Source organism: Modestobacter sp. SYSU DS0511 (assembly GCF_054050755.1).
In genome coordinates, this window is record NZ_JBJGZY010000017.1 from 1 (window position 1) to 90870 (window position 90870).

A 90870-nucleotide genomic window follows, 5' to 3' on the forward strand; every position below is an offset into this window, starting at 1 on the left:
CGAGCTCGGCGACCCCCCCTCGCCGACGGGCCGCCCTGCCGGTCAGCCAGCGCAGGTGGCGCCCGCGCAGCGCCCCCCGCCCCCGCCGGCGGGGCCGCGGCAGAGCGCGCCGCCCGACACCGCGACCTCGGCGGAGCCCGCCCGGGCGGCCGCCGAGCCGCCGGCCGCACGCACCCAGTCGCTGCGGATCCCGTCGCGCCCGGAGGAGCAGGGCCAGCCGACGCCGGCTGCGGACGAGCCGGCCCCCGCGCAGGCGGATGCCCCCGAGGCACAGGCCCCCAGGGCACAGGCAGCCGAGGCACAGCCAGCCGAGGCGGACGCTCCGACGACGCAGACCCCGCCTGCCCGGCAGCCGCAGCCCGGCTCGACCCAGGCCGCACCCACCCCCCAGGCCCGGCCGCAGCAGGCAGCGGCGCAGCAGGCGGCGGCCGGACCGCGGACCGCACCGGCGCAGACCGCGCCCGCCGCGGCGCCGTCGGGCACGACCACGGAGCAGCCGGCCGCCGAGCGGCAGCCCGCGCGGCCGGTCGCCGCGCCACGCCAGACCCCGCCGGTGCCGCCGCGGACCACTCAGGGCCGGGCCCAGCAGCCGACCACCCCGCCGGTGCCGGCCGGTACCGCCAGCGCCCCGGGCACCGGCTCCACCGAGTCCGGCCGCAGCTGACCCGGACCGGCGCGGGCACGACCCGCGCCGGCCGCACCCGCGAGGACCCGCCCCGGACCACCGGTGGCGGGTCCTCGCGCGTCGGCCTCGGCCGCCCGCCAGCACACGTCGGCCCCGGTGGCCCGGCCTCCCGCCCCGTGCCAGGGTCGGGTGCGGCTGGTGCCGGGCCGACTCCACCGGGTGGCCGGCCGCCCGACGACTCCGCGGGAGGACCACGACCGTGCCGGACCCGACCCCGCCGGTCGGCCGCCGCCGCCGCCCCGGCACCCGGCGGGCCCGGCACGCGGCGAGACCCCCGGGTGACCGGCGCGCCGCCGTCCTCTGGCCGCTGACCGCGCTGGCGGTGCTGGCCGCCGTCGCCACCCGGCGGCTGTCCGCCCCCCGGCTGCCCGACGACGACACCCTGGCCGCACCGGCGGCCGTCCTGCTGCGCGGGGACGGCGACCTCGCGCTGCTGTCCCCCGACGGGCTGGGCGCGCTGCACACCGCGGTCTACGCCACCGTCACCCGCGCGTTCGCCCGGCACGACACCCTCCTCGCGGCCGAGCGGGAACTGCTCGCCGTCGCCCTGCTGGTCACCGGGGTGCTGCTGTGGCGGACCGCCCGGCGGCTGGGCCTGGGCCACGCCGGGTCCGCGCTCGGCGTGCTGGCGCTCGCGGTGGTGCCGGCGCTCACCCCCCTGTCGGCCGCCGCGTCGCCGTCCTGGCTGGCCCTGCCCTGGCTGCTGCTCGCCGCGTGGCTGCTGCTGTCCGGCCGGCCCTCGCCCGCGGCCGGGACCGCCGCCGCGGTGGCCACCCTGATCGGCGTGCTGCTCGCCCCGGACGCGCTGGTCCTGCTCGTGGTCGGCGTCGCCGCCGGAGCCGCCGCGCGGACGCCCTGGCGCCGGGTGCGCGGACCGGCCCGCACCGGCCCGCCGGCCACCCTGGGGCTCGCCGTCGGCGGGATCGTGGCCGGCGCCGTCGTCACCCGGCTGCTCGTCGGCGCCTGGCACCCGCAACCGGGCGACCCGGCGCGCTGGGGGGCGGGCACCGCCGCGCTCGTGGTGCTCGGCGTCGGGCTGCTCGCCGTCGGAGCACTGACCGTCGTCCGGCTGCCCCGGCTGCGCTGGGCGGGCGCGGCGCTGCTGGCCGGGACGCTGCTGGGCGTCGTCCCGCCCGGGCACCGGCTCCCGGCCCTGTTGGCCTGCCTGCCGCTGGCCGCGCTTCTGGCCGCGGTGCTGGTCACCGGTCTGGCCGACCGGCTCCGCACCGCCCGGCCCGCGCTCGGCCGGATCGCCCGGCCGGCCGCCGCCGGCGCCCTGGCACTGCTGCTCGTCGCCGCGCTCGCCGGTGCCCTGACCGCACCCCGCGCCGACCTCGGGGCCCGGGCCCACGCCCAGCTGGCGGACTGGGCCCGCGAGCAGCTCCCGGACGACGCGGTGCTCGCCGCGAACCCGCGGCTGGCCGCCGAGCTGGTGCACGCGGGCATCGACGCCGACCGGCTCGTGCCCGCGGGTGGCCCGGTCCCCGCCGCGACCGGCGACCCCCCGCTGCGGCTGCAGGTCACCACCGGTGACGACCCGGCCGGCGACGCCCGCCCCCTGGCCCGCTTCCCGGCCGACTCGGCTGCGGACGACCCAGCTCCGGGCGACACGGCTCGGGACCAGGCCACCGTGACCGTCGCCGACCCCGATCCGGCCGATCCGACCCCGCAGCAGCTGGCGGCCCGGCGGGAGCTCGGGGAGGCACTGCTGGCCAACCCGGCGACCACCGCCCCGCCGGCCGCCGCCGCGCTGCTGCGCTCCGGAGCGGTCGACCCCCGGGTGCTCACCCTGCTCGCCGGCCTGGTTGCCCGGTTCGGCGTCGGGCTGGCCGGCCTGCCCGCGGTGCCCGGGGAGCTGCCCGGGGTCCCGGTCCACCAGGCCGTGCTCGGCTCCGTCGGCGGGGAGCCGCTGCCCGACGCGGCGGCGGCCGACCGGCTGCGCGCCTGGCTGGAGGCCCAGCGCGCCCCCTACCGGCCGGCCCGGGTGATCACCGTCGAGGACGGGCTGCTGCTGACCTGGCGGCTGGCCCCGGACCCCGACGCGATGGTGACCCCGGGCGGGGGAGGATGACCCAGCGCCACCCCGTGAGGACCGCGCGTGCAGATGCCGGCCGGCGCGGGTAGGGACGGCGGGCACCCGAACCGACAGGAGGACGCCGATGTCCCGGCTGACCCGAGGCCCGCTGCTGCTCCTGCTGAGCGCCGGGCTGTGCGCGCTGGGCATCTCCCCGGCCGCCGCTGCCCCTGTCGGTGACACCGGGCTGGTGCGGATGATGCACCTCTCCCCCGACACCCCGTCGGTCGACGCCTACATCGACTCGGTGTCCGCACCGGGCACCGGGGTGGTGCTCCCGGCGGTGACCTACGGCGACGTCTCGGACTACCGGTCGGTGCCCGCGGGCACGTACACGGTCAGCGCCCGCGCCGCCGGCGCCGATCCCGGGAGCCCACCGGTGCTGGCCACGACCGTCACGGTGGGCCCCGGCAGCGCGACCACGATCGCCAGCGTCGGGTACTTCGCCGAGCTGGGCTTCGCGGTCCTGCCCGACGACCTGTCGCTGCCCCCCGCCGGCCAGGCGCGTGCCCGGGTGGTCAACGCGGCGGCCGACGTCTCCCCCGTCGACCTCGCCCTGGCCGACGGCCCGGAGCTGGCCTCGGGCCTGGAGTTCGCCCGCAACACCGAGTACCTCGACGTGCCCGGCGGCCCGGCCACCCTGACCGTGACGACGGCGGCCGGCGAGCCCACCGAGCTGCCGGTCGACCTCGCCGCCGGGTCGGTCCACACCGTGCTGCTGCTGGACCGCGACGGCGGCGGGGTCACCGTGACCACCGCCCTGGACGCCGCCAGCCCCGGCGTGGTCCCGGTCGGCGGCGTGGAGGCCGGCGCGGGTGGGGCCGCAGCCGACGGCCGTGCGCCGGTCGGCCGCACGGCGCTGGCGGCCCTCGCGGTCTCCGCCCTGCTGCTCGCCGTCGGGGGCCGGGTGGCTCCCCGCGGCCGGTCGGCCCGGCACGCGGCGTCCTGACCGGGGACCGGGTGACCGAGGGCCGGCACCGGCGTCCGAGGTCGCGGATGACGGTACGGGGGCGGCTGGGGCTCGCCGCGGTCGGTGTCATCGCCGGCGCGGCCGCGCTGTTCGCCCCCTCCCCCGCGGAACCGGCCCGGGCGGCGGCACCGCCGGCGCCGGTGGTGGTCGCCGAGACCGCCGGGACCAACGCCCCCGCTCCGGTCCGGCTACGGGTGCCGGCCATCGGCGTGGACAGCCCGCTGCCCGCCATCGGTGTCGACGGCGACGGCGCGCTCGTGCCGCCTACCGACTCCACCCGGGCCGGCTGGTTCGCCGCCGGGCCCGCCCCCGGTCAGCCGGGCCCGGCGGTGCTGGCCGGCCACGTCGACGACCGCAGCGGCCCGGCGGTCTTCTTCCGCCTGGAGGAGCTCACCGCCGGCGACGAGGTGCTGGTCGACCGCGCCGACGGCAGTTCGGTCGCGTTCACCGTCACCCGGGTGGCCGCCTACCCCAAGACCGACTTCGCCACCGCGGAGGTCTACGGCCCCACCGCCGATCCGCAGCTGCGCCTGATCACCTGCGGCGGCGAGTTCGACCGCGACCGCCGCAGCTACACCGACAACGTGGTGGTCTACGCCCGCGCAGTCACGTGAGGGAACGGCCACCGCTCAGGGGCCCGTGGGCTCAGCGACGCCGGCGGCGGTTGTCCCAGCAGACCCGGTGCCAGTGCCGGCGCAGGTCGGCGGCCGACTCGGTGTCCCACGGGGTCAGGTCGGAGTCCCGGGCGTAGGCGGGCCAGGTGACCACGTGCGGCGTCCCCGGCCGGATCTCCTGGTCGCACCCCGGGCACCGGTAGGTCTTGTCCCCTCCGGCCCCGGTGAGCGGGCGGACCGCCCAGTCGCCGTCGGGGGCCTCCTCCACCGGCGTCGACGGGGGGACGGGCCGCCGCGGGGACGGCCGGGAACCGCGACCGGCCCGGTCGCGGCGGGAGCCGCCGCGGCGGGGCACTAGCCCCGCCGACCCGCGGAGTCGCGGAACCCGCGACCGGTCCGGCGCCCGAGGTGACCGGCCGCGACCAGGTGCTCCAGCAGCGGAGCCGGCGCGAGGCCCGGCTCCCCGGACTCCGCGTGGAGCTGCCGCTGGGCCGCCAGCGCGACGTCCAGGCCGATGACGTCGAGCAGCTCGAGGAGGCCCGTCGGGTAGCCGCAGCCCAGCGTCATCGCCGCGTCGATGTCGTCGGCGGTGGCGTAGCGCGCCTCCAGCATCCGCACCGCGTCGTTCAGGTGGGGGAACAGCAGCGCGTCCACGACGAAGCCGGCCCGGTCGGCGCTGGACACCGACCGGATGCCCAGCCGGTCGCAGAGCGCGTGCCCGGTGGCGGCGGCGTCCGGCGCGGTGGCGACGGTGGAGACCACCTCGGCCACCCGCAGCTCCGCGGGCGCCGGGCCGGGGACGTGCAGGCCGACGACGTCGACGGGGCGGCCGCTGGCCCGGGCGCACTGGACCACCGGCGCGCGCGAGGTGGTGGCCAGCACCGTCCCGGGCCGGGTGAGCCGGCCCAGCTCGGCGAACAGCTCCCGCTCGGCCGCAAGCTCCTCCTCCTCGGCCACCACCACCAGGTCCGCGTCGGCCAGGCCGGTCAGCTCCGCGTGGCCGGCGACGGCCGTGACGTCCAGGCCGCTCGCGGCGACGCGCTCCGCGAGGGCGGTGGCCAGCGGCCCGCCGCCGACGACGCCCACGGCCTGCACCGGGCGGGCCCCCAGCGCGGCGCTGCCGGCGGCCGGGGTCTGCGCGTCGGGCACCACCTCGGCCGACCCGGGGCCGGCGTAGGTCCAGAAGCCGCGGCCGGTCTTCCGGCCCAGCAGCCCGGCGGCCGTCAGCTGGGTGAGCAGCGGGCCGGGCGCGTGCAGCCGGTCCCGCGACTGCCGGTACATCGTCTCCAGGACCTCGACGGCGGTGTCGAGGCCGATCAGGTCCAGCAGCGCCAGCGGCCCCATCGGCAGGCCGCAGCCCAGCCGCATGGCGTCGTCCAGGTCCTCCCGGGTGACGTGGCCGTTCTCCAGCATCGAGACGGCGTGGTTGAGGTAGCCGAACAGCAGCGCGTTGGCGACGAAGCCGGCGCGGTCGCCGATCGTGACGGCGACCTTGCCCAGCCGTCCGCAGAGCGCCTCGACGTCCTCGACGACCGACGGCTCGGTGACGACGGTGCGCACGACCTCGACCAGCTTCATCACCGGCGCCGGGTTGAAGAAGTGCATCCCGACGACCCTGCCCGGGCGGCCGGTGGTCACGGCGAGCTCGGTGACCGACAGGCTGGAGGTGTTGGTGGCCAGGATCGTCCCCGGCGGGCAGACCCGGTCCAGCGTGGCCAGCACCGACGTCTTCAGCTCCAGCCGCTCGGGCACGGCCTCCACGACCAGCCCGGCGACGGCGAGGTCGTCCATCGCGGTCGTGAAGCGGATCCGGGACAGGACGGCGTCCCGGTCGGCGGGGTCGAGGCGGCCGCGGGCGACCGCCTTGCCGGTGGAGGTCTCGACGTGCGCCCGCCCACGCTCCAGCGCCTGGTCGGTCACGTCGACGGCGGTCACCGACAGCCCCGCGCGGGCGAGCACCTCGGCGATGCCGGCGCCCATGATGCCCAGCCCCACGACGCCGACCTCGGTCAGGTCCCTGGCCACGCTGCCGTCCTCCCGTCGTCCGGTTGACCGCCGGAGTCTCCCACCTGGCGCGCGACGGCTCCTGGCCCCGTCCAGAGGCTCGTCCCGAGCTCGCGAGGGTCGAGGAGGACGGGGTCCTTCCTCAGAAGAGCCGGGCGGAGGGGTCGTCGGTGCCCTTGAGGACGGCGTAGTCGACGGTGAGGCAGTCGATGCCCCGGTCGGTGGCCAGCACCCGGGCCTGCGGCTTGATCTCCTGCGCGGCGAACACACCCTTGACCGGGGCGAGCAGCGGATCGCGGTTGAGCAGCTCCAGGTAGCGGGTGAGCTGCTCCACGCCGTCGATCTCCCCGCGCCGCTTGATCTCCACCGCGACCGTGGTGCCGTCGGCGTCCCGGCAGAGCAGGTCGACCGGGCCGATCGCGGTCGGGTACTCCCGGCGCACCAGCGACCAGCCCGCGCCGAAGGTCTCCACGTGCATCGCCAGCAGCCGTTGCAGGTCGGCCTCGACGCCGTCCTTCTGCAGGCCGGGGTCGACGCCGAGCTCGTGCCGGGAGTCGTGCTCCACCGACTCGATGGTGATGATCAGCTGCTCGCCGGCCTTGTTGGTGACCGTCCACGTGCCCGCACCGTCGACGAGTTCGTCCTTGAGCGAGCACGGCGGGCTCATCCAGTTCAGCGGCTTGTAGGCCCGGTCGTCGGCGTGGATGGACACCGACCCGTCGGCCTTGACCAGCAGCAGCCGCAGCGCCGGCGGCAGGTGGGCGGTGAGCCGCCCGATGTAGTCGACGGAGCAGCGGGCGATGACCAGACGCACGGGCGCCGACGCTACCGGGCCGTGGAACCGGACGGCCGCCCCCTCCGTCGTAGGAGGTGTGCGCCTGACTCCCGCGCTCCGCGCGACCGCCCTCGCCGGCCTGCTGGCCGTGCTCGCCGCCTGCGCGGAGGGCGGCAGCGCCGGCGCGCCGCCGTCCACGTCCTCCCCCGGCCCCGGCCCGGACCTGCCCGACGCCGCCGACGCGCTGGTGCTGGCGGTCGAGCAGACCGGCGGGTTCACCACCCCGGAGATGCTCGCCGCCCGGCTGCCGGTGGTGGCCGTCCACGCCGACGGCCGGGTGATCACCGAGGGCCCGGTCGTGGCGATCTACCCGGGCCCGGCCTGGCCCAACGTCCAGGTGCAACAGATCGACCGGAACGCCGTGCGGGAGCTGGCCCAGCGGGCGCTGGACGCCGGGCTCGCGGAGGACGGGGACCTGGGCTCGCCGCCGCTCGCCGACGCCACCAGCACCCGGTTCACCCTGCAGACCGCCGACGCGACCTTCGTCCGGGAGGCCTACGCCCTGGCCGAGGGGCAGGGCTGGCCCGACAGCGGGCTGACCGAGGACCAGCAGGAGGCCCGCGCCCGGCTCGCCGACCTGCGCGACGCCCTCACCGACCTGACCGCCACCCTCGGCGCGGACGCGGTGAGCGAGGCCGAGCAGTACGAGCCGACCGCCGTCGCGGCCCTGGTGCGCCCCTGGGCCGAGCCGGCCGACACCCCTGCCGCCCCCGAGGACCCCGCCTCTCCCGCGGACCCGGCCTCGCCGGAGCGGGAGTGGCCCGGGCCGGCGCTGCCGGGTGAGCCGATCGCGCCGGGGGTGACCTGCCTGACCGTCGAGGGGGAGCAGGCCGCGGAGGTGGCCGCCGCCGCACGGCAGGCCACCACGCAGACGCCGTGGGTGGGCTCGGACGGCGCCCGGTGGTCGATCACCTTCCGGCCGCTGCTGCCGCACGAGCAGGGGTGCGCCGACCTGACGGCGTGACCTCCGCGGCACCCCCGCTCCGCGCCGGGCGTGTCGAGGGCACCCGGTCGCCGCGGGCTGCCAGGGTCAGCCCGTGCGGCGACCGACCACCCTGCTGGACGGTTCCCGGCGCGAGCAGCTGCTGCTCGGCGTCCTCACCGCCCAGCTGCTCGTCGCCGCGCCGCTGGCCGCCGTCCTCGACGACCGGGTGCTCACCGCCCTGGTCACCGCCGCCCCCTCGGTCCTGGGCCTGCTGGTGGCCTACGCCGGGGCACGGCCCGCGGCTGCCCGGTCCGCGAGCGCGACGACCCCCCGGGCCGCCCTGGACGCGACGGCGCCGGCCGTGTCGGTGCGGGTGGCCGACGTGCTGGCCTCCCGCGGCGACGGCGACGTCCGCTTCGAGGTGCTCCTCGAGGTGGAGAACCACGGCGCCACCCCGGCGCTGGTGGAGCCGGGCCGTGCCTCCCGCGGCCGGTTCCGCGACCCCGGATCGCTGCCCCTCCCTCCGCGTCGTGGCGGCCCGCACCCCGGCCCGCACCTGCGCTGCCTCACCCTGCAGCTGGTCGTGCCGGCCCCCGAGGTGACCGCGGGACTGGCCGGGTGCACCGGCCGGCGGTTCGGCTGGACCGGCGTCACCGTCGTGCTGCTGGCGCACAACCTGGGCCGCACGGTCACCGACGAGCTGCGCCTCTCCTTCGACCTGCAGCCCTTCACCCGCGCCCCCGACGGCGGATGGGTGTGGACGGAGGCCCCGCTCACCGACGACGGCGGCTGGGGCTGGCTCGCCGGCCGGACCTACCGCGACCTCCCGCTGCCCGTCTGAGCGCCCGACGAGGGAGGCTGGACACCGTGGCCGACCCCGAACCGTCGACACCGACCAGCCCGCGACCGGTCCTGCGCGCCATCTCCACCCAGGGTTGGCGCGACCTCACCTTCCTGCACTGGGCGGTCGACCCGGCGGCCGTCGCGCCACTGCTACCGGCCGGCACCGTGCCCGACGTGCACGAGGGCGCCACCTACGTCGGGCTGGTGCCCTTCCGGATGCTCCGCATCGGCGTGTTCGGCAGCCCCGGCCTGCCGTACCTCGGCACGTTCGCCGAGACCAACGTGCGGCTGTACTCGGTCGACGCGACCGGCCGCCGGGGCGTGGTCTTCCGGTCACTGGACGCCGAGCGGCTGCTGCCGGTGCTCGCCGCCCGCTGGGTGGCCCGGCTGCCCTACCTCTGGTCGCGGATGCGCGTCGAGCGCACCGGCGACCTCGTCCGCTACACCTCCACCCGCCGCTGGCCGGGCCCGCGGCCGGCGGAGAGCCGGATCGAGGTGCGGATCGGGGACCCCGTGGCCGGGGACGACGCACTGGCCCGGTTCCTCACCGCCCGCTGGGGGCTGCACCGGCCGGGCCGGCGTGGGCCGGTCTACTGGCCCAACGAGCACCCCGAGTGGCCGCTGCGGCATGCGGAGCTGGTCTTCCTGGAGGAGTCGCTGCTGGCCGCGGCCGGGCTGCCGGGCATCATCGGCGCCCCGGACAGCGTGCTCTTCTCCCCCGGCGTCGACGTCCGGTTCGGCCCGCTGCTGCGCTGAGCCCGGCCCGGCGGACCACCGCCGGACCGGCCCCGCCGCGCGCGGCCCGCAGGTCAGACGGCGGACGGCTGCGGCGTGCGCAGATCGCCGTCGACGCCGGCCGTGCCGTCCTGGTCCGCCGCGGTGCGCAGCGGGTCGGCGGTGCGGGTGGCGTTGTAGCGGTCCAGGTCCAGCAGGCCCTCGCGCTTGGCCACGATCGTGGGCACCAGCGCCTGACCGGTCACGTTGGTGGCGGTGCGCCCCATGTCCAGGATCGGGTCGACCGCCAGCAGCAGCCCCACGCCGGCCAGCGGCAGGCCCAGGGTGGACAGCGTCAGCGTGAGCATCACGACCGCGCCGGTGACGCCGGCGGTCGCGGCGGAGCCGACCACCGAGACCAGGGCGATGAGCAGGTAGTCGGTCAGCGAGAGGTCGACGTCGAAGAACTGCGCCACGAAGATCGCCGCCAGCGCCGGGTAGATCGCGGCGCAGCCGTCCATCTTCGTGGTCGCGCCCAGCGGCACGGCGAAGGACGCGTAGCTGCGCGGGACACCCAGGTCGGCCTCGGTGACCCGCTGGGTCACCGGCAGGGTGCCGATCGAGCTGCGGGAGACGAACGCCAGCTGGATGGCCGGCCAGGCGCCGGCGTAGAAGCGCAGCGGCGAGAGGCCGTGCAGCCGGAGCAGCACCGGGTAGACGACCAGCAGCACGATGGCGAGCCCGGCGTAGACCGCGCCGACGAAGACGCCCAGGGAACCGAGCGAGGTCCAGCCGTAGCTGGCCACCGCCTTGCCGATCAGGCCGACGGTGCCGATCGGCGCCAGCAGGATGACCCACCAGAGCACCTTCTGCACGATCGCCAGCACCGAACGGGTCACCGACAGGAACGGCTCGGCTGCCTCCCCGACCTTGAGCGCCGCGATCCCGATCGCGACCGAGACGACGATCAGCTGCAGGACGTTGAAGCTGACGCCGCCGGAGCCGTTGCCCTCGAGGCCGAGGAAGTTGGCCGGCACCAGGCCGGTCAGGAAGTCCCACCACGACCCGGTGGTGGCCGGCTCGGCGGCCTGGCCGGCGTCGACCGAACTGTTGTCGCCGGGCCGGGTGAGCAGGCCCAGGGCGATGCCGATGGAGACGGCGATCAGCGAGGTGATCGCGAACCACAGCAGGGTCTGCCCGGCCAGCCGGGCGGCGTTGGAGACCTGCTTGAGGTTGGCGATGCTGACCACGATCGCGGTGACGATCAGCGGCACGACGATCGCCCGGAGCAGCCCGACGAAGGTGTTGCCGATGGTGGTCAGGGTGCTGGTCAGCCAGTTGGCGTCGGTGCCGGGGACCAGCGTCCCGTCGACGAACGTGCCCTCGACCGGGCCCATGGCGCGGGCGACGAGCCCGAGGGCGATGCCGACGACGAGGCCGAGGAGGACCTGGACCGCGAAGGGGACGCGGCGCAGACGTGCGAGCACGGTGGTGTGCCTTTCGGAGTGGGTGGAGGGGACGGGCGCCGGACCCCGGTCAACGGTCGGCGGTCATCCGCCCGAAGTCGATGACGCGCCGCCGCGTCAGCCCCCAGAGATCGCCCACGCGGGGACGAAGGCAGCGCGGTCGGCCGCCCATTCCCGGCGGTGACCATGATCACCGGGCATCGCGAGCCGTCGTCCGGGAGTCGCAGCCGGCTGGTCCTCCCGGTGGACACCGGTCCCGACCTCAGGTGGATGTGCCCGGCGACCCGGACGAGCAGGCTCGGGGCATGCCGTCCCCGGGGAGCCGACCGTGACCGACGCCGTGCTGACCTGGGTGCACGACCTGATGGCCTCGCCCTGGGTGCTGGTCGTCCTCTTCACGCTGGCCGCCGTCGACGGCTTCCTGCCGGTGGTGCCGGGCGAGAGCGTGGTCATCACCGCCGGGGTGTTCGCCGCGACCGGGCAGCCCGACCTGGTGGCCGTGGTCGCCGTCTCGGCGCTGGGTGCGTTCACCGGCGACCACGTCTCCTACCTGCTCGGTCATGCGGCCGGTCCGCGGCTGCGGTCCCGGGCCCGGCCCGGCACCCGCCGGCGCGCCGCGCTCGACCGGGCCGAACGGCTGCTCACCCGGCGCGGGGGTGTCCTGCTGGTCACCGCCCGCTACGTGCCGGGCCTGCGGACGGCGGTCACCCTGACCGCCGGCGCGGTCGGCTGGCCGCTGCGGCGGTTCACCCCGTTCGCCGCGCTGGCCGCGCTCACCTGGGCCGGCTGGTCCGCCGGGATCGGGTACGTCGGCGGGCTGGCCTTCGAGCAGGACCCGCTGCGGGGTCTGCTCCTGGGGCTGGGCCTGGCCCTGGCGCTGGCGGCGCTGGGCGAGCTCGTGCGGGCGCTCGTGCACCGGCGTCGCCCTGCGCCGGACCAGCCCGCCGGTCGCGCACCGGCGGAGATGCCGGCGGAGATGGTGGCGAGCTGAGGACCCTCTCGTCCGCCGACCCGGACGACCCGACGAGGCGATCGAGACCAGGACGTTCCGTCACCGGGTGTGGTGCGCGACACTGCGGGGGTGACCGGGAGCCAGCCGCCACCGATCGTCGCCCTGTCCCCCGCCTGGCTGCACCGCGTGCTCGACGCGGCGCGCACCCGGCTGGGCATGGACGTGGCCTGGATGTCGACGTTCACCGAGAGCACCCAGCAGATCCGGGCCGCCACCGGTGCGCTGGACACCATGCACGTGCACGAGGGGATGGAGCCCCCGCTGGAGGGCTCGTTCTGCGTGCGGGTGCTCAACGGGCAGCTCCCCCCGGTGGTCACCGGTGCCCGTCGGCGCCCCGAGACACGCGACCTCGCCGTCACCACCGATCTCGGCATCGGCTCCTACGTGGGCGCGCCGGTCCGCAGCCCGGACGGCCGTCCCGTCGGCATGCTCTGCTGCATCAGCCAGGACGACGGCGCCCACCTGGACGGCGCGGCCGCCCGCACCCTGGAGCTGCTGGCCGACCTCATCGCCGACCGGCTGGCCGAGCCGCTGCCCGAGCCCCCGGCCGACCCCGCCGGGCGGGTGCGCGAGGTGCTCAGCGAAGGTGCGGTCGTCACCCACGTCCAGCCGATCGTCGACCTGGCCACCGGAGCGACCGTGGCCTACGAGGCGCTGGCCCGGTTCCCCGACGTCGAGGACGGGCCGGCGCAGCTGTTCAGCGCCGCGGCCGCGGCAGGACTGGGGGTCGAGCTGGAGGAGCTGGCCGCCCGCGCAGCGCTCGCCGTCGCCCCGCGCCTGCCGGCGGGCCGGCCGCTGGGGCTCAACCTCTCCCCGCAGGCGCTGCTGTCCCCCACCGTGACCGGCCTGCTGCTCGGCCACCAGCACCTCGACCTCGCGGTCGAGGTCACCGAGCACAGCCCGGTCGACGACTACGACGCCCTGGAGCGGGCCCTCGTCTGCCTGCGCGAGGCCGGCATCGGGCTGACCGTCGACGACGCCGGCGCCGGGTACGCCAGCCTCCGGCACGTGCTGCGGCTGCACCCCGACGTCGTCAAGCTGGACATCGCGCTGGTCACCGGGGTGCACCGCGATCCGGCGAAGCAGGCGCTGGTGACCGCGATGGTCAGCTTCGCGGCTGCCACGGGGGCCGCACTGGTGGCGGAGGGGGTCGAGGAGCCCGCCGAAGTCGAGTCCCTGCGGTGCCTGGGCGTGTGCCGCGGCCAGGGACACCTGTTCGGCCACCCGGCCCCCCTGCTCTGAGCCGCCTGCCGCTCCCGGCCACCGGCAGGAGAGGATCACCGCACGCGTCGTCGAGGTGAGGAGCACCGTGGTGGAACCCGTTCGGTTCGGGCTGGTGGGCTACGGCTTCGGCGGCCGGTACTTCCACGCGCCGCTGCTCGCGGCCGCGGCGGAGGTCGACCTGGTCGGCGTCGTCACCTCCTCGGCGCAACGGCGCGAGCTCGTCGCCCGCGAGCACCCGCGGACGCCGACGTTCGGCTCGCTGGCCGAGCTGCGCGCCGCCGGGGCGGAGGCGGTGGCGATCTCGACGCCTGCGGACACCCACAGCGCCCTGACCGACCAAGCGCTGGACCTGGGCCTGGCGGTCGTGTGCGACAAGCCCTTCGCGCTGGACGCCGCCGCGGCGCGGGCCAGCGCCGAGCGCGCCGAACGGCTGGGCCTGGCGCTGTCGCCGTACCAGAACCGGCGCTGGGACTCCGACTTCCGCACCGTCCGGGCGCTGGCCGAGGCGGGGACGCTGGGCACGATCACCCGGTTCGAGTCCCGGTTCGAACGTTTCGCCCCCGAGGCCGGTCCCGGGCCGTCCGGTGGCGGCACGCTGCTGGACTTCGGCAGCCACCTGGTCGACCAGGCGCTGGTGCTGCTCGGCCCGGTCACGTCGGTCTACGCCGAGTGGCGGGTCCGCGGGAACGGCCTGGACGACGACGTCTTCGTCGCCCTGACCCACGCGAACGGCGCCCGCTCGCACCTCGCCGGCAGCTGGAGCGAGGGCGCACCCGGTGACCGGTTCCGGGTCACCGGCACCACCGGCAGCTACGTCGTCGGTGGGCCGATGGACGGCCAGGAGGGCGCGCTGCTCGCCGGGCAGACCCCGGCCACCCTGGGCACCGACTGGGGCGCCGAGCCCGAGGAGCGCTGGGGCCGGGTCCGACGCGGCGACCACGAGGACCGGGTGCCGACGCTGCCCGGCGCCTGGGACACCTTCTACCCGGCGTTCGCCGCAGCGGTGCGCGGCCTCGGCCTGGTGCCGGTGGAGGCCCGGGACGCCGTCGCCAGCCTCACCGTGCTCGACGCCGCCCGCCGCAGCGCCACCGAGGGCGTCGTCGTCCGGCTGTGAGGCACCGGCCGGTGACCACGGGTCGCGTGGGTGGCGGCAGTGGCACACTCGGTCGCGGGCCGGTGGCGGGCCGGCCCGGTCCAGCGGGAAGGTCGACGTGCCGATCGACGCCGGGAGCCTGCACTTCCTCGTCGGGCCGGCCATCGCGCTGGTCGGGCTGGCTCTGATCGGGCTGTTCCTGCGCTGGGCCTTCGCCTCGGACACCTCGTCCAAGCCGCGTCGGACCGAGGAGCTGCTCACCCCGGTGGCGACGATGACCCGCCGCGAGTCGGCGCTGGCCTTCCGCGCGGTGCTCTCCGATGCCGGCATCCGCTCGACGATCCGGCACCCCGCCGCCCACCGCTCCGACGTGCTGGTCTTCCCCGAGGACCTACCGCGCGCCCGCGCGCTGGCGCTGTCGTTCCACGGGCAGTGAGGTACGCCCCCACGCCCCCGGACCTCGGTCCGTTCGACCCGGACCCTGCACGGGGCCGGTCGCGGGTCAGCCCGGCCGCTCGGTCCGCTCGACCTGCACCCCGACGCCGCGCAGCTGCTCCAGGAACGCCGGGTAGCCGCGGTCGATGTGGTGCACGTCCTGCACCTCGGTCACCCCGTCGGTGAGCAGGCCGGCGAGCACCAGCCCGGCTCCGGCGCGGATGTCGGTGGCCAGCACCGGCGCGCTGGACAGCCGCTCCCGGCCCCGGACCACCGCGTGGTGGCCGTCGATCCGCACGTCCGCGCCGAGCCGGACCAGCTCGTTGACGAACATGAACCGGCCCTCGAAGACGTTCTCGGTGATCAACGCGGTGCCCGTGGACACCGCGGCCAGCGCGACCGCCATCGGCTGCAGGTCGGTGGGGAACCCCGGGAAGGGCAGCGTGACGATGTCGACCCCGCGGGGCCGGTCGTCCATCGCGACCCGTACGCCGTCGGGCCGGGTCTCGACGGTCGCCCCGGCAGCGACCAGCTTCTCCAGCGGCACGGCGAGGTGGTCGGCGACCGCGCGCTCCACCAGGACGTCGCCACGGGTCATCACCGCCCCGATCGCCCACGTGCCGGCGACGATCCGGTCGGGCACCGTCGTGTACTCGACGGGGCGGAGCTCGGGAACCCCCTCGACGGTGATCGTGGAGGTGCCGGCGCCCTCGATCCGGGCGCCCATCGCGGTGAGCATCCGGCACAGGTCGACGATCTCCGGCTCGCGGGCCGCGTTGTCGACCACCGTGGTGCCCTGGGCCAGGGCGGCGGCCATCACCAGGTTCTCGGTGGCGCCCACCGACGGGAAGTCCAGCCAGATGGAGGTGCCGACCAGCGTCGGGGCGGTGGCGATCAGGAAGCCGTGCTCGTTGACCACCGTGGCGCCCAGCCGCTCGAGGCCGGCGACGTGCATGTCCAGCCCGCGGGAGCCGATCGCGTCGCCACCGGGCAGGGCGACCTTGGCGGTGCCCAGCCGGGCGACCAGCGGGCCGAGGACGCTGATCGAGGCGCGCATCCGGCGCACCAGGTCGTAGTCGGTCTCGCTGGAGGGCTGCTCCGGGACGTCGATGAGCACCCGGCCACCCCCGCTGCGGCTCTCCCCCTCGCGCGCCGGGTACCGCTCGTAGCTGACGTCGCAGCCCAGCCGGCGCAGCACCTCGCCCATGATCTCCACGTCGAGGATGTCGGGCACCTCGTCGAGCGTGGTCCGCCCGGGGGCGAGCAGGGCGGCGGCCATCAGCTTGAGGGCGCTGTTCTTCGCGCCGGTGACCCGGACCCGTCCGCGCAGCGACGTCCCGCCGGTCACCTCGAAGCACTCCACCGGAACACCCTACGGCCGCACTGCTGCAGGGCCCCACCGCGAGCCGGCGAGCGGTGGGGGCAACAGGGTCCGTCTCCTAGGCTCCTGACCATGACCGTCCGGCTGACCCGCATCTACACCCGCACCGGTGACGCCGGCCAGACGCACCTGGGCGACATGTCCCGGGTGCCCAAGACCGACCGCCGGCTGATCGCCTACGCCGACGTCGACGAGACCAACAGCGTGCTGGGCATCGCGCTGGCCCTGGGCTCCCCCGCCCCCGAGGTGGCCGCGCTGCTGAGCTCGGTGCAGAACGACCTCTTCGACGTCGGCGCCGACCTGTCCACGCCGGTGGTCGAGGAGCCCCCGCACCCGCCGCTGCGGATCACCAGCGCGTACACCGAGCGGCTGGAGGCGGCGTGCGACGAGCACAACGCGCAGCTGCCCGCGCTCACCTCGTTCGTGCTGCCCGGCGGGACGCCGCTGGCCGCACTGCTGCACCAGGCCCGCACGGTGGCCCGGCGGGCCGAGCGGAGCGTGTGGGCGCTGCTGGAGGTCGACGCCGAGCACACCAACGCCGAGACCGCCCGCTACCTGAACCGCCTCTCGGACCTGCTGTTCATCCTGGCCCGGCGGGCGAATCCGGACGGCGACGTGCTGTGGCAGCCCGGCGAGCACAGCGGCGCCCACGCCCAGCGGGACGCGAGGGAACAACGCTAGTCACCACTGGAACGGCCCCGCTGCAGGGGCCCGCGCCGAGCCTGCGAGGCGTGGGGGGCAGCGGGGTCCTTACCGGTCGACCGGCGGGGCGGACTCGATCCAGGACAGGAAGCCGGTCACCGTCGAGGGGTCCATGGCCAGCTCCTGCGGGCCCGCGCCGGTGCGGCAGGTCAGCACCACGCTCTCGGCCGGCAGGGCCAGGTCGCCCCGGTCCGGGCGGCGCCGCGCGTCGACCCGGAACTCCCCGCGGCACAGCCGCCGGTTGGGCCGCACCGAGAGGGAGAGCGCCCGGTACCAGAGCAGGGTGTCACCCGAGTACCAGGCGACGCCGAGCGCCCAGCGACCGGCGTCGGGAGGCCGCAGCCACATCGTCACCGCGCCCAGCCCGGAGAGCAGGAACCGGCGGCGCAGCAGGAAGGCGGCGATCAGCGCCACCAGCAGCACACCGGCGACGACCAGGACGACGGTGGTCACCGGGGCGGGGCGGGCGGGCGCGAGGAGGCGGTCCGGGCGATCAGGCGTCCTGGCCGGCGGCCCGCAGCCGGGACTGCGCGCGACGTGCGGCCGCGACCGCCTCGGGGTCGTCCCCGGCCTGCTGGGCGCGGCGCAGCGCCTCACGCGCCCGCTCCACGTCGATCTCGTTCGCGAACTCCGCGGTCTCGGCGAGGATGGAGACCCCCTGGCCGGTGACGGAGAGGAAGCCACCGTGCGCGGCGACGAGGAGCTCCTCGCCGGACTCCTGCTGGATGCGGACGACCCCGCCGGGGGCCAGCTCGCCGAGCAGCGGCGCATGGCCGGCCAGCACACCGATTTCACCTTCGGTGGTCCGCGCGATCACCCGGGTGGCCTCGCCGGACCAGATCATCCGCTCCACGGCCACGAGCTCGACCTGCAGGGTCGCCACGACACTCCTCGGGGGTCACCGGGCCGGCGGTCAGCCGGCGGTGCGGGCCACCGGTCCGACTGGACGCGGCGACGGGTCCTCTCCACTCTAACTGCAGCCATGGCGGCACCTCGCCAACGGCCCCGGCGCCCCGGTGGCGGAGAGCCGCCCTGGGCGTGCGACGTGCGGGGTCGCGGCCCCGTCCGGGGCACCGCCCCGAGCGTGCGAGGGGTGGGGAGGACGGGGTCCCTCGACCTGCTCAGGCGCTGCGGCGATAGACGACCGTCCAGCGGCCCAGCCGCACCTGGGGGTGCCAGACGACGGAGGGCGGAGCCCACTCCTCGTCGCTGAAGGACCGCCCCTCGACCGGCGCGTAGGGCGGCCAGCTCCACTCCAGGTCGTCGACGTGCCGCTGCTCGTCGACCTCCCCGCAGGGCCCCGCCGCGAGCCCTCGAGTGGCGGTGGGCGGGGAGGTCCTTCTCTTGTGCACGTGCCGAACTCCCGAGTGCCGCACCCGCCGGTCGGGTGCTTCGCAACCATCGTCGTCACGTCCGGACGATTCCTGGAGGACCGGGTGCGGCCACCACCCGATCGGGCGGTCCACCGCTGCGCGCCGTCACCGTCCGCTCGGGTGGGACGACAACGGCCGGGCCTCCCCGAAGGGAGACCCGGCCGCTGGTGACCTGATGGAACGGCCACTCTTCAGGGGCCCGCGCCGAGCCTGCGAGGCGTGGGGGGAAGGGTGGTCCCTCCTCAGCTCTTCTTGAGCTTGTCGAAGTTCCGCTCGAGGTCCTCGAGGCCACCGCACATGAAGAAGGCCTGCTCGGGGACGTGGTCGTACTCGCCGGCCGCGACCGCCTTGAACGCCTGGAGCGTCTCCGACAGCGGGACGTAGGACCCCGGCTGACCGGTGAACGCCTCGGCGACGAACATGTTCTGCGACAGGAAGCGCTCGATGCGACGGGCCCGGTTGACGGTGACCTTGTCCTCCTCACCGAGCTCGTCGATGCCGAGGATCGCGATGATGTCCTGCAGCTCCTGGTAGCGCTGCAGGATCCGCTGCACCTCGCGGGCGATGTCGTAGTGCTCCTGCCCGATGTACTGCGGGTCGAGGATCCGGCTGGTGGAGTCCAGCGGGTCGACGGCCGGGTAGATGCCCTTCTCGGAGATGGGCCGGGAGAGCACGGTCGTCGCGTCCAGGTGGGCGAACGTGGTGTGCGGCGCCGGGTCGGTGATGTCGTCGGCGGGCACGTAGATCGCCTGCATCGAGGTGATCGACCGGCCGCGGGTGGAGGTGATCCGCTCCTGCAGCGTGCCCATCTCGTCGGCCAGGGTCGGCTGGTAGCCCACCGCCGAGGGCATGCGCCCCAGCAGCGTGGAGACCTCGGAGCCGGCCTGGGTGAACCGGAAGATGTTGTCGATGAAGAGCAGCACGTCCTGGTCGGCCTCGTCGCGGAAGTACTCCGCCATGGTCAGCGCCGAGAGCGCGACCCGCAGCCGGGTGCCCGGCGGCTCGTCCATCTGGCCGAAGACCAGGGCGGTCGAGTTGATGACGCCGGACTCGGTCATCTCGGTGATGAGGTCGTTGCCCTCACGGGTCCGCTCCCCCACCCCGGCGAAGACCGAGACGCCACCGAACTCCTGGGCGACGCGACGGATCATCTCCTGGATGAGGACCGTCTTGCCCACGCCGGCACCACCGAACAGACCGATCTTCCCGCCACGCACGTAGGGCGTCAGCAGGTCGATGACCTTGATGCCGGTCTCGAGCAGGTCGGTGCGGCCCTCGAGCTGGTCGAACTTCGGCGCGTGCCGGTGGATCGTCCAGTGCGGGGCGTCCTCGCCGTAGCCGGGGGTGTCCAGGCACTCGCCGAGTGCATTGAACACGTGGCCGGTGACCGCCTCACCGACGGGCACGGAGATCGCCGAGCCGGTGTCGGTGACCGGTGCCCCACGGACCAGGCCGTCGGTCGGGGCCATGGAGATGGTGCGGACCACGTTGTCACCCAGGTGCTGGGCGACCTCGAGGGTCAGCGTCTTGCGGAGGTCGGCCAGGGTGACGTCGACCTTCAGCGCGTTGAACAGGTCGGGCATCGCGTCGCGGGGGAACTCGACGTCGACGACCGGCCCGGTGACCCGGACGACGCGGCCGGAGCCGGTCGTCTCCCGGGTGGTCGGACGGTCCTCGGTGACGGTCATCTGTGCTGCTCTCCTGCCCTCGGGCTCGGTGGTCCTACGTCTTCAGTGTCCCCGGCGGCGGCGGTCTCCGCCGTCGCCGGGGACGGTGGAACGGGTGCGGGGCTCAGTCGTCCCCACCCATCAGTCGTCCTGGCCCGCGGAGACCAGCGCGTCGGCGCCGCCGACGATCTCGCTGATCTCCTGGGTGATCTCCGCCTGCCGGGCCTGGTTGGCCTGGCGCGACAGGTTCTTGGCCAGCTCCTCGGCGTTGTCCGAGGCGGACTTCATCGCCCGCCGCCGCGACGCCGACTCCGAGGCCGCGGCCTCCAGCATCGCCGCGTAGATGCGGGTGGTGACGTACTTGGGCAGCAGGGCGTCGAGCAGCTGCTCCGGGGACGGCTCGAACTCGTAGGAGGCCACCGGCTCGGAACCGTTGGTGGACTGCTGCTCCTCCTCGAGCTCGTCGACCTCCTCGACGACCAGCGGCGCCATCCGCTTGGCGACGGGCACCTGGGACAGCAGCGAGCGGAACTCGGTGTAGACGATGTGCAGCTCGTCGACGCCCAGCACGCCGTCGGCCCCGGCCCCGCCCTCGGCGTCGTCCTCACCGGCGGTGAACGCCTCGATGAGGGTGGAGCCGACCTCCTGGGCGTTCTCGTACCCGGGCTGCTCGGAGAAGCCGGTCCAGCTGTCCTCGATGGCGCGTTCGCGGAACCGGTAGTACGTCTCGCCCTTGCGGCCGACGACGTACAGCAGCGGCTCCTTGCCCTCGTCGCGCAGCAGGCCGAGCAGCTCCTCGGTACGCCGCAGGACGTTGACGTTGTAGGAGCCGGCGAAGCCCCGGTCGGAGGTGATCACCAGCACCGCCACCCGGCGCGGGTTCTCCCGCTCGGTCAGCAGCGGGTGATCGAGGCTGGCGGAACCCGCCAGCGCCGAGAGCACCCGGGTGATCTCCCGGGAGTAGGGCTTGGAGGCCTCCACCCGGGCCTGGGCACGCACGATGCGGGCGCCGGCGATCAGCTCCTGCGCCGAGAAGATCTTCTTCGTCGACCGCGTGGAGCGGATCCGGCGCCGCAGCGCGCGCAGGCTACCGGCCATGTCAGGAGCTCCGCTTGACCCGGACGGTCTCCTGACCGCGCTCGCTGGCGTCCAGGGACTCGACCTCGGGCTCGTTGACCTGCAGCGACTCGCCCTCGCCGGTGGTGAACTGGCCGTAGAAGGCCTCCACCGCCCGCTCCAGGCTGCTCACCGTGTCGTCGCTGAGCACCTTGCTGTTGCGGATGTCGTCGAAGACCGTGTTGTCGCCCCGGGCGATGAACTCCAGGAACTCCGACTCGAACCGGCGCACGTCGCTGACCGGCACACGGTCCAGCTTGCCGGTGGTGCCCAGCCACAGCGACACGACCTCGCGCTCCACCAGGTACGGCGAGTACTGCCCCTGCTTGAGGAGCTCGACCAGCCGCTGGCCGCGGTCGAGGGTGGCCCGGCTGGAGGCGTCGAGGTCCGAGGAGAAGGAGGAGAAGGCCTCCAGCTCGCGGAACTGCGCCAGGTCCAGGCGGAGCCGACCGGCGACGGACTTCATCGCCTTGATCTGCGCCGACCCACCGACGCGGGACACCGAGATGCCCACGTTGATCGCCGGGCGGACACCGGAGTTGAACAGACCGGTCTCGAGGAAGATCTGCCCGTCGGTGATGGAGATGACGTTGGTCGGGATGTACGCCGAGACGTCGTTGCCCTTGGTCTCGATCAGCGGCAGGCCGGTCATCGAGCCCGCGCCCAGCTCGTCGTTGAGCTTCGCGCAACGCTCGAGCAGGCGGGAGTGCAAGTAGAAGACGTCGCCGGGGTAGGCCTCGCGACCCGGCGGGCGGCGGAGCAGCAGCGACACGGCGCGGTAGGCCTCGGCCTGCTTGGACAGGTCGTCGAAGACGATCAGGACGTGCTTGCCCTCGTACATCCAGTGCTGCCCGATGGCCGAGCCGGTGTAGGGGGCGATGTACTTGAAGCCGGCGGCCTCCGAGGCCGGGGCGGCCACGATGGTCGTGTACTCCATCGCGCCGGCGTCCTCGAGGGCGGCACGGGTGGCCGCGATCGTGGAGCCCTTCTGGCCGACGGCGACGTAGATGCAGCGGACCTGCTGCTTCGGGTCGCCGGTCGCCCAGGCCTGCTTCTGGTTGATGATCGTGTCCAGCGCGATGGCGGACTTGCCGGTCTGCCGGTCACCGATGATCAGCTGACGCTGGCCGCGGCCGATGGGCGTCATGGCGTCGATCGCCTTGATGCCGGTCTGCATCGGCTCGTGCACCGACTGCCGCTGCACCACGGTGGGCGCCTGCAGCTCGAGAGCGCGGCGGGTGGTGGTCTCGATCGGGCCGGCACCGTCGATGGCGTTGCCCAGCGGGTCGACGACCCGGCCCAGGTAGCCGTCACCGACCGGCACGGAGAGGACCTCACCGGTCCGGCGGACCGTCTGGCCCTCCTCGATGCCGGCGAAGTCACCGAGGATGACGACACCGACCTCGCGGGTGTCGAGGTTCAGCGCCAGGCCGCGCACGCCGCCCTCGAACTCGAGCAGCTCGTTGGTCATGACCGAGGGCAGGCCCTCGACCCGGGCGATGCCATCGCCGGACTCGGTGACGACCCCGACCTCTTCCCGGGAGACGTCCGGGGTGTAGTCGGAGACGTAGTTCTGGATGGCACTGCGGATCTCGTCCGCGGAGATCGTCAGCTCGGCCATGGCTCTCGCGTCCTCTTCTGCTGGTGTCTGTGGGTGGTGGGGCGGGCCGGATGCAGGCGGCAGGCGGCGGGGGTCAGCCGGCCAGTCGCCGTCCGGCGGCCTCGAGTCGGTGGGCGATGCTGCCGTCGATGACCTCGTCGTCGACGCGGATCACCAGCCCCCCAAGGACCGTCGGGTCGATCTGGACCTGCAGCCCCATGGTGCGCCCGTAGATCCGTTCGAGGGCGGTGATGAGCCGCCGCTGCTGGGACTCGGTGAGTGGGACGGCGCTGATCACCGAGGCGACCGACCGGCCGCGCCGGTGGGCGGCGACCGTGGACAGGCGCTCGACCTCGTTCTCCGCGTTGAACACGTGCGAGCTGGTGAGCGAGTTCCGCAGCAACCGCTCGGTCACCGGGCTGACCTTCCCGGCCAGCAGTCGGTCGAGCAGCTCGAGCTTCCCCGGGCGGGGGGCGGACCGGTCGCCGAGGATCCGGCTCAGCTCGGGGTCGGCGGCCACGATGCGGCCGAACCGGAACAGCTCGTCCTCGACGCCGTCGAGCTCCCCGCGGGCGTCGGCCGCGTCGAGCGCGGCCTCCGTCGCCAGGGTCTCGGTGGCCTCGACGAGGTCCAGCGGCCGGGACCACCGCTGCCGGGCCACCGTCTCGACGACGTCGAGGGCGGTGGCGCCGACCTGTGCGGACAGCAGCCGACGAGCCAGCCCGGCCCGGTCGTCCGGGCGGACGGACGGGTCGGAGAGCGCGCGCCGCAGGGTGATCTGGTCGTCGAGCAGGTGCGCCACGGCGAACAGCTCGTCGGCCAGCGCCAGCAGCGACTCCCCGCGGGTGCGGCTGCGCGCCCCCGCGGTGTGCTGCTCCAGCTGCGCCCGGGAGGCCTCCAGGGCGGCCCGACTCGCGGCGTGCATCAGCGAGTGCCCCCGGACGTGGCGGCCATGCCGTCCAGGTTATCCAGGAACCGGTCGACGGTGCCGCTGCGGCGTGCGTCGTCGGCCAGGGACTCACCGACGACCCGGCCGGCCAGCTCGACGGCGAGCGTGCCGATCTGGCCGCGCAGCTCGGTGACCACCTGCTGGCGGGAGGCAGCGAGCTGCTCCTCGCCGCGGGCGACGATCCGCGCGGACTCCTCCTGGGCCTGGGCCCGGAGCTCCTCGATGATGCGCTGCCCCTCGGCGCGCGCGGCGTCGCGGATCTGCGCCGCCTCGGTGCGGGCCTCGGCCAGCTGGGCGCGGTACTGCTCCAGCGCCGCCTTGGCCTCGGCCTGCATCGCCTCAGCCCGCTCGATGCCGCCCTCGATCGCCTCGCGGCGGGCCTGGAAGACCTTCTCGAATTGCGGCGCGACGAACTTCCACATCACGAACAGGAGGATCAGGAACGCGATCGTCCCGATGATGATCTCGCCGACCACCGGGAAGAGCGGGTTCGCGCTCTCCGCAGCCAGGATGCTCATGCTCTCAACGTCCCTGTCTGGAGATGGTGACCGTACTCGTCAAGGAGTCGGTCTCACTGGCCGTAGACGAGCGGGGCGACGAAGCCGATCAGTGCGAGGGCCTCGGCGAGGGCGAACCCAAGGAAGGCGTAGGTACGGGTGAGGCCGGCGGACTCGGGCTGGCGGGCGGTGGCCTGGATGTAGGCGGCCCAGACCAGACCCACACCGATGCCGGGGCCGATCGTGGCGATGCCGTAGCCGACCGAGCCGATGCTGCCGGTCAGTTCTGCCAGAACGTCCATTGCGAGTGTGCCTCCTGTGTCGGTCGCCCAGTGGGTACCGGGCGGCTGGCGGGGTCGTGCGGGTGGTGCAGTTCAGGACGACCATCACTGGTCGAGGTGGAGCGGTCGGTCAGTGCGCGGCCTCGACCGAGCCGTTGAGGTAAGTGCCCATCAGCATCGTGAAGACGTAGGCCTGCAGGAAGATGATGAGCAACTCGAAGAAGGTCATCACGATCGCCATGATCGCCGACAGCGGGAAGAAGATCATGGAGAAGTTGCCGACCTGGAACAGGTAGACCGCGCCCAGCGCGAAGGTCACCAGCAGCATGTGGCCGGCGAACAGGTTGGCGAAGAGCCGGATCGCCAGGGTGAACGGCCGCACGATGAAGTTCTGCAGCAGCTCCAGCGGCGTCACCAGGATGTAGGCGGCCTTCGGCACGCCCGGCAGGAACATGATGTCGCGGAAGTAGGGCCACAGACCCTGGTTCTTGATGCCGACCGCGATGTAGACGACCCAGCAGATGAGCGCGAGGACCAGCGGGAAGGAGAACCGGGCCATCGGCGAGATCTGGATCCCGGGGATGATCGCCAGCGCGTTGTTGGCCAGGATGAAGAAGAACAGCGAGGCGAGGAACGGGGCGAACGGCAGCCCCTTGGGCCCGACCACGTCGCGGGCGATGCCGTCGCGCACCAGCGAGTAGCCGGACTCGCCGACGAACTGCAGGCGGCCGGGGACGATCTCGGCCTTGCGGGCGGCCATCACCAGGAAGACCAGGATCGCCGCGGTGGCGAGCCACAGCGCCAGGATGATCCGGTCGATGTCGAACTGGATGCCGAGGGCCGAGAAGCCGAAGAGCGTCTCCGGGAAGAACTCACCGACGCCGGGGGGCGTGAAGCCGCCGCCGGGGTCGCTCTCCACAGCGAGCACGTCGGCGAGCGCGTGGGCGCTGGAGGTCACCGTTGTCCCTTCTGCGTCCTGGGCCGGCTCCGTCGTCCGCCCGAGGTGGTGCTGGCGCCCTGCCCGGGGACCGGGTCGAGCGCACCGTACTTCTTGACCACAACGTAGATGGCCACCGTCACGCCGAGCACCACGCCTACCGGCAGGAAGAAGATCGTCTCCAGCCACCGGTCGAGCAGCCACCCGACCCCGCCCCACACGGCCATCCCGGAGATCATGGTCCCGGTGACCGCCCAGCCCATGTCCGCCCCGCTGGGCTGACGACCCGGGCTGTCGGGTCGTGGTCGGGCTTCCCCGCGAACGGGCAGGTCCTCGGCCATCGAGTCGGACACTATCAGCCGCGTGTCGCGCCCTCTGCGGGTCCGTCGCCCGCCCCACCCGGCGGCGCCGGCGGGGGCACGTAGAACAACTGCCGGGTCCACACCCAGCGCAGCTGCACCACGCTCCACAGCAGCGCCCCGGCGACCACCGTCCAGGCCATCACCCGGCGGTCGGGCCAGCCGTCCTCCGGCAGCCCGGTCAGCAGCGGAAAGAGCAGCACGGCCTTGAGCCCGAAGGTGCCCAGCGCGGCCGGCAGCGTCCAGGTGTCGTCGACCCGGCCGGCCCAGCCGACCACCGCGCCGGAGACGCAGAAGAAGAAGCTGACCACGGCGCTGCCGAGCAGCACTGTCAGGGCATCCGCCCAGCTCAGCGCGATGCCGACGACCAGCGCGGCGACCGCGGCCAGCACGGTGGTGACCAGCACGCCGACCCGCAGGAACGACAAATCCCACGGCACGGCCGACCGGTCCGGCGTCCCCGCGGTCATCGCCGCACCCCCGCCGGCGGGGCCGCGCCGGCCCTGGTGGGCACCGCGTCGGGTTCCGTCGGGACGACCTCGGCCGCACCCCTCCCCCGCGCCGCGCGGGTCGCGGGGTGGGCGGTGCGGCTGCGTTCGCGCATCGCGGCCAGCTCGGCCTGCCGGGCGGCGATCGCGGCGCGCCGGGCGCGCGGGCTGAGGACGACGACCACGCCGACGACGAGCAGCGCGCCGATCACCACGAGCACCTCGACGGTGCCGCCGGTGATGGACAGCGCGACGGCGCCGAAGCTCAGCAGGGCGGCCCAGAAGTACATGATCAGCACCGCCCGGCGGTGCGAGTGACCGATGGACAGCAGCCGGTGGTGCAGGTGCATCTTGTCCGGGGCGAACGGCGACTGGCCGCGCAGACTGCGCCGGACGACGGCCATGAGCAGGTCGACGAAGGGGATGAAGAGGACCGCCACCGGCACCAGCAGCGGCAGGGTCAGCGGGAGCAGGCTGGCCGCGGAGCCCAGCGTCTGCGAGTCGGTCTGCCCGGTGGCCGAGACCGCGGCCGCGGAGAGCATCAGCCCGACCAGCATCGACCCGGAGTCGCCCATGAAGATCCGGGCCGGGCTGAAGTTGTGCGGCAGGAAGCCCAGGCAGGCGCCGGCCAGGACGGCGGTGATCAGCGCCGGGGCGCTGGCGACGTCGTCGTAGCCGATGTAGCCCAGGTGGTAGCTGTAGGCGAAGAACGCCAGGGCGGCGATCGCCGAGACGCCCGCGGCCAGGCCGTCGAGGCCGTCGATGAAGTTCAGCGCGTTGACGGTGAGCACGGTCAGCAGCACGGTGGCCGGCACCCCGACGTCCGGGCCCAGCGACAGGGTGCCGATGTCGGCCACCGGCAGGAACACGTAGGCCAGCTGGACGCCCAGCAGCACCATCACCCCGGCCGCGGCGATCTGACCGGTCAGCTTGGTGAGCGCGTCGAGACCGAACCGGTCGTCGAGCACCCCGAGCAGGCAGATCAACCCGCCGGCGACCAGCACGGCCACCGTCTGCGAGCTGAACTCGAAGCTCCGCTGCAGCGACGGCAGCTGCGAGGCGACCAGCACGCCGGCGGCCACCCCCAGGTACATCGCCACTCCCCCACCGCGCGGGGTGGGGATGACGTGCACGTCGCGGTCGCGGACCGCCGCCATCACCTTGAAGCGGACCGCCGCCACCCGCACCACGGGGGTCGCCAGGAAGGTGACCAGACCCGCGGCGAGCAGGACGACGGCGTACTCGCGCATGCGATCAGCGGGCCGTCGTGCGCGTTCCGGACGGACGGGTCATCGCGGTGCACTCCAGAGCGGTGGTGGGACGTCGGCGCCCGCCGCGCCCGGGGCGGGACAACGTGGCTGGACACGCCACGGTATCCCGTGCCCGCGCCCCTCCCCTGGCAGACAGCTGTGAACTGCGCTCGCGTCCGGCCTGCTAGTCGGTGACCTCGGGCACGATCTCGCGCAGCCGCTCGACGTCGATGGCGCCGTGCCGGAGCACCCGCGGGGTCGGCGCGGTGCAGTCGACGATCGTGCTCGCCGCGCTCCCGGTCCGCGGCCCGGCGTCGAGCACCACGGCGGCGTGCTCGCCCAGCTGGGCCACCGCCTCCTCCGCGGTGGTCGCCGCCGGCCGGCCGGAGCGGTTGGCGCTGGAGACCGCCAGCGGGCCGGTGCGCCGCAGCAGGTCGCGGGCCACGTCGTCGTCGGGCAGGCGGACCGCCACCGTGCCCTCCGCGTCGCCGAGGTCCCACGCCAGCGAGGGCGCGTGCTCGACCACCAGGGTCAGTCCGCCCGGCCAGAACGCCTCGGCCAGGGCGTGGGCGACCTTCGGGACGGTCGCCACGAGGCCGGCCAGGGTGGACGCCTCACCGATGAGCACCGGTGTGGGCATGCTGCGACCGCGGTTCTTGGCGGCCAGCAGCCGGGTGACGGCCGCCGGGGTGAAGGCGTCGGCGGCGACGCCGTACACCGTGTCGGTGGGCACGAGGACGAGGTCACCGCGCGAGATGGCGACCGCCGCGGCGGTCAGCCCCTGCTCGCGCTGGTCGGGGTCGCTGCAGTCGAAGACGTCGGGCACGAGTGCGCAGTCTGCTCCACCGGACCTGGCCCGCCGCGAACAGGTGGACGGCCGGCTACCTGGCGGGGTGGTGCCCCGCCCGCTGGGCCGTGGCGTAGCGCGGCCGGCCGGCGAGGTCGGCGTGGTCGGTCACCTCGGTCCAGCCGCCGTGCGCGCGCACCAGCGCCGGCAGCGACGCCCCCTGCTGGTCGGCGTGCTCGATGCCCAGCCACCCGCCGGGCCGCAGCAGGCGGGCCGCGGTGTCCAGCAGGCCACGGACGACGTCCAGACCGTCCGGGCCGCCCCACAGCGCCAGCGGCGGGTCGTGGTCGGCGACCTCCCGGGGCAGCCCGGCGCCGTCGGGCACGTAGGGCGGGTTGGAGACGACGACGTCGACCGCGCCGTCGAGCTCGCCGAGCAGGTGCGGATCGGTCATGTCACCGGCGCGCACGTCGACCGGGGCGTCGCCGGCGGCGGCCCGGGCGCGGGCGTTGTGCCGGGTCCACTCGATCGCCCCCGCGTCGCGTTCGACGGCGACCACCCGGGCACCGGGGTGCTCGTGGGCGACGGACAGCGCGATCGCCCCCGAGCCGGTGCCCAGGTCGACGACGAGGGGCGCGTCCCGACCGGCGATGCGGTCCAGCACCCAGCCGGCGATGAGCTCGGTCTCCGGGCGGGGCACGAACACCCCGGGCCCGACCGCGAGCTCCAGGTGCCGGAAGGGGGCGGTGCCGGTGAGGTGCTGCAGCGGCACGCGGTCGGCGCGGAGCTCGACCCACCCGGCGAACCGGTCGACGGCGCCCGCGGGCACGTCCCCGGCGGTGAGGAGCCCGGCCCGGGACGTGCCCAGGACGGCGGCGAGCAGCAGCTCGGCGTCGACCCGCGGCGACTCCACCCCGGCCTCGGCGAGCCGCCGCGCGGCGTCGGCGAGCAGGGTGCGGGCGGCGGTCAGGAGCCGGCCGCCATCAGCTCGGCGGTGTGCGCGGCGGTGAGCGCGTCGATCACCGGGTCCAGCTCGCCGTCCAGCACCTGGTCGAGGTTGTGCGCCTTGAAGCCGACCCGGTGGTCGGAGATGCGGTTCTCCGGGAAGTTGTAGGTGCGCACCCGCTCGCTGCGGTCGACGGTGCGGACCTGGCTGCGGCGGGCGTCGCTGGCCGCCGCGTCGGCCTCCTCGCGGGCGGCGGCGAGGAGCCGGGAGCGCAGCACGCGCAGCGCGGACTCGCGGTTCTGCAGCTGGCTCTTCTCGTTCTGCGAGCTGACCACGATGCCGCTGGGCAGGTGGGTGATCCGCACGGCGGAGTCGGTGGTGTTCACGCTCTGCCCCCCGGGGCCGGAGGAGCGGAAGACGTCGATGCGCAGGTCGTTCGGGTCGACGCTGACGTCGACCTCCTCGGCCTCGGGCAGCACGAGCACGCCGACGGCGGAGGTGTGGATCCGCCCCTGGGACTCGGTGACCGGCACCCGCTGGACCCGGTGCACGCCGCCCTCGAACTTCAGCCGCGACCAGACCGCCTCGGTGCCGCGCGCCTTGATCGCGACCGCGACGTCCTTGTAGCCGCCCAGCTCGGCGGGCACGGCGTCGAGCACCTCGGTGGACCAGCCCTGGCGCTCGGCGTAGCGCAGGTACATGCGGAGCAGGTCCCCGGCGAACAGCGCCGACTCGGCGCCGCCCTCGCCCGCCTTGATCTCGAGGATGACGTCCTTGTCGTCGTCGGGGTCCTTCGGCAGCAGCTGCTCGGTGAGGTGCTGGGTCAGCTCGGTGATGCGGGTCTGCAGGGCCTCGGCCTCGGCGGCGAAGGAGTCGTCCTCTTCGGCCAGCTCCCGTGCCGCGGCCAGGTCGTCGCGGGCGGCGTCCAGCGCGCGGGCGGTCTCGACCACCGGGGCCAGCCGGGCGTAGCGACGGCCCAGCCGGCGGGCGCGTGCGGTGTCGGCGTGGACCGCCGGGTCGGCGAGCTCCAGCTCGAGTTCGGCGTGCTCGCTGAGCAGCCCGGCCAGCCGGTCGCTGCCGGTGTCACTGCTGCTCACGCACACGCTCCTGCGAGGAGGGCAGAAATGGCCATTTCTGCCCGGGCTGGGTCCGGACATGACGACGGCGCCCGCCCCGCCCCGGTGCGGGGCGGCGCGGGCGCCGTCGGAGGTGTTACTTCTCGGCGCCGGCGGCGCGCTTGCCGAACCGCTTCTCGAAGCGGGCGACGCGGCCACCGGTGTCCAGGATGCGCTGCTTGCCCGTGTAGAAGGGGTGGCAGGCGGAGCAGGTCTCGACGGTCAGCGTGCCGCCGGGAGCCGTGCTGCGGGTGGTGAACGTGTTGCCGCAACCACAGGTCACCTGGGTGACGTTGTAGTCGGGGTGGATGTCGGCCTTCATGCCGTGCACCCTCTCTCTGGTCTCGGGATCTGGTGGTTCGTTCGCTGCCCGGGCCGGGCGGAGCCCCGGCAGCGCAGGCTCGACTGGCCAGTGTACGGGGCTATTCCTTGTCGCCGACGCCGAGCGTCGTCTTCTGCACCTGCATGAGGAACTCGACGTTGTTGCGGGTCTTCCGCATCCGGTCGAGCAGCAGCTCCAGCGCCTGCTGGGGCTCCAGCGCCGACAGCACCCGGCGCAGCTTGATGACGATCGCCAGCTCGTCGGGCGAGAGGAGGATCTCCTCCTTGCGCGTGCCCGAGGCGTTGACGTCGACGGCCGGGAAGACCCGCTTGTCCGCCAGCCGGCGGTCGAGCTTGATCTCCGCGTTACCGGTGCCCTTGAACTCCTCGAAGATGACCGTGTCCATCGTCGAACCGGTCTCGACCAGCGCCGAGGCGATGATCGTCAGCGAGCCGCCGTTCTCGATGTTGCGGGCGGCGCCGAGGAAGCGCTTGGGCGGGTACAGCGCCGTGGAGTCGACACCGCCGGAGAGGATGCGCCCGCTGGCGGGGGCCGCCAGGTTGTAGGCGCGCCCCAGCCGGGTGATCGAGTCCAGCAGGACGACGACGTCGTGGCCCATCTCGACCAGGCGCTTGGCCCGCTCGATGGACAGCTCCGCGACGGTGGTGTGGTCCGCCGGCGGCCGGTCGAAGGTGGAGGCGATGACCTCGCCCTTCACCGACCGCTGCATGTCGGTGACCTCCTCGGGCCGCTCGTCGACCAGGACGACCATGAGGTGGCACTCGGGGTTGTTCGTGGTGATCGCGTTGGCGATCGACTGCAGCACCATCGTCTTGCCGGCCTTCGGCGGGCTGACGATCAGCGCCCGCTGACCCTTGCCGATCGGCATGACCAGGTCCATGACCCGGGTGGTCATCAGGTGCGGCTCGGTCTCCAGCCGCAGGCGGTCCTGCGGGTAGAGGGGGGTGAGCTTGGTGAAGTCCGGGCGGTTGCGGGCCTGCTCCGGGTCCATCCCGTTGACCGAGTCGAGGCGGACCAGCGCGTTGTACTTGTCCTTGCGCTCGCCCTCGCGGGGCTGGCGGACGGCGCCGGTGATCGCGTCGCCGCGGCGCAGGCCGTACCGGCGCACCTGGGACAGCGACACGTAGACGTCGTTCGGGCCGGTCAGGTACCCGGAGGTGCGGACGAACGCGTAGTTGTCCAGCACGTCGAGGATGCCGGCGACCGGCAGCAGGACGTCGTCCTCGCTGACCGCGGGCTCGCCCTGCTCGAACCGGTCGCGCCCGCCGGCCTGGCCGCCACGACGGTTGCGGTCGCGGTAGCGACGACCGCGGCGGCGGCCGCCGCCCTCGAAGTCGTCGTCGTCCTCGTCGTTGCGGACGTCGCTGCGGTCGGTGCGCTCGTTGCCCCGGGCACCATCACGCTGCTCGGCGCGGTCGTTCCGGTTGCGACCGCTGCGGTTGCCCCGCTCGTCGCGGTTGCCCCCGTCGCTGTCGCGGTCGGTGCGGTCGCGGTCGGTGCGGTCGCGGTCGTTGCGGTTGCGCCCGCCGCGCTCCTCGCCGTCCCGGCCCCCGTCGGAGCGGGCGGCCCGGTCCTCACGGGGGCCGCGGTCCTCGCGGTTGCCCCGGTCCTCGCGGTTGCCCCGGTCCTCACGGTTGCCCCGGTCGTCGCGATCCTCGCGGGTCGCCTCGCCGTCCCGGTCCGCGCGGTTGCGGTCGCGGTTGCGACCGGGGCGCTCACGCTGCGGGCGCTCGCCCTCGGTCCGGCCGTCGGCCGGGGTGCTCTCCGTGGCCGGGGCGGTCTCCGTGGCCGGGGCGGTCTCCGTGGCCGGGGCGGTCTCCGCGGCCGGGGCGGTCTCCGCGGCCGGGGCGGTCTCCGTGGCCGGGGCGGTCTCCGCGGCCGGGGCGGTCTCCGCGGCCGGTGCGTCAGTGGTGCCCGCCTCCGGAGCCGCGTCGCCGCCGCGGGCCGGCGCACCGGCGGGACGGCTCGCCGCACGTCGGCGCCGACCCGTCGGGGCCGCCTCGGCGGGGTCGGCGTCGGCGGTGGTGACCGGCCCACCGTTGGCGCCGCCGCTGACGGGCGCCTCGAGGGGTGCCGCCGAGGTGGCGGCCCCGCCGTCGGCGCGGGGCGCCGGGACGGCCGGGCTGTCGGTGGTCAGGGCATCGCTGCTCTGGGCGTCGGTGCTCTGGGCGTCGCCGGCCGTGGTCCCGCTCGGCGGCGGGGACGCCGGTGCACTCACCTGGCGCTCGGAGATGGCGGCGACCAGGTCGCTCTTGCGCATCTTCGCGGTGCCGGGGATGCCCAGCTCACCGGCCAGGCGCTGCAGCTCGGGGAGCAGCATGCCGGACAGCCCGCTGCCGCGACGGCGGGAACGGGGAGCCGTTCCGGTGCCGGCAGCTGCCTCGTCGGACGGGGCGGCGTCGCGCGCGCCGTCGATGAGGTCGGAGGTCTCGCTCACGTACAGGTCCTTCCCTGCGGTGACCTGCGCCTACCAGCGCAGGAGGTACCCGGTCCCGGGGGCGGCAGGAGCCCGGAGGCTCGTGGCGACCATGCGGAGGCGTCGGGTCTGTGGATGCGGGCCGAGGATCGAGGAGACGATCACCGAGAGAGGGTCATCCGTCTGCAACGTCCCGCGTGAGGCGCGCCCGAGGGCGGCTACGTGGTCAGCCTAGATGCCGGCCGACTCACGCCACAACACCGGCTGCCACCAGTGTGTTCCCGGGCATCACAACCGTACCGCACGCCCCGCCCCGTGGACGACGGCGCCGTCGCCGTCCACCGACAGGGGCATGCAGCGCCACCCGTTCGGGGTGTGCCCGGCCAGTGCGTCGACCGCCTCGGGGCCGGGCGCGAGCACCAGCACGCACGGCCCGGCGCCGGAGACGACCGCGGCGTGCCCGGCGGCGCGCAGCCGGGCGAGCAGGGCGGCGCTGTCGGGCATGGCCGGGGCGCGCTGCGCCTGGTGCAGCCGGTCCTCGGTGGCCTCGAGCAGGAGGTCGGGGGCGGCGGTGAGCGCGTGCACGAGCAGTGCGGCGCGCCCGGCGTTGGCGGCGGCGTCGGCGTGCGGCACGGAGGCGGGCAGCAGCCCGCGGGCCAGGTGCGTCGAGAGGGTCGCCCCGGGGACGAAGAGCACGGGGATGACCTGCGGCCGGACCGCCAGCCGCACCGCGCGGGCACCGGCCGGAGTGGTCCAGGACAGCGTCGCACCACCCAGCAGGCAGGGCGCCACGTTGTCCGGGTGCCCCTCCAGGTCCGAGCACAGCCGCAGCACCGCCGCCTGGTCCACCTCGGTGACGTCGGGGCACAGCGCCCAGGCCGCGAGCACCCCCGCGGTCACCGCCGCGGCCGAGGAGCCCATCCCGCGGCCCTGCGGGATGCCGTTCGTCGCGGTCAACCGGAGACCGGGAGGCGACCAGCCGAGCTCCGCGCACGCGGCCCGGAACGCCTGCACGACCAGGTGCGACTCGTCGGTGGGCAGGTCGGCCTCACCCTCCCCCGCCACGGAGACCGTCAGTCCGCCGTCGGTGACCGCGAGCTCCAGCTCGTCCCAGCAGGTCAGGGCCAGGCCCGCGGAGTCGAACGCCGGCCCGAGGTTGGCGCTGGTCGCCGGGACCCGGATGCGGACGCCGTCAGCCACCGGTGGTGAGGCCCAGCTGGGCGGCCGCGGCCGCGGCGTCGACCGGGACGGTGACGGGGGCGGGGGCGCCCGAGATCGCCCACTCCGGGTCCTTGAGGCCGTTGCCGGTGACCGTGCAGACCACCCGCTGGCCGGGCTCGAGCCCGCCCGCCTCGGCGACCTGCAGCAGCCCGGCGACCGAGGCCGCGGACGCCGGCTCGACGAAGACCGCCTCCGAGCGGGCGAGCAGCCGGTACGCGGCGAGGATCGCCCGGTCGGTGACCGCGTCGATCCGGCCGCCGGACTCGTCGCGGGCGGCCAGCGCCTTGGTCCAGGACGCGGGGTTGCCGATCCGGATGGCGGTGGCGATGGTGCTGGGCTGCTCCACGACCCGGCCGGTGACGATCGGCGCCGCGCCGGCCGCCTGGAAGCCCCACATCCGCGGGGTGCGGGTGGCCGGGCCGTCGGCGGCGTACTCGCGGTAGCCCTGCCAGTAGGCGGTGATGTTGCCGGCGTTGCCGACCGGCAGGCAGTGCACGTCGGGGGCGTCGCCGAGGACGTCGACGATCTCGAACGACGCGGTCTTCTGGCCCTCGATCCGGTACTGGTTGACGCTGTTGACCAGGCTCACCGGGTAGTCGATGGCCAGCTTGCTGGCCAGCGCCAGGCAGTCGTCGAAGTTGCCCTCGACCTGCAGCAGCTTGGCCCCGTGCACCAGCGCCTGGGCGAGCTTGCCGGTGGCGATCTTCCCCTGCGGGACGAGGACGGCGCAGACCAGCCCGGCGCGCGCGGCGTAGGCGGCGGCGCTCGCGCTGGTGTTGCCGGTGGAGGCGCAGATGACCGCCTGCGCGCCCTCCTCCAGCGCCTTCGTGATCGCCATGGTCATGCCGCGGTCCTTGAACGACCCGGTGGGGTTGGCGCCCTCGACCTTCAGGAACACCTCGCACCCGGTGCGGCGCGAGAGCTCGGCGGCGGGCACCAGCGGGGTGGCGCCCTCCTGCAGCGTCACCACCGGGGTGCTGTCGCTCACCGGCAGCCGGTGCCGGTAGGCCTCGATCAGCCCCGGCCAGTACGGGGAGACCGCTCCCCGGAGTCCCGCAGTGGTCATGACAGCCCCTCCACGCGCAGCACGCTCGTCACGCCGCGGACGGCGTCCATCTCCCGCAGCCGGCTCACCGTCGTCGCCAGGGCGGCGTCCGGTGCCCGGTGGGTCACGATCACCAGGGTCGCGGCGTCACCGTGCCCGTCCTGCCGGACGGTGGCGATGCTGACCCCCTGGGCGGCGAACTCCTGGGCGACCGTGGCCAGCACGCCCGGGACGTCGGCCACGTCGAGGCTGACGTGGTAGCGGGTGGGCGTCTCGGCCATCGGCCGCACGGCCAGCCCGGCGTACCCCGTGGTGCCCGGGCCGGCGGCGCCGGTCAACCGGTTGCGGGCCACCGCGACCAGGTCGCCGAGCACGGCGCTGGCGGTCGGCTCGCCCCCGGCCCCCTGGCCGTAGAACATCAGCTCACCGGCGGCGTCGGCCTCGACGAAGACGGCGTTGAAGGCGCCGCCGACCGCGGCCAGCGGGTGCGTGGTCGGGATCATCGCCGGGTGCACGCGGACGGCGATCGAGTCCTCGCCGCCGCCGTCGGCGGCCGGCACCCGTTCGCAGATCGCCAGCAGCTTCACCGTGCAGCCGATCTCCGCGGCCCGGGCGACGTCGCTGGCCGAGACCGCGGCGATCCCCTCCCGGTACACGTCGGAGGAGCTCACCGGGGAGTGGAAGGCCAGCGAGGCGAGGATGGCGGCCTTCGCGGCGGCGTCGAACCCGTCGACGTCGGCGGTCGGGTCGGCCTCGGCGTACCCGGCCTCGGTCGCCTCCGCCAGCGCCTCACCGAAGCCGGCGCCGGTCTCGGCCATCCGGGACAGGATGTAGTTCGTCGTGCCGTTGACGATGCCGACGACGCGGCGCAGCTGGTCACCGGCGAGCGACTCGCGCAGCGGACGCAGCAGCGGGATGGCCCCGGCCACCGCCGCCTCGTAGTAGAGGTCGACGCCGGCCTCGGCGGCGGCGGCGTGCAGCGCGACGCCGTCCTCGGCCAGCAGCGTCTTGTTCGCGCTGACCACCGACTTGCCGGCACCGATGGCGGCCAGCAGCAGGGTGCGCGCCGGCTCGATGCCGCCGATCACCTCGACCACCAGGTCGACGTCGTCCCGGGTGACCAGGGCCTCGGCGTCGGTGGTGAGCAGCTCGGCGGGGACCCCCGGGTGCCGGTCGGGGCGGCGGACGGCGACGCCGGCCACCTCCACCCGGCGGCCGACGCGGGCGGCGAGGTCGTCGGCCTGCTCGGAGAGCAGCCGCAGCACCGCGCTGCCGACGGTGCCGCAACCGAGGAGGGCGACCTTCAGGGAGTCACTCACGAGCGGGCTCCAGCGGGGTGCTCGGGGGCCGGCTGATCGATCGCCGGCGAGGGGGCGGGGACGGACGCGAGGACAGCGTCGAGTGCGAACACGTCGGCCAGTGTCTGCCGCCGGACGATCTCGGTGGCGGCGCCGTCCCGGACGGCGACGACGGGCGGCTTGAGCAGGTAGTTGTAGTTGCTCGCCATCGACCAGCAGTAGGCGCCGGTGGCGGCGACGGCGAGCAGGTCGCCGGGCTGCACGTCCGAGGGGAGCCACAGGTCGCGGACCAGCACGTCGCCGCTCTCGCAGTGCTTGCCGACGACGCGGCACAGCGCCGGCGCGGCGGTGGAGGTGCGGTTGGCCAGCACGCAGGTGTAGGAGGCGTCGTAGAGGGCGGTGCGGATGTTGTCGCTCATCCCGCCGTCGACCGAGACGTAGTTGCGCACCAGCGGGGCACCCGGCGTGCCGCTGGAGCCCAGCCGGACCGGCTTGATGGTGCCGATCTCGTACAGCGTCACGGTGCCCGGCCCGGCGATGGCCCGCCCCGGCTCCACGGCCAGCCGGGGCACCGGGAGCCCCAGCTGGGCGCACTCGGCGGCGACGACGGTGCGCAGCTTGGCCGCGACGTCCCCGGGGGTGACCGGGTCGTCCTCGGGCAGGTAGGCGATGCCGAACCCGCCGCCGAGGTTCAGCTCGCCGAGCACCTCGCCGGTGGCCTGGTGCACCTGCCCCAGCAGGCCCACCACCCGGTGCGCGGCGGCCTCGAAGCCGGCGGTGTCGAAGATCTGCGAGCCGATGTGGCTGTGCAGGCCGGCCAGGTGCAGCGCCGGCTCCCGGATCACCCGGACCGCGGCGGTCAGCGCGTCGCCGGTGGCCAGCGAGAAGCCGAACTTCTGGTCCTCGTGGGCGGTGGCGATGAACTCGTGGGTGTGCGCCTCGATGCCGACGGTGCTGCGGATGAGCACCGGCACCGGCGTGCCGCCGGCGGCGACCCGGGCCTCGGCCAGCGGCACCAGCCGCTCGATCTCGTCGAAGGAGTCGAGCACCACGTGCCCGATCCCGGCGTCGACGGCGAGCTGCAGCTCGACCAGGGACTTGTTGTTGCCGTGCAGCGCGATCCGCTCGGCGGGGAAGCCGGCGGCCAGCGCGACGGCGAGCTCGTTGCCGCTGCAGGCGTCCAGGAACAGCCCGTCGTCGGCGATCCAGCGGGCCACCTGCCCGCACAGGAACGCCTTGGACGCGTAGTGCACGTCGGCCGGCAGCTGCGGGTCGGCGAAGGCGGTGGCGAAGTCCGCGGCCCGGCCGCGGAAGTCGCCCTCGTCCAGCACGAACAGCGGGGTGCCGTGGTCCCGGGCCAGCTCGGTGACCGGCCGGCCGCCCAGGTGCATCTCGCCGTCGACCCGGGTCGCCGAGCGCGGCCAGACGTGTGGGTCGAGCGCGCCCAGGTCGGTGGGCGGGGCGCCCGCGGCGGGGGGCGGGGTCAGCGTGCCGTGCAGCGGACCGGCCGGGTGCGCCCTCACATCCGCTCCGGCGCGGAGACCCCGAGCACGTCCAGGCCGTTGCGCAGCACCGTGGCGGTGGCCGCGCACAGCCACAGCCGCGCGGTGGTCACCGGGGTCGCCTCCTCGTCGCCGCGGGGCAGCACCCGGCAGGAGTCGTAGAACCGGTGATAGGTGCCGGCCAGCTCCTCCAGGTAGCGGGCCACCCGGTGCGGCGCGCGCAGCTCGGCGGCCGAGGCGACCACCCGGGGGAAGTCGCCGAGCGCGCGCAGCAGGTCGCCCTCGCGGGGGTGCGCCAGCGCGGCGGGGTCGACGTCGCCGGCCTCGCCCAGCGTCAGCCCCAGGTCGGCCGCTCCGCGGAGCACCGAGGAGATCCGGGCGTGCGCGTACTGGACGTAGAAGACCGGGTTGTCGTTGGTCTTCCGGGTCCACAGGTCGATGTCGATGTCGATCTGCTGGTCGACCGAGGCCCGGGCCAGCGCGTAGCGGGCGGCGTCCACGCCGACCGCCTCGACCAGGTCGTCGAGGAGGACGACGGTGCCGGCCCGCTTGCTCATCCGCACCGGCTCGCCGTTGCGCAGCAGGTTGACCAGCTGGCCGATGAGGATCTCCAGGTTGGTGTCCGGGTCGTCGCCGGTGGCCGCGACCAGCGCCTTGTACCGGCCGACGTAGCCCGAGTGGTCGGCGCCGAGCATGATCACGACCTTGTCGAAGCCGCGCTCGCGCTTGTCCAGGTAGTAGGCGCAGTCGGAGGCGAAGTACGTCGTCTCCCCGTCGGCCTTGACCAGCACCCGGTCCTTGTCGTCGCCGAACGTCGTCGTGCGCAGCCAGACCGCGCCGTCGGCCTCGTAGACGTGCCCCTGGTCGCGCAGCCGCTGCACCGCCTTCTCCACCGCACCGGAGGAGTACAGGCTCAGCTCGGAGAAGAAGACGTCGTACTCGACGCCGAGCGCGGCCAGCGAGCTGCGGATCTCGGCCACCATCAGCTCGACGCCCCGCGTCCGGAAGACCGGGACCTGCTCCGGCTCCGGCCGCTCCAGCAGCCCCGGCTCGGCGGCCAGCACCTGGCCGGCGATCTCGCCGATGTACTCCCCCGCGTAGCCGTCTTCCGGGACCGGCCGGCCCAGCGCCGCCGCCTGGAGACTGCGGGCGAACCGGTCGATCTGGGCACCGGCGTCGTTGAGGTAGTACTCGCGGGTGACGTCGGCGCCGGAGGCCTCCAGCAGCCGGCCCAGCGCGTCACCGACCGCCGCCCAGCGGGTGCCGCCGATGTGCACCGGGCCGGTGGGGTTGGCCGAGACGAACTCCAGGTTCAGCCGCTGCCCCGCCAGCACCTCGGTGCGCCCGTAGGCCTCGCCCGCGGTCACCACCCGGACGGCGATCTGCCCGAGGGCGTCCTTGGCCAGGGTGACGTTGAGGAAGCCGGGGCCGGCGACGTCGACCGCCGCCACGCCCTCGTGCTCGCGCAGCTGCCCGGCCAGCAGCTCGGCCACCTCGCGCGGCGGCCGCCCGGCCGGCTTGGCCAGCCGGAGCGCCACGTTGGTGGCGTAGTCGCCGTGCTCGGGGTTCTTCGGGCGCTCGATGACGACGTCCTCCGGGACGGCGACGGCGAGGTCGCCGCGCTCCACGGCCGCCGCGACAGCGGACCGGACGACGTCACTGAGCTGCTCGGGTGTCACCCGGCGAGCGTACTGAGCGGCTCGGCGGCCCGGAGCGGGCACAGGTCGGTGACCTCCGGGGCGCGGTCGGCGACCTCCAGGGAGCGCACAGGTCGGCGACCTAGACTCGCCCCCGCCCGGGCCAGGCCCCGGCAGCGACCTGCGGGGGCACCAGGCACCCGCGGAGCAGCACCGCAGCGAGGAGAGGCAGTTGGCCAAGGACCCCAAGCCCGGAACCGGTCGCCCGTCCGGCGGCGCCTCCCGCGGGGGGTCGGGGGCCCAGCGGTCCGGCGGGCGCGGGCGCACCCGTCCGCCGGTGAACGTGGTCACCCCGCAGCGGCCGTGGGGGCTGATCGCCGCGGCGGTCGCCGTCGCCGTCTTCGCCGCCGCCATCCTCACCTACGCCGTCATCACGGTGAACCGGTCCAACGCCAACCGGATCACCTCCGCCGACCAGCTCGAGGGGCTGGCGACCTACGAGTACGCCGGCGCCGAGCACGTGGTCACCGGGGTCGACTACACCGAGACCCCGCCGGTGGGCGGGCCGCACGACAACGAGTGGGCCGACTGCACCGGCACCGTCTACGACGTGCAGATCCGCCCGGAGAACGCGGTGCACAGCCTCGAGCACGGTTCAACCTGGATCACCTACGACCCGGACCTGGTCAGCGACGACGACCTCGCGACGCTGGAGGAGCTGGTCGACGGGCGCGCCGGGCTGATGCTCTCCCCGTGGCCGGGGCAGGGCGCCCCGATCAGCCTGCAGTCCTGGAACCACCAGCTGACCGTCGACTCCGCGACCGACGAGCGGGTCGAGCAGTACGTCGACTTCTTCACCCTGAACGCCCAGTTCCACCCCGAGCCGGGCGCGAGCTGCGACAACCCCGCGTTCCTCAACGAGCCGCTGGCCGTCGGGGACGCGAGCCGCTACGCCGGCACGGGCGACCAGTCGATGACCGACGTGCCCAGCGACGCCCCGGTGAGCTCCACCCCGGCCGGCGCCGGCGACCCGACGCCCTGATGGCGGCACCGGCGACCGCGGACACCACCCCCGGACGACCGCGCTGGCTGACCGCGCTGCTGATCAGCGTGATCGCCGTCGGCATGCTCGTGGCCGGCGGCGGGCTGGCCGTGGCGCTGGGCATCGGCGCCGAGGAGACCCCGGCCGCGGACTCGGTGGACGCCGGGTTCGCCCGGGACATGTCCCGCCACCACCTCCAGGCGGTGCAGATGGCCAACCTGGCGATCACCCGCAGCGAGGACCCGGAGGTGCAGCAGCTCGCCTTCGACATCTCGGCCACCCAGACCAACCAGGTCGGCCGGATGCAGGGCTGGCTGTCCCTGTGGGGGCTGCCGCTGACCAGCGGCGAGGTCATGGGCTGGATGGACAACGGCACGATGGCCGGGATGGACCACTCCGACCACGGCGGCGAGGGCGCTGCGCTGATGCCCGGCATGGCGACGGACGCCGAGCTGGCGCAGCTGCGCACCGCGACCGGCACCGAGTTCGACGTGCTTTTCCTGCAGTTGATGACCCGGCACCACCAGGGCGGCCTGGAGATGGCCCAGTACGGCGCCGAGCACGCCCAGCGGGCCGCGGTCCAGCGGCTGGCGGAATCGATCGCGCAGAGCCAGACGGCGGAGACCGCGACGATGGCCGCGATGCTCCGCGAGCGCGGCGCGGCACCGCTCCCCTTCCCCTGACCCCACCGGCTCGGCCGACCACCGGGACTGGTAGCTTCTTCCCCGGCGCCGAGCGATCGGGCGCCGCGGCACGAGCCCCCGTAGCTCAGGGGATAGAGCACTGCCCTCCGGAGGCAGGGGCGCAGGTTCGAATCCTGCCGGGGGCACCCACAGCCCCAGGCTCACCGCAGCACCGACACCGCCCGCCCGGCCACTGGCCGGGCGGGCGTCGTCGTTCCCGGGCTCAGGCCTCTCGCACCGCTCCGCCGTCCACCAGCAACCGCCGGGTCGTGTGCACCGCCTCGAGCATCCGCCGGTCGTGGGTCACCAGCAGCAGCGTGCCCGGGTAGTCGGCCAGCGCCTGCTCCAGCTGCTCGATCGCCGGCAGGTCCAGGTGGTTGGTCGGCTCGTCGAGCACCAGCACGTTCACCCCGCGGGCCTGCAGCAGCGCCAGCGCCGCCCGGGTGCGCTCCCCCGGCGACAACGTGCCCGCCGGGCGCAGCACGTGGTCGGCGCGCAGGCCGAACTTCGCCAGCAGCGTGCGCACCTCGGCGTCCGGCTGGTCCGGCACCTGCCGGCCGAACGCCACGGCCAGCGGCTCGTCACCGAGGAAGAGCCCGCGGGCCTGGTCGACCTCGCCCAGCCGCACACCGGGGCCCAGGGCGGCGCTGCCGGCGTCCAGCGGCAGCCGGCCCAGCAGGGCGGCGAGCAGGGTGCTCTTGCCCGAGCCGTTGGCGCCGGTGATCGCCACGCGGTCACCCCAGTCGACCTGCAGGTCGACCGGGCCCAGAGCGAACCCGCCACGCCGGACGACGGCGCCGCGCAGCGTCGCCACCACGGCACCGGCCCGCGGCGCCGCGGCGATCTCCATCCGCAGCTCCCACTCCTTCCGCGGCTCCTCGACCACCTCGAGGCGCTCGATCCGCCGCTCGGTCTGCTTCGCCTTCGCGGCCTGCTTCTCCGAGGAGGACCGGTTGGCCGCCTTGATGTGCTTGTCGCCGTCCTTGGACTTCTTGATCGAGTCGCGGACGCCCTTGGCCATCCAGTTGCGCTGCATCCGCGCCCGCGACTCCAGCGAGGCCTTGGTGTCGGCGTACTCGTCGTACTCCTCACGGGCGTGCCGGCGGGCCACCTCGCGCTCGACGAGATAGGCCTCGTACCCGCCGTCGTGCACCCGGACCAGCTGCTGGGCGAGGTCGAGCTCCACCACCCGGGTGACGGTGCGGGCCAGGAACTCGCGGTCGTGGCTGACCAGCACCACCCCGGCCCGCAACCCGGTGACGAACCGCTCCAGCTGGTCCAGCCCGGCGAGGTCCAGGTCGTTGGTCGGCTCGTCGAGCAGCAGCACGTCGTAGCGGGAGAGCAGCAGCGAGGCCAGCCCGACCCGGGCCGCCTGACCGCCGGAGAGCCCGGTCATCGCGGCGTCCAGGGCGACGCCGGCCGCGACGGTGGCCACCACCTCCTCGGCCCGCTCGGCGAGGTCGGCACCGCCCAGGGCCAGCCACCGCTCCAGCGCGTCCCCGTAGGCGTCGTCGGAGCCCGGTGTCCCGGCGGTCAGCTCCTCGGTCGCGGCGTCCAGGGCCTGTTGCGCCCCGGCGACGCCGGTCCGGCGGGCGAGGGCGTCGAGCACCGTCTCGCCGGGGCGCCGCTCGTGCTCCTGGGGCAGGTAACCCACGGTGGCCGAGGGCGGGGAGAGGACGACGTCGCCGGACTCGGCGGGCTGCTGACCGGCCAGGGTCTGCAGCAGGGTGGACTTGCCGGCGCCGTTGACGCCCACCAGGCCGACGACGTCGCCGGGGGCCACGACGAGGTCGAGGCCGGTGAACAGGACACGGGCGCCGTGGCCGGCGGCGAGGCCGCGGGCCAGCAGGGTGGCGGACACCCGCACATCGTGCCCACCGCTCCGGGCGGCGGTCGACCGGGTTCCCCGGTCAGTCCCCGCCGGCCGGTGGCTCCTCGGTGCCGCGCCCGAGGACGTCCCGGGCGATCTCGTCGAGCAGCTCCTCCAGCGCGGCCACGCCGGGTGGGTCGCCGTCCTCGCGGCGACGGACCAGCCAGGGCTGCAGCTGGTCGTAGCCGCGCACCGAGACCTGCCGCAGCGGGCGGACCCGGTAGGCCGGCGAGCCGAGCAACCGGCGCGCGAGCTCGCGGTCGACCAGCACCGTCGACGGGTGCGCGATCGAGGTCAGCCGGCTGGCCAGGTTCACCACCGGCGAGTAGACGTCGCCCAGCCGGGTGAGCACCGGACCGTAGGCCGCCCCCACGCGCAGCGGCGGGCGGTCCTCGGCCGACCACTCCACCGGCAGCCGCAGCGCGATCTCCACCGCGTCGACGGCGTCGGCGCAGGTGAACAGCACCCCGTCGCCCACGGTCTTCACGACCCGCCCGCGGTACCGCGCGATGACGTCGGCGGCCAGGCCCTCGAAGTCCTCGACCATGACGCCCAACTCCCGGCCGCCCATGCCACGGCTGCGGGAGGTGTAGCCGACCAGGTCGGCGAAGCCCACCGCCAGCTCGCGGCGGTCGGCGCCGGAGGTGAGCACCAGCCGCCCGGCGTTCGCGGCCAGGTGCCGCCGCCACACGTAGTCCTGCAGTTCGCTCATCAGCGGCAGCAGCGCCTCGGTGGAGCGCAGCACCTCGGCCGCGAGCCCCGCCTCCACCCCGGCTCCGGCGTCCGGCCCGGCTCCGGCGTCCGCACCGGCCTCGGCGAGCCGGGCCGCGAGCAGATCGGTCTGCCAGTCAGCGAGCCGGGACAGCGCCTGCCCCATCGCCCGGGCGATGGACGCCTCGGTCTGCGGGTCGACGAAGCCGGAGTCGATCAACGCCGACAGCCGGGCCAGCGCGGTCACGTCGGCGTCGGTGAACGCCGGGTCGTCGTCGGCGACGTCGGCGAAGCCGAGCGCGCGCCACAACCGCTGGGTGCGCTCGGCGGGCATCCCGGCCAGCTCGGCCACCTGCCGGCGGGTGTACCGGCGGGGGCCGGCGAGCAGCAGCCGCTCGAGCTCCTCCCGGGCGGCCGCCGGCAGTCCGGGAGGCTCGCCCGGGCCGGTCTCCGTCAGCGGTCGGCCCGCGGGGGCCGCGGGCGCCCGGCGGCGGCGCGGGAGGCGTTCACGAGGGCGCAACCTACCAATCCGGCGTCCGCACTGTGCCGGCGGTCACGCCCCCGCGACGCCACGCCGCACACCCCGGGGCACCCCGCGGCGCTTCCGGTTGCGCTTGGATGAGCGACGGAGTGCGCGACCCCGCCGACCCCAGGAGCCCGAGATCGCCAGCCCCAGCAGCGTCCGGACCGACCCCGTACGGGTCGAGGTCCGCGGCCTCACCAAGTCCTTCGGTGCCGTCCGCGCCGTCGACAGCCTGAGCTTCACCGTCGAGCCCGGCCAGGTCACCGGGTTCCTCGGTCCCAACGGCGCCGGCAAGACCACGACGCTGCGGATGGCGCTGGGCCTGATCACCCCCGACAGCGGGACGACGACCTTCAACGGCACGCCCTACGCCCAGCTCTCCGAGCCCCTGCGCCGGGTCGGTGCGGTGCTGGAGACGGCGTTCCACCCGGCCCGCAGCGGCCGGGACCACCTGCGCGTCTACGCCGCCGCCGCGGGGCTGCCCACCGTCCGTGCCGACGAGGTGCTGGCCCGGGTCGGGTTGGGGCCGGCCGGCAAGCGGCGCGCCGGCGGCTACTCGCTGGGCATGCGCCAGCGCCTGGGGCTGGCCACCGCCCTGCTCGGCGACCCGCAGGTGCTGGTGCTCGACGAGCCGGCCAACGGGCTGGACCCGGAGGGCATCCAGTGGCTGCGCGGCTTCCTGCGCCACCTGGCCCACGAGGAGGGCCGCACGGTCCTGGTCTCCAGCCACCTGCTCGCCGAGGTGGAACAGACCGCCGACCGGGTGGTCATCGTGGGCGCCGGCAGGCTCGTGCGCGAGGGCTCGCTGGCCGACCTGCGCGGTGGCTCCGGCGGCGGCACGGTGCTGGCCCGCAGTCCCCAGGTGGTCCAGCTGGCCGAGCTGCTGCGCGCCGCGGGTGCCACGGTGGCGCCCGCCGGGCCCGACGGGGTGGCCGTGGGCGGGATGGCCACCGACGAGGTGGGGCACCGGGCCTTCACCGGCGGGATCGAGCTGCGCGAGCTGCGGGCGCAGACCAGCGGCCTCGAGGAGGTCTACTTCCGGCTCACCGCCGGGCAGGAGCAGTACGCGGCGGGCTCCCCGGCGCAGACCGAGGGGACGGCCCGATGACCCGGCTGGTACGTGCCGAGTGGCTCAAGCTGGTGACCACCCGCGTCTGGATCGGGCTGCTCATCGGCGCCTGCGTGCTCTCCGGCGGCTTCGCCGCCCTGTTCACCGCCCTGGCCGGGCAGGAGGGCGGCCCGGCACCCATCGGCACCCCGATGTACGAGCAGCTGGCGCTGGGGGCGGCCGGCCAGGCCGCCATCCTCTCGCTGGTGCTGGGGATCATCGGGATGACCCAGGAGTACCGGCACCGCACCGCCACCCCCACGTTCCTGGCCACCCCGCACCGCGGCCAGGTCGTGATCGCCAAGCTGATCGCCTACCTGACGGCCGCGATCCCCTTCGCGCTGGCCGCCTGCGCGACGGCCGCGATCGTGGTGGTCGCCTACGCCGGGGCGCGCGGCGCCGCGCCGTCACTGACCGGCGACAACCTCGAGGTGCTCGCCGGCGCAACCGTCTCGATCGTGCTCTACGCGGTCATCGGGGTCGGGGTCGGCGCGCTGTTCCGCAACCAGGTGGGCGCGATCGTCGGCTCGCTCGTCTACCTCTTCGTGATCGAGAGCATCGTCGGCGGGATCACGGCCATCTCCGAGATCTACAAGTGGCTGCCCGGCGGGGCGGCGGCCGCGCTCACCGCCGTCAACGAGGGCCCCGACCTGCTCAACCAGTGGCAGGGCGGCCTGCTGCTGCTCGGCTACGGTCTGGTGGCCGCGGTGCTGGGCACCCTGCTGGCGGTCCGCCGCGACGTGGTCTGACCTCCCGATGACGCCCCGGATGACCGCGCAGCGGCTGGCCCTGCTGATCGAGGCCGGCGACCCGGCCGAGGTGCGCAGAGCGGTCACCGGACAGCCGCAGCTGCTCGCCGCGACCGTCGAGCGCGGCGGGGAGGACGGCTGGACGCCGCTGCACCTGGCCGTCGCGGCCGGGCGGCCGGAGGTCGTCACCGAGCTGCTCGGTGCCGGCGCCGACCCGGGTGCGACCACCGAGGAGGGCCGCACGCCGCTGCAGGTCGCGCTCACCGACGCCCCGGAGATGGTCGTGGTCCTGCGCGAGCTGGGCATCCAGGTCGACGCCGCGACCGCCGCCTTCCTCGGCGACGTCCCGGCGCTGGTGGCGCAGCTGGACGGCGGCGCGCCGCTGCGCGACTCGACGGCCGGCACCAGCCTGCTCACCTGGGCCGCCCGGGGCGGCTCGGCCCCCGCCGCACGGCTGCTCCTGGGTCGCGGTGCCGCTCCGGACGGCGAGGCGCTGCACGTCGCCTCGGCGGCTGGAGCCGCGCCGGTCGTCGGCCTGCTGCTGGCCGCCGGCGCCCCGGTCGACGCGCGCGACCCCGACAGCGGCCGCACCCCACTGCACAGCGCGGTCGCCGGCGCGGGCGCGGGCGCCGGAGAGGGCGCGCCCGCCACCGTGCGCCTGCTGCTGGCGGCCGGGGCCGACGTCGACGCCACCACCGCCGACGGCGCGAGCGCACGGGACATCGCCCAGGTGGCCCGCGCCCGCACCGGGGTGGGAGCCGCTCCCGGCAGCGGCCCGACGGCGGTCGACGAGGTGCTGGAGCTGCTGCTCGCGGCGGGAGCCGGCAGTTGACCCACCCGCCGCCCGCGGGGCCCCTGGGACCGGTGAGCCGGGACACGTGCGGCACCTCACGTCGGACGATCCGCGGCAGAGGGGGCGGGCGTAGAGTCGGATCCCGGTCCAACGACGTCCACCGACGAAGAAGGCACTCCGCCCCGTGTCAAGCGTGAGCTCATCCCAGCCGTCCGCCTCCAACAGCAACCCGGTGGCGGGCTTCGGCACCAACGAGTGGCTGGTCGAGGAGATGTACCAGCAGTACCTCGCCGATCCACGCAGCGTGGACCAGGCCTGGCACGACTTCTTCGCCGACTACCGGCCAGGCAGCCCGGTCGCCGACGGGCAGGACCGGTCGCCCGCCGGCTCGTCCGCGACGGACGAGCCCTCGGCGCCGACGCCCGGCGCCGTCCCCACCGCGACGAGCTACGCCTCCCCTGCACCCGAGCGCGAGGTCGCCTCCCGCGCCACCCCGGCTGCTGCCGCACCGCAGGCACCCGGCACGCGGTCGGCCCCGGCCGCTCCGCCGGCCGACACGGCTCCGCCGGCCGACACGGCGGCGCCGGCCGACCGGCCCAGCGCGTCAGCCCCCGGCACCGAGGAGCAGGTCTCCCGGGCCCCCATCGCCGACCCCCGCTCGGAGGGAACCGTGGTCAACCGCGCCGCCGAGCGCGCCTCGCAGCAGCAGCCCGCCGCACCGGCCAAGCCGGCGGCCAAGCCCGGCGCCGCGAAGCCGGCCGCCGACGCCGGCGAGGGCCCGACGCGCACCCCGTTGCGCGGCGCTGCCGCGAGCGTGGTCAAGAACATGAACGCCTCGCTGACCGTCCCGACGGCCACGAGCGTGCGTGCGGTCCCGGCCAAGCTCCTGGTCGACAACCGGATCGTCATCAACAACCACCTGGCCCGCGCCCGCGGCGGGAAGGTCTCCTTCACGCACCTGATCGGCTACGCGCTGGTCCGGGCGCTGGACGCCTTCCCGAACATGAACAACTCCTTCGCCGAGGTCGACGGCAAGCCGGTGCTGGTGCGGCCCGAGCACGTCAACTTCGGGCTGGCCATCGACCTGCCCAAGCCCGACGGCTCCCGCTCCCTCGTCGTCGCCTCGATCAAGGCCGCCGAGACGATGGACTTCGCGGAGTTCTGGGGCGCCTACGAGGACATCATCCGCCGGGCGCGCGCCAACAAGCTGACGATGGACGACTTCTCCGGCACCACGGTCAGCCTGACCAACCCGGGCACGATCGGCACCAACCACTCGGTGCCGCGGCTGACCACCGGTCAGGGCACGATCGTCGGCGTCGGGGCGATGGACTACCCGGCCGAGTTCCAGGGGATGAGCCCCGAGGCGCTGGCCGAGATGGCCGTCTCGAAGATCATCACGCTCACCTCGACCTACGACCACCGGGTCATCCAGGGCGCGGAGTCCGGCGACTTCCTGCGCCGGATGCACCAGCTGCTGCTGGGCGAGGACGGCTTCTACGACGACGTCTTCCGCTCCCTGCGGGTGCCCTACGAGCCGGTCCGCTGGGTGCCGGACAAGCGGGTCAGCCACGAGGGCCAGATCGACAAGAACGCCCGCGTCATCGAGGTCATCGAGGCCTACCGGCGCAACGGCCACCTGATGGCCGACACCGACCCGCTCGAGTTCAAGGTCCGCACCCACCCCGACCTGGACATCGTCCAGCACGGGCTGACGCTGTGGGACCTGGACCGGCAGTTCCCGGTCGGCGGCTTCGCCGGCGAGCGGACCATGCTGCTGCGCGACATCCTCGGCGTGCTGCGCCAGTCGTACTGCCGCACCGTCGGCATCGAGTACATGCACATCACCGACCCCGAGGAGCGCCGCTGGCTCCAGGAGCGCATCGAGGTCAAGCACGACCAGCCCACCCGGGAGAAGCAGAAGCGGGTGCTCGGCCGGCTGAACGCCGCGGAGGCGTTCGAGACCTTCCTGCAGACCAAGTACGTCGGGCAGAAGCGCTTCAGCCTCGAGGGCGGCGAGTCGGTCATCCCGCTGCTGGACGAGGTGCTCACCTCCTCCACCGAGCACGGCCTCGACGAGGTCGCCATCGGCATGGCCCACCGCGGCCGGCTGAACGTGCTGGCCAACGTGCTGGGCAAGAGCTACTCGAAGATCTTCGGGGAGTTCGAGGGCAACATCGACCCGGGCACCGTGCAGGGCTCCGGCGACGTGAAGTACCACCTGGGCGCCGAGGGCACCTTCGAGCACGACGGCCGGCAGCTCGCCGTCTCGCTGGCCAGCAACCCCAGCCACCTGGAGACGGTCAACCCGGTCCTCGAGGGGATCGTGCGGGCCAAGCAGGACATGATCGACAAGGGCGAGGGCGGCTTCACCGTGCTGCCCGTGCTGCTGCACGGCGACGCGGCCTTCGCCGGGCAGGGCGTGGTGCAGGAGACCCTGAACCTCTCGCAGCTGCGCGGCTACCGCACCGGCGGCACCGTGCACGTGGTCATCAACAACCAGGTCGGCTTCACCACCAGCCCGGCCCAGTCCCGCTCGACGCTCTACTCGACCGACGTCGCCCGGATGATCGGCGCCCCGGTCTTCCACGTGAACGGCGACGACCCCGAGGCCTGCGTGCGGGTCGCCCGGCTGGCCGTCGACTACCGGCAGGCGTTCAACAAGGACGTCGTCATCGACCTGGTCTGCTACCGCCGGCGCGGGCACAACGAGGGCGACGACCCCTCGATGACCCAGCCGCTGATGTACGACATCATCGACCGCAAGCGCTCGGTGCGGAAGCTGTACACCGAGGCGCTGGTCGGCCGGGGCGACATCACCCTCGCCGAGGCCGAGGAGGCGCTGAAGGACTACCGCGACCAGCTGGAGCGGGCCTTCGCCGAGACCCACGACGCCCGGGACTCCTCCACGCCGGAGCCGGTGATGGACCCGCGGTCGCCGCAGGAGATGACGGTCGACACCGCCATCACCCGCGAGGTGCTCAAGACCATCGGTGACGCGCACGTCTCGCTGCCGACGGACTTCACCGTGCACCCCAAGCTGCAGCGGATGCTGGAGCGCCGGGCGGCGATGGCCAGCGAGGGCGGCATCGACTGGGCGATGGGCGAGCTGCTGGCCTTCGGGTCGCTGCTGATGCAGGGCGTGCCGGTCCGGCTCGCCGGTCAGGACTCCCGGCGCGGCACCTTCGTGCAGCGGCACTCGGTGCTCATCGACCGGGAGACCGCCGCCGAGCACACCCCGCTGGCGCACCTGACCGAGGACCAGGCGAAGTTCTTCGTCTACGACTCGCTGCTGAGCGAGTACGCCGCGCTCGGCTTCGAGTACGGCTACTCGGTGGCCAACCCCAAGGCGCTCGTGCTCTGGGAGGCCCAGTTCGGCGACTTCGTCGACGGCGCGCAGATGGTCATCGACGAGTTCATCAGCTCCGGCGAGGCCAAGTGGGGGCAGCGCTCCGGCGTGGTCCTGCTGCTGCCGCACGGCCTGGAGGGCCAGGGCCCCGACCACTCCAGCGGGCGGATCGAGCGCTTCCTGCAGCTGTCGGCCGAGAACAACATGACCGTCGCCAACTGCTCGACGCCGGCGAACTACTTCCACCTGCTGCGCCGTCAGGCGCTGTCGGAGGTGCACCGCCCGCTGGTGGTGTTCACGCCGAAGTCGCTGCTGCGCGCCAAGGCCGCGGTCAGCTCGGTCGAGGACTTCACCGAGCAGCGGTTCCGACCGGTCCTGCCCGACCCGGGGGTCGGCGGCTCGCCGCTGGACCCCGCCGGGGTGCGCCGGGTGCTGCTGTGCAGCGGCAAGGTCAGCTACGAGCTGCTGTCCCAGCGGGAGGCCGAGGGCCGTACCGACACCGCGATCCTGCGGGTCGAGCAGCTGTACCCGCTGCCGGCCGAGGAGATCACCGAGGCGCTGGCGCAGTACCCGAACGCGACCGACGTCGTCTGGGCGCAGGAGGAGCCGGCGAACATGGGCGCCTGGCAGTTCATGGCCTGCAACCTGCCCGAGCACCTGACCGGGGGCCGGACGCTGCGCCGGGTCTCCCGGAAGGCCTCGGCGAGCCCGGCGGTCGGTTCGGCGAAGGTGCACGAGGTCGAGCAGCGTCAGCTGGTCGCCCAGGCGTTCAGCGACTGACCCGCGGGAGCACGGCCGTGTACTTCACCGATCGCGGGATCGAGGAGCTGGCGGGCCGGCGGGGCGAGGAGGAGGTCAGCCTCGCCTGGCTGGCCGACCAGCTGCAGGCCTTCGTCGACCAGCACCCGGACTTCGAGGTGCCGGTCGAGCGGCTGGCCACCTGGCTGGCCCGCGGTGGCACCGACGACCTGGACGACGAGTGACGCGGGACGACGCATGACGGGCGCTCCCTCTGTCCGCCCGCGGAGGGAGCGCCCCGCAGGCCGGGGCCTGATGGTCCTGCTGGGTGCCCTGTCCGCCTTCGGTCCGCTGTCGATGGACCTGTACCTGCCGGCGCTGCCCACCCTGGAGCGTGAGTTCGACGCGGGTCAGTCGGCCACCCAGCTGACGCTGACCGCGGTCGCGCTGGGGCTGGCCCTCGGCCAGCTGGTCGTCGGCCCGCTGTCGGACCGGCTCGGGCGACGCGTCCCCGTGCTGGTCGGGGTGGGCGCCTACGCGCTGGCCTCGCTGCTGTGCGCCCTCTCCCCCGACGTGTGGGTGCTGTCGGCCATCCGGTTGCTCCAGGGCGTCGCCGGGGCAGCCGGAATCGTGCTGGCCCGGGCGGTGGTCCGGGACCGGCTGGAGGGCGCCGAGGCCGCCCGCGCCTTCGCGGTGCTCGCCTCCATCATGGGCGCGGCTCCGGTGCTCGCCCCGGTGGCCGGTGCGCAGCTGCTGCGGTTCACCGACTGGCGCGGCGTCTTCGTCGCGCTCACCGGCATCGGGGTCGTGCTGTTCCTGGCCAGCCTGTGGCGGCTGCCGGAGACCCTGCCGCCGGAACGGCGGGTCGCGGGCGGGTTCCGCACCACCGCCACCAACGCCAGGCAGCTGCTGAGCCGTCGGGCCTTCCTGGCCGCGGTGCTCGCCCAGGGGCTGGGCTTCGGCACCCTGTTCACCTACATCTCCAGCTCCTCCTTCGTGCTGCAGTCGGGCTACGGGCTCACCGCCGCCCAGTTCAGCGCCGTGTTCGCCGTCAACGGGATCGGCATCGTCCTGGCCGGGCAGGCATCGCGGCTGCTGGTCCGGCGGCTGGGGCCGCGCACGCTCCTGGTGGCCGGGCTGAGCGTGGAGGTGCTCGGCAGCGCGGTGCTGGTCGTCGCCGCACTGGCCGGAGCGGGCCTGCCGGTGGTGCTGCCGGCGCTGTTCTTCGTGGTGTCGGCCAACGGGCTGGTGCTGCCGAACGCGACGGCGCTGGCCATGGCCGACGCCGCCCGGATGGCCGGGACGGCGTCGGCGCTGGTCGGCACGGGGCAGTTCGCACTGGCCGGGCTGGGCGCCCCCCTGGCCGGGCTCGGTGCTCCCGGCACGCTGCTGCCGATGGCCGTGGTGATGGTCGGCTTCGCCTCGCTGGGGTGGCTGGCCGCCGTCGTCCTGGGCCGGGTGCGTGCCGCGGCCGGCAGCGACCAGGAGCAGGTGCGCACGGCGGCCTGACCGGCTGCACGGTCAACCGCGCCCGGCCCACTCCGCGCGCCTCCCCCGCGATCCCGGACCCCGGCGGCACGCTCCGTGCGTGCTCGGTCACTCTCACGCGCTGTCCGGCCTGGCCGCCGGCGCCGCGACGCTGCCCTGGGCCCCGGTCGAGGGAACGGTCGCCCAGGTGGCCTGGGTGGCCGCCGCGGGCGGGTTCGCCATGCTCCCCGACCTGGACCAGCGCGGGTCGACCATCTCCCGAATGTGGGGGCCGCTCACCGACCTGCCGTCCGGGCTGGTCAACACGGTCGCCCGCGGGCACAGGTGGGGCACGCACGACGCCGTGCTCGCGCCCCTCGCCTTCGGGCTGCTCGCCGCCGCCGCCGCCTGGCAGCGCTGGTCGAGCCTGCTGCTGCTCGCGCTGGCCATCGGGCTGGCGCTGCGGGCACTGCACTTCGTCATCCCCGGCCGGGCCGAGAACACCGTCCTCGGCAACCTGGTGATCTCCTGGGGCGGGGCCTGGCTGCTGCTCGCGCACAGCCCCAGCCCGGCGTGGCTGCCATGGGCGGTCGTCGTCGGGGTGCTGACGCACATCGCCGGCGACGGGCTCACCAAGGAAGGCGTGCCGGTCCCCGTGTTCTGGCTGCTGCGGCGTGCGCGGCTCAACCCCGTGCACCTGCGCACCGGCACGACGCTCGAGAAGGCGGTCCTGGCCCCGCTGTTCGGCGCGGCGACGCTGGTCTTCCTCTACCTGAACACCGGAGCCCGCGAGCTGGTCGACCCGTTGCTGGAGCGGCTGGGCTGACCACCACCCCCGGCGGAGGCCGGGCCCGCCGTGCGGCCCGGTCCACCGGGCCAGGCCCTACGGTGACCGGCGTGGTGCCCGACCCGCGTCCCGCAGACCGGCTGCGCGCCGTCCCCCGTGCGCTGGGCCGCGCGGTCGGCGGGGTCTCGCCGTCGGGACCGCTGCCGTGGCCCACCCGGTCCCGGCGGGCGCGGCGGCTGCTGACCGCGGCGGTCGCGCTCTACGGCCTGGTCGTCGCGCTGGCCGCCAACAGCGTGCAGATCGACGCCGGCCGGGCTGCTGGTGGGCTCGCCTTCCTGTGGTGCCTGCCGATGGTGGCCGCGCTGGTCCTCACGCTGCGGCGGCCGCTGGACGGCTGGCGGCTGATGACCCTGTGGCTGCTGCTCACCCCCTACGTGCTGGAGCCGCCCCCGGGACCGACGCCCCTGCTCGAGCCGTGGGAGTGGTGCCTGTGGGTGCCGGTCCTGCTGGCGGTGGGCTGGGCGCTCCCCCGCGGGACGGCGGTCGTGGTCGGGGTCCTCTCGGGGTTCGTCCTGCTCGTGCGGCGCTTCGGCACCACCTGGGAGGTCGGCCCCGGCCACCTGCAGGTCTCGCTGCTCGCCCTCGTCGCGCTGCTGCTGATCGGCGTGAGCATGGGCGCCCGGTGGGACGCCCGACGGGCGCTGGCCGAGGAACAGGTGCGCACCGAGGCGGCGCTGGCCCAGCGCGGCGCACTGGCCGAGCGGGCCCGCATCGCCCGGGAGATGCACGACGTGGTCGCCCACGAGCTGTCGGCGATCGCCGTCCGCGCGGAGACCGCCCCCTACCGGCTGCCGGACCTCCCGCCGACGGCCCGCACCGAGCTCGCCGCCGTGGCCGACACCGCCCGCCAGGCCCTCGCCGAGCTGCAACAGCTGCTCGGGGTGCTGCGCGCCGAGGACCAGGCGGCCGACCGGGCGCCGCAGCCCGGGCTCAGCACGCTCACCGACCTCGTCGCCGCCACCCGGGCCCGGGGCGTGCGACTCGAGGCGGAGGTCGACCAGCCGGCCGTCCCGGCTGCCCTCGGGCTCAGCGCGTACCGCATCGTGCAGCAGGCACTGGCCAACGCCGCCCAGCACTCTCCCGGCGCCCCGGTGCACCTGCGGGTCGTCGCGGAGGACGGACAGCTGCGGGTGACCGTCGTCAACGGGCCCGGTGACCGGCCGGGGACGACCGGTGCCGGCGTCGGGCTGGTGGGCATGCGGGAGCGGGCGGAGCTGCACGGCGGCGGGCTGACCGCCGGGCCGACGGCCGACGGTGGCTTCGCCGTGGAGGCCACCCTGCCGCTGCAGCCCGCACCGGCCGACGTGAGGTCACCGTGATCCGGGTGATGCTGGTCGACGACCAGGAGATGGTGCGCGACGGCTTCGCGGCCCTGCTGGCCGCCCAGCCCGACATGCAGGTCGTGGGCACCGCCGGCGACGGCGCCGCTGCGCTCCGGTTGCACGCCGAGCTGGCCCGGGCCGGCACGGCCCCGGACGTCGTCCTGATGGACGTGCGGATGCCGGTGATGGACGGGTTGGCGGCGACGCGGACGCTGCTGGGACAGCCGGCCGGGGAGGCCCCCGTGCCCCGGGTGCTCGTGCTGACCACCTTCGACCTGGACGACCACGTCTACGACGCCCTCCGCGCCGGCGCCAGCGGTTTCCTGCTCAAGCACGCCCCGGCTGCCGACCTGCTCAACGCCGTCCGCGTGGTCGCCGCGGGCGACGCCCTCCTCGCCCCGCAGGTGACCCGCCGGCTGATCGCCGACTTCGTGGCCGCCCGCCCGGCCGCTCCGCCGCGGCAGGAGCGGCTGGCGGTGCTCACCGAACGGGAGACCGAGGTCCTCGGGCTCATCGCCCGTGGCTGGTCCAACGCCGAGATCGCCGACCACCTGGTGCTCGCCGAGCAGACGGTGAAGACCCACGTCAGCCGGGTGCTCACCAAACTGGGGCTGCGGGACCGGGCCCAGGCGGTGGTACTGGCGTACGAGACCGGGGTGGCGGTCCCGGGTGGAGGAGCACCCCGGTAGCACCCCGGGTCGGCTCCGCAGCGTGACGACTCCCGGGCCGGCCGTGTCCAGGATCAGCCGTCGTGGAGATCCTCTCGCGCCCGCTGACCTCGGTGCTCGGCGCGCTGGTGGTGGTGGCGGTGGCGCTGCTGCCCCCGGCGGCGGCCGCCCCCGTCCCCGGGCCGGTGGGCCTGGACCAGGCCTGTGCCGCGGAGCTCGCCCGGCGGCTCGGGCCGGTCGACGTCCTCGGCTGCGACCCCCGCGGGCGCGGCCTCGCCGTGCTCGCGATCGGCGACCCGGCGACCAGTGACCACGTCGTCGTGCTGGTCCCGGGGTCGGACACCGACCTGCGCACCCTGCACGACCCCGCCGATCCGCAGCGGCGCCCCCTCGGCTGGGCCCGCAGCCTGGCCGGGGCCGGGGGCCCCGACCTCGCCATCGTGCTCTGGGTCGGGTACCCCACGCCGCTGGGGGTCGGCGTCGACGCCGCCACCGGGCGGCTCGCCCGGGCCGGGGCGGCGGCGCTGGTCCCCTTCGTCGAGGAGCTCGAGGACGGCGGGGCGCACGTCACCGTGGTGGGGCACAGCTACGGCGCGGTGGTCGCGGCGCTGGCCGCACCGGAGCTCCCCGCCGACGACCTGGTGCTGCTGGGCAGCCCGGGCGCGCGCGCCGCCTCGGTGGCCGACCTGCGCACCGGAGCACGCGTGTGGGCGGCCCGGACGGCGGGTGACTGGGTCGGACGGGTCCCGTCGGTGCAGCTCGGCGACCTCGGCCACGGTGCCGACCCGGCCGGTGCGGCGTTCGGCGCCCGGGCGCTGCCCGTCGCCGGGACCTCCGGCCACGACGGCTACTTCCGGCCGGGCTCCGCGGCGCTCGCGGGAGTGGTCGCGGTCTGCCTGGGTCGGACGCCGGACGCCGCTGCACCGGTCGAGGCGGCGGCCCGATGATCCGCCGCGACCCGGGCCTGGACGCGCTGCGGGTGCTGGCGACCGCGGGGGTCGTGCTCGGCCACTGGCTGGTGACGGCCCCGGCCCTGCAGCCCGGCGGTGCGGTCGCCCTGGACAGCCCGCTGCGCACGATGCCGGCGCTGGCACCGATCAGCTGGCTGTTCCAGACGCTGGGCCTGTTCTTCCTGGTCGCCGGGGCCGCCGCGGCCCGCAGCCGGGCCACCGCCGGGAACGGCGTGCCGGCCTGGTGGTGGCAGCGGGTGCGCGCTGTGGCCGCACCGGTCGCCGCGCTGGCCGCCGGGGTGGGGGTGGTCGCCCTGGCGCTCGCCCTGCACGGCACGGCCCAGGGCGTCGTGCGGACGGTCGTCCTGCTCTCGCTGAGCCCGCTGTGGTTCCTGGCGGTGCACCTCACCCTGGTGGCGGCCACGCCGCTGATGCTCCGGCTGGACGACCGGCTGGGCACGGCCGCCGCCGCGGTGCCGGCCGTCCTGGCGCTGGCCGCGCCGCTGGGCGGTCCGGTGCTGGCGCAGACGGCGGTGCTCACCAGCTGGTGGGTGCCCTGGCAGCTGGGCGTGGCCCTGGCCCGGCGGCCCGTGCCCCGCCCGACGGCGCTGCTGCTGGTCGCCGGCGGCGTGACCGGGCTGGTGGTGCTGGTGACCGTCGGCGACCTGCCGGTGAGCGCGGTCGGCGTCCGCGGCCAGGAGGGGTCGAACCTCGACCCACCGTCGGCCGCGACCGTCTGCCTCTGCCTGGCGCAGGCCGGACTGGCGGGCCTGCTCCTCCCCCGGCTGGGCGCGCTGGGCCGCACCCGGGCCGTGCGGACGGCGACCCGGCTGGCGCTGCCCCTGTTCCTGCTGCACCTGCCGTTGCTCGCCGCCCTGTGGCTGGTGACCCTGCCACTGGGCCCGCTGGCCGGGCTCCACGAGGTGCCCGACGGGCCGGGGTGGGTGCTGGCCCGCTGCGCCTGGCTGGCCGGGGTCGCGATCCCCACCGCGGCGGTGGCCGCGGGTCGGCGGTCAGCCGGGCGGCGGAGCCTGCGGGAGGCGCCCCGGACGGGGCCGCAGCCGGACCACCACGCGTCCGACGACGAGCGCCGGACCGAACGCCCGGCTGTCGTCGGCGACGAACGGGTTGTCCCCCTCCACCCACCAGAGGCCGTCCGCGAGCGGCCGGCGGGCGCGCTTGACCACCAGCAGCTCCGGCCGGGAGGGGAACCGGGCGAGCACCACGTCGCCGGGGCGGACCGCCCCCGGGCGGCGTTGCCGGCGGACCAGGAGCCGATCGCCGGACCGGAGCGTCGGGGACATCGACGGCCCGCTGACCCGGGCCAGCACCCACGGGGTGGGCAACCCGGGGAGCGCCCCCGGGCCGCGTCCGCTGGACGTGTTCGTGCTGATCACCGCGGGTAGGGTCGCAGACGATCCATCCCCACGACCCCGGAGGCACACCCATGCGTCTGTTCCGCATGTTCTCCGCCGTGGAGGCCACCGCGCACTGTGACCTCCCCTGCGGCGTCTACGACCCGGCCCAGGCCCGCATCGAGGCCGAGTCGGTCAAGGCCATCCAGGAGAAGTACCAGAGCAACGAGGACCCGGTCTACCGGACCCGGGCCATCATGATCAAGGAGCAGCGGGCCGACCTGGTCAAGCACCACCTGTGGGTGCTGTGGACCGACTACTTCAAGCCCCCGCACTTCGAGAAGTACCCGCAGCTGCACGAGCTGTTCAACAAGGCCACCAAGCAGGCCGGCGCCGCCGGCGGCAAGGGCAGCATGGACCCCGCCGAGGGTCAGAAGCTGCTCGACTACATCGCCGAGATCGACAAGATCTTCTGGGAGACCAAGGCGGCTGCCTGACGAAGGACCCCGTCCTCCTCACCCCTCGCAGGCTCGGGGTGAGCCTCTGGACGGGGCCAGCACTGCCGGGCCCCGCGACCGCGGGCGCCCGGCAGTGGTGTCTCCGGGGCGGCCCGCCACGCCGTCACCGCGAACCCCCGGTCACAGCCCGGTAACCTCGGTCTGCGATGCGCATCGACCGGGCCGGCTGGCCCTTCCTCGCCGTTCCGTCCGCCACCGCGGCGGCGCTGTCCGCCGTGGGCCGCGCCACCGGGTCCCGGCCGGTCCGGCTGGCGGCGTGGCCGTTCCTGGCCCTCACCGGCTACATGGCGGTCTTCTTCCGCGACCCGGATCGGCGCTGCGACACCGTGCCACCGCCGGACGACGAGGTCATCTCCCCCGCCGACGGCGTGGTGATGGTGGCCGGTGAGCCCCAGCCCGGTGTCGCCCCGGAGGGCGACTGGCAGCAGGTCAGCGTCTTCCTCTCCGTGGTCGACGTGCACGTCAACCGGTCGCCCTATCGCGGTCGGGTCACCTCCGCCAGCTACCGGCCGGGCAGCTTCCTGGCCGCGTACCGCAAGGAGAGCGCGCACCGGAACGAGCGCAGCGAGCTGTGGCTCGCCGACGGGGACCGCACGGTGGTGTTCCGGCAGATCGTCGGGGTGCTCGCCCGGCGGATCGTCACCCGGGTGCGAGAGGGTCAGCAGGTGGCCACCGGAGAACGGATCGGGCTGATGAAGTTCGGGTCGCGGATGGACGTCTTCGTACCGCGCGAGTGCACGGTCACCGTCACCGAGGGCCAGCGGGTGCGGGGCGGCGAGACCGTCATCGCGCGCTGGTCCCGGCCGGCCTGAGATGCCTCCGGTGTCCGGCAGGCGGACGACGACCGTCGAGTTCGTCCGCGGCTCCATGCGTGGCGGTCGGCGGCGGGCCCGGGCCTGGCTGCCCAGCCTGTTCACCCTCGCCAACATGGCCTGCGGCTTCGCCGCCATCCTGGTGTCCTTCCGCGGGGAGTACCGGCTGGCCTGCCTGCTGGTGGGGCTGTCGGTGGTCTTCGACATCGCCGACGGCGCGGTCGCCCGGCTGGTCGGCGCGGTGTCGCCGTTCGGCCTGCAGTTCGACTCGCTGGCCGACCTGGTTTCCTTCGGCCTGGCCCCGTCGCTGGTGGTCTTCGCGCTGTTCTCCGACGGGCGCGACCAGTGGGACCCGCTGGGCTGGCTGGCCTGCTTCCTCTGGGTGGCCTGCGCCGCGATCCGGCTGGCCCGGTTCAACACCACGATCGACCCCACCGCGGACAAGCGGTACTTCACCGGGCTGCCCAGCCCCGGCGCGGCCGGCGTGGTGCTGGCCAGCGTCTTCGCCTTCGCCGACGCGATGCAGGGGCGGGACCGCCTGTGGGTGCTGCTGGTCCTGGTCGTCCCCGGCCTGCTCATGATCAGCAACGTCCGCTACCGCTCGTTCCGCTCGCTGGTGAGCCCGAAGAGCGGCAAGCCCTACGGTCTGGTGATCGCCGCCGTCCTGGTCGTGCTCGGGATGGCCACGATCCCGGTGGTGACCGGCTGCCTGCTGGCCTACGGCTACCTGCTGTCCCCGCTGGTGATGCCGTTGGTGTCGCCGCTGGAGCGGCTCGTGCCGGACCGGGTCAAGGAGGTGCTCTCGTGAGCGGGCAGGAGCGGAGCGCACCCCGGGAGCGAACCGGTGACGTCGTGGACGGAGCGGTGGCGTCATGACGGTGCGTCCGATCGAGCCCGGCGACGTCCCCGCCGTGCTCGGGCTGATCCGGGAGCTGGCCGCCTACGAGCAGGCCGAGCACGAGGCGCAGATGACCACCGACCAGCTGCACGGCGCCCTGTTCGGGGAGTCGCCGGCGCTGTTCGGCCACGTGGCGCTCGCCGCGGACGGCAGCACCGCCGGGTTCGCGCTGTGGTTCCTCACCTTCTCCACCTGGCGCGGCACGCACGGCATCCACCTGGAGGACCTCTACGTCCGGCCGGAGCACCGTGGGACGGGCCTGGGGCGGGAGCTGCTGCGCACCCTGGCCGAGGTCTGCGTGGCCCGCGGGTACGCGCGCCTGGAGTGGTCGGTGCTGGACTGGAACGCTCCGTCGATCGCGTTCTACAGAGCAGCGGGAGCCGTGCCGATGGACGAGTGGACGGTCTACCGGTTGACCGGCGAGGCGCTCGACTCCTTCGCCGCGTCCCGCCGCTGACCACCCCGACCGAGGAGGAGGACGACGTGACGACCGAGCGCAGCGAGTCCCTGTGCTGGCTGACCGACATGGACGGCGTGCTGGTGCACGAGGGCAACGCCCTGCCCGGCGCCGCGGAGTTCCTGCAGCGGCTGCGGGACCGGGAGCGCCGCTTCCTGGTGCTGACCAACAACTCGATCTTCACCCCGCGCGACCTCTCGGCGCGGCTGGCCCGCAGCGGGCTGACCGTGCCCGAGGAGTTCATCTGGACCTCGGCCCTGGCGACGGCGGACTTCCTCTCCTCGCAGCTGCCCGGCGGCTCGGCCTACGTGATCGGTGAGGCGGGGCTGACCACGGCGCTGTACGAGGCCGGCTACGTGCTGACCGACACCGATCCCGACTACGTGGTGCTGGGTGAGACCCGCACCTACTCCTTCGAGGCGATCACCCGCGCGATCCGGCTGATCGGCGACGGAGCGCGCTTCATCGCGACCAACCCGGACGTGACCGGGCCGTCGCCGGAGGGGCCGCTCCCGGCCACCGGCTCGGTGGCCGCGATGATCACCAAGGCAACCGGGGCGGAGCCCTACTTCGTCGGGAAGCCGAACCCGATGATGTTCCGCAGCGCCATGAACCGGATCGAGGCCCACTCGGAGTCGACGACCATGGTCGGCGACCGGATGGACACCGACGTCGTTGCCGGCATCGAGGCCGGGCTGGACACCGTGCTGGTGCTCACCGGGTCGACCAAGGAGTCGGACGTGCCCCGCTTCCCGTTCCGCCCGGGCCGGGTGCTCCCCTCGATCGCCGAGGTCATCGACCTCGTCTAGCGGTCGAGGAACGCCAGCCGGGCCTCGGGGGTGGCCAGCAGGTACAGCTCCAGCGCCACCAGGGCGAGCAGCGGCACCCCCAGCAGCGGCTGGTCGGCCTGGAAGGCCGCCGTGTACCCGATGACGCCCAGCAGCAGCTGCAACACGATCACCGGGCCCCTCGACCACCCGGCCACCCGCCACAGCCCGACCGCCGCCGCCGCCAGCAGCCCGGCGCCCAGCCCGACGTAGACGACCTCCGCCAGCGCCCGGGCGACGCTGTCCGGCTCACCGGTGACGGTCAGGAGGAGCAGCAGCAGCGCCAGGGCGGTCAGCCCCGCTGCCTCGACGGCGACCACCAGTGCGGCCCGGCGCACCGCGGGGGGCGCCGGCGGGCGGTCCCGCGCCGGCCGGGGCGCCGCCGGCTGCGCGGCACCACCGAGCAGCCCCTCCGCTCGGGGTCGCCGGCGACCGGGGGCGTTCGACTGATCGCCAGACACGGCCCACAGGCTACGCGTGGGGCGACCGGGCGAGCTGCCGGAAGGCTCCCGGAGGCGGCTGGCTATGTTTGCCGCATGCGTGCGCTGCTGGTGGCGAACCCGGCGGCGACGACCACCACCCGCAAGGTGCGCGACGTGCTGGTCCGGGCGCTGTCCAGCCAGCTCCAGGTCGAGGTCGCGGAGACGGCCCACCGGGGTCACGGGCGGGAGCTCGCGGCGCAGGCCGCGGCCGACGGCGTCGACGTCGTGGTCACCCTGGGTGGCGACGGCACGGTCAACGAAGCGGTCAACGGCCTGCTCAGCGCCGGCCCGGGCGGTCGCGTCCCCACGCTCGCCGTCGTCCCCGGTGGCTCCACCAACGTCTTCTCCCGGGCGCTGGGGCGTTCCCGCGACCCGGTGGAGGCCACCGGGGAGATCCTCGACTCGCTGCGGGCCGGCCGCACCCGGCTGGTCTCCCTCGGCACCGCCTCGGCCCGCCTGCCGGGCACCGGGGCCGAGGAGTGGACCGATCCCCGCTGGTTCGTCTTCGCAGCCGGCATGGGCTTCGACGCCGACGTGATCTCCCGGGTCGAGGCACAGCGGGCACGCGGTCGCCGGTCCAGCGGCGCCCTCTACGTCCGCGCGGGCCTCGACGCCTTCGTGATCGGCCGGGACCGGCGCCGCCCGACGATGACCCTCACCGTTCCCGGGGAGCCGCCCGTCGACGGACTGTTCCTGGCCCTGCTGTCCAACGTCAGCCCGTGGACCTACCTCGGTTCCCGGCCGGTCAACCCGAGTCCGCAGGCGTCCTTCGACACCGGGTTGGACGTCTTCGCGATGGGCCGGGTCGGCGTCGTCCGCATGCTGCACCACGTCCGCCAGGTGATGGCCGCGCGGCCCGACGCCCGGGGGCGCGGCATCCACCGGTGGCACGACCTGACCGAGTTGACGTTGACCGCCACCCGCCCACAGGGCTGGCAGCTCGACGGGGACCACCTCGGCACCACGACCGGTCTGCGGGTCCGCTCGGTGCCCACCGCGCTCCGCGTCGTCGTCTGAGAGAGGACCTCGTTCCTCCCGCCACTCGCTCCGCTGGTGGCCGGCCCCGGGCACCAGGCAGCTCCCGCACCCCACCCTGCTCGCGGCGGCCGTGGACGCGGGCAGCGCTGCACGAGTGGCGAGGCCCGCACACCCGTGGTGAGCTTCCTCACGAGCGCCCGTGAACAGGTGGGAGTCTGCTTGACAGCCCGGCGTCTCGTGAAACCATCACAAGCAAGCAACCTGCCGGTAACAAGGCAGGCGGCCGCCGTTCACGACGCCGGGCCTCCGGCGCGTTGATCCGCGGGGGCGGTCATCAGGGCCGGCGGCCGACTGCCCACCGACAGCATTTCAGCCGAGATCGAGGAGTACACAGCCATGGACTGGCGCCACCGCGCGCTCTGCCGGGACGAGGACCCGGAGCTCTTCTTCCCGATCGGGACGACGGGCCCTGCGGTCGTCCAGATCGAGCAGGCCAAGGCTGTGTGCCGTCGCTGCCCGGTCGTGGAGTCGTGCCTGGAGTGGGCACTCAGCTCCGGCCAGGACTCCGGCGTCTGGGGCGGCCTGTCCGAGGACGAGCGCCGCGCCCTCAAGCGACGCACCGCCCGCACCCGGGTACGCACCGCCTAGTCGAAGGACCCCGTCCCTCACCCCCGGTACGCTCGGGGTGAGCCTCCGGACAGGGGCCGACAGCGAGGGCCGCTCCGTCTTCCGGAGCGGCCCTCGCTGCTTCAGCGGCGCGGACGGCCGGCTCCCGGCAGGGTGAGCACGACCTCCGTGCCCGGGCCACCACCGGAGGGCGGCCCCATCTCCAGCGTGCCGTGCAGCTCGCTGGTCACCAAGGTGCGGACGATCTGCAGCCCCAGGCCGGTGCTCGCTGCCGGGTCGAAGGCCGGCGGCAGGCCGCGCCCGTCGTCGTGCACCCGCACCTCCAGGTCGGCGCCCTCACGGCGGGCGTGCAGCACGATCGTGCCGGGCGAGCCGTCCTCGAAGGCGTGCTCGGCGGCGTTGTGCAGCAGTTCGGTCACCGCCATGACCAGCGGTGTGGCGGCGGCCGCGGGCAGCTCACCGAGCCGGCCGTCGCGCTTGATCCGCGCCGCCGGCCCCACCGAGGTCACGTCGCCGAGCATCGGCAGCACCTGGTCGAGCACGTCGTCGACGTCGACGACGTCGTCCCTGCTGCCGGCCAGCGTCTCGTGCACCACCGCGATCGAGGCGACCCGGCGCACCGACTCCTGCAGCGCAGCCCGGGCCGCCGGCTCGGTCATCCGGCGGGCCTGCAGCCTCAGCAGCGCCGCGACGGTCTGCAGGTTGTTCTTCACCCGGTGGTGGATCTCCCGGATGGTGGCGTCCTTCGTCATCAGCGCGCGGTCCCGCCGGCGGACGTCGGTGACGTCACGGACCAGCACCAGCGCGCCCTCCTCGGCCCCGGGCGCCTGCAGCGGCAGGGCGCGCACCAGCATCGTGGCAGCGTCGTTCTCCACGTCCATCGGATCGGGGAACCGGCCGGCCACCGCCGCGTTGATGCTGGCCGCCACCGCCTCGCCGGCCACCCGGTCGGCCGAGACGCCGCGGGTGACCTCGGCGAGGTCCGCACCGACGACGTCGCCGATGACCCCCATCCGCCGGTAGGCCGACAGCGCGTTGGGGCTGGCGTAGACGGCGCGACCGGCGGAGTCGAGCCGGACCAGCCCGTCGCCGACCCGCGGGCTCATCTCCGCGTCGTCGAGCATCCGTGGCGGGAAGGTGCCCGCGGCGACCATCAGCGACAGGTCGGCGGCGATGTCGAGGTAGGTCAGCTCGAGCGTGGACGGGGCCCGGGTGACCGCGAGGTTGGTGTCCTTGGCCAGCACCGCGACCACCACGCCGTCGTGCCGCACGGGGATGACCTCACGCCGGCGCGGGGCGGTCCCGGACCAGTCGGGCTCCCCCTCGGTGATCGGGCGCCCCTCGCTGTGCGCCTGCACCAGCTGGGCGGCCGCGTCGCCGCTGAGCTCGGTGCCGATGAGGTCGTCGGGCTGGCTGGTCGGCGCGGTCAGCGGCCGCACCTGCGCCACGCACCACCAGGCGCCGTCCTGCAGCGGCACCCACAACGTCAGGTCGGCGAAGGCCAGGTCGGCCAGCAGCTGCCAGTCGGCGACCAGCCGGCGGGCGTGGTCGACCTGGGACGGGCTCGCCGCCGAGCTCCGGGTCAGGCGTTCGGACAGGCTGCTCATGGTGACCCGGAGCCTAGGCGGGGGCTCCGGCGACCGGTCCACCTACCCTGCGCTGGTGACCCGCAGCGCCGCCGTCGGCATCGGCCCCGCCCGCCCTGAGGAGCACGAACGGATCGGCCGGCTCACCGCCGGCGTGTACACCGCGGAGGGGCTGGCCTCGCCCGAGTACGCCGAGCAGCTCGCCGACGTCCGCGGCCGTGCCGACCGGGCCGAGCTCCTCGTCGCCCGGGACGGCGACGGCGCGGTGGTGGGCAGCGTGGCGCTGGTGCTCACCGGCGACTTCGGCCAGGTCACCGAGGCCGACGACGAGGCGGCCTTCCGGATGCTGGTGGTCGACCCCGCGGCGCGCGGGCAGGGGGTCGGCCAGGCGCTCGTGCAGGCCTGCCTGGACCGCGCCCGCGCGGCGGGCAAGCGGCGGATGCTGCTCACCACCGGGCCGCAGATGGCGACGGCGCACCGGCTCTACGAGCGGCTGGGCTTCGCCCGGTTGCCGGAACGCGACTGGAGCCCGGTGCCCGGCATCGACCTGCGGGTGTACGCGCGGGAGCTGTGACGGCCCCGTCCAGAGGCTCGCCCCGAGCGCGCGAGGGGTGCGGAGGACGGGGTCCTTCGACTAAGCGACGACGGTGGCGATGAGGTCGCCCTCCTGGAGCACCTCGCCCTCCACCACGTGCATCTCCTCCACGACGCCGGCCCGCTCGGTGAGCACCGGGATCTCCATCTTCATCGACTCCAGGATCACCAGCGTGTCCCCGGCCGCGACCTGCGCCCCAGGGGCCACCAGGACCTTCCAGACGCTGGAGACCATCTCGGCGTGGATCTCCTCGACCGCCACCGGCGCGCCTCCTCGTGTCGACGTCCCCGCCGCCCGACGGGGACGACCATGAAAGCACGACCCGGTGCTCAGCTGCGGTCGGCCACCAGCGGAGCGGCGATCCGGTGCAGCACCTGGCAGACCGCGGCACCGTCGTGCGGCACCCCGGTGTCGGGCAGCCCGGTGAGCACGTCGGTGGCCGCGCGCGCCGCGGCCGCGAGGTCCGGCGCCCCCGCGCTGACCGTCGCGAGCAGCGCGTCGTACCAGCCGTCCAGACGGTCCCCGGGGTCGTAGCCGCGGACGGCGACCAACTCACGGTCGGCGCCCTGGACACCGCCCGGCGGCAGGTCCGGCAGGCGCCCGGTCACCCGGCCGGCCACCCCGGGCGGGAGGGTGGCGCGCAGCTGGACGGCGACGGCCGGGCGGACGGGGGCGACACCGCCGTCGTCGGGGGCGTCGCCGACGGCGCTGCGCAGCGAGAGCTCGACGGCGTCCACGCCGTGCGACCGCTCGAGCACGGTCATGTCGAGTGAGAACCCGGCGGCGACCTCGGCCAGCTCGCCGTCGGGGTCGATGCCCACCGTCACCAGTCCACGCCAGCCCAGCTCGGGCAGGCGGCGGGCAGCGGCCGGGAGAGGCCCCACGCCCTCTGCGGGGGTCCAGCTCACCCGCGGGGTGCCCCCGGCCCGGTCGCGCACCACCGGGGTGACGTGGTGCAGCGCGTCCTCGGTGACCCAGGCGAGGAAGCCGCGTTCACTGGCCGGCTCGACCCCGTCGCCGCCCAGCCGCTCGAGCACCTCGGCGTGCGGGCCGATCCAGGTGAGCCCGGCCTCGGCCACCGCTGCGGCGAGCCGGGCGTTGCCGGCCAGCGCGGGCGGGACCGGCAGCACCGCACGCACCCGGGTCCGGCGGGCGGCCTCGACGATGCGGCGCACGTCGAGGTAGGACTCGGCCGCGGGTGCGGGGCCCAGCAGCACCGACTCGTCGGCCATCCGGACGTGCCGGGCGTCCTGCTCGGCCTCGGAGCACACCGCGACGGCCTTGACCCCCAGCCGCGCGCAGGCGGCGATCACCGCGCACGCCGCCGGTCCGCGGCCAGCGACGAGCACGCTCTCCACCGCCGTCAGGGCCACCCCGTCCCCCGTCCCCGGCCTGCGGCCGGCGTCGTCGCCACCACTCGCCCCTGAGCCTGACAGGTTCCCCGCCGGCCCTGCACCACCGCACGGCCGCGGCCCGGCGCGTGAGATCCTCGTCCGGTCAGCTTGGCCGGTCCGGGTGCTCCCCGCACGCTGCCCCGGCCGGCGATCACCCGCCGGTGCACCACCGGCGGCAACCCCACCCGAGTGAGGAGGCAGCGATGTCCAAGCGTGGACGCAAGCGGCGCGCCCGCAAGAAGAGCGGCGCCAACCACGGCAAGCGCCCCAACGCGTAAGGCGGAGCCGTCGGCCCCCCTGCAGAGTCCCGTCGCGAGCGACGGGGGCAGGGGGGTCCTTCGTCCGCCGCAGCCGTCAGGCGGAGGGGCGCTCCCCCGGGAGCTGCTCGGTGTAGGTCTCCACGCTGGACCGCTCGATGCGGACCTGCCTGCCGTCCTCCTCGAAGGAGACGGTGGTCAGCTGCACCTTGATCCGGTCCCGGAGGCCGGGCGGCGGCGCGTCCCCGCCGCAGCGGCGGCGCACCAGGGCCTTGAACTCCTGCTCGATGCCGAACTGCCGCAGGCAGGGCGAGCAGTCCTCGAGGTGCTCGGCGATCACCGACCGCCGGGCGTCGTCGGTCTCGTGGTCGAGGAACTCGAACACGTGCGAGAGGACGTCGTCGCACGAGATGATCTCGACGTCGTCGTGCGCTCCGTGCTCTCCCCGGATCCGGTGCGTTCCGTCGTGAGCGTCGGTGCTCATGACCGGGTCGCCTCCTCCGCAGCCCCCGCGCGGACGAACCCGCGCTCCCGGGCGTAGTCGGCCAGCAGCTTCTGCAGACCGCGACGACCGCGGTGCAGGCGGGACATCACCGTGCCGATGGGCGTGCCCATGATCTCGGCGATCTCCTTGTAGGCGAAGCCCTCGACGTCGGCGAGGTACACCGCCAGCCGGAAGTCCTCCGGCAGCTGCTGGAGGGCGTCCTTGATGTCGGAGTCGGGCAGGTGGTCCAGCGCCTCGATCTCCGCCGAGCGCAGCCCGCTGGAGGTGTGCTCCTCCGCGGCGTACAGCTGCCAGTCCTGCACCTGGTCGGTGGGGTACTGCTGCGGCTGCCGCTGCTTCTTGCGGTAGCTGTTGATGTAGGTGTTGGTCAGGATCCGGTACAGCCAGGCCTTGAGGTTCGTACCCTCGGCGAACTGGTGGAACGCGGAGTAGGCCTTGACGAACGTCTCCTGGACCAGGTCCTCGGCGTCGGCCGGGTTGCGGGTCATCCGCAGGGCCGCCGGGTACAGCTGGTCGAGGTAGGGCAGGGCGTCGCGCTCGAACCGGGCGTCACGCTCCGCCCGCGACTCCGCGAGCTCGCTCCGACTGCCGTCGGCGCGGGCCTCCGGCGTCTCCTCGCGCTGCTCCGGCTGCGCTGCAGCCGCGTCCGCCTCGACGACGGGGTTCTCGATCGTGGGCTCCTCGGGCACCGACCGTCCTCTCTGCGGCGCCCGGGAACGGGGCACCACGTCGGACGATCCTAGCCGGGACCGGTCGGGACGGCCGGGGGGACGACGGGACGGGGCGGCGCTGCGCGCGGTCCGCGCCGCCGCGCCCGGGGCTGTGCTGCTCACGGTCGGTCCAACCGAGCACCCCCGGGAGGGATTCCCGCGACCCGGGTCACCGCCGAACCCGGTCGTGCCGCCGGCCACCACGCTCTAGGCTCCCCCGCCGTGGCGGCGACCCCGGCGGTGCGGGCCCTGGAACGGGCGAAGGTGGCCCACTCCCTGCACGAGTACGACCCGGCCGACGGCGCGGCGCTCGCGGAGACGGGGCGGCACGGCTACGGCGAGGTGGCGGTGGCCGCGCTCGGCGCCGACCCGGCCCGCGTGTTCAAGACCCTGGTCACCCGCGTGGACGGCGCGCTCACCGTCGCCGTCGTCCCGGTGAGCGGGCAGCTGGACCTCAAGGCGCTGGCGGCGGCCGCGGGTGGCCGGAAGGCCGCGATGGCCGACCCGGCCGACGCCGAGCGCGCCACCGGCTACGTGCGCGGGGGCATCAGCCCGCTGGGCCAGCGCAAGGCACTGCCGACCGTGGTCGACGCCTCGGCGCTGGGCCTCGCCACCGTCCTGGTGAGCGCCGGCCGCCGGGGTCTGCAGGTGGAGCTGGCGCCGGCCGACCTGGTGCGCCTCACCCGCGCCCGGACGGCGCCGATCGCGCGCTCGTGACGGACCGGGTCAGCGGGCGGTGGTCGGGTAGGGCGTGAGCAGCTGGTCGACCGGCGCGAAGTCGTCGGTGAGCACGCCGGCGTCGCCGACGAACCGGTCCAGCTCCTCCCCCGTCGCGACCTGCCAGGCCAGCTGCCGGTCGTCGAGGGCGGCGGCGATCCCGTCGACCGGCAGCGGCTGCTGCGAGGCGACCGCGACGACGTTCCCGCCGTCCTCGCCGGCGAGCACCGGGGCCCGGGCGAGCAGCGCGACGTGGTCGAAGACCTCCCGAAGGGTGGCCAGTTCCGCGCGGACGAAGCCCAGCGGCGGGTGGTCGATCAGGTTGACCGCGTAGACGCCGTCCTCGGCCAGGGCGTCGTCGACCAGCCGGAGCGCCTCGGCGGTGGTCAGCTGCCAGGGCACCGACAGCCCCCCGAAGGCATCGCCCACGACGAAGTCCCGCTGCCCGGCCGGCTCCTCCTCCAGGCCGACGCGACCGTCCCCGACCCGCACCTGCAGCTCCGCGGACCGCTCCAGGCCGAGCTCCTCCTCGTCGATGGCGACCACGCCGGGGTCGACCTCCAGCACCCGGCCGACCGTGCCCGGCCGGACCTCGGCGAGGTAGCGGGGCAGCGTCAGCCCCCCACCCCCGACGTGCAGCGCCGACAGCGGCTCCCCCGCCGGCGCCATCGCGTCGGCGACCGAGGCGATCGCCTGCACGTACTCGAACTCCAGGTACGTGGGGTCGGCGAGGTCGACGTAGGAGTGCCGCAGCGTGTCCAGCTGCAGCACCCGCCCGGTGGGCCGCTCCGGGTCGGTGGTGACCCGCGCGCAGTGGTAGGCGGTCTCCCGCTCGCACGGGGTGGGCGCGACCGCGGCGAGCAGGGGCGCCGCCAGGGCCAGCACGAGCAGCCCCACCGGCAGCCGCCCGGAGCCGGCCGGCCCGCTGCGGCGCAGCAGCACGGCCAGGACCAGCCCGGCGACCACCACGACCAGGCCGGTGCCGACCAGGATGACGCTGCTGGGCAGCACGGCGACCAGCACGAAGCCGGTGGCGAAGGTGGCCACGATGCCGCCGAGCGTGCCGATGCCGGACAGCTGCCCGACCACCGAGCCGGTCTGCGCGAGGCTGCCCAGCTGCAGCGCCACGACCATCGGCGGGACGGCGGACAGCAGCGCCGCCGGCACCACGACGGCGACCGCGGCCAGCAGGAGCACGTTGCCCGCCGCCGCCCCGGTGAGCAGCTCACCGGCGAAGCGGACCAGCGGCAGCACCGCCACGATCAGCCCCCCACCGGCCACCATCAGCGGGGCGATCAGCCGGCGCGGATCCGTCCGGTCCGCGGCGGCGCCGCCGGCCCACGCGCCCACGGCGATCGCGGCCAGGGCGAAGCCGATCACCGCGGTGCTGGTCTGCAGCGTGATGCCGACGTAGGGCGCGATCAGCCGCAGCCCGACGACCTCGAGCACGAGCACCGCGCCGGAGGAGAGGAACGTGACCCCGGCAGCGACCCACCCAGGCAGCGCCCGGGAGGACTCCGGGGCCCGGTCGGGGGCGGGCGGGGCGGGCGGGGCGGACGGGTCGGCGCTCAGCTGGTCTCCTCGGCTGCGTCGATCAGGGGGACGGTCGATCAGGGGGACGGTCGATCAGAAGAGGGCCGGCTGGTCGGCCGGCTCGCTGACCGACTCGACCCGGGCGGTCAGCTGCGGGCCGTTGTTGCCCACGTTGCCCACGGCCGGGCCCACGGGGCGGATCTCCAGCCGCTCGACGACCTCCGGCGGGGTCGGGGCAGCCACCTCGGCCACGTCCTGCACCGCCGGGTCCAGCCACTGGGCCCACCGCTCGCGGGGCAGCACCAGCGGCATCCGCGGGTGCACCTCGGCCAGCGCCCCGACCGCCGGCGCCGTCACGACCGTGCAGGTGTAGAGCCGGTCGTCCCCGCGCCCCCAGACCTCCCACAGGCCGGCGAACGCCAGGCCCGAACCGTCCTCGGGGGTGACGTAGTACGGCTGCTTGCCCGGGCGGTCGGTGTGCGGTGCCCACTCGTACCAGCCGTCGGCGGGCACCAGGCAGCGGCGGCTCGCCGCGGCGGTGCGGAACGCCGGCTTCTCGGCCAGCGACTCCACCCGCGCGTTGAGCATCCGGTTGCCGATCGCGGCGTCCTTGGCCCAGGAGGGCACCAGCCCCCAGCGCACGACCCGCAGTTCCCGGTGCCCGCCGCCGGTCAGCGCGCCCTCGGCGTCCCGCTCCTTCTTGTGCCGGACGACGTACACGTCCTTGGTCGGCGCGACGTTGTGGTCAGCCGGCAGGGCGGGCTGCCCCTCGGCGACGACCGCCTCGAACTCGACCACCAGGTCCTCGGGACGGCGGCTGGCGGCGTAGCGACCACACATGACGGCTCCTCCCCGCGCGCCGACGGCACCGGCGGCCACCAGCGAGCGTAGGTGCTGGCGTCGAGGTGGGTCTTCCGTCCAGCGCCCCCACCCGTGCGGGCGGGGCCCGGCGGAGGTAGGACGGGGAGGCACAGAGCCGACCCAGCGCGATGGAGGCACGACGACGTGACGACCCAGGCTCCGCCCACCGAGCACCCCAAGACCGCCAGCGACTCCGGCGACCGCCCGTACGCGACGATCGACCCGGCCACCGGGCGCACCGAGCAGGAGTTCCCCTTCCTGGACACCGCCGAGGTCGACGGCGTCGTCGAGCGGGCGCACGCCGCCTTCGGCGAGTGGCGGCGCCGCCCGGTCGCCGAGCGCGCCGCGATCGTCGGCCGCATCGGCGAGCTGATGCGCGAGCGGCGCGACGACCTCGGCGCGCTCATCACCAAGGAGATGGGCAAGCGCATCCAGGAGGCGACCGGCGAGGCGATGCTCGTCTCGATGATCTTCGACTGGTACGCCCAGAAGGGCCCGGGCTTCCTCGAGCCGAAGCGGATCGACGTCATGGAGGGCGAGGCCCTCGTCGTCAACGAGCCGGTCGGCGTCCTGCTGGCCATCGAGCCGTGGAACTTCCCGCTCTACCAGGTGGCCCGGGTGGTGGCCCCCAACCTCGTGCTGGGCAACGTGGTGCTGCTCAAGCACGCGGAGAACAACCCGCAGACCGCCCTGGCGCTGGAGCAGCTGTTCCGCGACGCCGGCGTCCCGGAGGGCGTCTACACCAACCTGTTCCTGCGGATCTCCGACGTGGAGAAGGTGATCGCCCACCCGCACGTGCAGGGCGTGACGCTGACCGGCAGCGCCCGCGCCGGCAGCAGCGTCGCGTCGCTGGCCGGCAAGCACCTCAAGAAGTCGGTGCTCGAGCTCGGCGGCAGCGACCCGTTCATCGTGCTCGACGCCCCTGACGTGTCGAAGACGGTCCAGGCGGCCACGATCTCCCGCACGCTGAACACCGGGCAGGCGTGCATCGCCGCCAAGCGGTTCATCGTGATGGACGACGTGTACGACGAGTTCGTCGCGGGCCTGACCGAGGCCTTCCGCGGGCTGCAGCCCGGCGACCCGGCGGACCCGGCGACCACGCTGGGCCCGCTGTCCTCCGAGCGGGCCGCGCAGGACTACACCGCCCAGGTGCAGGACGCCATCGACAAGGGCGCCACGGTGCTGGTCGGCGGCGGCCGGCCGGAGCGGGAGGGCGCGTTCGTCAACGCGACCCTGCTGGCCGACGTCACCCCGGAGATGCGGGCCTACCACGAGGAGCTGTTCGGCCCCGCGGCGGTGGTGTACCGGGTGTCCAGCGAGGACGAGGCGGTCCGGCTGGCCAACGACACCGAGTTCGGGCTGAGCGCCTCGGTCTTCTCCGCCGACGTCGAGCGGGCCCGCGCCGTGGCCGACCGGGTGGAGTCGGGGATGGTCTGGATCAACTCGCCGTCCGGCACCTCCCCGGAGCTGCCCTTCGGCGGGGTGAAGCGCTCCGGCTACGGCCGGGAGCTCTCCGAGCTCGGCATGTTCGAGTTCGCCAACCAGCGGTTGGTGCGCACCGTCGGCACGCCGAAGCCGGAGTCGGTCGAGGCCGAGGCCGGCTGACCTGGTGGTCCGGGGTGGTGGCCGCAGGCGCCGTCACCCCGGACCCCCGCTGCCGTGACAGGGCAGGATGACCGGCATGGCAGAGGTCTGGACGACGCCGCACCGCACCGCCCCCGTCGACGCGGTGGTCACGCTGCCCGGGTCGAAGTCGCTCACCGCCCGCGCGCTGGTGCTGGCCGCGCTGGCCGACGGGCCCAGCCGGCTGGTGCGACCGCTGCGCGCCCGGGACACCGACCTGATGGCCGCCGGGCTGCGCGCGCTGGGCGTGGGCGTCGCCGAGGACGGGGACGACTGGCTGGTCACCCCCGGCGAGCTGCGCGGCCCCGCCGACGTCGACGCCGGCCTGGCGGGCACCGTGCTGCGCTTCCTCCCCCCGGTCGCCGCGCTGGCCACCGGCCCGGTGCGGCTGGACGGCGACCCGCGGCTGCGGGAACGCCCCAACGCCGGGCTGATCGCCGGGCTGCGCGACCTGGGCGTGCGGATCGACGACGGCGGCCGGGGCCGGGCCCCGTTCACCGTGCACGGCACCGGCGCGGTCCGCGGCGGCGCGGTGACCGTCGACGCCAGCGAGTCCAGCCAGGTGGTCTCCGGGCTGCTGCTGGCCGCCGCCCGGTACGACCGGGGAGTCGACCTGGCCGTCGCCGGGTCGCTGCCCTCGATGCCGCACGTGGAGATGACCGTGCGCACGCTGGCCGAGCACGGCGTCGACGTCGTCCCGACCGACGGCGGCTGGCGGGTCTCCCCCGGCCCGATCGCCGCCCTGGACCGGGTGGTCGAACCCGACCTGTCCAACGCCGCGCCCTTCCTCGCGGCCGCGCTGGTCACCGGCGGGCGGGTCACCGTGCGCGACTGGCCGGCCGACACCACCCAGCCCGGCGCGCAGCTGGACCGGCTGCTCACCGCGATGGGCGCCGAGGTCGCGCGCACCCCCGCCGGGCTGCAGGTCACCGGGAGCGCCCGGATCGCGCCGCTGGAGGCCGACCTGGGTGCCGTCGGCGAGCTGACCCCGGTGCTGGCGGCGCTGTGCGCGTTGGCCGACGGCCCGTCCCGGCTGACCGGCATCGCCCACCTGCGAGGGCACGAGACCGACCGGCTCCAGGCGCTCGACGAGGTGCTGACCGCGGTCGGCGCCCGGGTGGAGCAGCTGCCCGACGGCCTGGTGATCACCCCCGGCCCGGGCCGGGGCGCACAGCTGGACTCCTACGCCGACCACCGCATGGTGCACGCCGCTGCCGTGCTCGGGCTCGCCGTCGACGGCGTCCGGGTCACCGACCCCGGCGCGGTGAGCAAGACCCTGCCGGACTTCCTGCACCGGTGGGCCGCGCTGGCGGACCGGCCGGCGGAGGTGGGCCGTTGAGCCGCCGGATGGACAAGCGGTCCGACGAGGACGACGTCCGCGTCCGGCCGACCCGGCACGGCTCCCGCCCGCGCACCCGCACCCGGCCGGCGCACGAGGACGCCGTCCCGGGGATGGTGGTCGCCGTCGACCGCGGCCGGATGCAGGTGCGGGTCGAGGACCCGGACGGCGCTCCGGTCGAGGTGACCGCCATGCGGGCCCGGGAGCTGGGGAAGCACGGTGTGGTGGTCGGCGACCGGGTGCGGATCGTCGGCGACACCTCCGGCCGGCCGGACACGCTGGCCCGGATCGTGGTGATCGAGGACCGGGCGACCGTGCTCCGCCGCACCGCCGACGACACCGACCCCACCGAGCGGATCGTGGTGGCCAACGCCGAGCTGCTGGTGGTCGTCACCTCGGTGACCGACCCCGACCCGGCGCTGGGCTTCCTGGACCGCTGCCTGGTGGCCGCCTACGCCGGGGGCCTGGCGCCGCTGCTGTGCCTCACCAAGACCGACCTGGCCAGCCCGCAGCCGCTGCTGGACCGGTACGCCGGTCTGGAGGTCGAGGCGGTGCCCATGTCGCGGGAGGCGTCGCTGGACGAGCTGCTGCAGCGGCTGACCGGGCGGATGAGCGTGCTGGTCGGCCAGTCCGGGGTCGGCAAGTCGACCCTGGTCAACCGGCTGGTCCCGGACGCCTTCCGGGCCACCGGCGACGTCAGCAAGATCGGCAAGGGCCGGCACACGTCGTCCTCGGCGGTGCTGCTGGACCTCCCCGGCGGAGGCACCGTGATCGACACCCCGGGCATCCGCTCGCTCGGGCTGGCGCACGTCACCGCGCAGGACGTGCTCGCCGCCTTCGACGACCTCGCCGAGGCCGCCGTCGACTGCCCGCCGGGCTGCGGGCACACCGCCGAGGACCCGGAGTGCGCCCTGGACGCCTGGGCCGCCGACGGCCCGTCCGCCCGCGGCGAGCGGCTGGGCAGCTTCCGTCGGCTGATCACCGCCGTCGGCCAGGTGACGTGAGGGAACGGCCTCCTCGCAGGGTCCCGCCGCGAGCTCGCGAGCGGTGGGGCGGGGGCCCCGTCCAGAGGCTCGTCCCGAGCGTGCGAGGGATGAGGCGGACGGTGTCCTTCGACCTTCTCAGATCAGCCGGGTCGGGAGGGCGCGCTCGGCCCAGCCGCCGGCGCCGTCGGGCCGCACGTGCCAGGCCTGCGCCCCCGGGCGCACGGTGACCGCCTCGGCGAGAGCGGCGCCGATGTAGTGCAGGCCGACGCCGTCCTCGGTCGCGTACCCGCCGGGCAGCTCGCCCGCGGCCACCAGCCGGCGGTAGGCGTCCCGGCGCGGGTGCTCGCCGTCGTCGTTGTGCACGTTGTTGCTGAACGGCAGCAGACCCAGCCCGTCGGTCAGCGGGGCCAGCCGGTCACCGAACCCGTCGGTGGGGCCACCGACGTGCCAGCACTGGCTGCCGGCCCCGGTGCCCGCCAGCACGACCCCGGCCTCCCAGCACTCCCGCAGCGCCGCGGGCAGGCCGTGCGCGCGCCAGACGGCCAGCAGGTTCACCAGGCTGCCGCCCTCGACCAGCACGACGTCCTGGGTGAGCAGGTGCTGGCGCACGTCCGGCACGCTCGGCTGGGGGAACAGCCGCAGCGTGCTGAGGGTGACGTCGCCCCGGGTGCCGAAGACCCGGTCGTACACCGAGACCGCCGTCGGGTCGTCGCCGATCGCCGTCGGCACGTAGCAGATCCGCACCGGCCCCTCGGCGGTCCGCCGGCCCCGTCCCAACCGGAGCACGTGCTCGATGAGCGGCTGGTTGCCGCGCTCACCCGGCCGGGGCGCGAGCACCCCGGAGAAGGCGAAGACCTGCCGTTGCACGCTGCTCCCCTCGGTCCGTCGGCGCCGGTTCAGTCGTCGACGCCGTGCACATAACCACCGCTGCGCCAGTAGACCCCGGAGGCGTCCCGCGACAGCAGCCCCTCGTCGACCAGGTACCGGCGGAGGGCGGCCACGTCGGGGTGCCAGGCTGCCAGGAGGGCGTTCACCTCGCGCTCCGGGTACCGCACCCCGGCCTCGAAGACGTGCACCAGGTGGGCCAGCACCACCCGCCGCTTGCCCTGCTGCGCGGGGACGGCGACCAGCCGGCCGTCGCGCACGAACGCCCGCAGCACCGCGTCCTCGGCGGGGTCGGCCGACAGCGGCTCCGGGGCCGGCTCGCGCTCGGCGGCCGCCCGCGCCGCGCTGCCGAAGCGGTCCTGGTGCAGCGTCAACCGGTGGCCGTCGCGGCCGACCAGGCCGCCGCGGGCCAGCCGGCGGGCAGCCAGCGCCACCTCCTGCAGGGAGAGGCCCGCGGCCTCGGCCACCTGCTCGATCGTGCCGGCGCCCAGCGCCAGCGCGGCCACCACCTTGAGCCGGACCGGGTCGGCCAGCAGCCCGACGATCGTCCGCGCCTCCATCCCCCGACCGTAACCGGGCGACGTCGCGGGCGGCCGCAGGCATCGACGCACCGGTCGCGGGGTAGCCGACCGACCATGGTGAGCCCGATCGACATCCAGAAGGCCCTCGGCGGCATCGAGTACCCGGCGAAGAAGGAGGACGTGGTCAAGCACGCGGAGTCCCACGGCGGCGACGGTGAGGTGCTCGAGGCGCTGAGGAACATCGGCGACGGCGAGTACGACACCCCGGCGGCCGTGGAGAAGGCGGTCTTCAACAACTGATGGAGGAGCCCCTTGCCCCCCGCCACTCGCGAGCTCGCGGCGGGACCCGGCAAGGGAGCCGTGGCCGATCGGCACTGGTCCCGGCTGCTCGCGGCCGGGACCAGTAGGTTCGGCTGTCATGACACCCGGGATGCGCGGCTTCACCGAGGACATGCGCCTGGCGCACGTGCTCGCCGACCAGGCCGACGCGATCAGCCTCGACCGGTTCCGGGCGCAGGACCTCCACGTCGAGACCAAGCCCGACCTGACCCCGGTCACCGACGCGGACCGGGCGGTCGAGGAGCAGTTGCGGGCCACCCTGTCCCGGGCCCGGACCCGCGACGCGGTGCTCGGCGAGGAGTTCGGCAGCACCGGCCGGGGTGACCGGCGCTGGGTGATCGACCCCATCGACGGCACCAAGAACTTCGTCCGGGGCGTGCCGGTGTGGGCGACGCTCATCGCGCTGCTCGAGGGTGACGTGCCGGTCGTCGGGCTGGTGTCGGCACCGGCGCTCAACCGGCGCTGGTGGGCGGCCGCGGGGGTCGGCGCCTGGACCGGTCGCCGGCTGGAGAACGCGACCCGCTGCACCGTCTCGCAGGTGGCCAGCCTGGCCGACGCGAGCCTCTCCTACTCCAGCCTCTCCGGCTGGGAGGAACAGGGCCGCCTCGACCCCTTCCTGGACCTGACCCGCTCGGTGTGGCGCACCCGCGCCTACGGGGACTTCTGGAGCTACATGATGGTCGCGGAGGGGGCCGTCGACGTGGCCTGCGAGCCCGAGGTCTCGCTGTGGGACCTCGCCGCGCTGGACGTGATCGTGCGGGAGGCCGGCGGCAGCTTCAGCGACCTCGACGGCGCCGCGGGTCCGGCGGGCGGCAGCGCGGTGGCCAGCAACGGCGTGCTGCACGCCGACGTGCTGACGGCGCTCGCCCGACGCTAGGGGCGAGCGCCGCCCCGGGGCGCTGGTCAGTGCGCCGGTCAGTGCGCCGGCCCGGTGCCCCCGGAGCCGTCGCGACCGCCCTGGATCCGGCGCCGCACGTCCTCGATGCGGGCCCGGTTCTTCGGGTCGCTCGCCAGGTGCTGGGCCTTGTCCGTCGCCTGGCGGATGACCTGCTTGCCCTTCGGGCTGTTCGCGAACTGCACGAGCTTGTTCATGATCGACGCCATGGCGCGTCGCCCCCTCTCGTCGACGGGGAGCCGGGGCGCCGGCTCCTCACTCCGGGCCAACGGTGCCCCGGACCAGCCGGTTCCACTCCTGCGCGGCCGGGGTCAGCCGACCGCGGCGGTCCACCGTTCCCGCGCGGCCCGCAGCTGCGGCGCGGTCCGCGGCTCCACCACCGGCCCGCGCACCCGCTGCGGGGTGAGCTCCAGCCCGACCCCGCGGCCGGCGAGCACCGCGGCACCGGCGGCCGAGGCGCTGCGCACCTGCACGTGCTGCACCGGCCGGGCCAGCACGTCGGCGAGCAGCTGCTGCAGCCCGGCGTCCCGTGCACCACCCCCGGTGAGCACCACCGGGGCGACGTCGTCCGGCGGGGCCCCGAGCAGGTCGAGGGCGGCACCGACGGCGAACGACACCCCCTCCAGGGCGGCGCGCGCCAGGTCGGCCCGGGTGGTGTCGGCCGACAGCCCGGTCCAGCCGCCCCGCGCAGCCGGGCCGGCCACCCCACCCCGCTCGCCGGTGAGGAACGGGGTGAACACGACGCCACCGGCCCCCGGCGCCGCGGTGCCCAGGCTGCCCAGCAACGCCGGCCAGTCCAGGCCGAGCACCTCCCGCACCCACGACCAGGCCGTGCCGGCGTTCTGCAGCGCGGCCATCGCGTACCAGCCCTCGTCGGCGTCGGCGAAGCAGTGCACGACCGGGTCGGCCACCGGCCGCGGCCGCACGCCCGGACGCAGCACCTGCGCCCCGGATCCGAGGTTCACCTGGACGCCGCCGTCGCCGCCCGCCGCCAGCAGCGCCAGCGGGGTGTCGGCACCGCCGACGACGACCGGCACCTCACCGACCGGCAGGACCGCCGTCCCGAGCACCTCGGCGCCGGGACGGACGGCGGGCAGCACCCGTGCCGGCAGGCCGGCGGCCGCCACCGCCGCCGTCGACCAGCGCTCCCCCGGGACGTCCCACAGCAGGGTGGCCGAGGCGTCGGTCCGGTCGGTGATCGCGGGGTCGGTGCCGGGCAGCAGCGCGGCCCGCAGCGCGTCCTTGGGCAGCAGGGCGGCCGCGGCGCGGTCCAGCAGCTCGGGTCGGGCCGCGGCCAGCCAGGCCAGCAGCGGCCCCGTCATCCCCGGCACGAGCGGGTTGGCCAGGGCCGCCCGGTCGCCGTCGGGGAGCCCTCGCCAGCGGGTCAGCTCCGCCGTGGCGCGCTGGTCGGGCCAGAGCAGGGCCGGTGCCAGCGGCCGGCCGGCGCCGTCGACCAGCACCGCGCCGTGCATCTGGCCGGCGAACCCCAGGGCGATCACCGGGCGGCCCGCCAGCCGACGGGCGAGCGCGGTGAGTGCGTCGTCCAGTGCCCGGCGCCACACGGCGACGTCGGTCTGCGCCCAGGCCGGCTGCGGCCGGTCCACGGCGTAGCCGACCTCGCTCTCGGCGACGACCGCGCCCACCGGGTCGAGGGCGGCGAGCTTCAGCCCGCTGGTGCCCAGGTCGGCGCCGACGACGACCGGGTCACTGCTCACCGCCGCATCCTGACCGCCCCGGCGCGGGCCGCGCCAGCCGGGGCGGGGCGTCAGCGGGGGCGGGGCGTCAGCGGGCGGTGAGCTCGCCGGTGGCCACCAGCTCGTCGGCGACGACCCGCAGCTTGACGTTGCGCCGCTGGGAGGCGTGGGTGAGCAGGGTGAACGCCTGCTCCGCGGTGATCTTGTGTCGCTCCATCAGGATGCCCTTGGCCTGCTCGATCACCGCGCGGGAGAGCATCGCCCGCCGCATGTTCGCCGACTCCTCCAGCGCCCGGCTGGTCGCCTCCGCGTTGCCGACCGCGATCGCGACGAAGGCCGCGACCTCCTCACCCAGCGCGACGTCGGTCTCGGCGAACGCCCCGGTCCGGGTGGCGTAGTTGTTGAGGGCCCCGATCGTGGCGCCCTGGTACGGCAGCGGCACCGACAACGAGCTGCGCACCCCGAACTCCGCGGCGCGCGCCGCGTAGCCCGGCCAGCGCTCCTCGGCCCGCATGTCCTCGACCACGAACACCTCACCGGCCAGGCCGGCGTCCAGGCAGGGGCCGTGGCCGCGCTGGTACTGCGACTCGTCGGCGTCCATCGCGAGCTGACCGTCGAACGCCGCGGTGAAGGCGCGCTCTCCCCGGATCAGCGTGATGGAGGTCGCCTCGGCGCCGGGTATGGCCCGGCGGGCAACGTGCACCACCTCGTCGAGGACGTCGGAGAGCTCACGGCCGGCGAGCTCGATCCCGGCCAGGGCCTGGTGCAGGTCCCACGACAGCTCGCTCATGGTGGGTGGGCCCCTTCCGTCGACGGCCGCCGCCGGTTCGACGGTCGCTGCCGAGTGGCGGACTCGGCCCCGCGAGGGTATAGCCCCCCTGCGCGTGCGCCGACACCGCGCGGGAGCGGGACGCCGCCCCGGCCCGAGGGCGGGTGGGCCGCGTCGGGCCCGTGGCCGCCGTGAGCGGCCGGCCGGGACCGTGCCGTCCGGGGCCGTGCCGTCCGGTCAGCCGTCCGGTCAGCCGTCCGGTCAGGCGTCCGGTCAGGCGTCCGGTCAGCTCCGCGACCACCCGGACCGCGGGTGCCACGGCGAGGAGCACCAGCCCTCCGGCGCACCAGCCGGCGAGGACGTCCGAGGCCCAGTGGGTGCCCAGGTGGATCGTGGTGAGCCCGACGCCGGCCGCGAGCACCCCGGCCAGGACGGCGCCGAGCCGACGGTGCCCGCGGGCCGTCATCACCAGGACACCCGCGGTCACGACTGCGTTGGCGGCGTGCCCCGAGGGGAAGATCGAGCCACCCAGCGCGAAGGCGTGGCCAGCGCCCACGTCGCCGGCGGCCTCGCCCAGTTGCAGGGGCCCCAGGCGACCGACGAGGTACTTCATGGCACCGACACCGACGTTGGTGAGCAGGGTCGCCACAGCCAGGACGACGAGCGGACCGGCGTTCCGGGCCCGCCAGGCCCGCAGCCCCAGCCACGGGACGACCAGGGCCAGGCAGACCGCCCGCTGGCCCAGCAGCACCCACCAGTCGGCGAGCGGGCCGAGGGCCGGCCAGCGCTGACCCGGTGCCCAGCGGTAGACCGCCTCGTCCAGCTCGACCACCCGGCTGCCGGTCAGCACCCCGGCCAGCAGCGCCAGCAGCACCGCTGTGAGCCCCCCGGCGAGCAGGGGCCGAGCGCGGGGCCTGGGGATCCGGAGCGCACTGTCCCAGGCCAGCAGCACCACCTCAGCATGGGTGGAGCACCGGCCCCGCGCGCGGGGAGCGGGCGACGCCGGTGCCCGAGGGCGCACGCCCCGGCGGGCCTCGTACCGGGCGCGCCCGCACGCGCACGGAGTGGTGGGATGGGGAGACCGCCGGAGGCGCGATCCGCCACCGGCCCGAGCGCCGCAGGAGATCCCGTGCAGTACGCCGAGTCCGTCGTCGAGCTGATCGGCGACACCCCGCTGGTCCGGCTGAACAAGGTGACCGAGCACCTGGGGCCCGACGCCCCGCTGGTGCTGGCCAAGGTCGAGTACCTCAACCCCGGTGGTTCGGTGAAGGACCGGATCGCGCTGCGCATGGTGGAGGCCGCCGAGGCATCCGGGGCGCTGCAGCCCGGCGGCACCATCATCGAGCCGACCAGCGGCAACACCGGCATCGGGCTGGCCATCGTCGCCCAGACGCGCGGCTACAAGTGCGTCTTCGTCTGCCCGGACAAGGTGGGCCAGGAGAAGATCAACGTGCTCAAGGCCTACGGCGCCGAGGTGCACGTCTGCCCGACCGCGGTCGACCCGGCCGACCCGCGCTCCTACTACTCGGTCTCCGACCGGCTGGCCCGTGAGACCCCCGGTGGCTGGAAGGCCGACCAGTACGCCAACCCGAACAACCCGCGGTCGCACTACGAGACCACGGGGCCGGAGATCTGGGCGCAGACCGACGGGCGGATCACCCACTTCGTCACCGGCGCGGGCACCGGCGGCACCATCTCGGGCGTCGGCCGCTACCTCAAGGAGGCCAGCGGCGGCCGGGTGCAGGTGATCGGCGCCGACCCCGAGGGCTCGGTCTACTCCGGCGGCACCGGCCGGCCGTACCTGGTCGAGGGCGTCGGCGAGGACTTCTGGCCCGAGGCCTACGACAAGTCGATCGCCGACGAGATCGTCGCGGTCTCCGACGGCGACTCCTTCGCGATGACCCGGCGGCTGGCCCGCGAGGAGGGCCTGCTCGTGGGCGGTTCCTGCGGGATGGCGGTGGTGGCCGCGCTGCGGGTGGCCGAGCGGCTGACGAAGGACGACGTCCTGGTGGTGCTGCTGCCCGACGGCGGCCGTGGCTACCTGAACAAGATCTTCAACGACGAGTGGATGGCCGACTACGGCTTCCTGGACGCCGGCGGCGGCGAGACCGTGGGCGAGCTGCTGACCGCGAAGGCCGGGGCGGACACCCCCGACCTGGTGCACACCCACCCGAACGAGACCGTCCGCGACGCCATCGACATCCTGCGCGAGTACGGCGTCAGCCAGCTGCCCGTGGTGCGGGCCGAGCCGCCGGTGACCGCCGGCGAGGTGGTCGGCTCGGTCGCGGAGAAGGCCCTGCTGGACGCGCTGTTCGCCGGGCGCGCGACGCTGGCCGACCCCGTCGAGCGGCACATGTCCGCGCCGCTGCCGATCATCGGCTCCGGCGAGCCGGTGACCGCTGCGGTGAGCGCGCTGGGCGAGGCCGACGCCCTGCTGGTGCACGTCGACGGCAAGCCCGCCGGCGTCGTCACCCGGCAGGACGTGCTGGGCCACCTGGTCGGCATCACGCCTACGGTCGGGGCATGAGCGGCTTCAACACGCGGGCGATCCACGCCGGGCAGGACCCGGACCCGGCGACCGGGGCGGTCATCCCGCCGCTGCACCTGACGACCACCTACAAGCAGGACGGCGTCGGCGGGCTGCGCGGCGGCTACGAGTACAGCCGCAGCGCCAACCCCACCCGGGACACCCTGCAGACGGCGCTGGCCTCCCTGGAGCAGGGCACCCGCGGACTGGCGTTCGCCTCCGGGCTCGCCGCCGAGGACACGCTGCTGCGCACCGTGTGCCGGCCGGGCGACTCGATCGTGCTGGGCGGGGACGCCTACGGCGGCACGTACCGGCTGATCTCCCGGGTGCTCGAGCCGTGGGGGGTCACGCACCAGCCGGTCGACCTCAACGACCTGGACGCCGTCCGGGAGGCCGTGGCCCCGGAGACGACGCGGGTGATCTGGTGCGAGACGCCGAGCAACCCGCTGCTCAACGTCTCCGACATCGCCGCGCTGGCCGAGATCGCGCACGCCTCCGGAACGCTGCTGGTCGTCGACAACACCTTCGCCAGCCCCTACCTGCAGCAGCCGCTGACGCTCGGCGCCGACGTCGTCGTCCACTCGACGACGAAGTACCTGGGCGGGCACTCCGACGTCGTCGGCGGGGCGCTGGTCGTGTCCGACGCGGAGCTCGGCGAGCGGCTGGCCTACCACCAGAACGCGATGGGCGCCGTCGCCGGCCCCTTCGACTCGTGGCTCGTGCTGCGCAGCCTGAAGACCCTCGGCGTCCGGGTGGAGCGGCACAGCGCCAACGCCGCCCGGATCGCCGAGTGGCTGCTGGAGCACCCGTCCGTCGGCGACGTGCTCTACCCGGGGCTGCCGCAGCACCGCAACCACGAGATCGCGGCGTCGCAGATGTCCGGCTTCGGCGGGATGATCTCGTTCCGCCTGAAGGCCGGCGAGGAGGCGGCGCTGCGGGTGTGCGAGCGCGCGCAGCTGTTCACCCTCGCCGAGTCCCTCGGCGGCGTGGAGTCGCTGATCGAGCACCCGCACCGGATGACCCACGCCAGCGCCGCCGGCTCCCCGCTGGAGGTGCCGGCCGACCTGGTGCGGCTGTCGGTGGGCATCGAGGACGTCGACGACCTCATCGCCGACCTCGACCAGGCCCTGTCCTGACGGCCTCCTCGCAGGGGCCGGCCGCGAGCCCGCGAGCGGTGGGGGGCGGGGGGTCCTTCCTCAGCGCGGGGCGGTGAGGATGCGCGGGCCGTCCTCGGTGACCGCCACGGTGTGCTCGACGTGCGCGGCGCGGCTGCCGTCGGCGCTGCGCAGCGTCCAGCCGTCGGCGTCGACCCGGTAGTCGTCGCTGCCGCCGGCCAGGAACCACGGCTCGATCGCGATCACCAGCCCGGCGCGCAGCGGCAGCCCGCGGCCGGGCCGGCCCTCGTTGGGCACGCTCGGCGCCTCGTGCATGCTCCGGCCGACCCCGTGCCCGCCCTGGTCGGTGTTGATCCCACACCCACCGGCCCGGCCGACCGCCCCGATCGCAGCGGAGATGTCGCCGACCCGGTTGCCGACCACCGCGGCGGCGATCCCCGCGGCCAGCGCCGCCTCGGTGGTCTCCACGAGCTGGAGGTCCTCGGCTCGCGGCCTGCCGATCGGGTAGGTCCGTGCGGCGTCGCCCACCCAGCCGTCCAGCGTCGCGCCGGCGTCCACGCTGAGCAGGTCGCCGTCCGCCAGCTCCTGGCTGGTCGGGATGCCGTGCAGCGCCACGTCGTTGACCGACAGGCAGAGCACGCCGGGGAACGGCGGGGTGGACGGCAGCGGGGCGTAGCCCAGGAACGGCGACGACGCCCCGGCGTCGGCGAGGACGTCGCGGGCGATCGCGTCCAGCTCGGTCAGCCGGACACCCGGGGCTGCGGCCGCCTGCACCGCCGCGTGCATGTCGGCGACCACCGCGCCCGCGGCGCGCATGGCGTCGATCTCCCCTGGCGTCCGCAGCTCGATCATCTGGATTCCCTCCCGGTATTGATATCCCGGTATTACTATCACGCCCATGGTGCGACCGCCGCTGACCCTCGAAGAGCGTGAGCGCGGCCGCCGGCTGGGGGCGCTGCTCCGCGAGGCCCGGGACGACCGCTCCCCCGCCGAGGTCGCCGCTGCCTCCGGGGTGAGCCTGGAGGCGCTGCGGAAGATCGAGTCCGGTCGGGTGCCGACGCCGGCGTTCTTCACCGTCGCCGCGCTCGCCGCGGCGGTCGGGCTCCCGCTCGACCGGCTGGTCGCCGAGCTGGGCGAGCCCGGCACCGATACCGCACTCTCGGCCTGACGCGCGGGGCGCTGCTCCCCCACCGGCCACTCCGCGGCTCGGTCCGGCCGTCTGAGGAGCACTGCCGCCCGGGCGGGTACAACCGTCGGGTGCAGCCCGAGCCAGCCGTCAGCGTCGTCATCGCCACCCGCGACCGGCGCGAGTCCCTGCTGCGGTCACTCGACCGGCTGGACGACGGCAGCCATCCGGTGGTCGTGGTCGACAACGCGTCGTCCGACGGCACCGCGGCGGCCGTCCGGAAGACGCACCCGCGGGTCGACGTCGTCGAGCTGCCGGAGAACGCCGGCGCGGTCGCCCGCACCGACGGGGTCCGGCGGGCGAGCACGCCCTACGTCGCGTTCGCCGACGACGACTCGTGGTGGGAGCCCGGGGCGCTGCAGCGGGCCGCCGAGCTGCTCGACGTCCATCCGCGGGTCGCGGTGCTGGTCGGCCGGGTGCGGATGGCCCGGGACGGGTCGGACGACCGGGTGTCGGTCAAGCACCGGGCGGCGGTGCTGGGGCGCTCCCCCGGTGCACCGGGCCCGGACGTGCTCAGCTTCCCGGCGTTCGCCGCCGTCGTCCGCCGGGACGCCTACCTCGCCGTCGGGGGGTTCTCCCCGTTCCTGTTCTTCGGCGGCGAGGAGCACCTGCTCGCCCTCGACCTGGCCGCCGCCGGCTGGCAGCTGGCCTACGCCGACGACGTCGTCGCCTGGCACGACCCGGCCGGCCCGGACCGGCCCTCGGCGCAGCGGTGGGCCCTGCAGACCCGCAACGACGTGCTCGTCGACTGGCTGCGCCGACCGCTGCCGGTGGCGCTCGCCGCGACCGCCCGGCTGGCCCGCCGCTGCCGGGACGAGCCGGCCGCCCGCACGGCGCTGGCCGGCGTGCTGCGGCGACTGCCCGCCGCCCTGCGGCAGCGCCGTCCGGTGCCCGCGGAGCTGGAGCGGCGGTTCGCCGCGGCCCAGCGCCCGCTCAGCCCTGCAGCTGGCGGGTGAACCAGTCGCGGGCGGCCGCGTTGCCCTCGGCGCCGCGCCGCTGGGCGGCGGCGATCTCCTCGGTCAGCGTGCCCGACAGGGCGTGCTCGAGGGCGGCGTCCAGCGTCACCGGGTCGATCTCGCCCGCTCGCAGCACCACCGGCCAGCTCAAGGCCGCCGCCTGGGCGCTCACCTTCGCGCCACCGACGATCGCGTCGCAGGCGATGACCGGCTTCCCGTGCGCCAGCCCGAGCACCAGGGCGTGCAGCCGCATGCTGAGCACCACGTCGGCCCGCCGGATCAGGGCCTCGACCTGGGACGGGAAGCGCTCGTGCGGCTTCTCGAACAGGTCCATCGTCAGCTCGAACCACGGGATCGCCCGGGCCCCGAGCCAGCCCTCGATCGCGGCCCGGACCTCGCCGGCGCGGCTGCGGTCGCCGTACTCCTCCTGCGGCGGGGCGAAGGCGACGGCGATCACCGGGACGTCGGGCGTGGTCGTGCCGATCGCGAGGTCGGGCCGGGCGATGCCGGGGGCGTCCCGCTCCCAGACCTGGTCGAACAGCGCGCGCCCGGCGTCGGAGACCACCGAGACGTTCACCGCCCAGCGCTGGGCGCCGGCGAACGCGCTGGTCAGCTCGCGCAGCAGCGGAGTGTCCGACACCGGCCCGCTGACGAAGACCAGGTGCGTGTAGTCGGTGGGGTCCAGCTCCCGCCAGTCGGGGCCGCGCTGCAGGTAGGGCGCCCAGGCGACGTCGTGGTCGACCCCGAGCTCACGGAGCCAGCCGGTGACGACGTCGGCCCCCAGCTCGTCACCGACGGTCGCGATGACCTCGTCGAAGCTGAACCACCCGGCGACCAGGACACGCATGGGCCCACCCTCTCAGGCCGGCCGCAGCGGGGTTGCAGGCGGTCAGCCCTCGGCAGCGACCAGGTCCTGGTACTCCGGGTGCCGGTCGATCCAGCCACGCACGAAGGAGCACATCGGCACGACGGTGCCCCCCTTGCTGCGGACGTCGTCCAGCGCGGCCCGGACCAGCTTGCTGCCCAGTCCGGAGTTCTCCTCGCCGGTGTCGACCTCAGTGTGGGTGAACACCACCTGGTTGCCGCGCCGCTGGTAGGCGGCCTGGCCCAGCAGCCGCTCGCCGTCGCGGATCTCGTAGCGGCTGTCCTCGGGGGCGTCGGTGACGGTCGTCTCCATGCCCGGGCCAACCCCCGGGGCCGGGGTGCTGTTCCCCGGCTCCGGAGGTTCAGGCCAGCCGGCGCGCGGCGGGGCCGGAGGTGACGGTGAGCGTGCCGGGCTCGGTGAGCCCCCGCCCGCGGCAGGCGGCGACGACGGCGTCGCTGATCGCCTGCGCGTCGCGGGGGTGGACCAGCGCGATCGCCGAGCCACCGAACCCGCCGCCGACCATGCGCGCCCCCAGCGCACCCGCCTCGCGGGCGGCCACGACGACGACGTCGAGCTCCACCGCGGACACCTCGTAGTCGTCGCGCAGCGAGGCGTGCGAGGCGTCCAGCAGCGGGCCGATCTCGGCCACCCGGCCGGCCCGGACCAGCTCGACCACCCGGTCGACCCGCTGGTTCTCCCCCACGACGTGCCGGGTGCGCGCCTGCAGCCGGGCGTCGGTGAGCCGGTCGACGTCGGCCTCGGTGGCGTCGGACAGCCACTCCAGGCCGAGCTGCCGGGCCGCCTCGTCGCAGTCGGCGCGCCGCTGGGCGTACTGGCCGTCGGCGAGGGTGTGCTTGACCCGGGTGTCGATCACCAGCAGCGCCAGCCCGGCCTCGGCGAGGCCCAGCTGCACGGGCTCGATGCGGAAGTCGCGGGTGTGGATGAGCAGGGCCGAGCCCTCCTCGGCCAGCAGGGCGACGGTCTGGTCCATGCCCCCGGTGCCGGCGCCGACGACCTCGTTCTCGGCCCGGATGGCGGCCTGGACGAGCAGGTGGCGCAGCTCGGGAGAATCGGCCCGGCCGGCCAGCTCGGCCGCGGCGATCGCCACCGCGGCCTCCAGCGACGCGGAGCTGGACAGGCCCGCGCCCAGCGGCACGTCGCTGCTGACCGACAGGTCCAGGCCCGGGACGTCGATCCCGGCCTGCTGCAGCGCCCACAGGGTGCCCGCGGCGTACGCGGCCCAGCCCTCGACCCGGCCGGGCCCCAGGCCGGCGAGGGTGCCCTCGAACGTCGGCGCGTCCGGGTCGGTGCTGGCCAGCCGGACGACGTCGTCGTCCCGGCGGCGCACGGCCGCGGCGGTGACCCGGGTCAGCGCCATCGGCAGGCAGCGGCCGCCGTTGTAGTCGACGTGCTCCCCGATGAGGTTCACCCGGCCGGGGGCGGTCCAGATGCCGTCCGGCTCGACGTCGAAGGCCCGACGCAACTCGGCCGCCGCCTGCTCGGCGAGCCCCTGCGCCCCGACCTCCGCGCCGGTGTCGACCCCTGCGCTCACGACGTCGACGCGTTCGCTCCCGCGGGGCCCTCCGCTCCTCGCTCGTTCCTCGCTGCGATGCTCACGCCCCTGTCCGCTCACGAGGCCACCTCCCGCAGCCGATCGGCGATGCGCTCCGGCGTCGTGTCGTTGATCCAGGCGCCCATGCCCGACTCCGAGCCGGCCAGGTACTTGAGCTTCCCCGGCGCCCGCAGCAGCGAGAACAGCTGCAGGTGCAGGCGGCCCAGCTCGCGGTCCTCCCCGGTGGGGGCCTGGTGCCAGCCGGCGATGTACGGCACCCGGTCGACCCCGGGGTGGAACCGGTCGACCCGGCGCAGCAGCTCCTGGTAGACCACGGCCAGCTCGGCCTTCTCCGCGTCGTCCAGCGCGGCGAGGTCGGGGACGTCGCGGTGCGGTGCCAGGTGCACCTCGACCGGCCAGCGGGCCGCCCGGGGCACGTAGGCGGTCCAGTGTGCACCGGCCAGCACGACCCGCCGGCCCGCGGCCTGCTCCGCGTGCAGCACGTCGGCCAGCAGGTTGCCGCCGGTCGCCTCGCGGTGCCGGCGCGCCTGCTCGACCAGCTGACCGGCGCGCGGCGGGAGGAACGGGTAGGCGTAGATCTGCCCGTGCGGGTGGGTCAGGGTGACGCCGATCTCCTGGCCGCGGTTCTCGAACACGAACACCTGCGCGATCCGCGGATCGGCCGAGTGGGTCGCCGTCCGGTGCGCCCAGGCCTCCACGACGGTGCGCATCCGGTGCACCGGGAGGTCGACGACGGAGGCCTCGTGGTCGCTGGAGAAGACGACGACGTCGCAGTGCCCGTACGCGGGACCGTCGGCCGGGCCGAACGGCGGGGTCTCCCCGTCGGGGCCCACGGCGATCGGGGCGAAACTGGGGAACTGGTTGGCGAAGACGACCACGTCGTACTCGCTGTCGGGGACCTCGCTCGGGTGGTGCGAGTCCCGGGTGGGGTCCAGCGGGCAGTCCGCGGCCGCCGGAAGGAACGTCCGGTTCATCCGGTGCCCGGCGATGGTCACCCACTCCCCGGTGAGCACGTCGTAGCGCACCTCACCGGCCCGCGGCGTGCCGTCGAGCGGCCGCTGGTCGACGGCTGCGTGCACGGGCCCGGCCCGGCGCTCGTCGTCGAAGTAGAGGATCGGGCGGCCGTCGGCGAGCGTCCGCTCGGTCACCTGCCCGGCCCAGCCCTGCGGTGCCTCTGCAGACCCCGGTCCCATCGACTGCGTCCTCTCCGTCCCGGGCGGCCACCGGAGCCCGGGGAACCGGGTCGGCGCCGCCACACAGACCGAAGGCCCGGTCACCAGAACGGTGACCGGGCCTCCGGGTTGGTAGCGGGGACAGGATTTGAACCTGTGACCTCTGGGTTATGAGCCCAGCGAGCTACCGAGCTGCTCCACCCCGCGTCGGTGAGATCAGGTTACCCCACCTCACGATCCGACGCGAACCGGGGTCGCTCGCGGTGGGGAGACGGCCCCCGGCCCGGGCTGGGGCCCCGGGCTGGGGCCCCGCGCTGGCGCCGCGGGTCCGACGGCACCGGAGCCGGACAGGAGCGAACGCCGGGCACGACCACGGCCGGACTGCTCCTCAGCCGGACAACACCACGGCCGGACATGACGGAGGGCCGGCCACCAGAACGGTGACCGGCCCTCCGGACGAGTAGCGGGGGCAGGATTTGAACCTGCGACCTCTGGGTTATGAGCCCAGCGAGCTACCGAGCTGCTCCACCCCGCGTCGGTGAGGCAACAGTACAACAGGTCCACCGGGCCGTGCCGAGGGGGGGGGGGGGGGGGGGGGGGGGGGGGGGGGGGGGGGGGGGGGGGGGGGGGGGGGGGGGGGGGGGGCGGGGGGGGGGGGGGGGGGGGGTGGGGGCGCCCCGCGCGCGCCG

Annotated in this window: 92 protein-coding genes, 3 tRNA genes and 2 pseudogenes; 45 read left to right on the forward strand and 52 right to left on the reverse strand. The window is 75.1% G+C overall.

The genetic code is table 11. The features are described 5' to 3' along the window. From ACI783_RS10350 to ACI783_RS10365, 4 genes and pseudogenes are all read left to right on the forward strand, one after another. A pseudogene (locus ACI783_RS10350) lies at positions 1-664 on the forward strand (hypothetical protein); the annotation flags it as partial. Between the two features lie 220 nt (positions 665-884). Then, positions 885-2756 (forward strand): hypothetical protein, encoded by a 1872-nt coding sequence (locus ACI783_RS10355; RefSeq protein WP_457140371.1) that lies wholly within the window; start codon positions 885-887, stop codon positions 2754-2756. 88 nt (positions 2757-2844) lie between these two features. Next, positions 2845-3708, forward strand: a complete 864-nt coding sequence (locus ACI783_RS10360) for a DUF4397 domain-containing protein (protein ID WP_457140372.1) — start codon at positions 2845-2847, stop codon at positions 3706-3708. Positions 3709-3755: 47 nt separating this feature from the next. Then, positions 3756-4343 (forward strand): class F sortase, encoded by a 588-nt coding sequence (locus ACI783_RS10365; protein ID WP_457140373.1) that lies wholly within the window; start codon positions 3756-3758, stop codon positions 4341-4343. A gap of 31 nt (positions 4344-4374) precedes the next feature. Here ACI783_RS10365 and ACI783_RS10370 read toward each other — a convergent pair whose 3' ends face one another. The 3 genes from ACI783_RS10370 to nucS all read right to left on the reverse strand — a co-directional run bounded on the left by ACI783_RS10370 (position 4375) and on the right by nucS (position 7161). Further along, entirely contained in the window at positions 4375-4611 is a 237-nt protein-coding gene (locus ACI783_RS10370; RefSeq protein WP_457140374.1) for a hypothetical protein, read from the reverse strand. Positions 4612-4697: 86 nt separating this feature from the next. Then, entirely contained in the window at positions 4698-6368 is a 1671-nt protein-coding gene (locus ACI783_RS10375) for a 3-hydroxyacyl-CoA dehydrogenase family protein (RefSeq protein WP_457140375.1), read from the reverse strand. Positions 6369-6489: 121 nt separating this feature from the next. Continuing rightward, positions 6490-7161 (reverse strand): endonuclease NucS, encoded by a 672-nt coding sequence (nucS, locus tag ACI783_RS10380; protein ID WP_457083588.1) that lies wholly within the window; start codon positions 7159-7161, stop codon positions 6490-6492. A 58-nt stretch (positions 7162-7219) separates the two neighbouring features. Between nucS and ACI783_RS10385 the strand changes: the two genes are divergently transcribed. The 3 genes from ACI783_RS10385 to ACI783_RS10395 all read left to right on the forward strand — a co-directional run bounded on the left by ACI783_RS10385 (position 7220) and on the right by ACI783_RS10395 (position 9706). Further along, positions 7220-8146, forward strand: a complete 927-nt coding sequence (locus tag ACI783_RS10385; protein ID WP_457140376.1) for a hypothetical protein — start codon at positions 7220-7222, stop codon at positions 8144-8146. A 73-nt stretch (positions 8147-8219) separates the two neighbouring features. Beyond that, on the forward strand, positions 8220-8948 hold the full coding sequence (locus ACI783_RS10390) for a hypothetical protein (protein ID WP_457140377.1): 729 nt from the start codon (positions 8220-8222) through the stop codon (positions 8946-8948). A 26-nt stretch (positions 8949-8974) separates the two neighbouring features. After that, positions 8975-9706 carry a YqjF family protein gene (locus ACI783_RS10395; protein WP_457140378.1) on the forward strand — a complete coding sequence of 244 codons (732 nt, stop codon included), beginning with the start codon at positions 8975-8977 and terminating at the stop codon, positions 9704-9706. 53 nt (positions 9707-9759) lie between these two features. On the opposite strand, the gene ACI783_RS10400 is transcribed toward ACI783_RS10395, so the two are convergent. After that, the gene (locus ACI783_RS10400) at positions 9760-11151 is read right to left on the reverse strand and encodes a dicarboxylate/amino acid:cation symporter (protein WP_457140379.1); all 1392 of its coding nucleotides are present in this window, start codon (positions 11149-11151) and stop codon (positions 9760-9762) included. 307 nt (positions 11152-11458) lie between these two features. Here ACI783_RS10400 and ACI783_RS10405 point away from each other — a divergent pair, with 307 nt between their 5' ends. The 4 genes from ACI783_RS10405 (at position 11459) to ACI783_RS10420 (ending at position 14895) form a co-directional block, all read left to right on the forward strand. Beyond that, the gene (locus ACI783_RS10405) at positions 11459-12121 is read left to right on the forward strand and encodes a DedA family protein (RefSeq protein WP_457140380.1); all 663 of its coding nucleotides are present in this window, start codon (positions 11459-11461) and stop codon (positions 12119-12121) included. Positions 12122-12211: 90 nt separating this feature from the next. Next, positions 12212-13384: a sensor domain-containing phosphodiesterase gene (locus ACI783_RS10410; RefSeq protein ID WP_457140381.1), complete on the forward strand. Its 1173-nt coding sequence runs from the start codon at positions 12212-12214 to the stop codon at positions 13382-13384. A gap of 67 nt (positions 13385-13451) precedes the next feature. Next, complete coding sequence (locus tag ACI783_RS10415) at positions 13452-14480, forward strand: Gfo/Idh/MocA family protein (RefSeq protein WP_457140382.1); 1029 nt, start codon at positions 13452-13454, stop codon at positions 14478-14480. Positions 14481-14577: 97 nt separating this feature from the next. Next, positions 14578-14895: a hypothetical protein gene (locus ACI783_RS10420; protein ID WP_457140383.1), complete on the forward strand. Its 318-nt coding sequence runs from the start codon at positions 14578-14580 to the stop codon at positions 14893-14895. A gap of 66 nt (positions 14896-14961) precedes the next feature. Here the strand turns inward: ACI783_RS10420 and murA are convergent, their stop codons facing one another. After that, entirely contained in the window at positions 14962-16257 is a 1296-nt protein-coding gene (gene murA, locus ACI783_RS10425) for a UDP-N-acetylglucosamine 1-carboxyvinyltransferase (RefSeq protein ID WP_457140384.1), read from the reverse strand. A gap of 90 nt (positions 16258-16347) precedes the next feature. On the opposite strand from murA, the gene ACI783_RS10430 reads away from it, so the two are divergent. Beyond that, positions 16348-16956: a cob(I)yrinic acid a,c-diamide adenosyltransferase gene (locus ACI783_RS10430; RefSeq protein WP_457140385.1), complete on the forward strand. Its 609-nt coding sequence runs from the start codon at positions 16348-16350 to the stop codon at positions 16954-16956. Between the two features lie 69 nt (positions 16957-17025). Here ACI783_RS10430 and ACI783_RS10435 read toward each other — a convergent pair whose 3' ends face one another. The 23 genes from ACI783_RS10435 to argS form a co-directional block, all read right to left on the reverse strand. Then, positions 17026-17430, reverse strand: coding sequence for a DUF2550 domain-containing protein (locus tag ACI783_RS10435; RefSeq protein ID WP_457140386.1), 405 nt, complete (start codon positions 17428-17430; stop codon positions 17026-17028). Positions 17431-17470: 40 nt separating this feature from the next. Beyond that, positions 17471-17860 (reverse strand): F0F1 ATP synthase subunit epsilon, encoded by a 390-nt coding sequence (locus ACI783_RS10440; protein ID WP_457083612.1) that lies wholly within the window; start codon positions 17858-17860, stop codon positions 17471-17473. A gap of 238 nt (positions 17861-18098) precedes the next feature. Then, entirely contained in the window at positions 18099-18329 is a 231-nt protein-coding gene (locus ACI783_RS10445; RefSeq protein WP_457140387.1) for a hypothetical protein, read from the reverse strand. A gap of 263 nt (positions 18330-18592) precedes the next feature. Next, entirely contained in the window at positions 18593-20038 is a 1446-nt protein-coding gene (gene atpD, locus ACI783_RS10450) for a F0F1 ATP synthase subunit beta (RefSeq protein WP_457075324.1), read from the reverse strand. A gap of 120 nt (positions 20039-20158) precedes the next feature. Beyond that, positions 20159-21115: a F0F1 ATP synthase subunit gamma gene (locus ACI783_RS10455; protein WP_457140388.1), complete on the reverse strand. Its 957-nt coding sequence runs from the start codon at positions 21113-21115 to the stop codon at positions 20159-20161. Position 21116: 1 nt separating this feature from the next. Then, complete coding sequence (gene atpA, locus ACI783_RS10460) at positions 21117-22754, reverse strand: F0F1 ATP synthase subunit alpha (RefSeq protein WP_457140389.1); 1638 nt, start codon at positions 22752-22754, stop codon at positions 21117-21119. 73 nt (positions 22755-22827) lie between these two features. Beyond that, positions 22828-23658 (reverse strand): F0F1 ATP synthase subunit delta, encoded by an 831-nt coding sequence (locus tag ACI783_RS10465; protein ID WP_457140390.1) that lies wholly within the window; start codon positions 23656-23658, stop codon positions 22828-22830. Continuing rightward, positions 23658-24200 (reverse strand): F0F1 ATP synthase subunit B, encoded by a 543-nt coding sequence (locus tag ACI783_RS10470; RefSeq protein WP_457140391.1) that lies wholly within the window; start codon positions 24198-24200, stop codon positions 23658-23660. Before ACI783_RS10470 ends, ACI783_RS10465 begins: the two co-directional genes overlap by 1 nt. A 53-nt stretch (positions 24201-24253) precedes the next feature. Then, positions 24254-24481 (reverse strand): ATP synthase F0 subunit C, encoded by a 228-nt coding sequence (atpE, locus tag ACI783_RS10475; RefSeq protein WP_456598025.1) that lies wholly within the window; start codon positions 24479-24481, stop codon positions 24254-24256. A 109-nt stretch (positions 24482-24590) separates the two neighbouring features. Further along, positions 24591-25418: a F0F1 ATP synthase subunit A gene (gene atpB, locus ACI783_RS10480; protein ID WP_457140392.1), complete on the reverse strand. Its 828-nt coding sequence runs from the start codon at positions 25416-25418 to the stop codon at positions 24591-24593. Further along, a complete protein-coding gene (locus ACI783_RS10485; RefSeq protein ID WP_457140393.1) occupies positions 25415-25624 on the reverse strand; it encodes a hypothetical protein in 210 nt (69 codons plus the stop codon). The genes atpB and ACI783_RS10485 overlap by 4 nt, the downstream gene beginning before the upstream one ends. Positions 25625-25752: 128 nt before the next feature. Next, positions 25753-26226, reverse strand: a complete 474-nt coding sequence (locus tag ACI783_RS10490; RefSeq protein WP_457140394.1) for a hypothetical protein — start codon at positions 26224-26226, stop codon at positions 25753-25755. Continuing rightward, positions 26223-27494, reverse strand: coding sequence for a glycosyltransferase family 4 protein (locus ACI783_RS10495; RefSeq protein WP_457140395.1), 1272 nt, complete (start codon positions 27492-27494; stop codon positions 26223-26225). The genes ACI783_RS10490 and ACI783_RS10495 overlap by 4 nt, the downstream gene beginning before the upstream one ends. Positions 27495-27678: 184 nt before the next feature. Further along, entirely contained in the window at positions 27679-28320 is a 642-nt protein-coding gene (locus ACI783_RS10500; protein WP_457083634.1) for an L-threonylcarbamoyladenylate synthase, read from the reverse strand. A 55-nt stretch (positions 28321-28375) separates the two neighbouring features. Continuing rightward, complete coding sequence (gene prmC / locus ACI783_RS10505; protein ID WP_457140448.1) at positions 28376-29251, reverse strand: peptide chain release factor N(5)-glutamine methyltransferase; 876 nt, start codon at positions 29249-29251, stop codon at positions 28376-28378. After that, positions 29248-30324 carry a peptide chain release factor 1 gene (gene prfA / locus ACI783_RS10510; protein WP_457140396.1) on the reverse strand — a complete coding sequence of 359 codons (1077 nt, stop codon included), beginning with the start codon at positions 30322-30324 and terminating at the stop codon, positions 29248-29250. The genes prmC and prfA overlap by 4 nt, the downstream gene beginning before the upstream one ends. Before the next feature lie 115 nt (positions 30325-30439). Beyond that, a complete protein-coding gene (rpmE, locus tag ACI783_RS10515) occupies positions 30440-30664 on the reverse strand; it encodes a 50S ribosomal protein L31 (protein ID WP_457083638.1) in 225 nt (74 codons plus the stop codon). A gap of 100 nt (positions 30665-30764) precedes the next feature. Beyond that, positions 30765-33122, reverse strand: a complete 2358-nt coding sequence (gene rho / locus ACI783_RS10520; RefSeq protein WP_457140397.1) for a transcription termination factor Rho — start codon at positions 33120-33122, stop codon at positions 30765-30767. Between the two features lie 267 nt (positions 33123-33389). Then, complete coding sequence (thrB, locus tag ACI783_RS10525; protein WP_457140398.1) at positions 33390-34301, reverse strand: homoserine kinase; 912 nt, start codon at positions 34299-34301, stop codon at positions 33390-33392. Then, a complete protein-coding gene (gene thrC / locus ACI783_RS10530) occupies positions 34294-35388 on the reverse strand; it encodes a threonine synthase (protein WP_457140399.1) in 1095 nt (364 codons plus the stop codon). The genes thrB and thrC overlap by 8 nt, the downstream gene beginning before the upstream one ends. Beyond that, complete coding sequence (locus tag ACI783_RS10535; protein ID WP_457140400.1) at positions 35385-36686, reverse strand: homoserine dehydrogenase; 1302 nt, start codon at positions 36684-36686, stop codon at positions 35385-35387. Before ACI783_RS10535 ends, thrC begins: the two co-directional genes overlap by 4 nt. After that, a complete protein-coding gene (lysA, locus tag ACI783_RS10540; RefSeq protein ID WP_457140401.1) occupies positions 36683-38188 on the reverse strand; it encodes a diaminopimelate decarboxylase in 1506 nt (501 codons plus the stop codon). Before lysA ends, ACI783_RS10535 begins: the two co-directional genes overlap by 4 nt. Further along, positions 38185-39846 (reverse strand): arginine--tRNA ligase, encoded by a 1662-nt coding sequence (gene argS, locus ACI783_RS10545; protein ID WP_457140402.1) that lies wholly within the window; start codon positions 39844-39846, stop codon positions 38185-38187. The genes lysA and argS overlap by 4 nt, the downstream gene beginning before the upstream one ends. Positions 39847-40141: 295 nt before the next feature. Here argS and ACI783_RS10550 point away from each other — a divergent pair, with 295 nt between their 5' ends. The 3 genes from ACI783_RS10550 to ACI783_RS10560 all read left to right on the forward strand — a co-directional run bounded on the left by ACI783_RS10550 (position 40142) and on the right by ACI783_RS10560 (position 41675). Then, positions 40142-40846 (forward strand): DUF3105 domain-containing protein, encoded by a 705-nt coding sequence (locus ACI783_RS10550; protein WP_457140403.1) that lies wholly within the window; start codon positions 40142-40144, stop codon positions 40844-40846. After that, positions 40846-41529, forward strand: a complete 684-nt coding sequence (locus ACI783_RS10555; protein ID WP_457140404.1) for a DUF305 domain-containing protein — start codon at positions 40846-40848, stop codon at positions 41527-41529. The genes ACI783_RS10550 and ACI783_RS10555 overlap by 1 nt, the downstream gene beginning before the upstream one ends. Positions 41530-41603: 74 nt before the next feature. Further along, positions 41604-41675 (forward strand) — tRNA-Arg (locus ACI783_RS10560). A 77-nt stretch (positions 41676-41752) separates the two neighbouring features. On the opposite strand, the gene ACI783_RS10565 is transcribed toward ACI783_RS10560, so the two are convergent. Further along, positions 41753-43390, reverse strand: a complete 1638-nt coding sequence (locus tag ACI783_RS10565) for an ABC-F family ATP-binding cassette domain-containing protein (protein ID WP_457140405.1) — start codon at positions 43388-43390, stop codon at positions 41753-41755. A 49-nt stretch (positions 43391-43439) separates the two neighbouring features. Continuing rightward, a complete protein-coding gene (locus ACI783_RS10570) occupies positions 43440-44630 on the reverse strand; it encodes an adenylate/guanylate cyclase domain-containing protein (RefSeq protein ID WP_457140406.1) in 1191 nt (396 codons plus the stop codon). Between the two features lie 94 nt (positions 44631-44724). Here ACI783_RS10570 and ACI783_RS10575 point away from each other — a divergent pair, with 94 nt between their 5' ends. From ACI783_RS10575 to ACI783_RS10625, 11 genes and pseudogenes are all read left to right on the forward strand, one after another. After that, positions 44725-45741 (forward strand): ABC transporter ATP-binding protein, encoded by a 1017-nt coding sequence (locus ACI783_RS10575; protein WP_457140407.1) that lies wholly within the window; start codon positions 44725-44727, stop codon positions 45739-45741. Next, positions 45738-46490: an ABC transporter permease gene (locus tag ACI783_RS10580; protein ID WP_457140408.1), complete on the forward strand. Its 753-nt coding sequence runs from the start codon at positions 45738-45740 to the stop codon at positions 46488-46490. The genes ACI783_RS10575 and ACI783_RS10580 overlap by 4 nt, the downstream gene beginning before the upstream one ends. A 7-nt stretch (positions 46491-46497) precedes the next feature. After that, a complete protein-coding gene (locus ACI783_RS10585; protein WP_457140409.1) occupies positions 46498-47322 on the forward strand; it encodes an ankyrin repeat domain-containing protein in 825 nt (274 codons plus the stop codon). 154 nt (positions 47323-47476) lie between these two features. Next, positions 47477-51412, forward strand: a complete 3936-nt coding sequence (locus tag ACI783_RS10590) for a multifunctional oxoglutarate decarboxylase/oxoglutarate dehydrogenase thiamine pyrophosphate-binding subunit/dihydrolipoyllysine-residue succinyltransferase subunit (RefSeq protein ID WP_457140410.1) — start codon at positions 47477-47479, stop codon at positions 51410-51412. A gap of 17 nt (positions 51413-51429) precedes the next feature. After that, entirely contained in the window at positions 51430-51615 is a 186-nt protein-coding gene (locus ACI783_RS10595; protein ID WP_457083668.1) for a DUF6104 family protein, read from the forward strand. Between the two features lie 70 nt (positions 51616-51685). Further along, positions 51686-52879, forward strand: coding sequence for a multidrug effflux MFS transporter (locus ACI783_RS10600; protein WP_457140411.1), 1194 nt, complete (start codon positions 51686-51688; stop codon positions 52877-52879). A gap of 79 nt (positions 52880-52958) precedes the next feature. Beyond that, complete coding sequence (locus ACI783_RS10605; protein WP_457140412.1) at positions 52959-53663, forward strand: metal-dependent hydrolase; 705 nt, start codon at positions 52959-52961, stop codon at positions 53661-53663. Between the two features lie 71 nt (positions 53664-53734). Next, on the forward strand, positions 53735-55003 hold the full coding sequence (locus ACI783_RS10610; protein WP_457140413.1) for a sensor histidine kinase: 1269 nt from the start codon (positions 53735-53737) through the stop codon (positions 55001-55003). Beyond that, the gene (locus ACI783_RS10615) at positions 55000-55695 is read left to right on the forward strand and encodes a response regulator (RefSeq protein ID WP_457140414.1); all 696 of its coding nucleotides are present in this window, start codon (positions 55000-55002) and stop codon (positions 55693-55695) included. The genes ACI783_RS10610 and ACI783_RS10615 overlap by 4 nt, the downstream gene beginning before the upstream one ends. A 62-nt stretch (positions 55696-55757) precedes the next feature. Next, positions 55758-56621: an alpha/beta hydrolase gene (locus tag ACI783_RS10620; protein ID WP_457140415.1), complete on the forward strand. Its 864-nt coding sequence runs from the start codon at positions 55758-55760 to the stop codon at positions 56619-56621. Further along, positions 56618-57571 (forward strand): annotated as a pseudogene (locus tag ACI783_RS10625) (acyltransferase family protein); the annotation flags it as partial. The gene ACI783_RS10620 and the pseudogene ACI783_RS10625, both read left to right, overlap by 4 nt. A gap of 66 nt (positions 57572-57637) precedes the next feature. Here the strand turns inward: ACI783_RS10625 and ACI783_RS10630 are convergent. Next, the gene (locus ACI783_RS10630) at positions 57638-57928 is read right to left on the reverse strand and encodes a S26 family signal peptidase (RefSeq protein WP_457083754.1); all 291 of its coding nucleotides are present in this window, start codon (positions 57926-57928) and stop codon (positions 57638-57640) included. Positions 57929-58071: 143 nt separating this feature from the next. On the opposite strand from ACI783_RS10630, the gene sodN reads away from it, so the two are divergent. The 5 genes from sodN to ACI783_RS10655 all read left to right on the forward strand — a co-directional run bounded on the left by sodN (position 58072) and on the right by ACI783_RS10655 (position 61473). After that, on the forward strand, positions 58072-58476 hold the full coding sequence (sodN, locus tag ACI783_RS10635) for a superoxide dismutase, Ni (protein WP_222194002.1): 405 nt from the start codon (positions 58072-58074) through the stop codon (positions 58474-58476). A gap of 167 nt (positions 58477-58643) precedes the next feature. Then, complete coding sequence (locus ACI783_RS10640; protein WP_457140416.1) at positions 58644-59309, forward strand: phosphatidylserine decarboxylase; 666 nt, start codon at positions 58644-58646, stop codon at positions 59307-59309. Position 59310: 1 nt separating this feature from the next. Further along, on the forward strand, positions 59311-60117 hold the full coding sequence (gene pssA, locus ACI783_RS10645) for a CDP-diacylglycerol--serine O-phosphatidyltransferase (protein ID WP_457140417.1): 807 nt from the start codon (positions 59311-59313) through the stop codon (positions 60115-60117). Between the two features lie 64 nt (positions 60118-60181). Continuing rightward, the gene (locus ACI783_RS10650; protein ID WP_457140418.1) at positions 60182-60664 is read left to right on the forward strand and encodes an N-acetyltransferase family protein; all 483 of its coding nucleotides are present in this window, start codon (positions 60182-60184) and stop codon (positions 60662-60664) included. Between the two features lie 26 nt (positions 60665-60690). Further along, positions 60691-61473 carry an HAD-IIA family hydrolase gene (locus ACI783_RS10655; protein WP_457140419.1) on the forward strand — a complete coding sequence of 261 codons (783 nt, stop codon included), beginning with the start codon at positions 60691-60693 and terminating at the stop codon, positions 61471-61473. On the opposite strand, the gene ACI783_RS10660 is transcribed toward ACI783_RS10655, so the two are convergent. After that, the gene (locus ACI783_RS10660; protein WP_457140420.1) at positions 61470-61952 is read right to left on the reverse strand and encodes a hypothetical protein; all 483 of its coding nucleotides are present in this window, start codon (positions 61950-61952) and stop codon (positions 61470-61472) included. The genes ACI783_RS10655 and ACI783_RS10660 overlap by 4 nt on opposite strands. A 75-nt stretch (positions 61953-62027) precedes the next feature. Here ACI783_RS10660 and ACI783_RS10665 point away from each other — a divergent pair, with 75 nt between their 5' ends. Further along, positions 62028-62990 carry a diacylglycerol/lipid kinase family protein gene (locus ACI783_RS10665; protein WP_457140421.1) on the forward strand — a complete coding sequence of 321 codons (963 nt, stop codon included), beginning with the start codon at positions 62028-62030 and terminating at the stop codon, positions 62988-62990. Between the two features lie 357 nt (positions 62991-63347). Then, positions 63348-63599 carry a WhiB family transcriptional regulator gene (locus ACI783_RS10670; RefSeq protein ID WP_153361367.1) on the forward strand — a complete coding sequence of 84 codons (252 nt, stop codon included), beginning with the start codon at positions 63348-63350 and terminating at the stop codon, positions 63597-63599. Between the two features lie 101 nt (positions 63600-63700). On the opposite strand, the gene ACI783_RS10675 is transcribed toward ACI783_RS10670, so the two are convergent. After that, positions 63701-65185 (reverse strand): sensor histidine kinase, encoded by a 1485-nt coding sequence (locus ACI783_RS10675; RefSeq protein WP_457140422.1) that lies wholly within the window; start codon positions 65183-65185, stop codon positions 63701-63703. 55 nt (positions 65186-65240) lie between these two features. Between ACI783_RS10675 and ACI783_RS10680 the strand changes: the two genes are divergently transcribed. Continuing rightward, positions 65241-65738: a GNAT family N-acetyltransferase gene (locus tag ACI783_RS10680; RefSeq protein ID WP_457140423.1), complete on the forward strand. Its 498-nt coding sequence runs from the start codon at positions 65241-65243 to the stop codon at positions 65736-65738. 60 nt (positions 65739-65798) lie between these two features. Here the strand turns inward: ACI783_RS10680 and ACI783_RS10685 are convergent, their stop codons facing one another. Both ACI783_RS10685 and ACI783_RS10690 read right to left on the reverse strand, forming a co-directional pair. Then, entirely contained in the window at positions 65799-66020 is a 222-nt protein-coding gene (locus ACI783_RS10685; RefSeq protein WP_457076454.1) for a biotin/lipoyl-binding carrier protein, read from the reverse strand. A gap of 68 nt (positions 66021-66088) precedes the next feature. After that, entirely contained in the window at positions 66089-67108 is a 1020-nt protein-coding gene (locus ACI783_RS10690) for a biotin carboxylase N-terminal domain-containing protein (RefSeq protein ID WP_457140424.1), read from the reverse strand. A gap of 248 nt (positions 67109-67356) precedes the next feature. On the opposite strand from ACI783_RS10690, the gene ACI783_RS10695 reads away from it, so the two are divergent. After that, on the forward strand, positions 67357-67431 hold the full coding sequence (locus tag ACI783_RS10695) for a 50S ribosomal protein bL37 (protein ID WP_014742531.1): 75 nt from the start codon (positions 67357-67359) through the stop codon (positions 67429-67431). Between the two features lie 76 nt (positions 67432-67507). Here ACI783_RS10695 and rsrA read toward each other — a convergent pair whose 3' ends face one another. Next, positions 67508-67894 carry a mycothiol system anti-sigma-R factor gene (gene rsrA / locus ACI783_RS10700; protein WP_457140425.1) on the reverse strand — a complete coding sequence of 129 codons (387 nt, stop codon included), beginning with the start codon at positions 67892-67894 and terminating at the stop codon, positions 67508-67510. Further along, the gene (locus ACI783_RS10705; RefSeq protein ID WP_457140426.1) at positions 67891-68604 is read right to left on the reverse strand and encodes a sigma-70 family RNA polymerase sigma factor; all 714 of its coding nucleotides are present in this window, start codon (positions 68602-68604) and stop codon (positions 67891-67893) included. The genes rsrA and ACI783_RS10705 overlap by 4 nt, the downstream gene beginning before the upstream one ends. Before the next feature lie 243 nt (positions 68605-68847). Between ACI783_RS10705 and ybaK the strand changes: the two genes are divergently transcribed. After that, positions 68848-69342, forward strand: a complete 495-nt coding sequence (ybaK, locus tag ACI783_RS10710) for a Cys-tRNA(Pro) deacylase (protein WP_457140427.1) — start codon at positions 68848-68850, stop codon at positions 69340-69342. 9 nt (positions 69343-69351) lie between these two features. Here ybaK and ACI783_RS10715 read toward each other — a convergent pair whose 3' ends face one another. Both ACI783_RS10715 and ACI783_RS10720 read right to left on the reverse strand, forming a co-directional pair. Continuing rightward, the gene (locus ACI783_RS10715; RefSeq protein ID WP_457140428.1) at positions 69352-70797 is read right to left on the reverse strand and encodes a fused MFS/spermidine synthase; all 1446 of its coding nucleotides are present in this window, start codon (positions 70795-70797) and stop codon (positions 69352-69354) included. A 171-nt stretch (positions 70798-70968) separates the two neighbouring features. After that, positions 70969-71715: an SOS response-associated peptidase gene (locus tag ACI783_RS10720; RefSeq protein ID WP_457140429.1), complete on the reverse strand. Its 747-nt coding sequence runs from the start codon at positions 71713-71715 to the stop codon at positions 70969-70971. Positions 71716-71880: 165 nt separating this feature from the next. On the opposite strand from ACI783_RS10720, the gene ACI783_RS10725 reads away from it, so the two are divergent. The 3 genes from ACI783_RS10725 to rsgA all read left to right on the forward strand — a co-directional run bounded on the left by ACI783_RS10725 (position 71881) and on the right by rsgA (position 75702). Continuing rightward, positions 71881-73341 carry an NAD-dependent succinate-semialdehyde dehydrogenase gene (locus ACI783_RS10725; protein ID WP_457083710.1) on the forward strand — a complete coding sequence of 487 codons (1461 nt, stop codon included), beginning with the start codon at positions 71881-71883 and terminating at the stop codon, positions 73339-73341. A gap of 76 nt (positions 73342-73417) precedes the next feature. After that, positions 73418-74698 (forward strand): 3-phosphoshikimate 1-carboxyvinyltransferase, encoded by a 1281-nt coding sequence (gene aroA / locus ACI783_RS10730; RefSeq protein WP_457140430.1) that lies wholly within the window; start codon positions 73418-73420, stop codon positions 74696-74698. Beyond that, a complete protein-coding gene (gene rsgA / locus ACI783_RS10735; RefSeq protein ID WP_457140431.1) occupies positions 74695-75702 on the forward strand; it encodes a ribosome small subunit-dependent GTPase A in 1008 nt (335 codons plus the stop codon). The genes aroA and rsgA overlap by 4 nt, the downstream gene beginning before the upstream one ends. Positions 75703-75819: 117 nt before the next feature. Here rsgA and ACI783_RS10740 read toward each other — a convergent pair whose 3' ends face one another. Continuing rightward, a complete protein-coding gene (locus ACI783_RS10740) occupies positions 75820-76551 on the reverse strand; it encodes a Type 1 glutamine amidotransferase-like domain-containing protein (protein ID WP_457140432.1) in 732 nt (243 codons plus the stop codon). A gap of 29 nt (positions 76552-76580) precedes the next feature. After that, positions 76581-77129, reverse strand: a complete 549-nt coding sequence (locus tag ACI783_RS10745) for a DUF2087 domain-containing protein (RefSeq protein ID WP_457140433.1) — start codon at positions 77127-77129, stop codon at positions 76581-76583. Between the two features lie 75 nt (positions 77130-77204). Between ACI783_RS10745 and ACI783_RS10750 the strand changes: the two genes are divergently transcribed. Both ACI783_RS10750 and hisN read left to right on the forward strand, forming a co-directional pair. Next, positions 77205-77390 (forward strand): DUF2795 domain-containing protein, encoded by a 186-nt coding sequence (locus ACI783_RS10750; RefSeq protein ID WP_457140434.1) that lies wholly within the window; start codon positions 77205-77207, stop codon positions 77388-77390. A 118-nt stretch (positions 77391-77508) separates the two neighbouring features. Then, on the forward strand, positions 77509-78306 hold the full coding sequence (hisN, locus tag ACI783_RS10755) for a histidinol-phosphatase (RefSeq protein WP_457140435.1): 798 nt from the start codon (positions 77509-77511) through the stop codon (positions 78304-78306). Positions 78307-78344: 38 nt separating this feature from the next. Here the strand turns inward: hisN and ACI783_RS10760 are convergent, their stop codons facing one another. From ACI783_RS10760 to ACI783_RS10775, 4 genes are all read right to left on the reverse strand, one after another. Next, entirely contained in the window at positions 78345-78533 is a 189-nt protein-coding gene (locus ACI783_RS10760) for a hypothetical protein (RefSeq protein WP_457140436.1), read from the reverse strand. Between the two features lie 102 nt (positions 78534-78635). Next, positions 78636-80039 (reverse strand): FGGY family carbohydrate kinase, encoded by a 1404-nt coding sequence (locus ACI783_RS10765; protein ID WP_457140437.1) that lies wholly within the window; start codon positions 80037-80039, stop codon positions 78636-78638. A 67-nt stretch (positions 80040-80106) separates the two neighbouring features. Further along, positions 80107-80808 carry an ANTAR domain-containing protein gene (locus tag ACI783_RS10770; RefSeq protein WP_457140438.1) on the reverse strand — a complete coding sequence of 234 codons (702 nt, stop codon included), beginning with the start codon at positions 80806-80808 and terminating at the stop codon, positions 80107-80109. Beyond that, on the reverse strand, positions 80747-81661 hold the full coding sequence (locus ACI783_RS10775) for a phosphatase PAP2 family protein (RefSeq protein WP_457140439.1): 915 nt from the start codon (positions 81659-81661) through the stop codon (positions 80747-80749). Before ACI783_RS10775 ends, ACI783_RS10770 begins: the two co-directional genes overlap by 62 nt. A gap of 255 nt (positions 81662-81916) precedes the next feature. Between ACI783_RS10775 and ACI783_RS10780 the strand changes: the two genes are divergently transcribed. Together ACI783_RS10780 and ACI783_RS10785 are read left to right on the forward strand one after the other, a co-directional pair. Further along, positions 81917-83314, forward strand: a complete 1398-nt coding sequence (locus tag ACI783_RS10780; protein WP_457140440.1) for a cystathionine beta-synthase — start codon at positions 81917-81919, stop codon at positions 83312-83314. Next, entirely contained in the window at positions 83311-84450 is a 1140-nt protein-coding gene (locus tag ACI783_RS10785; protein ID WP_457140441.1) for a cystathionine gamma-synthase, read from the forward strand. Before ACI783_RS10780 ends, ACI783_RS10785 begins: the two co-directional genes overlap by 4 nt. Positions 84451-84510: 60 nt before the next feature. Here ACI783_RS10785 and map read toward each other — a convergent pair whose 3' ends face one another. After that, on the reverse strand, positions 84511-85281 hold the full coding sequence (gene map, locus ACI783_RS10790) for a type I methionyl aminopeptidase (protein WP_457140442.1): 771 nt from the start codon (positions 85279-85281) through the stop codon (positions 84511-84513). Between the two features lie 46 nt (positions 85282-85327). Between map and ACI783_RS10795 the strand changes: the two genes are divergently transcribed. After that, entirely contained in the window at positions 85328-85597 is a 270-nt protein-coding gene (locus ACI783_RS10795) for a helix-turn-helix domain-containing protein (protein ID WP_457140443.1), read from the forward strand. Positions 85598-85686: 89 nt separating this feature from the next. Further along, positions 85687-86571: a glycosyltransferase family 2 protein gene (locus ACI783_RS10800; RefSeq protein WP_457140444.1), complete on the forward strand. Its 885-nt coding sequence runs from the start codon at positions 85687-85689 to the stop codon at positions 86569-86571. On the opposite strand, the gene ACI783_RS10805 is transcribed toward ACI783_RS10800, so the two are convergent. From ACI783_RS10805 to ACI783_RS10830, 6 genes are all read right to left on the reverse strand, one after another. Further along, entirely contained in the window at positions 86549-87418 is an 870-nt protein-coding gene (locus ACI783_RS10805; RefSeq protein ID WP_457140445.1) for a polysaccharide pyruvyl transferase family protein, read from the reverse strand. The two genes, ACI783_RS10800 and ACI783_RS10805, sit on opposite strands and share 23 nt — an antisense overlap. Before the next feature lie 42 nt (positions 87419-87460). Then, entirely contained in the window at positions 87461-87748 is a 288-nt protein-coding gene (locus tag ACI783_RS10810; RefSeq protein WP_457083746.1) for a GNAT family N-acetyltransferase, read from the reverse strand. A gap of 49 nt (positions 87749-87797) precedes the next feature. Then, the gene (galK, locus tag ACI783_RS10815) at positions 87798-88988 is read right to left on the reverse strand and encodes a galactokinase (RefSeq protein ID WP_457140446.1); all 1191 of its coding nucleotides are present in this window, start codon (positions 88986-88988) and stop codon (positions 87798-87800) included. Between the two features lie 77 nt (positions 88989-89065). Then, positions 89066-90157: a galactose-1-phosphate uridylyltransferase gene (galT, locus tag ACI783_RS10820; RefSeq protein WP_457140447.1), complete on the reverse strand. Its 1092-nt coding sequence runs from the start codon at positions 90155-90157 to the stop codon at positions 89066-89068. A 154-nt stretch (positions 90158-90311) separates the two neighbouring features. Then, a tRNA-Met gene (locus tag ACI783_RS10825) sits at positions 90312-90388 on the reverse strand. A 254-nt stretch (positions 90389-90642) separates the two neighbouring features. Then, positions 90643-90716, reverse strand: a tRNA-Met gene (locus ACI783_RS10830). Positions 90717-90870 lie beyond the last annotated feature (154 nt).

What these genes read in the sequence shown, in the direction of transcription:
- ACI783_RS10360 (WP_457140372.1), top strand. Translation starts at nt 2,845, where the DNA reads ATGTCCCGGCTGACCCGAGGCCCGCTGCTGCTCCTGCTGAGCGCCGGG.
- ACI783_RS10365 (WP_457140373.1), top strand. Translation starts at nt 3,756, where the DNA reads ATGACGGTACGGGGGCGGCTGGGGCTCGCCGCGGTCGGTGTCATCGCC.
- ACI783_RS10430 (WP_457140385.1), top strand. Translation starts at nt 16,348, where the DNA reads ATGACCGTCCGGCTGACCCGCATCTACACCCGCACCGGTGACGCCGGC.
- atpD (WP_457075324.1), bottom strand. Translation starts at nt 20,038, where the DNA reads ATGACCGTCACCGAGGACCGTCCGACCACCCGGGAGACGACCGGCTCC.
- ACI783_RS10455 (WP_457140388.1), bottom strand. Translation starts at nt 21,115, where the DNA reads ATGGCCGGTAGCCTGCGCGCGCTGCGGCGCCGGATCCGCTCCACGCGG.
- atpA (WP_457140389.1), bottom strand. Translation starts at nt 22,754, where the DNA reads ATGGCCGAGCTGACGATCTCCGCGGACGAGATCCGCAGTGCCATCCAG.
- ACI783_RS10465 (WP_457140390.1), bottom strand. Translation starts at nt 23,658, where the DNA reads ATGCACGCCGCGAGTCGGGCCGCCCTGGAGGCCTCCCGGGCGCAGCTG.
- ACI783_RS10470 (WP_457140391.1), bottom strand. Translation starts at nt 24,200, where the DNA reads ATGAGCATCCTGGCTGCGGAGAGCGCGAACCCGCTCTTCCCGGTGGTC.
- atpE (WP_456598025.1), bottom strand. Translation starts at nt 24,481, where the DNA reads ATGGACGTTCTGGCAGAACTGACCGGCAGCATCGGCTCGGTCGGCTAC.
- ACI783_RS10485 (WP_457140393.1), bottom strand. Translation starts at nt 25,624, where the DNA reads ATGGCCGTGTGGGGCGGGGTCGGGTGGCTGCTCGACCGGTGGCTGGAG.
- ACI783_RS10490 (WP_457140394.1), bottom strand. Translation starts at nt 26,226, where the DNA reads ATGACCGCGGGGACGCCGGACCGGTCGGCCGTGCCGTGGGATTTGTCG.
- ACI783_RS10495 (WP_457140395.1), bottom strand. Translation starts at nt 27,494, where the DNA reads ATGCGCGAGTACGCCGTCGTCCTGCTCGCCGCGGGTCTGGTCACCTTC.
- rpmE (WP_457083638.1), bottom strand. Translation starts at nt 30,664, where the DNA reads ATGAAGGCCGACATCCACCCCGACTACAACGTCACCCAGGTGACCTGT.
- thrC (WP_457140399.1), bottom strand. Translation starts at nt 35,388, where the DNA reads ATGACCACTGCGGGACTCCGGGGAGCGGTCTCCCCGTACTGGCCGGGG.
- ACI783_RS10555 (WP_457140404.1), top strand. Translation starts at nt 40,846, where the DNA reads ATGGCGGCACCGGCGACCGCGGACACCACCCCCGGACGACCGCGCTGG.
- ACI783_RS10580 (WP_457140408.1), top strand. Translation starts at nt 45,738, where the DNA reads ATGACCCGGCTGGTACGTGCCGAGTGGCTCAAGCTGGTGACCACCCGC.
- ACI783_RS10585 (WP_457140409.1), top strand. Translation starts at nt 46,498, where the DNA reads ATGACGCCCCGGATGACCGCGCAGCGGCTGGCCCTGCTGATCGAGGCC.
- ACI783_RS10600 (WP_457140411.1), top strand. Translation starts at nt 51,686, where the DNA reads ATGGTCCTGCTGGGTGCCCTGTCCGCCTTCGGTCCGCTGTCGATGGAC.
- ACI783_RS10630 (WP_457083754.1), bottom strand. Translation starts at nt 57,928, where the DNA reads ATGTCCCCGACGCTCCGGTCCGGCGATCGGCTCCTGGTCCGCCGGCAA.
- sodN (WP_222194002.1), top strand. Translation starts at nt 58,072, where the DNA reads ATGCGTCTGTTCCGCATGTTCTCCGCCGTGGAGGCCACCGCGCACTGT.
- ACI783_RS10640 (WP_457140416.1), top strand. Translation starts at nt 58,644, where the DNA reads ATGCGCATCGACCGGGCCGGCTGGCCCTTCCTCGCCGTTCCGTCCGCC.
- pssA (WP_457140417.1), top strand. Translation starts at nt 59,311, where the DNA reads ATGCCTCCGGTGTCCGGCAGGCGGACGACGACCGTCGAGTTCGTCCGC.
- ACI783_RS10650 (WP_457140418.1), top strand. Translation starts at nt 60,182, where the DNA reads ATGACGGTGCGTCCGATCGAGCCCGGCGACGTCCCCGCCGTGCTCGGG.
- ACI783_RS10665 (WP_457140421.1), top strand. Translation starts at nt 62,028, where the DNA reads ATGCGTGCGCTGCTGGTGGCGAACCCGGCGGCGACGACCACCACCCGC.
- ACI783_RS10670 (WP_153361367.1), top strand. Translation starts at nt 63,348, where the DNA reads ATGGACTGGCGCCACCGCGCGCTCTGCCGGGACGAGGACCCGGAGCTC.
- ACI783_RS10675 (WP_457140422.1), bottom strand. Translation starts at nt 65,185, where the DNA reads ATGAGCAGCCTGTCCGAACGCCTGACCCGGAGCTCGGCGGCGAGCCCG.
- rsrA (WP_457140425.1), bottom strand. Translation starts at nt 67,894, where the DNA reads ATGAGCACCGACGCTCACGACGGAACGCACCGGATCCGGGGAGAGCAC.
- ACI783_RS10720 (WP_457140429.1), bottom strand. Translation starts at nt 71,715, where the DNA reads ATGTGTGGTCGCTACGCCGCCAGCCGCCGTCCCGAGGACCTGGTGGTC.
- aroA (WP_457140430.1), top strand. Translation starts at nt 73,418, where the DNA reads ATGGCAGAGGTCTGGACGACGCCGCACCGCACCGCCCCCGTCGACGCG.
- ACI783_RS10745 (WP_457140433.1), bottom strand. Translation starts at nt 77,129, where the DNA reads ATGGAGGCGCGGACGATCGTCGGGCTGCTGGCCGACCCGGTCCGGCTC.
- ACI783_RS10750 (WP_457140434.1), top strand. Translation starts at nt 77,205, where the DNA reads ATGGTGAGCCCGATCGACATCCAGAAGGCCCTCGGCGGCATCGAGTAC.
- hisN (WP_457140435.1), top strand. Translation starts at nt 77,509, where the DNA reads ATGACACCCGGGATGCGCGGCTTCACCGAGGACATGCGCCTGGCGCAC.
- ACI783_RS10760 (WP_457140436.1), bottom strand. Translation starts at nt 78,533, where the DNA reads ATGGCGTCGATCATGAACAAGCTCGTGCAGTTCGCGAACAGCCCGAAG.
- ACI783_RS10770 (WP_457140438.1), bottom strand. Translation starts at nt 80,808, where the DNA reads ATGAGCGAGCTGTCGTGGGACCTGCACCAGGCCCTGGCCGGGATCGAG.
- ACI783_RS10785 (WP_457140441.1), top strand. Translation starts at nt 83,311, where the DNA reads ATGAGCGGCTTCAACACGCGGGCGATCCACGCCGGGCAGGACCCGGAC.
- map (WP_457140442.1), bottom strand. Translation starts at nt 85,281, where the DNA reads ATGATCGAGCTGCGGACGCCAGGGGAGATCGACGCCATGCGCGCCGCG.
- ACI783_RS10795 (WP_457140443.1), top strand. Translation starts at nt 85,328, where the DNA reads ATGGTGCGACCGCCGCTGACCCTCGAAGAGCGTGAGCGCGGCCGCCGG.
- ACI783_RS10805 (WP_457140445.1), bottom strand. Translation starts at nt 87,418, where the DNA reads ATGCGTGTCCTGGTCGCCGGGTGGTTCAGCTTCGACGAGGTCATCGCG.
- ACI783_RS10810 (WP_457083746.1), bottom strand. Translation starts at nt 87,748, where the DNA reads ATGGAGACGACCGTCACCGACGCCCCCGAGGACAGCCGCTACGAGATC.